The sequence below is a fragment of the Acinetobacter sp. NIPH 2100 genome, from assembly GCF_000369805.1.
GTDB lineage: Bacteria > Pseudomonadota > Gammaproteobacteria > Pseudomonadales > Moraxellaceae > Acinetobacter.
Genome location: NZ_KB850224.1, coordinates 1,475,322 through 1,590,664, shown reverse-complemented (window position 1 = coordinate 1,590,664; position 115,343 = coordinate 1,475,322). Strand labels below are relative to the sequence as shown.

General features: G+C 40.8%; 109 protein-coding genes, 1 tRNA gene and 1 other RNA gene (2 of these 111 cut by a window edge). 50 read left to right on the top strand and 61 right to left on the bottom strand.

Going from position 1 to position 115,343, the window contains the following annotated elements; translation table 11 throughout:
• Positions 1-419, bottom strand: partial view of a hypothetical protein gene (locus F887_RS10645; RefSeq protein WP_005293312.1) — the 5' portion only. It extends 7 nt beyond the left edge of the window; 419 of the gene's 426 nt are visible here — the first part of the coding sequence; its start codon is at positions 417-419; its stop codon lies beyond the left edge, outside the window.
• A gap of 625 nt (positions 420-1,044) precedes the next feature.
• Positions 1,045-1,121 (bottom strand) — tRNA-Ile (locus tag F887_RS10650).
• 268 nt (positions 1,122-1,389) lie between these two features.
• Here F887_RS10650 and F887_RS10655 point away from each other — a divergent pair.
• Positions 1,390-1,947 carry a 1-acyl-sn-glycerol-3-phosphate acyltransferase gene (locus tag F887_RS10655; protein ID WP_005293309.1) on the top strand — a complete coding sequence of 186 codons (558 nt, stop codon included), beginning with the start codon at positions 1,390-1,392 and terminating at the stop codon, positions 1,945-1,947.
• 142 nt (positions 1,948-2,089) lie between these two features.
• The gene (locus tag F887_RS10660; RefSeq protein ID WP_005293306.1) at positions 2,090-2,839 is read left to right on the top strand and encodes a YebC/PmpR family DNA-binding transcriptional regulator; all 750 of its coding nucleotides are present in this window, start codon (positions 2,090-2,092) and stop codon (positions 2,837-2,839) included.
• 44 nt (positions 2,840-2,883) lie between these two features.
• Here F887_RS10660 and F887_RS10665 read toward each other — a convergent pair whose 3' ends face one another.
• Together F887_RS10665 and F887_RS10670 are read right to left on the bottom strand one after the other, a co-directional pair.
• Positions 2,884-3,354 (bottom strand): Lrp/AsnC family transcriptional regulator, encoded by a 471-nt coding sequence (locus tag F887_RS10665; RefSeq protein WP_004771770.1) that lies wholly within the window; start codon positions 3,352-3,354, stop codon positions 2,884-2,886.
• Positions 3,355-3,811: 457 nt separating this feature from the next.
• On the bottom strand, positions 3,812-4,582 hold the full coding sequence (locus F887_RS10670; RefSeq protein WP_005293304.1) for a glutathione S-transferase family protein: 771 nt from the start codon (positions 4,580-4,582) through the stop codon (positions 3,812-3,814).
• 358 nt (positions 4,583-4,940) lie between these two features.
• Here F887_RS10670 and F887_RS10675 point away from each other — a divergent pair, with 358 nt between their 5' ends.
• The 7 genes from F887_RS10675 (at position 4,941) to ychF (ending at position 12,572) form a co-directional block, all read left to right on the top strand.
• A complete protein-coding gene (locus F887_RS10675) occupies positions 4,941-6,152 on the top strand; it encodes an SfnB family sulfur acquisition oxidoreductase (RefSeq protein WP_005293302.1) in 1,212 nt (403 codons plus the stop codon).
• A gap of 10 nt (positions 6,153-6,162) precedes the next feature.
• Positions 6,163-7,386: an SfnB family sulfur acquisition oxidoreductase gene (locus F887_RS10680; RefSeq protein ID WP_005293298.1), complete on the top strand. Its 1,224-nt coding sequence runs from the start codon at positions 6,163-6,165 to the stop codon at positions 7,384-7,386.
• The gene (locus F887_RS10685) at positions 7,386-8,798 is read left to right on the top strand and encodes an LLM class flavin-dependent oxidoreductase (protein WP_005293296.1); all 1,413 of its coding nucleotides are present in this window, start codon (positions 7,386-7,388) and stop codon (positions 8,796-8,798) included. The genes F887_RS10680 and F887_RS10685 overlap by 1 nt, the downstream gene beginning before the upstream one ends.
• Positions 8,799-8,833: 35 nt before the next feature.
• Positions 8,834-9,664, top strand: a complete 831-nt coding sequence (locus tag F887_RS10690; RefSeq protein WP_005293295.1) for a MetQ/NlpA family ABC transporter substrate-binding protein — start codon at positions 8,834-8,836, stop codon at positions 9,662-9,664.
• 11 nt (positions 9,665-9,675) lie between these two features.
• Positions 9,676-10,746, top strand: coding sequence for a methionine ABC transporter ATP-binding protein (locus F887_RS10695; protein WP_005293293.1), 1,071 nt, complete (start codon positions 9,676-9,678; stop codon positions 10,744-10,746).
• A complete protein-coding gene (locus tag F887_RS10700) occupies positions 10,727-11,386 on the top strand; it encodes a methionine ABC transporter permease (protein WP_005152295.1) in 660 nt (219 codons plus the stop codon). The genes F887_RS10695 and F887_RS10700 overlap by 20 nt, the downstream gene beginning before the upstream one ends.
• A 94-nt stretch (positions 11,387-11,480) precedes the next feature.
• Positions 11,481-12,572 (top strand): redox-regulated ATPase YchF, encoded by a 1,092-nt coding sequence (gene ychF, locus F887_RS10705; RefSeq protein WP_005293291.1) that lies wholly within the window; start codon positions 11,481-11,483, stop codon positions 12,570-12,572.
• A gap of 144 nt (positions 12,573-12,716) precedes the next feature.
• Here ychF and F887_RS10710 read toward each other — a convergent pair whose 3' ends face one another.
• Positions 12,717-13,250 carry an Mpo1 family 2-hydroxy fatty acid dioxygenase gene (locus F887_RS10710; protein WP_005293289.1) on the bottom strand — a complete coding sequence of 178 codons (534 nt, stop codon included), beginning with the start codon at positions 13,248-13,250 and terminating at the stop codon, positions 12,717-12,719.
• A gap of 106 nt (positions 13,251-13,356) precedes the next feature.
• On the opposite strand from F887_RS10710, the gene F887_RS10715 reads away from it, so the two are divergent.
• On the top strand, positions 13,357-14,061 hold the full coding sequence (locus F887_RS10715) for a Crp/Fnr family transcriptional regulator (protein ID WP_005293287.1): 705 nt from the start codon (positions 13,357-13,359) through the stop codon (positions 14,059-14,061).
• Between the two features lie 204 nt (positions 14,062-14,265).
• Complete coding sequence (locus F887_RS10720; RefSeq protein ID WP_032862829.1) at positions 14,266-14,583, top strand: hypothetical protein; 318 nt, start codon at positions 14,266-14,268, stop codon at positions 14,581-14,583.
• A 64-nt stretch (positions 14,584-14,647) separates the two neighbouring features.
• On the opposite strand, the gene F887_RS10725 is transcribed toward F887_RS10720, so the two are convergent.
• On the bottom strand, positions 14,648-15,112 hold the full coding sequence (locus F887_RS10725; protein WP_005293284.1) for a hypothetical protein: 465 nt from the start codon (positions 15,110-15,112) through the stop codon (positions 14,648-14,650).
• Between the two features lie 187 nt (positions 15,113-15,299).
• On the opposite strand from F887_RS10725, the gene F887_RS10730 reads away from it, so the two are divergent.
• The 4 genes from F887_RS10730 to dapC all read left to right on the top strand — a co-directional run bounded on the left by F887_RS10730 (position 15,300) and on the right by dapC (position 20,957).
• Positions 15,300-15,689 carry a tautomerase family protein gene (locus F887_RS10730; protein ID WP_005293282.1) on the top strand — a complete coding sequence of 130 codons (390 nt, stop codon included), beginning with the start codon at positions 15,300-15,302 and terminating at the stop codon, positions 15,687-15,689.
• A 120-nt stretch (positions 15,690-15,809) separates the two neighbouring features.
• Entirely contained in the window at positions 15,810-17,027 is a 1,218-nt protein-coding gene (gene purT / locus F887_RS10735; protein WP_171067454.1) for a formate-dependent phosphoribosylglycinamide formyltransferase, read from the top strand.
• Between the two features lie 71 nt (positions 17,028-17,098).
• On the top strand, positions 17,099-19,762 hold the full coding sequence (glnD, locus tag F887_RS10740; RefSeq protein WP_005293278.1) for a [protein-PII] uridylyltransferase: 2,664 nt from the start codon (positions 17,099-17,101) through the stop codon (positions 19,760-19,762).
• Positions 19,763-19,787: 25 nt separating this feature from the next.
• Positions 19,788-20,957, top strand: coding sequence for a succinyldiaminopimelate transaminase (dapC, locus tag F887_RS10745; protein WP_005293276.1), 1,170 nt, complete (start codon positions 19,788-19,790; stop codon positions 20,955-20,957).
• Positions 20,958-21,028: 71 nt separating this feature from the next.
• Here the strand turns inward: dapC and F887_RS10750 are convergent, their stop codons facing one another.
• Both F887_RS10750 and F887_RS10755 read right to left on the bottom strand, forming a co-directional pair.
• Positions 21,029-23,098 (bottom strand): TonB-dependent siderophore receptor, encoded by a 2,070-nt coding sequence (locus tag F887_RS10750; RefSeq protein WP_005293274.1) that lies wholly within the window; start codon positions 23,096-23,098, stop codon positions 21,029-21,031.
• A gap of 189 nt (positions 23,099-23,287) precedes the next feature.
• Positions 23,288-23,905 carry a LysE family translocator gene (locus F887_RS10755; RefSeq protein ID WP_005293272.1) on the bottom strand — a complete coding sequence of 206 codons (618 nt, stop codon included), beginning with the start codon at positions 23,903-23,905 and terminating at the stop codon, positions 23,288-23,290.
• A gap of 152 nt (positions 23,906-24,057) precedes the next feature.
• On the opposite strand from F887_RS10755, the gene F887_RS10760 reads away from it, so the two are divergent.
• The 3 genes from F887_RS10760 (at position 24,058) to F887_RS10770 (ending at position 29,037) form a co-directional block, all read left to right on the top strand.
• Positions 24,058-24,510, top strand: coding sequence for an Lrp/AsnC family transcriptional regulator (locus tag F887_RS10760; RefSeq protein ID WP_005152264.1), 453 nt, complete (start codon positions 24,058-24,060; stop codon positions 24,508-24,510).
• A 182-nt stretch (positions 24,511-24,692) separates the two neighbouring features.
• The gene (locus F887_RS10765) at positions 24,693-25,883 is read left to right on the top strand and encodes an efflux RND transporter periplasmic adaptor subunit (RefSeq protein ID WP_005293270.1); all 1,191 of its coding nucleotides are present in this window, start codon (positions 24,693-24,695) and stop codon (positions 25,881-25,883) included.
• A 1-nt stretch (position 25,884) separates the two neighbouring features.
• Positions 25,885-29,037 carry an efflux RND transporter permease subunit gene (locus F887_RS10770; RefSeq protein WP_005293268.1) on the top strand — a complete coding sequence of 1,051 codons (3,153 nt, stop codon included), beginning with the start codon at positions 25,885-25,887 and terminating at the stop codon, positions 29,035-29,037.
• A gap of 43 nt (positions 29,038-29,080) precedes the next feature.
• Here the strand turns inward: F887_RS10770 and F887_RS10775 are convergent, their stop codons facing one another.
• The 4 genes from F887_RS10775 to msrB form a co-directional block, all read right to left on the bottom strand.
• Entirely contained in the window at positions 29,081-29,704 is a 624-nt protein-coding gene (locus F887_RS10775) for a LysE family translocator (RefSeq protein ID WP_005293266.1), read from the bottom strand.
• Positions 29,705-29,776: 72 nt separating this feature from the next.
• Positions 29,777-30,580, bottom strand: coding sequence for an AraC family transcriptional regulator (locus F887_RS10780; protein ID WP_005293264.1), 804 nt, complete (start codon positions 30,578-30,580; stop codon positions 29,777-29,779).
• Between the two features lie 72 nt (positions 30,581-30,652).
• Positions 30,653-31,138, bottom strand: a complete 486-nt coding sequence (locus F887_RS10785; RefSeq protein WP_005152258.1) for a glutathione peroxidase — start codon at positions 31,136-31,138, stop codon at positions 30,653-30,655.
• Positions 31,135-31,554, bottom strand: a complete 420-nt coding sequence (msrB, locus tag F887_RS10790; protein WP_005152257.1) for a peptide-methionine (R)-S-oxide reductase MsrB — start codon at positions 31,552-31,554, stop codon at positions 31,135-31,137. The genes F887_RS10785 and msrB overlap by 4 nt, the downstream gene beginning before the upstream one ends.
• Positions 31,555-31,795: 241 nt before the next feature.
• On the opposite strand from msrB, the gene F887_RS10795 reads away from it, so the two are divergent.
• Both F887_RS10795 and F887_RS10800 read left to right on the top strand, forming a co-directional pair.
• Entirely contained in the window at positions 31,796-33,226 is a 1,431-nt protein-coding gene (locus F887_RS10795) for a pyridoxal phosphate-dependent aminotransferase (RefSeq protein ID WP_005293262.1), read from the top strand.
• Between the two features lie 162 nt (positions 33,227-33,388).
• On the top strand, positions 33,389-34,891 hold the full coding sequence (locus F887_RS10800; protein ID WP_005293260.1) for a hypothetical protein: 1,503 nt from the start codon (positions 33,389-33,391) through the stop codon (positions 34,889-34,891).
• 104 nt (positions 34,892-34,995) lie between these two features.
• On the opposite strand, the gene F887_RS10805 is transcribed toward F887_RS10800, so the two are convergent.
• On the bottom strand, positions 34,996-35,856 hold the full coding sequence (locus F887_RS10805) for a tetratricopeptide repeat protein (RefSeq protein ID WP_005293258.1): 861 nt from the start codon (positions 35,854-35,856) through the stop codon (positions 34,996-34,998).
• A gap of 215 nt (positions 35,857-36,071) precedes the next feature.
• Here F887_RS10805 and dnaE point away from each other — a divergent pair, with 215 nt between their 5' ends.
• From dnaE to F887_RS10830, 5 genes are all read left to right on the top strand, one after another.
• Positions 36,072-39,635, top strand: a complete 3,564-nt coding sequence (dnaE, locus tag F887_RS10810; RefSeq protein WP_005293256.1) for a DNA polymerase III subunit alpha — start codon at positions 36,072-36,074, stop codon at positions 39,633-39,635.
• 13 nt (positions 39,636-39,648) lie between these two features.
• Positions 39,649-40,488, top strand: coding sequence for an RNA methyltransferase (locus F887_RS10815; protein WP_005293254.1), 840 nt, complete (start codon positions 39,649-39,651; stop codon positions 40,486-40,488).
• Entirely contained in the window at positions 40,481-41,293 is an 813-nt protein-coding gene (gene cysE / locus F887_RS10820; protein WP_005293251.1) for a serine O-acetyltransferase, read from the top strand. The genes F887_RS10815 and cysE overlap by 8 nt, the downstream gene beginning before the upstream one ends.
• 113 nt (positions 41,294-41,406) lie before the next feature.
• On the top strand, positions 41,407-42,306 hold the full coding sequence (locus tag F887_RS10825) for an ABUW_2363 family tetratricopeptide repeat lipoprotein (RefSeq protein WP_005293250.1): 900 nt from the start codon (positions 41,407-41,409) through the stop codon (positions 42,304-42,306).
• A gap of 125 nt (positions 42,307-42,431) precedes the next feature.
• Positions 42,432-44,450 (top strand): alpha/beta fold hydrolase, encoded by a 2,019-nt coding sequence (locus F887_RS10830; RefSeq protein ID WP_005293246.1) that lies wholly within the window; start codon positions 42,432-42,434, stop codon positions 44,448-44,450.
• A gap of 48 nt (positions 44,451-44,498) precedes the next feature.
• Here F887_RS10830 and ahpF read toward each other — a convergent pair whose 3' ends face one another.
• The 18 genes from ahpF to F887_RS10920 all read right to left on the bottom strand — a co-directional run bounded on the left by ahpF (position 44,499) and on the right by F887_RS10920 (position 62,969).
• The gene (gene ahpF, locus F887_RS10835; RefSeq protein ID WP_005293244.1) at positions 44,499-46,064 is read right to left on the bottom strand and encodes an alkyl hydroperoxide reductase subunit F; all 1,566 of its coding nucleotides are present in this window, start codon (positions 46,062-46,064) and stop codon (positions 44,499-44,501) included.
• Positions 46,065-46,191: 127 nt separating this feature from the next.
• Positions 46,192-47,109: a hypothetical protein gene (locus tag F887_RS10840; protein WP_005293241.1), complete on the bottom strand. Its 918-nt coding sequence runs from the start codon at positions 47,107-47,109 to the stop codon at positions 46,192-46,194.
• A 27-nt stretch (positions 47,110-47,136) separates the two neighbouring features.
• A complete protein-coding gene (locus tag F887_RS10845) occupies positions 47,137-48,261 on the bottom strand; it encodes a toxic anion resistance protein (RefSeq protein WP_032863106.1) in 1,125 nt (374 codons plus the stop codon).
• A 12-nt stretch (positions 48,262-48,273) separates the two neighbouring features.
• Positions 48,274-49,050: a hypothetical protein gene (locus F887_RS10850; RefSeq protein WP_005293237.1), complete on the bottom strand. Its 777-nt coding sequence runs from the start codon at positions 49,048-49,050 to the stop codon at positions 48,274-48,276.
• A gap of 178 nt (positions 49,051-49,228) precedes the next feature.
• Complete coding sequence (locus F887_RS10855; RefSeq protein ID WP_005293234.1) at positions 49,229-50,221, bottom strand: putative solute-binding protein; 993 nt, start codon at positions 50,219-50,221, stop codon at positions 49,229-49,231.
• Positions 50,222-50,416: 195 nt separating this feature from the next.
• Complete coding sequence (locus F887_RS10860) at positions 50,417-50,842, bottom strand: PaaI family thioesterase (protein ID WP_005293232.1); 426 nt, start codon at positions 50,840-50,842, stop codon at positions 50,417-50,419.
• A gap of 63 nt (positions 50,843-50,905) precedes the next feature.
• On the bottom strand, positions 50,906-51,889 hold the full coding sequence (locus F887_RS10865; protein WP_005293229.1) for a fatty acid desaturase family protein: 984 nt from the start codon (positions 51,887-51,889) through the stop codon (positions 50,906-50,908).
• A 119-nt stretch (positions 51,890-52,008) separates the two neighbouring features.
• Complete coding sequence (locus tag F887_RS10870; RefSeq protein ID WP_005293227.1) at positions 52,009-52,806, bottom strand: hypothetical protein; 798 nt, start codon at positions 52,804-52,806, stop codon at positions 52,009-52,011.
• Between the two features lie 100 nt (positions 52,807-52,906).
• A complete protein-coding gene (locus F887_RS10875) occupies positions 52,907-53,707 on the bottom strand; it encodes an undecaprenyl-diphosphate phosphatase (protein WP_005293224.1) in 801 nt (266 codons plus the stop codon).
• A 127-nt stretch (positions 53,708-53,834) separates the two neighbouring features.
• The gene (locus F887_RS10880; protein ID WP_171067392.1) at positions 53,835-55,724 is read right to left on the bottom strand and encodes a M48 family metalloprotease; all 1,890 of its coding nucleotides are present in this window, start codon (positions 55,722-55,724) and stop codon (positions 53,835-53,837) included.
• 100 nt (positions 55,725-55,824) lie between these two features.
• On the bottom strand, positions 55,825-57,363 hold the full coding sequence (purF, locus tag F887_RS10885; protein WP_005293219.1) for an amidophosphoribosyltransferase: 1,539 nt from the start codon (positions 57,361-57,363) through the stop codon (positions 55,825-55,827).
• Between the two features lie 24 nt (positions 57,364-57,387).
• Positions 57,388-57,981 carry a CvpA family protein gene (locus F887_RS10890; protein WP_005293215.1) on the bottom strand — a complete coding sequence of 198 codons (594 nt, stop codon included), beginning with the start codon at positions 57,979-57,981 and terminating at the stop codon, positions 57,388-57,390.
• A gap of 1 nt (position 57,982) precedes the next feature.
• Positions 57,983-58,990 carry a quinone-dependent dihydroorotate dehydrogenase gene (locus F887_RS10895; RefSeq protein WP_005152211.1) on the bottom strand — a complete coding sequence of 336 codons (1,008 nt, stop codon included), beginning with the start codon at positions 58,988-58,990 and terminating at the stop codon, positions 57,983-57,985.
• Between the two features lie 88 nt (positions 58,991-59,078).
• Entirely contained in the window at positions 59,079-59,558 is a 480-nt protein-coding gene (gene gspM / locus F887_RS10900) for a type II secretion system protein GspM (protein ID WP_005293212.1), read from the bottom strand.
• On the bottom strand, positions 59,558-60,697 hold the full coding sequence (gene gspL / locus F887_RS10905) for a type II secretion system protein GspL (protein ID WP_005293209.1): 1,140 nt from the start codon (positions 60,695-60,697) through the stop codon (positions 59,558-59,560). The genes gspM and gspL overlap by 1 nt, the downstream gene beginning before the upstream one ends.
• A gap of 40 nt (positions 60,698-60,737) precedes the next feature.
• On the bottom strand, positions 60,738-61,193 hold the full coding sequence (gene sixA / locus F887_RS10910; RefSeq protein ID WP_005293207.1) for a phosphohistidine phosphatase SixA: 456 nt from the start codon (positions 61,191-61,193) through the stop codon (positions 60,738-60,740).
• Positions 61,194-61,269: 76 nt separating this feature from the next.
• The gene (locus F887_RS10915) at positions 61,270-62,343 is read right to left on the bottom strand and encodes an NAD(P)H-dependent glycerol-3-phosphate dehydrogenase (protein WP_005293205.1); all 1,074 of its coding nucleotides are present in this window, start codon (positions 62,341-62,343) and stop codon (positions 61,270-61,272) included.
• Positions 62,344-62,390: 47 nt separating this feature from the next.
• Entirely contained in the window at positions 62,391-62,969 is a 579-nt protein-coding gene (locus tag F887_RS10920) for a nitroreductase family protein (RefSeq protein ID WP_005293202.1), read from the bottom strand.
• Positions 62,970-63,223: 254 nt separating this feature from the next.
• On the opposite strand from F887_RS10920, the gene F887_RS10925 reads away from it, so the two are divergent.
• Positions 63,224-63,607, top strand: a complete 384-nt coding sequence (locus tag F887_RS10925) for a hypothetical protein (protein ID WP_005293199.1) — start codon at positions 63,224-63,226, stop codon at positions 63,605-63,607.
• 49 nt (positions 63,608-63,656) lie between these two features.
• On the opposite strand, the gene F887_RS10930 is transcribed toward F887_RS10925, so the two are convergent.
• Both F887_RS10930 and F887_RS10935 read right to left on the bottom strand, forming a co-directional pair.
• Positions 63,657-63,899, bottom strand: coding sequence for a hypothetical protein (locus F887_RS10930; protein WP_005293196.1), 243 nt, complete (start codon positions 63,897-63,899; stop codon positions 63,657-63,659).
• Between the two features lie 154 nt (positions 63,900-64,053).
• Positions 64,054-65,241, bottom strand: coding sequence for a phosphoglycerate kinase (locus F887_RS10935; RefSeq protein WP_005293193.1), 1,188 nt, complete (start codon positions 65,239-65,241; stop codon positions 64,054-64,056).
• A gap of 139 nt (positions 65,242-65,380) precedes the next feature.
• On the opposite strand from F887_RS10935, the gene F887_RS10940 reads away from it, so the two are divergent.
• Entirely contained in the window at positions 65,381-65,764 is a 384-nt protein-coding gene (locus F887_RS10940; protein WP_004653014.1) for a DUF2237 family protein, read from the top strand.
• The gene (locus F887_RS10945) at positions 65,764-66,357 is read left to right on the top strand and encodes a Maf family protein (RefSeq protein WP_005293191.1); all 594 of its coding nucleotides are present in this window, start codon (positions 65,764-65,766) and stop codon (positions 66,355-66,357) included. Before F887_RS10940 ends, F887_RS10945 begins: the two co-directional genes overlap by 1 nt.
• A gap of 42 nt (positions 66,358-66,399) precedes the next feature.
• On the opposite strand, the gene F887_RS10950 is transcribed toward F887_RS10945, so the two are convergent.
• Positions 66,400-67,890 (bottom strand): MFS transporter, encoded by a 1,491-nt coding sequence (locus F887_RS10950; RefSeq protein WP_005293189.1) that lies wholly within the window; start codon positions 67,888-67,890, stop codon positions 66,400-66,402.
• A 125-nt stretch (positions 67,891-68,015) separates the two neighbouring features.
• Here F887_RS10950 and F887_RS10955 point away from each other — a divergent pair, with 125 nt between their 5' ends.
• Entirely contained in the window at positions 68,016-68,600 is a 585-nt protein-coding gene (locus F887_RS10955) for a TetR family transcriptional regulator (RefSeq protein WP_005293186.1), read from the top strand.
• Between the two features lie 12 nt (positions 68,601-68,612).
• Complete coding sequence (locus F887_RS10960) at positions 68,613-69,131, top strand: GNAT family N-acetyltransferase (RefSeq protein WP_005293184.1); 519 nt, start codon at positions 68,613-68,615, stop codon at positions 69,129-69,131.
• Here F887_RS10960 and F887_RS10965 read toward each other — a convergent pair.
• The 3 genes from F887_RS10965 to F887_RS10975 form a co-directional block, all read right to left on the bottom strand.
• Entirely contained in the window at positions 69,128-70,381 is a 1,254-nt protein-coding gene (locus F887_RS10965) for a serine hydrolase domain-containing protein (RefSeq protein WP_005293182.1), read from the bottom strand. The two genes, F887_RS10960 and F887_RS10965, sit on opposite strands and share 4 nt — an antisense overlap.
• Positions 70,382-70,461: 80 nt before the next feature.
• On the bottom strand, positions 70,462-71,316 hold the full coding sequence (locus F887_RS10970; protein ID WP_005293180.1) for a MaoC family dehydratase: 855 nt from the start codon (positions 71,314-71,316) through the stop codon (positions 70,462-70,464).
• 65 nt (positions 71,317-71,381) lie between these two features.
• Complete coding sequence (locus F887_RS10975) at positions 71,382-72,773, bottom strand: 3-oxoacyl-ACP reductase (RefSeq protein WP_005293176.1); 1,392 nt, start codon at positions 72,771-72,773, stop codon at positions 71,382-71,384.
• Between the two features lie 223 nt (positions 72,774-72,996).
• Here F887_RS10975 and F887_RS10980 point away from each other — a divergent pair, with 223 nt between their 5' ends.
• Entirely contained in the window at positions 72,997-74,532 is a 1,536-nt protein-coding gene (locus tag F887_RS10980; protein ID WP_005293174.1) for an acetyl-CoA C-acetyltransferase, read from the top strand.
• A 295-nt stretch (positions 74,533-74,827) separates the two neighbouring features.
• On the opposite strand, the gene F887_RS10985 is transcribed toward F887_RS10980, so the two are convergent.
• The 4 genes from F887_RS10985 to F887_RS11000 form a co-directional block, all read right to left on the bottom strand.
• Positions 74,828-75,181 carry a hypothetical protein gene (locus F887_RS10985; protein WP_005293172.1) on the bottom strand — a complete coding sequence of 118 codons (354 nt, stop codon included), beginning with the start codon at positions 75,179-75,181 and terminating at the stop codon, positions 74,828-74,830.
• Between the two features lie 120 nt (positions 75,182-75,301).
• Positions 75,302-76,090: a glutathione S-transferase N-terminal domain-containing protein gene (locus tag F887_RS10990; RefSeq protein ID WP_005293169.1), complete on the bottom strand. Its 789-nt coding sequence runs from the start codon at positions 76,088-76,090 to the stop codon at positions 75,302-75,304.
• 12 nt (positions 76,091-76,102) lie between these two features.
• Positions 76,103-76,615 carry a ribonuclease E activity regulator RraA gene (gene rraA / locus F887_RS10995; protein WP_005293167.1) on the bottom strand — a complete coding sequence of 171 codons (513 nt, stop codon included), beginning with the start codon at positions 76,613-76,615 and terminating at the stop codon, positions 76,103-76,105.
• Between the two features lie 12 nt (positions 76,616-76,627).
• The gene (locus F887_RS11000) at positions 76,628-77,293 is read right to left on the bottom strand and encodes an NAD(P)H-binding protein (RefSeq protein ID WP_005293165.1); all 666 of its coding nucleotides are present in this window, start codon (positions 77,291-77,293) and stop codon (positions 76,628-76,630) included.
• 213 nt (positions 77,294-77,506) lie between these two features.
• Between F887_RS11000 and rpsT the strand changes: the two genes are divergently transcribed.
• Positions 77,507-77,773 (top strand): 30S ribosomal protein S20, encoded by a 267-nt coding sequence (gene rpsT / locus F887_RS11005; protein ID WP_004652997.1) that lies wholly within the window; start codon positions 77,507-77,509, stop codon positions 77,771-77,773.
• A 47-nt stretch (positions 77,774-77,820) separates the two neighbouring features.
• Here rpsT and F887_RS11010 read toward each other — a convergent pair whose 3' ends face one another.
• The 4 genes from F887_RS11010 to F887_RS11025 form a co-directional block, all read right to left on the bottom strand.
• Entirely contained in the window at positions 77,821-79,083 is a 1,263-nt protein-coding gene (locus F887_RS11010) for a hypothetical protein (protein ID WP_005293162.1), read from the bottom strand.
• A gap of 178 nt (positions 79,084-79,261) precedes the next feature.
• A complete protein-coding gene (locus F887_RS11015; protein WP_005293160.1) occupies positions 79,262-82,066 on the bottom strand; it encodes a M66 family metalloprotease in 2,805 nt (934 codons plus the stop codon).
• A 192-nt stretch (positions 82,067-82,258) separates the two neighbouring features.
• A complete protein-coding gene (locus F887_RS11020; RefSeq protein WP_005293157.1) occupies positions 82,259-82,990 on the bottom strand; it encodes a histidine phosphatase family protein in 732 nt (243 codons plus the stop codon).
• Between the two features lie 51 nt (positions 82,991-83,041).
• Positions 83,042-83,899 (bottom strand): 3'(2'),5'-bisphosphate nucleotidase CysQ family protein, encoded by an 858-nt coding sequence (locus F887_RS11025; protein WP_005293153.1) that lies wholly within the window; start codon positions 83,897-83,899, stop codon positions 83,042-83,044.
• Between the two features lie 11 nt (positions 83,900-83,910).
• Between F887_RS11025 and F887_RS11030 the strand changes: the two genes are divergently transcribed.
• The 4 genes from F887_RS11030 to F887_RS11045 all read left to right on the top strand — a co-directional run bounded on the left by F887_RS11030 (position 83,911) and on the right by F887_RS11045 (position 86,765).
• Positions 83,911-84,615 carry an HAD-IA family hydrolase gene (locus F887_RS11030; RefSeq protein WP_005293150.1) on the top strand — a complete coding sequence of 235 codons (705 nt, stop codon included), beginning with the start codon at positions 83,911-83,913 and terminating at the stop codon, positions 84,613-84,615.
• Complete coding sequence (locus tag F887_RS11035) at positions 84,599-85,027, top strand: RNA-binding S4 domain-containing protein (RefSeq protein ID WP_005293147.1); 429 nt, start codon at positions 84,599-84,601, stop codon at positions 85,025-85,027. The genes F887_RS11030 and F887_RS11035 overlap by 17 nt, the downstream gene beginning before the upstream one ends.
• A gap of 169 nt (positions 85,028-85,196) precedes the next feature.
• Positions 85,197-86,243, top strand: a complete 1,047-nt coding sequence (gene recA, locus F887_RS11040; RefSeq protein WP_004807961.1) for a recombinase RecA — start codon at positions 85,197-85,199, stop codon at positions 86,241-86,243.
• Between the two features lie 39 nt (positions 86,244-86,282).
• Positions 86,283-86,765, top strand: a complete 483-nt coding sequence (locus F887_RS11045; protein ID WP_005293144.1) for a regulatory protein RecX — start codon at positions 86,283-86,285, stop codon at positions 86,763-86,765.
• Positions 86,766-86,775: 10 nt separating this feature from the next.
• Here the strand turns inward: F887_RS11045 and ffs are convergent.
• Positions 86,776-86,872: signal recognition particle sRNA small type (gene ffs, locus F887_RS18280), an RNA gene on the bottom strand.
• Positions 86,873-87,196: 324 nt separating this feature from the next.
• On the opposite strand from ffs, the gene F887_RS11050 reads away from it, so the two are divergent.
• Complete coding sequence (locus tag F887_RS11050; RefSeq protein WP_005293142.1) at positions 87,197-88,051, top strand: YbgF trimerization domain-containing protein; 855 nt, start codon at positions 87,197-87,199, stop codon at positions 88,049-88,051.
• A 62-nt stretch (positions 88,052-88,113) separates the two neighbouring features.
• Here F887_RS11050 and F887_RS11055 read toward each other — a convergent pair whose 3' ends face one another.
• The 3 genes from F887_RS11055 to F887_RS11065 form a co-directional block, all read right to left on the bottom strand.
• Positions 88,114-89,985, bottom strand: coding sequence for a SurA N-terminal domain-containing protein (locus tag F887_RS11055; protein WP_005293139.1), 1,872 nt, complete (start codon positions 89,983-89,985; stop codon positions 88,114-88,116).
• 139 nt (positions 89,986-90,124) lie between these two features.
• A complete protein-coding gene (locus F887_RS11060; protein WP_004639426.1) occupies positions 90,125-90,397 on the bottom strand; it encodes an HU family DNA-binding protein in 273 nt (90 codons plus the stop codon).
• 168 nt (positions 90,398-90,565) lie between these two features.
• Positions 90,566-91,021, bottom strand: a complete 456-nt coding sequence (locus tag F887_RS11065) for a phasin family protein (RefSeq protein ID WP_005152136.1) — start codon at positions 91,019-91,021, stop codon at positions 90,566-90,568.
• 209 nt (positions 91,022-91,230) lie between these two features.
• Here F887_RS11065 and F887_RS11070 point away from each other — a divergent pair, with 209 nt between their 5' ends.
• From F887_RS11070 to fdx, 8 genes are all read left to right on the top strand, one after another.
• A complete protein-coding gene (locus F887_RS11070; protein ID WP_005293137.1) occupies positions 91,231-91,878 on the top strand; it encodes a hypothetical protein in 648 nt (215 codons plus the stop codon).
• Positions 91,879-91,985: 107 nt separating this feature from the next.
• Positions 91,986-92,459 carry an Rrf2 family transcriptional regulator gene (locus F887_RS11075; RefSeq protein ID WP_004807972.1) on the top strand — a complete coding sequence of 158 codons (474 nt, stop codon included), beginning with the start codon at positions 91,986-91,988 and terminating at the stop codon, positions 92,457-92,459.
• Position 92,460: 1 nt separating this feature from the next.
• Positions 92,461-93,678 carry an IscS subfamily cysteine desulfurase gene (locus tag F887_RS11080; protein ID WP_005293135.1) on the top strand — a complete coding sequence of 406 codons (1,218 nt, stop codon included), beginning with the start codon at positions 92,461-92,463 and terminating at the stop codon, positions 93,676-93,678.
• Positions 93,679-93,768: 90 nt separating this feature from the next.
• Positions 93,769-94,155: a Fe-S cluster assembly scaffold IscU gene (gene iscU, locus F887_RS11085; protein WP_004652980.1), complete on the top strand. Its 387-nt coding sequence runs from the start codon at positions 93,769-93,771 to the stop codon at positions 94,153-94,155.
• A 29-nt stretch (positions 94,156-94,184) separates the two neighbouring features.
• Positions 94,185-94,505 (top strand): iron-sulfur cluster assembly protein IscA, encoded by a 321-nt coding sequence (gene iscA, locus F887_RS11090; protein WP_004807977.1) that lies wholly within the window; start codon positions 94,185-94,187, stop codon positions 94,503-94,505.
• 84 nt (positions 94,506-94,589) lie between these two features.
• The gene (gene hscB / locus F887_RS11095) at positions 94,590-95,108 is read left to right on the top strand and encodes a Fe-S protein assembly co-chaperone HscB (protein ID WP_005152131.1); all 519 of its coding nucleotides are present in this window, start codon (positions 94,590-94,592) and stop codon (positions 95,106-95,108) included.
• Between the two features lie 38 nt (positions 95,109-95,146).
• Entirely contained in the window at positions 95,147-97,006 is a 1,860-nt protein-coding gene (gene hscA / locus F887_RS11100; protein WP_005293132.1) for a Fe-S protein assembly chaperone HscA, read from the top strand.
• Positions 97,007-97,023: 17 nt separating this feature from the next.
• The gene (gene fdx, locus F887_RS11105; protein WP_005152126.1) at positions 97,024-97,362 is read left to right on the top strand and encodes an ISC system 2Fe-2S type ferredoxin; all 339 of its coding nucleotides are present in this window, start codon (positions 97,024-97,026) and stop codon (positions 97,360-97,362) included.
• A 57-nt stretch (positions 97,363-97,419) separates the two neighbouring features.
• On the opposite strand, the gene F887_RS11110 is transcribed toward fdx, so the two are convergent.
• Positions 97,420-98,301 carry an NAD(P)/FAD-dependent oxidoreductase gene (locus F887_RS11110; RefSeq protein WP_032862824.1) on the bottom strand — a complete coding sequence of 294 codons (882 nt, stop codon included), beginning with the start codon at positions 98,299-98,301 and terminating at the stop codon, positions 97,420-97,422.
• Positions 98,302-98,409: 108 nt separating this feature from the next.
• On the opposite strand from F887_RS11110, the gene F887_RS11115 reads away from it, so the two are divergent.
• Entirely contained in the window at positions 98,410-98,856 is a 447-nt protein-coding gene (locus F887_RS11115) for an Rrf2 family transcriptional regulator (protein ID WP_005293129.1), read from the top strand.
• Positions 98,857-98,879: 23 nt separating this feature from the next.
• Here the strand turns inward: F887_RS11115 and F887_RS11120 are convergent, their stop codons facing one another.
• The 5 genes from F887_RS11120 to aceI form a co-directional block, all read right to left on the bottom strand.
• Entirely contained in the window at positions 98,880-100,316 is a 1,437-nt protein-coding gene (locus F887_RS11120; protein WP_005152124.1) for an adenylate/guanylate cyclase domain-containing protein, read from the bottom strand.
• A 51-nt stretch (positions 100,317-100,367) separates the two neighbouring features.
• Positions 100,368-100,802 carry an HIT domain-containing protein gene (locus tag F887_RS11125; RefSeq protein WP_032857985.1) on the bottom strand — a complete coding sequence of 145 codons (435 nt, stop codon included), beginning with the start codon at positions 100,800-100,802 and terminating at the stop codon, positions 100,368-100,370.
• A 194-nt stretch (positions 100,803-100,996) separates the two neighbouring features.
• Positions 100,997-104,458, bottom strand: a complete 3,462-nt coding sequence (gene mfd / locus F887_RS11130; protein WP_032862823.1) for a transcription-repair coupling factor — start codon at positions 104,456-104,458, stop codon at positions 100,997-100,999.
• Positions 104,459-104,626: 168 nt separating this feature from the next.
• Positions 104,627-105,022, bottom strand: a complete 396-nt coding sequence (locus tag F887_RS11135; RefSeq protein WP_005152119.1) for a tautomerase family protein — start codon at positions 105,020-105,022, stop codon at positions 104,627-104,629.
• Between the two features lie 191 nt (positions 105,023-105,213).
• Complete coding sequence (aceI, locus tag F887_RS11140; RefSeq protein ID WP_005152117.1) at positions 105,214-105,642, bottom strand: chlorhexidine efflux PACE transporter AceI; 429 nt, start codon at positions 105,640-105,642, stop codon at positions 105,214-105,216.
• 88 nt (positions 105,643-105,730) lie between these two features.
• Here aceI and F887_RS11145 point away from each other — a divergent pair, with 88 nt between their 5' ends.
• The 4 genes from F887_RS11145 (at position 105,731) to F887_RS11160 (ending at position 109,735) form a co-directional block, all read left to right on the top strand.
• Positions 105,731-106,621 carry an HTH-type transcriptional regulator AceR gene (locus tag F887_RS11145; protein WP_005293123.1) on the top strand — a complete coding sequence of 297 codons (891 nt, stop codon included), beginning with the start codon at positions 105,731-105,733 and terminating at the stop codon, positions 106,619-106,621.
• 114 nt (positions 106,622-106,735) lie between these two features.
• Complete coding sequence (gene tal / locus F887_RS11150; protein ID WP_005293121.1) at positions 106,736-107,725, top strand: transaldolase; 990 nt, start codon at positions 106,736-106,738, stop codon at positions 107,723-107,725.
• Between the two features lie 72 nt (positions 107,726-107,797).
• Positions 107,798-108,448: a leucine efflux protein LeuE gene (leuE, locus tag F887_RS11155; protein ID WP_005293118.1), complete on the top strand. Its 651-nt coding sequence runs from the start codon at positions 107,798-107,800 to the stop codon at positions 108,446-108,448.
• A gap of 108 nt (positions 108,449-108,556) precedes the next feature.
• The gene (locus F887_RS11160) at positions 108,557-109,735 is read left to right on the top strand and encodes a benzoate/H(+) symporter BenE family transporter (protein ID WP_005293115.1); all 1,179 of its coding nucleotides are present in this window, start codon (positions 108,557-108,559) and stop codon (positions 109,733-109,735) included.
• Positions 109,736-109,782: 47 nt separating this feature from the next.
• Here the strand turns inward: F887_RS11160 and F887_RS11165 are convergent, their stop codons facing one another.
• From F887_RS11165 to pepN, 6 genes are all read right to left on the bottom strand, one after another.
• Positions 109,783-111,615, bottom strand: coding sequence for a monovalent cation:proton antiporter-2 (CPA2) family protein (locus F887_RS11165; RefSeq protein ID WP_005293112.1), 1,833 nt, complete (start codon positions 111,613-111,615; stop codon positions 109,783-109,785).
• A gap of 114 nt (positions 111,616-111,729) precedes the next feature.
• Positions 111,730-112,449 (bottom strand): MgtC/SapB family protein, encoded by a 720-nt coding sequence (locus F887_RS11170; protein WP_005152097.1) that lies wholly within the window; start codon positions 112,447-112,449, stop codon positions 111,730-111,732.
• A 56-nt stretch (positions 112,450-112,505) separates the two neighbouring features.
• The gene (locus F887_RS11175) at positions 112,506-113,201 is read right to left on the bottom strand and encodes a hypothetical protein (protein WP_005293109.1); all 696 of its coding nucleotides are present in this window, start codon (positions 113,199-113,201) and stop codon (positions 112,506-112,508) included.
• Positions 113,202-113,523: 322 nt separating this feature from the next.
• A complete protein-coding gene (locus tag F887_RS11180; RefSeq protein WP_005293107.1) occupies positions 113,524-113,961 on the bottom strand; it encodes an RDD family protein in 438 nt (145 codons plus the stop codon).
• Between the two features lie 64 nt (positions 113,962-114,025).
• The gene (locus F887_RS11185) at positions 114,026-114,712 is read right to left on the bottom strand and encodes a dienelactone hydrolase family protein (protein ID WP_005293105.1); all 687 of its coding nucleotides are present in this window, start codon (positions 114,710-114,712) and stop codon (positions 114,026-114,028) included.
• Between the two features lie 111 nt (positions 114,713-114,823).
• Positions 114,824-115,343 carry the end of an aminopeptidase N gene (gene pepN / locus F887_RS11190; RefSeq protein ID WP_005293101.1) on the bottom strand. 2,087 nt of this gene lie beyond the right edge of the window, so only the last 520 of its 2,607 coding nucleotides appear in the window; the start codon falls outside the window, past its right edge — the gene reads right to left on this strand; the stop codon is at positions 114,824-114,826.

Below are 115,343 nucleotides of genomic sequence, written 5' to 3'. Positions count from 1 at the left end.
GAAATAGTAACCTCATTCTGACCATCTCTTGGGAATTTACATTCACCTGTAAATTCTTGAGCATTTCCGTGCTCATTTTCCGCACAAAACTCTAAGTAAAGATATACGTCTCCAGTTTTTTTATTTATATAATAATTGCCGTTGAGACTATTATTAAAACTGACTGTCTTTTTCTTCCTTACATAGGAAATCACTAAGGATTTGCACTCTTCAATTAAGTTCTCTTTATTTAAGTTAATTTCTGATATCCGTATAAAAGAAGAGCTTTTACTCAAATTATTTTCATCATCTTGATTAACATTCTCAATTAAATTTTGCTCTAAACCACTTAGAATATTAGAGTCTTTACTCTTATAATCTTCAAAACTTTCACATCCCAATAAACATAGAAGCGTGGTGAAAGCTAAGATATTCTTCACTTAAATAATCTATGAAATTAAAAAGTGTAAGATAGCAAAAATAATAAGAGATGACAAAATAAAAATAACTAAAGATGCTCCCCTTAATAAAATCTCGTTATTTTAGGATTCGTGCGATGATAGGAAAATTAAATTCTATTCAAAATATTAAAGATTATTTTTATTTCATTTAGCTGATATTTGAAAAATATTAGCTTTCATTTCCTTTTTTCATCTAAATCAGATGTACTATTTAATGCATTTAATTATGTAAATTTCCATAAAAAATTATCATCTTATTATTAGTTATTTATTCCTCATTGATAATAATTAAATCTTCAATCGATGGCTAAATATTTATTTGTACATATTTACTTTATTTTTTAATAACATAATCATTATTGATGGATGAATCATCCTATCTGATTTTATGACTGTTATCACCAACGTTTTATATTTCTTTGAATGTCATACTGTCTAAACCATAATGACTGTAGTGGCTAGATTAGCCGCTACGCCAAAGTTGCTGACGAAAAATGCCTATTCCCCTACTTGAGCTATTAGTTTTAATGCCTACACAACGCTTACATAAATTTAATCAATAAAAAAGCACTTACAATTAGTACATGTAAGTGCTTGATATATATGGTGGGCCCACCGTGACTTGAACACGGGACCAACGGATTATGAGTCCGCTGCTCTAACCAACTGAGCTATAGGCCCTAAACTTAAATCATATTTTATGTATGATTAATGCTGCCTGATCTTAGTTAAATTTAACTTAAATTACAAGCAGATGATTTTATCAAATTACTAAAAATAATGTTAAAAATCATAAACTGCGCTGATTCTATCTGATCTTTACAGCTTGAGTAAAGATCATATTGCACTATTTTGATCATTAAAAAGACATCCAAATTTCTTTTTATCTGGTGTTTTCGGATATGTATTTTCCTGAAAACTCGTATTACACTGCTGCCATTCATTGCCTATGATGACGAACATGAGAAAAATTTTAGGAAAATCTATTTTTAAAGCAACAGGTTGGGAATACAAGGTTGATCCAACCATTTTAGAAAAGAAACAAGTCATTATTGGATTTGAGCATACCTCAAACTTAGATACGATCCTCTCCCTCGCTTTATTTGAAATATTAGAACTTAAAATTCATACCCTGATCAAAAAGGAATTATTCAAAGGTCCTTTAAAACCAATCTTAGAACGTTTAGGTGGTATTCCAGTCGACCGCAAAGCCAATAAAGATATTGTGACGCAAATGGTTGAACTGTTTAACCAAAATGACAGCTTTAATCTAGTGATTGCACCTGAGGCAACACGTGCGAAAGATGGGGAAGAGCGCAAACCCATCCGCACGGGTTTTTGGCATATTGCCAAAGCAGCCAATGTGCCCATCATTTTGATGTATGCCAATGCTCGTACCAAACAAGGTGGTATCTTGGGTAAAATCTACCCGACCGATCTGCAACAGGATCTGGAAAAAATCAAAGCGCTTTATGCTGAATATGATATTGATGTCAAAATTAACTAAAACATTCAGTCTATTTGATCAATTTTTGAAACTTGATCAAGATTTTAAATTTTGAATTTAGGGTACGAGAGTTTTCAACAAAACCATCGCTATGCTAATATTCCTGCACTTTTTTAAGTTTTAATTTTTTGGAGTTACTTCCATGGCGGGTCATTCTAAATGGGCCAATATTAAGCATCGTAAAGCGAAACAAGATGCGAGTCGCGGTAAAGTTTTTACTAAATACATCCGTGAAATCGTGACTGCTGCACGTTTGGGCGGTCCGGATGCGGCGAGTAACCCTCGTCTGCGTGCTGTTGTTGAAAAAGCACTTTCAGTGAATATGACACGTGACACGATTAACCGTGCAATCCAACGTGGTGCTGGCGGCGAAGATAATGATGATTTAAAAGAAATCACCTATGAAGGTTATGGTGTTGGTGGCGTTGCAGTTATCATTGAAACAATGACAGATAACTTAAACCGTACCGTTCCAGATGTACGTCACTGTTTCAGCAAAACCAACGGTAATTTGGGGACCAATGGTTCTGTTGCCTACTTGTTTACCAAGCGTGGCGAAATTTCTTTTGAAGATGTTTCTTTAGAAGACAAGATCATGGACATCGCATTAGAAGCGGGTGCTGATGATATCGAGATCGATGAAGACAGTATCTTGGTGATTACTAGCCCAGAGAGCTTTGGTGATGTTCAGGATGCACTTACAGCAGCAGGTTTAAAATCTGACAATGCTGAAGTTGTGATGAGCCCATCGACTAAAGCTGAAATCACAGATATCGATCAAGCAAAACAAATCTTGAAAATGATTGATATGCTTGAAGATCTTGATGATGTTCAAAACGTTTATACCAACGTTGAATTCTCTGAAGAAGTATTAGCTCAACTTGATGCCTAATACGTTCTGATGATCAAAAAATGCATCTTTTTAGATGCATTTTTTTATAATTTATTTAAAAGTTTATAGCAGTTAAAAACATTGTATTCTTTGATCACAAAGCTTGAATGCAGTGCAACTACGCTATCAATCTTACCAATACGACGTAATAAGATTTCACTATAGTCATCCATATTACGCGCCACCAATTCCAAGATAAAATCAGCACTCTGCCCTGTCACTAAAAAGGCATTGGTCACTTCTGGAATATCTTCAAGTTCTTGCAAGAACTTATCAAAAGTTTCACTGTCGTGTTTGCTTAATGAAACCTGCAACAGAATATGTAAGCTAAAACCAAGTTTATTAAAATTAATTTCGCGTTTGAGCTGTCCCATCACTTGGGATTCAATCAAATTTTTAATACGACGATGCACAGAACTTACAGAAAGATTAATACGCTCTGATAGCTCATTCAGATTGACATCTTCATGGGTTAAAATTTCAAGAATCTGTTTATCAAAACGATCCAATTCCATTCTACAGTTCTCACTCTAAATTTATGTTTTTATCGGAACTGCGCACTCAGTAATTTTTAAGGGTCAAGGGAAAACATTCGTTTAACTTTTGACGATGCTGCATGGATAACGCAAACATGATTCCGATAAACTTGTGGTTTATCTCTGTCTCAAAGCCGAAACAAGACCTTTTGAGCAACTGTTCAACTGATCTCCCAATAGTTGAACAACTCGTTTCGATCCCCATCACACCCTGAAACATAAGATAACAAAGCCTTTTTATAATTATTTCCCTCTTTTCAGTTTTTTTAAAGTAAATTTGGCAATAATTTCTAATATTTTCTGCTTAAAACGAATTTTCTTTTAAAAATTAATTTTATTCCCTAATTATTTTTTGCTTTATCGATCATTTTTCTATTTTCTTTCTCATAAAAAAGCCCCGATTATTTTCAATCAGGGCTTTTACTTGCAGAATATTTTACAAACCACGCCAATCAACTCGCGCATTCCGCTCAGTGGCGTAAATCCGCTGTACGTATTGTCCAATCGGCAGGTCGAGTAAATAGTCATAATATTGTTTCAATTCGCTATTAAATTGTTCAATATCATCACTCTCCAATTCCCACGGCGTACCTTTAATCACCAGTAAAGGCGCGAGAATAGAACACACTGCAATATCAGCTAAACCAAGACGATCACCTACCAAATAACGTCCTTGATTATCGATCAAACGCTGATTGAGATCAGTAATCAACTCAGTCATACGTAACTTCGATTGAGCGACTTTTTCAGGGTTCAACTTGTAATTGGTTGAGACCAGACTTTTTAAAATTGGTTTGGAAATTTTTTCAAACTGACGTAAATAGCCTTGTTCACCCATCATGATTTCAAGTGGATGATCACCCACTGACAGCGCATGGGCCAAAGACCAACGGCGTACATGAACACCGAGTTCATCTGCCAGCTTGTCAATTTCTAAAGCTTGCTCACGTAATTGCTCATCACGTCTCAATAAGGCATGTTCAGGATATGTCGTATCAAGATATAAAGCGATTTGTGTTGAATCAGCAACCCAGCGCTTATCATCTTTCAGCATAGGCAATAAATATTGCCCAGACTTTAGATAGGTAAATGCGCGATGGAAACCTGGAATTAAATTATGTGCCACATAGTCCAATTCCTTATGATCTAACAACCAGCGAGCTTTTTCGCAATAGTGAGATAAAGGAAATTGGTATAAAACCCGCATAGACTCTCCAAATTTATTTTTCTACTCGATCAAACATAAGGTTTTCCCTACTTTAGAAGTAAAAGCTAATGAATACAATGTCCTTTTCGCTCGATCTTTTTTAATTTTGGCGAAGTATCTTTATAAATTTTCGTGGTGAGAATATTCCTTTCTTTCATAGAAAAGGACTTTTTATACTGTTTAATAAATTAACAACCATCTCAAGTTATTGTTTTTAATCGCTATTTAATATTAATTTTTCTGTTATTTTTCTCATAAAAAATGCTTAGGAATTATTGTGATATACAAGCCATAACTGATGGTTTAGTTGAAAAGTAAAACTTTTGTAAAGTGTCTCTTATCTATTAGAGGTGCTCACATGTCCAGTAATCAATCAGTGATCCAAGCTCAAACACAACTGATTTCAAATGATCAGCAGGCCATCAATGCTGCCTATCAAGTTGCTGACTTTGCATTAGAAGATCGAAATGATCGAGATCAAAATCGTATTTTACCCACCGAACAAATCATTCATTTTAGTCAAAAAGGTTTAGGTGGAATCCGTGTACCACAACAATACGGAGGGGCTTTTGTCTCCAATAAGACCTTGGCACATGTGTTTCGTATTTTAAGTAAAGCCGATGCCAATGTCGGACAAATTCCACAAAACCAGTTTGGTCTTTTAAATTTTATCAATATCACAGGTTCAGATTCACAAAAACAGTTCATCTATACTGAAATTCTTGCAGGCAAACGCATTGCCAATGGTGGGCCTGAGAAAAACTCGAGAGACACCAAAGCCATTCAAACGACGCTAAATTTTGAACATGATAAATATTTTTTAAATGGTGAAAAGTTTTACTCGACTGGAACTAGCTTTGCAGACTGGTTAGCCATCCGTGCACTCCATCCTGAAGGTTATACCGTATTGGCAATCGTTGATCGTCATGCCGAAGGCGTGGAAGTGATCAATGACTGGAATGGCTTTGGGCAACGCACCACAGCCAGTGGTACAGTCAAATTAAACAATGTTGAAGTTGATCCTGCATTGTTTTTTGATGAACGCATCATCGCCGATACTCCTAATGTTCGCGGTGCGTATTCTCAGCTCTTACAAGTCGCGATTGATGTAGGAATTGCCGAGGCAGCATTTGATGACACGTTGTCCAGCATTCGAAAAGCCAGACCGATCATCGATTCAGGTGTAGAGAAAGCCAGTGAAGAACATTACACCCTGCAAGAAGTCGGAAAGCTTAACATCCTACTCGATGCAGCCATTTTATTACTCGATGATGCTGCCGAATATCTGGATGAACTAGATCAACTCACTGAAATCTCTGCCGAGCAAGCTGCTCGTGCCTCAATTTTAGTGGCTGAAGCAAAAATCTATGCCAATGATGCTGCCCTGCATATCTCCGAGAAACTACTGGAACTTGGTGGCAGCCGCGCCAGTCTGAGCCAGCATAATCTTGATCAACACTGGCGCAATGCCCGCGTGCACACCTTACACGATCCTGTGCGTTGGAAATTCCATGCCATCGGTGACTATTACCTCAACGGTACGCACCCTGCCCGCCATGCCTGGATTTAAGGAGTAAATCATGACCTCATACCAAGAATTACAAGGTTTTGCCAAAACCAATCTTAAAACAGCACATATCATTCGAAGCGATGCGGAAGCACTGGACATTGCCACACAACTGAGTCAACAGTTTAAACAAGCTGCTGTAGAACGCGATGCCAATCGAAACTTACCGTTCACTGAAATCGAAACCTATAGCCAGTCTGGTTTATGGGCGATTACCGTACCTAAACAGTATGGCGGTGCAGAGGTTTCCAGCCTCACCGTAGCCAAAGTCATTGCCCTGTTTAGCGGTGCGGATGGTTCGATTGGACAAATTCCACAAAATCACTTCTATGCATTGGAAGTACTGCGAAATACAGGCACAGAAGCACAAAAGAAACGTCTCTATCAAGAAGTTTTACAAGGCGCTCGTTTCGGTAATGCACTGGCTGAATTTAAAACTCGCACTTCAGCCCATAAGCAAACCACATTGATTCCAAGTGAAAACGGCTATCTGATTCAAGGAGAAAAGTTTTATTGCACAGGCAGTCTATTCGCCCATCGTATTCCAACCTTAGTGGTGGATGAAGCCGGTAATGAGTTTCTAGCTTTTGTACAACGCGACAGCCAAGGCCTTGAGCTGATTGATGACTGGTCTGGTTTTGGTCAACGCACCACAGGCAGTGGCACAGTCAAGTTTAATCAGGTCTTCGTTGCCAAAGAAGATGTCATTCCTTTTGATACCGCTTTCAAACAGTTGTCTTTGGTCGGACCATTTGCACAAATCATGCATGCTGCGATTGAAGTTGGGATTGCCCGTGCCGCATTTGAGGAAACACTACAACGCGTGCGTGTGGCTCGCCCCTGGATTGATGCCAATATTGAATCAGCAACTCAAGATCCATTAACTCTGTCTGAATTGGGTCGCGTAGCAACTGATGTTAAAGCCAGTGAACTATTACTCAAACAAGCAGCTCAATCAGTTGATATCGCTAAACAGGAACTCAATGCAGAGAACTTAGCCAAAGCCTCAATTGATGTCGCCAAAGTTCGTGCGCATAGTACGGAAACCGCCTTAAAAGCATCTTCTAAATTGATTGAATTGGCAGGCAGCCGTGGCAGTCAACGTGCAGATGGTCTCGATCGTCATTGGCGAAATGCACGGGTACATACCTTGCACGATGCCGCACGCTGGAAATATTACTTTATTGGCAATTATGTCCTGAACGGTATCTTACCACCACGCCGAGGGACACTGTGATGAGTCAAAATCTCCCGAAGAAAATTTTACTGAATGCTTTTGATATGAACTGTGTTGGTCATATCAATCACGGTTTATGGACCCATCCGCGTGATCAATCACATCGCTTTAATGAACTGAATTATTGGACTGAATTGGCACAAACCTTAGAACAAGGTTTGTTTGATGGTTTATTTTTAGCTGATATTACGGGCGTTTATGATGTCTATCAAAATGGTATCGATCTGACCTTAAAAGAGTCGATCCAGTTGCCTAGTCATGATCCCTCGACCCTGATTTCAGCAATGGCCTTGGTGACACAGAATTTAAGCTTTGGCGTGACCGTCAATCTAAGCTATGAACAGCCCTACCAATTTGCACGCCGTTTTGCCAGTCTTGATCATTTAACCCGAGGTCGTCTCGGTTGGAATATTGTCACAGGTTATCTGGATAGTGCCGAACGCCTGATTGGACAAAAAGGCTTAAAAGATCATGATGCGCGTTATGATCAGGCCGAGGAGTTTCTACAGCTTTGCTATCAATATTGGGAAGGTTCTTGGGAAAATGATGCCTTAAAGAAAGATAAGCAACAGCGTATTTTTACTGATCCAAACAAAGTCCACTCGATCAATCATCAAGGGCAATATTACCAAAGCCAAGGTGTATTTCAGGTGGCGCCGTCGGTACAACGTACCCCAACATTATTTCAGGCAGGTGCTTCACCGAAAGGACTACAGTTCGCCACGCGTCATGCAGAATGTATTTTTATTGGCGGTGATCAACCTGAAAAAATACGTCAGCAAGTCAATAAGATACGACAGCAGGCTACGCAACAAGGTCGTGATGCGCATGGCCTTAAGATCTTTGTCGGGATTACCGTTGTTGTGGCTGAAACACACGAACTCGCACAACAAAAACTGGCTGAATATCGCCAATATGCCAGCCCTGAAGCAGGTTTAGCCCATTATGCCAGCTCAGTCGGTATTGACCTTGCCAAGTTTGCTGATAATGAAGCGATTCCCTATCAAAAAAGCAACAGCATTGCTTCCGTCAATGAAAAATTTAAAGAACAGCGTATCAGTAAAAATGACCTGAAAGCCCAACATGTTCTCGGTGGACGTTATCCTCTCATCGTCGGCAGTGGTACTGAAGTTGCTGAATATCTGATTGAGCTGCTTGATCAGACAGGCATCGATGGTTTTAACCTGACCCGTACCGTTGCGCCTGAATCACATCATGATTTTATTCGACTGGTGATCCCAGAGTTACAACAACGTGGGCGTTATAAAACTGAATATGCAACAGGTTCACTGCGTAACAAACTGTTTGCTCAAGGCGATCATTTAGCCGCAAGCCATCCTGCCGATCAGTTCCGGTGTAGAACGCATAACAACACCGATGATCTAAAAAGAATTGAAGAAATTAGTGCTTAGCACTTACACGTTTAAGAATAGAATTGGAGAAATAAATGGCTCAAACTACCTCAAAAAAATGGTTAGGTATTGGCCTTGTCGTTGTTATCGCAATTATCGCGTTATTCATTTGGAATAAACAAAGACACAATAACAGCAGTGAACTAGTGATTGGTATTAGCCCTTCGTTTGCACATCCCCTACAAGTCGCTGCGGATGAAGCCAAACAACAGGGTTTAAATGTGAAATTGGTGGAATTTTCCGATTGGAATACGCCGAACATTACCTTAAATCATGGTGACATTGATGCGAACTTTTTCCAGCATCAACCATTCTTGGATAATGCGATTAAGGAAACGGGGTTTAAATTAAAATCCTTTGCTGCAGGTGCGGCTTCACATGTAGGACTGTATTCCAAAAAATATAAAAGTTTTGATGAACTCCCAAATGGCGCAACGGTTGCCATTCCCAATGATCCCGTGAATCAAGGTCGTGCATTACTGCTTTTACAACAAGCTAAGCTGATTGAACTTAAAGACAGCAATAATCACCTTTCTGCACTAAAAGACATTACTGCAAATCCGAAAAACCTGAAATTTACCGAAGTTGAAGGTCCTCAAACTGCACGTGCCATTGATGATGTTGATTTAGCTTTTGGCTATCCACATTACTTACGCTTGGCAAAAACGGCTGATCCTGAAAGTGCCTTACTGTTTGATGATAATACCAACAAGCGTTATGCGATTTTATTTGTGGTGCGTGATAACTATCAAGATAAAGACAACAAACTACAGAAATTTGTCGAGATTTATCAAAACTCGCCGAAAGTCAAAGCCGCATTAGACAGCGATTTTGGCCCAACACTTTGGTTCCCTGGCTGGAAGTAAGGAGAACAATGATGGTGAGTTTTGGATCACAGGTTGATTTTTCAGTTCCACATCTGAAAATACGCGGCTTAAATAAATTTTATGAAATACAGGGCCAACGCCTACATGCCTTAAAAGACATTAATCTCGATATTCCTAAAGCGCAGATTGTCGGCATTATCGGTAAAAGCGGTGCGGGTAAATCATCACTTATTCGTACCTTAAATGGTCTGGAAGCAATTGATACAGGCAGTATTTTGATTCACCAACAAAATATTGCTGAACTGAGTCATGCTGAGTTGATCAAAACACGACAAAAAATTGGCATGATTTTTCAGCATTTTAATTTAATGTCTGCCAAAACCGTATGGGAAAATGTGGCTTTACCGCTGCGTATCGCAGCTTATGACAAGGCTGAAATTGAACAACGGGTTAATGATGTACTGACACTAGTTGGATTAAGTGCCAAACATCATGATTACCCTGCCCAACTCTCAGGTGGGCAGAAACAACGTGTCGGTATCGCCCGTGCTTTGGTTTCTCAGCCTGAAATCCTGCTCTGTGATGAAGCAACGTCGGCACTCGACCCCGAGAGTACTGCCAATATCCTTGCTTTGTTAAAACAGATCAATCAAGACTTGGGTTTGACCATTGTTTTGATCACGCATGAAATGCAGGTTATTCAAGAGATTTGCGATCAAGTGGTAGTGATTGATCAAGGGGAAATTGTTGAAGCTGGGCAAGTCTGGTCAGTATTTTCAGATCCCCAACAACAAATCACGCAAGAATTACTCAATCTTGAAAAAGTGAACTTACCCTTTGAACTGAGCCAAACCCTTGACCAGCACACCACCCATCAGATTTTAAAATTGAAATACGCAAGTGAATCGAAATCGGTTCCTGATTTATACGAATTGCTTGGTGGTTTTAATAGCCCAGTTCAGATCTATCACAGTCAAGTGGACACCATTCAACAACAAACCATTGGCTCACTGGTGATTGGTATTGGCAACCTTGAATTTGACTTAAATGACGCACAATTTGAAAAACATCCTGTAATTACACAACTTGAGGTGATCGGATATGCACAATCAGCTCATTGATTTACTACTGACAGGAACAATCGATACTTTAGTGATGGTCGGTGTTTCAGCCATTTTTGCATTTTTGATTGGTTTACCGATTGCCTTGATTCTCGTCAGCACTGCAGATTTTGGTATTTATCCATCCAAGAAAATTAACCAGTCATTAGGTTGGGTGATTAACATTACCCGTTCAGTCCCCTTCCTGATTTTAATGGTGGCATTAATTCCGTTTACCCGTTGGATTGTCGGCACCAGTTATGGTGTGTTAGCCGCAATTGTACCTTTAACCATTGCCGCAATTCCTTTCTTCGCCCGTATTGCAGAAGTCAGTTTACGTGAAGTCGATCAAGGCCTGATTGAAGCAGCACAAGCGATGGGCTGTAATCGTAAACAAATTCTTTGGCATGTGTTACTTCCAGAAGCCTTACCAGGGATTATTGCAGGCTTTACCGTGACCATTGTCACCATGATCAGCTCTTCTGCCATTGCCGGTGCGATTGGTGCAGGTGGACTCGGTGATATTGCCTATCGTTATGGCTATCAACGTTTTGATATGCAAGTGATGTTGGCCGTCATCTTGGTATTGATTGTCTTGGTCATGCTCGTCCAAAGTACAGGCGATAATATTGCCAAACAGCTCGATAAACGCAAAGTTTAATGTCGAATTGATAATCCGCTCGAGCCATGACTTTGTCATGGCTTTCATGTAAAATCAGCAGCAATTTTTAAATAACACATTTGTGAGTGGTTTCATGGGTTTTAATTGCGGTATTGTTGGTCTGCCAAACGTAGGTAAATCTACATTATTTAATGCATTAACAAAGGCAGCGATTGCTGCTGAAAACTTTCCATTTTGTACCATTGAACCGAATACAGGGATTGTACCTGTTCCAGATCCACGCTTAGATAAACTTACAACAATTGTTAAACCACAACGTGTTATTCCGACTACGATGGAATTCGTTGATATTGCAGGCCTCGTTGCAGGTGCATCAAAAGGTGAAGGTTTGGGTAACCAATTCCTTGCCAATATCCGTGAAACAGATGCCATTGCACACGTGGTACGTTGCTTTGAAGATGAAAACGTCATTCATGTGAATGGTAAAATTGACCCATTAGATGATATCGCAACGATCAATACCGAACTTGCACTTGCGGATCTTGATACTGTTGCAAAAGCTTTGCTACGTTTGACTAAAGCAGCAAAAGGTGGTGACAAAGAAGCGCTTGCAACCAAAGCGGTTTTAGAAAAAATTCAGCCTTTGCTTGATGAAGGCAAACCAGCACGTGCGGCTGATCTTTCTGATGACGAACGTAAAGCTGTTCGCGGTTTCGGTTTAATGACGCTTAAACCAACCATGTATATTGCCAACGTAGCAGAAGATGGTTTTGAAAATAATCCACACCTTGACGCAGTAAAAAAACTTGCTGCTGAAGAAAATGCCATTGTTGTTCCCCTTTGCAACCAGATCGAAGCTGAGATTTCATTATTAGAAGATGAAGATCGCTCTGAATTCCTTGAAGCAATGGGTATGGAAGAACCTGGTCTAAACGTGGTGATTCGTGCAGGTTATAGTTTACTTGGCTTACAGACCTACTTCACTGCAGGTGTACAAGAAGTTCGTGCTTGGACCGTTAAAGTCGGTGCAACTGCGCCACAAGCAGCTGGTGTCATTCACACTGACTTTGAGAAAGGTTTTATCCGTGCAGAATGTGTTGCATATGATGACTTCATTCAATACAACGGTGAAAACGGTGCCAAAGAAGCAGGTAAATGGCGTTTAGAAGGTAAAACTTATGTCGTTCAAGACGGCGACGTATTGCATTTCCGTTTTAACGTTTAAATCAGTATTGTGATAGCTAAACCGCCAATAATGCGCTTATTGGCGGTTTTTTATTGAGTAGCCTGAACGTTTAAAAGCATTTATTGCTTAAATAAAAAAGCCAACACCGAATAGTATTGGCTTCCTCTTACTGAAATAGTTAATTTAAGACACTGTTTGCGGCTTCATATCCATTTCAGCACGTTTCATTTGCGCTTCTTTTAAAATACGCTCATGTAAAGGCTTACGGAATCCGAGCAAGAAAACAAATTCTGCCAGCACAAATAATGGTCCGATCGCCAAACCAATCAAATCGTCAACAAAGGCAGGTTTTTTCTTCTCAAAATAATGACCGATAAATTGAAATACCCACCCCACCACAAAAATACCAATACTGGCACCTAACCAACTCCACATTGGTAAAGCTGCAATTTTGACAGCGAATGGATAAACCAATACGAATAAAATCAGCATGAGAATGCCGAATAGTTTATCTAGTGAAATATAATAGAGTGTACTGAGAACGATCAGCACCAGTGCTAAGGTAATTGAAACACCTGAAATGTCCACACCTGCACGGGCAGTTAAGCATAAAGTGGAAAAAACAATTAACGGAATCCCCACAAAATGGGTCACTATATTACTTCGATCTAAGTGATAAGCCGCATACTGGCTGAGCAGACGTTCCAAATTTGTCATTTCTCATTCCTCATATAATTCGTTTATGCTGTTAATCTATAAGAAATATCAATGTGAAGTTGTCATGTAGCTGACATATGGATCTATTTTTAACAAAGGAAATGTTGTGCTAGACCCAATTTATATCGAACATTTGCAGCAAAACGCTTGGTTTAGTCATCTGGCTGAACCCTTTCAAAAATTTATTATTGAGCGTGGCAAGAAATATATCGTTGAAAAAAATGCTGCGGTGTTTAGTGCTCAAGATATTTTTGACGGTGTTTATGGTGTTTTGGAAGGTTCCATCAGCCTAGGTTATATCGATGTGAATGGTAATGAAGCGATTGCCGCCATTGCAGAGCCGATCATGTGGTTTGGTGAAATATCACTCATCGATCAACAACCCCGTTCGCATGATGCAATTGCATTGAAAAAGAGTGTCGTGCTACAAATTCCTGCCCTGCCTTTACATGATTTTTTGCTACAAAATCCTTATTATTGGTACTACTTCGCTTTACTGACCAGTCAGAAATTACGTTACGTCTTTTTAGAGCAAATTGCGATTCAAACGCAGAGCATTAGCCAACGTCTGGCACAGCGTCTATTATTTATCTTAGAAGGTTATGGCAACCGTTCCTTTATCCAAGATTTTCATATTCAAATCTCACAAGACCAATTGGCCAATATGCTGACCGTATCAAGACAAACAGTGAATCAGGAATTGAACCTGTTCGAGAAACAGGGAGTCATTCATTTAGGATTTAAAAAAATTGAAGTGATTGATCTTGATGGACTCAGAAAGCTGGCAACAGTGGGTCATCTCAAAGAATAAGCATAGAATCTTTTTATTTTAAATCGCTAAGTAATGCTATTTTTGCAATATGCTTCTAAACTTAAACATAAATTAAAAGACAAACTCTTACTATAAAATGCTACGCATGCTCTAAAATATTTCACAAAATCAATCTGCTTTATTGACTTCAATCCATCTACATTAAAGCTAAGCACTATCGCTTATCCGATGCAGATGACAATCATGAGAAAAATTGCAACGATTCTAACCTCAGGTTTATTTACCGTATTAAGCGCTAGCGCATTTGCCTGCCCAAAAGGAACCCAACTCCAAGGTGGTACAGGACCAAATCATAAAGGTGGAAAATGTGTGGCCGCTGGTGTAGTCAAAACCAAGAAAGAAACAGTCAAAGCGACAAATACTGCTAAAAAAGAAGCGATCAAAACCAAAGATACAAGTAAACACGAAGCCATGAAAGCTGCGTCTGATACCAAGAAAGTGACCAGTACTACTGCAAGCAAAGCAAAACAGGAAGCAGCCAAGACAGTAAAAACATCATAAGTGAGTGATAACTTTAACCATAAAAAAGCGAGATTTATGATCTCGCTTTTTTATTGCTATCAAATTATTTCGGTGAGGTATTTCCTAAAGCAGGATTATCAATTGCATCCTTACACTGTGCTTTATCACGCTCATAATCAGCCTGCTTTTGAGTAGACGCATTGGCATTGTCTTTTACATCACGTGCCCATGTATCCAAGCTGGTGAGTGCTTTACGGCAAAGTGCATACTTCCCTTCCGTCACTGAGTCAGTCATTTTGACATTGATACGCCAATCTGTACTGAGTTGACGTAAAGGCTTCCTGACTTGTTCTTCAATCTCAGCAACTTGCTGATCATAAACAATCGAATCAATGTCATTAATCAACTTCCATGCTGCATTGGCATAGGTTGTTGCATCATTGTTGAGTTTTGGCGCAGGTTTGATTTCTACCTTTTCTTTTGGCTCATTATTTGAGTTTCCGCAAGCAGCCAATAAAAACGCACTGCATAACAGGATTGCAGCTACAGGAGAGTTTGAATTAAACATAGCAAATCGCCGAGGAAACATTTGGACATTATGCTAGTCAATTTGGGAATAATTCTCAATGTTTGTTACTTATTTACTCAGCAGAATGCCTTTTACTCTAAGCATTTGATTTTATAGTCTTGTTCAGCATAAAGTCAGACTTGTCCATATATATAAAATTAAAACTCAGAGAAGGAAGAAATCCACAATGTCACAAATCAAGATTTATGCCTTAAAACCCACGATTGAGCAGTTTAGGAATCAACTTTCTCATGCCATACATCAAGCGCTAGTGGAAAGTTTGAATTATCCCATCGAAAAGAAATTTCAGCGTTTTATTGCACTAGAAAAAGAAGACTTTATCTATCCGAATGATCGTAGTCCGCACTATCTGATTATTGAAATTTCTATGTTTGAAGGCAGAAGCACTGAAGCAAAAAAACGCTTGATTCAAAGCATTTTTACTTATGTCCAGCAGCAATGTGGGATTTCAACCCAAGACATTGAAATCACAATTTTTGAAACGCCTAAATGTAATTGGGGGATTCGCGGACAAAATGCAGATGAATTACTACTCAATTATCAGGTCAATGTTTAAACAGACAAATCAACATTCAAGTGCTATTTTCTGTCTAACAAAAACCATGTTTTTTGTGTCATATAAGCTTAATTCAGCAAAAAGTTCTGCTATGCTTAAACGCAAATTACTCAGGATAGGATTATTCGCATGAGCGTCACTCTAGGAACTCCACTTCAATCTTCTGCATTTAAGGTTTTACTGTTAGGTTCTGGAGAGCTAGGTAAAGAAGTTGTGATTTCTTTACAACGCTTGGGTGTCGAAGTTCATGCTGCGGATCGCTATGATCATGCACCAGCGATGCAAGTAGCTCATCATGCTTATACCCTGAATATGGCGGATCCAACTGAGTTAAAGCAACTGATTGAAAAGATCAAACCAAATTTAATTGTTCCTGAAATTGAAGCAATTGCGACTGAAGTTTTAGTTGAAATTGAACAAAGCCAAACTGCAACAGTGATTCCATCGGCTAAAGCTGTTAACCTCACCATGAACCGTGAAGGAATTCGTCGTTTAGCAGCAGAAGAACTTGGCTTACCGACCTCTGCCTACCGCTTTGCCAATACCTTGGAAAGCTTCCGCGCTGCCTGTGATGACATCGGTTATCCAAACTTTGTAAAACCAGTAATGTCTTCTTCAGGCAAAGGCCAATCACGTGTAAAAAGTTTTGATGAAGTGGATGCTGCATGGGAATATGCAATGCAAGGCGGTCGTGTCAATCAAGGCACAGTGATTATTGAATCGCAGATTGATTTTGATTTTGAAATTACCCTACTCACCGTTCGTGCCAAAAATCCAGAAACTGGCGAGATCGAAACACATTTTTGTGATCCGATTGGACACCGCCAAGATGCAGGCGACTATGTCGAAAGCTGGCAACCACAGTTAATGACACCTGCTGCCCTACAAGAATCAAAACGCATTGCCAATAAAGTCACTGTTGCTTTAGGTGGTTGTGGTATCTTCGGTGTAGAACTATTTATCAAAGGCGATAAAGTCTGGTTTAGCGAAGTTTCTCCTCGTCCACATGACACAGGTCTGGTGACTTTGGCTTCACAGTTCCAAAGTGAATTTGAATTGCATGCACGTGCAATTTTAGGTTTGCCCGTGAATACAGCTCGTCATAGTGTTGCTGCAAGCGCGGTGATTTATGCGGGTGTTGATGCAAAAAATTTAAGTTTCACTGGCTTGAATCTTGCTTTAGCCAATCCAAACACAGACTTACGTTTATTTGGTAAACCTGAAGGTTTTAAACGCCGCCGTATGGGCGTTGCAACTGCCCGCGCAGAAACAACTGATCTTGCGCGTGAACTGGCTCAGCAGGCTGCAGACCAAGTGAGTGTACAAACCAACGCTTAAGATCACCTTTCGTTGCCATCATTATAACTTCCCCTCTTGATTTAGAGGGGCTTTGATAGAAGACTAGCTTTATGATCAAGACCTCTCCATTGCTGAACTACGTCACCAGTCTTCATGATATTCAAGCCATTAACCAATGGCGTAAGGATGTAGAACAGCAATTACAGGAGAGTTATGAAAATGGACAACCCATTCGTGAAGTGATTGGCGCACGTTCAGACTCCATTGACGAAGCGCTGATTTTTCTTTGGAATCATGCAGGCCTTGACCAAACAGAGTTGGGCTTATTTGCAGTCGGTGGTTATGGTCGCCATGAAATGCTGCCATATTCAGATACCGATATCATGATTTTATCTGAAGATGATATCAACGAAGAACAAGAAAAACTGATCTCAACTTTTATTTCTTCCTTATGGGATGTGGGTAATTTCAAACCAGGGATCAGTGTTCGGACCATTCAGAATTGTGTCGAACAAGCCATTAACGATTTAACCGTTGCGACCACGCTGATTGAAGCTCGTCTGATTATGGGCAACGAGCAGTTGGCAAAATGGCCACGCCGTATTGTGGCGCAAACATGGACGGATAAAACCTTCTATGATGCCAAAATGGTCGAGCAAGCCAAACGCTATGCACAGCATAATAATACGGAAAGCAACCTAGAGCCCGACATTAAAAATGCTCCGGGGGGTATTCGTGATATTAACCAAATTGGTTGGATTGCCAAACGCCATTTCCGTGTCAATCGTATTTATGATCTGGTTCATTTGGGTTTTATCACTGAATTTGAGTTGGGTGTACTGGAAGAGGCTGAAAGCTTTTTGTGGGAAATCCGTACCCATTTACACCGTTTAGCAAAGCGTGATGAAAACCGCCTGTTGTTTGAATATCAACGTGATATTGCAGCAAAATTTGGCTATGTTCGTGAAGAAGGCCAACCGGTTAATTTTGCGGTTGAACAGTTCATGAAGCGTTACTATCGAACTGCACAACAAGTCTCAACACTGAATGAAATGCTACTGGCCTATTTCAATGAGTCGGTGATTACACCGCGTCTGCCTGATTATGAACGTGACATTATCGAGATTAATGAGCGTTTTAAAATTGTCGATGGCAAACTTGCCGTTCAACATCATAAAGTATTTTCTGAAGAGCCAAGTGCGATTTTAGAATTGTTCTTTCTGTTGGCAAATCGTCCAGAAATTACGGGTATTCGTGCCCGTACTTTGCGTCTACTGGTGCTTGCAGCAAAACGAATTGACCAACGTTTCCGCGATAATCCAGAACATCAAGCCTTGTTTATGTCGATTATTCGCTCGCCGCACCTCTATGACACTATGGTGGCGATGAAGCGTTACGGTGTTCTTGGTAATTACATCCCTGCCTTTGGACAAATTACAGGATTGATGCAATACGACTTATTCCATATTTATACCGTCGATGCGCATACCCTTCTGCTCCTTCGTAATTTAAGTCGTTTTAAAGAACCTGAATTTGCGAAAGAATTCCCCGTGGTGAGTTCGGTATTCCAACGTATTGCCCGCCATGACATCGTCTATATGGCTGCAATTTTCCATGACATTGCCAAAGGTCGTGGTGGTGATCATAGTGAACTTGGGGCACTTGATGCGATTGAATTCTGTCGTACCCATGGTTTTACTGAGCGTGAATGCAAACTGGTTGCGTGGCTGATTAACAATCACTTATTGATGTCGCTCACTGCACAGAAAAAAGATATTTCCGACCCAGATGAGGTTAGAGAATTTGCTGAAAAAGTCGGCGATATGGAGCATTTAGATTATCTCTATACCCTGACCGTTGCAGATATTAATGCAACTAATCCAAAACTGTGGAATACATGGCGAGCTTCGTTAATGCGTCAGCTGTATACCTATGCACGTGACGTGATCCGTTCAGGTTTGGGCCGCCCAGTCGACTATCAAATGCTGATCGAGGACACCAAATTTGCTGCCAGTGAACTGTTGGTGAATGACTTTTCGCTTGCTGAAGTGGAGAAAGTTTGGCAAGAATTGGGCGATGAATACTTTGTCAAAGAATCGGCCAATGAAATTGCATGGCATACCCAAGCCATTCTACAACACGGCGATAATCCAGAACCATTGGTGTTATTGCGTGCACACCGTAATGCTGCGGACGATGCAGTTCAGATCTTTATCTACACCCGCGATCAGCCAAACTTATTTGCCACAACGGTGGCCGTGTTAGACCGTATGAATCTTGATGTTCAAGATGCACGTATTATTACGGCTTCGACCTCATTCAGTCTCGATACTTACTTAGTGCTTGACCGTTTTGGTACCTTGTTGACGGATCCTGATCGCGAACGCAAAGTAAAAGACGCTTTGATTGATGCATTGAGCCATTCAGATCAGTATCCAGGTATCATGCAACGCCGTATCCCACGTCATTTACGCCATTTTGATGTGCAGAATACCGTGGATATCGTCCTCAACCCGACCTTACAGCAACACATGGTCGAAATCTCGACGCTCGATCACCCAGGTCTATTGGCACGTATTGGTGGCCTATTTATGCTGCAAGGTTTGGATATCCATTCTGCACGAATTGCCACGCTGGGCGAACGTGCGGAAGATATTTTCTTTGTCACCAAGAAAAATGGTGTCTTGCTCACCGATGAAGAAGTGAAAACTTTTGCGGAAAGCTTAAAAGCCGCTTTAGATGAAGCATCGAATCAAATTTGTAATCCATCTTAAATTTTATTGTTTGGTAACTGTTTAAATGAACTCTAGCTTGTCGTTATTGCATCCCTATCCTTTTGAAAAGTTAAATCAACTTTTTAAAGATGTGCAACCTGCCAATTTACCATTGATTCCCTTATCAATTGGTGAACCAAAACATCCAGCGCCAGAGTTTGTTAAGCAAGCCATTATTGATAACTTTGCTCATCTATCGACCTACCCAAATAGTAAAGGCCTACCCGAACTACGCCAAAGTATTGCACAGTGGCTGACAAATCGCTTCCAGTTGAATCAGATTAGTGCAGAAGATCATATTCTGCCTGTTTCTGGTACTCGTGAAGGCATCTTTTCATTTGTTCAAGCACTGATTAAGCGTGAAGAGGCACCCTATGTGGTGATGCCAAATCCGTTCTATCAAATTTATGAAGGTGCAGCCCTGCTTGCTGGTGCAAAACCTTATTTCATTAACTGTACCGAAGAAAATGGTTACTTAGGTGACTTTGATGCGGTTCCAGCGGAAGTATGGGAAAAGACAGCTTTACTATTTGTATGTACCCCTGGCAATCCAACAGGAACAGTACTTTCAAAAGAGCAATTTAAAAAATTGCTTGCACTTTCGGATCAATATGATTTTGTAATCGCATCGGATGAATGTTATTCGGAACTTTGGTTTGATCAAGCACCGATTGGACTTTTAGAAGTCTGCGCTGAAATGGGCCGTGATGATTATAAAAATTGTATCGTGTTCCATTCACTTTCTAAACGTTCCAACTTACCAGGCATGCGTTCTGGTTTTGTTGCGGGTGATGCAGCCCTATTGAAACCATATTTGCAATACCGCACTTATCACGGTGCTGCGATGCCCGTACAAAATCAACTGGCTTCTATTGCAGCATGGAATGATGAAGCGCACGTTGAAGAAAACCGTCAGCAATATCGTGCCAAATTTGATTTATTCCAGTCTGAACTCGGTCACTTATTGCCGTTACAAAAACCAGATGCAGGCTTCTATTATTGGTTAAAAGTGGATAATGATGAGACTTTTGCCAAAATGTTGATGGAAAAGGCGCATATTAAAGTTTTACCGGGTCGTTATCTGTCTCGTGATACAGAACAAGGGAATCCAGGTGAAGGTCATGTGCGCATGGCTCTTGTTGCAGATTTGGCCCAGTGTGAAGAAGTGGTCAAACGACTAAAAGCTGTTTTATAGAATTTTATTGTTTTAATTAAAAAGGCTAAATCCAATTGGATTTAGCCTTTTTATTATATTAGAGATAAAGTTTACCACTTATAGTTTACGCGTAAATCGACTGAACGACCTGCGCCATAGTAGCAATAAAAAGAACAAGCGCTCACATACTTTTTATCAGTTAAGTTTGTCGCATTAACTTGAACATCTAACTGCTCATTTAACGGATAACTTGCCATTGCATCTACCAAAGTATAAGACTTCACCTCATAGTCTGGATAATATTGCTCATCATTGGTACTTCCCACATAACGAACACCTGCACCTAAACGCAGTCCATTCAGGAAAGTTGCATCCGTAAATAAATAGCTAAATTTAGCAGCAATCTGATCATTTGGAATTAATGGTGTACGAATAGTTTTTCCACCGTTGAGGTCCTGTTTTGAATCATTATGGGTATAAGCAAGTTGGGTAGATAGGTTATCCGTCAACTTTAGATCAGCCTGAAGTTCAACACCTTTATTGGTACGCTTTCCTGCCTGTGATTGCACATTAGAAGCATCACTCACCAACGCATTTTTCTCAGTTAAATCAAAATATGCCAGTGTGATTTGCCCATTTATCCAATCTGGAGCATATTTAATACCTGCTTCATACTGTTCACTCTCATAAGGCTTATAAAAACGCCCTTGTCCATCTTTACCTGTAGATGGCCTAAATGATGTTGAATAGTTTAAATAAGGTGAAATATCCAACGGTGCGTGATACATCAGCCCTGCATTATAACTAGTATGATTCACATCATAAGCTTTGCTATTATCAACAGTTGATTCAGCTTGATCGTGACGAATCCCAACATTCACATCCACAAGATCATTAATATTGGCTTGGTTAGCAAGATAGAAACCTAATTGTTCAGTTTTAAGATTATATGGAGATCCTGTCACGGCAAAATCTGGCGTATGTACAGGATTAAACATATCGATTTGTGGAACTGAACCAAAACCGTTGTTTACACCATCAATCTTATTATGTTGGTAATCCATACCAAGCATGACCTTATTTGAAACTGACCCAAAATTAAAATCTTTAACGAGGCGGTTATCAACGGAATAAGTATCAGAAGTCCCATTGGTATAAGAATATCCGCGACGGGCTAAACGATCACTAATAATTGCAGGATCTTCATCCCATAATTTCACACGAGAATCATTATATGCAAATGTCGTTAATTGATTTAAATCGAGACGTCCCCAACGGAAATTTTGACTCGCAATCAAACCATTTTCAAACTCATGAGAAAACTCATAACCAATCGAGGTTTGTTCAAGTTTTGAATAATCTCTTTCAGGTTCACCTAAATTAGTTTTAGGATTAATTTTACCGTAAGGCGTATCTAAAACCGTTCCGTACAAAGGCAAAAAGCCAGAAGTCGGCACGCCATCTTTTTTCAGAAAACTGGTCAACAACGTAAAATGTGTACGATCCGTAATATCCCATGCAAAGCTTGGTGCAACATAATAATGATCCATCTCTGAACCTTTTTGCTGACCATCTGCCTGACGGAACAAGCCAACCAAACGATAACGGACATCATCAGTTATTACGCCACTATAATCAGCGCCAATCTCACGTTTATCTAGGCTACCAACCGAATAGGTCACCTCACCTTGTGGGACCAATTTAGGACGCTTAGACACTAAATTTACATTACCGCCTGGCTCTGATGCGCCATAATTAAATGAGCTCGCGCCTTTAACAATTTCTAAACGCTCTAAGCCATAAATTTCAGGCTCCCAAACAAAGAATCCGTTCGGCGCTAAGGCAGTCCCATCAAGAGTCTGACTGGCATCAAAACCACGGATCTTAAACCATTGAGATTTATTATCTTTGCCATAAGGCTGAGCTAATATTCCAGCCTCATAAAATAAAGCATTATCTAATTTATCTGCACCACTCTCTTTAAGCTGTTGCGCATCAATAATACTTGTTGAGAGTGGCTGTTTAAGCAATTCCCCACCATCTTTAGCAGCAGAACCAACAATGACTATGGTAGGTAAAGTTTGTGTTTCTGTTTGTGAATCTTCAGCGTAAACTGAAGTTACCCCGTGACATGAAATACATGCCATCATCAGCACTAATGGTTTAAGTTTTCCATCCATAATCTTTATCTGCCGATCTAAAAAAAGCATAATAAATGAGAATTGATACGTTTTACACTATTTTTTATCTATATGTGCTATTCGATAATTTCATGATTTTCCAGACTCAAACGGCATTAAAATTAACAGACTGAATTCAATAAATATAAATTCTAATGTCGGATATTCAGTTCAAAGCAACATGTTGATTCAAATTTGTCCAACAAATAAGATTACCGCAATACCCATCATCAGCCCACCAGAAATACGACTGACCACTTGCACTGCAAAAGGTCGGGTTCTGAGTAATTTTTTTGCTGCCATACCGACCAATACATACACCACAGCACAACTCAACAAATGAATCAGTCCTAATGAAATAATCTGTGCTGTCGGAGAAAATGCCATTCGCGGATGAATAAAAGGAGGTAATAAAGCAAAAAACAGCAGCAATACTTTTGGGTTTAAACCACTGATGCCTACCCCTTTAATCAACCATGAACGTGCTGAATCTAAAGATTGTGTTTCCTTGTGATCATTCGAAATTGTTGCTGGATGTATAAAGAGATTGATTCCCATCCATAACAAATAACAGGCCCCTAAAATCGTCATGGCAGTCAACAAGATCGGATAATGCTGCACCAACGCCCCCACACCTGCTGCCACACATAAAATTGCCATTAAATGCCCAAGCACCAAGCCAGTAACTGCATTCAAAATGAACTTGCCTTTGATGCCTGCAAGGATAGCGTAGGCCCAGTCTGCACCCGGTGTAAGTACAAATAAAATTGAAACACACCAAAAAGCAAAAATCACACTAAGTTCCATAAGCGAAGCCCTTCTCACATCACCAACGCTATTTTTTAATAGCTTTTTTTTCACCATTTGGTGAAGATTGTTGAGAAAGGATATGCTTTAATGGTGAAAATGTTATTCCAAATACTTCTATATCTTCAAAGCCCACAGGGAGATTCTTCTAAATGGATCGCATTGATAAGAAAATTATTGCTGAACTACAGGCAAATGGGCGATTATCTATTACAGAACTGGCAGAACGAATTGGTTTAAGCCTGTCACCATGCCATCGCCGTGTTAAAGCTTTGGAAGAAACTGGCGTCATTAAGGGTTACCATGCGGATCTGGAAGCCTCAAAAATCGGCCTCAATTTCTCAGCGATTATCTTTGTGACCTTAAAAGATGGTGATAAAAAAGCCCTGTCCAGCTTTGAAGAAAAAGTCACTGAAATTGCCAACGTCATCCAGGCTCAGCGTTTATTTGGAAATCCAGATTATTTACTTCATGTGGTTGCTAAAGACTTGGCGAGTTTCCAGAAACTTTATGACGACAGTCTGTCGGCCTTGCCCAATGTACAGCGTCTAACCTCAACCATCGTCATGAAAAATGTGGTCTCGAATCGTTTACTGCCGCTTTAAGCAATAATTATCATTTTAGGTAACACTAAAATGTATCAATATGAATAAATTCACATCTTTTCTTTACACAAAGGTAATAAAGATGGGCAACTCTATTAATTTTTTTATCTATCTGTTTGTATTGACCAACTGTTGAAATCTTCGTCTATACTTAGCCATCAAAACTTGATGACTATGGAAAGATGACTTCTCAAACTCCCAAGAAAATTAAGAAAAAGGGTTGGCTCATTTTAGCAATTGTTGTTGCACTTTTAATTATTGCTATCGTGATTTGGCAGACTGGAACTGCTAAAAAATCAAAAGAGGCAGACAAAGCTAAAAATGCAGAGACCACGACACAAAAAGCAGCACTGACCGTTACTGTTGTTTCTCCTCAACAACAGAATTGGAAACAGACTTTCACCGCGAATGGCAATATTGCTGCATGGCAAGAAGTGGTGATTGGCAGCGAACTATCAGGCCAACGCCTCACCCGAGTGAATGTCAATGTCGGTGATGAAGTTCGACGTGGTCAGATTTTGGCTGAAATTAACAGCGAAACCATTCGTGCCGATCTTGCGGCAGCGAAAGCAAGTTATGCCGAGGCACAAGCCGTGCTTGCGGATGCAATCACTAACAACAAACGTATCCAGCAGCTTAAAAATACAGGTGCAATTTCAGCTCAGGAATCCACCCAATATCAAACCTCTCAAGCCACGGCCCAAGCACGTCTTGATGCAGCCAAAGCACAGATCGAAAGTAATCAATTACGTTTAGCACAGACGCAAGTGGTTTCACCAGATAATGGGGTCATTTCAGCTCGTACTGCAACCGTAGGCTCTTTAGCGCAAACAGGACAAGAACTTTTCCGCTTGATCCGCGATCATCGTTTAGAGTGGCGTGCGGAAGTCACAACTTCTGATTTATATAAGCTTAAACAAGGCATGACCGCGCATATCATTTCACCTGATCCTGCCCAACCCGCAGTGACAGGTAAAGTCAGAATGATTGCACCTGTGATTGACCCACAAACTCGATATGGCTTGGTCTATGTGGATATTCCAACAACCCAAGCAGTCCGTATGGGAATGTTCGTTAAAGGTGAATTTGATTTAGGTCAAAAGCTTGCATTGACAGTTCCTCAAACTGCCCTGCTATTACGCGATGGTTTTTCTTATGTGTTTATTGTCAATGACAAGAATCGTGTCACTCAACAGAAAATCAATGTGGGTCGCCGTTTAGGAGATCGTGTCGAGCTCTTGAATTTACCTGCGAATGTGAAAGTGGTTTCTTCAGGTACAGGTTTCCTAACCGATGGCGATCTGGTCAGTATCGCTAAAGACATTCCAGAAACTCCGCTTAGCAAACAACTTGTGACCACACAGGAGAAATAATATGAATTTCTCTGCTTGGTCGATCCGAAACCCAATTCCCGGCATTCTGTTGTTTATTATGCTGGGTTTGGCAGGATTGTTATGCTTTAAATGGATGAAAATTCAGCAGTTCCCAGACATCGAACTGCCGATGGTGACGGTCACAGCGGCATTACCCGGGGCTGCACCACCTCAGCTTGAAACCGAAGTCGCACGTAAGATTGAAAACTCGATTGCCACCTTGCAAGGTTTGAGAAATCAGTACACCAACATTCAAGATGGTGTTGTCACGGTTACAGCGGAGTTTCAACTCGAAAAACCTCTGCAAGAAGCGGTTGATGATGTACGCAATGCCGTGTCACAAGTCCGTTCGGATTTACCTGCTGATCTACGAGATCCGATTGTCAGCAAGATTAACCTTTCAGGCTCTCCAATTCTGACCTATACCATCCAATCACCAAAGATGGATGAAGAAGCCCTGTCATGGTTTGTTGACTATGATATTGCCCGCGCCATGTTACAGGTCAAAGGTGTTGGTGCTGTGGCTCGTGTCGGTGGCGTAACTCGTCAGGTTGAGGTTGAACTCGATCCCGAAAAACTCTTGGCTCTGAATGCAACTGCAACCGACATTACCCGACAATTACGTTTAATTCAGCAAGACGCTTCAGGTGGTCAAACCAAAATCGGTGGAAGTGAACAATCCATTCGTACCATTGCGACCGTAAAAACAGCGGATGAAATTGGCGCAATGGATATTGCGCTCAGTGATGGCCGACATATTCGTCTGGATCAGGTTGCTACTGTTCGCGATGGTATTGCGGAGAGACGCTCTGCTGCCTTATTAAATGGCCAACCTGTGATTGGCTTCGAAATAACGCGAAGTAAGGGTGCCAGTGAGGTTGATGTTGAAAAAGGTGTGGTCGTCGCATTAGATAAACTCAAAGCCGCTCATCCTGATCTCAAAATCAATGAAGCGTTTAACTTTGTAAAACCTGTTCAGGATAACTACGAAGGCTCAATGTCACTGCTGTATGAAGGTGCGATATTAGCCATCTTGGTGGTTTGGCTGTTCTTACGTGATTGGCGTGCCACCATCATTGCTGCAACCGCCCTACCATTATCAATTTTGCCAGCTTTGATTGGGATGTATTTCTTTGGCTTTACTCTCAATACCGTCACGCTTTTAGCGATGTCACTGGTGGTCGGGATTTTGGTTGATGATGCGATTGTTGAGATTGAAAATATCATACGGCATTTACGCATGGGTAAAACGCCGTATGAAGCGGCCATGGAAGCAGCCGATGAAATTGGTCTGGCCGTGATTGCCACAACCTTCACACTGATTGCCGTATTCCTGCCAACCGCCTTTATGAGCGGTATTGCTGGTAAATTCTTCGTGCAATTTGGTTGGACGGCAGCTCTCGCAATCTTTGCCTCTCTGCTTGTTGCGCGTTTGCTTACCCCAATGATGTCTGCCTATATTCTGAAACCATGGGTCGGTAAAGTTGAACAACAGGATGAATCAACAACAGTACAAACTGCCACTGATCAAGGCACAAGCAGTCTAGCCAAAGACCGTGCTAAAGATGGCAAAGTCATGCGTGGCTATATGCGTTTGGTCACATGGTGTCTGAACCATCGCTGGATCACTCTAGCGGGTGCAATTGCCTTCTTTGTCGGTTCAGTCATGCTGATTCCATTGTTACCCACAGGCTTTGTACCCCCACCAGATACAGGACAGACACAAGTCCGATTAGAGCTAACACCAGGTTCCCAGTTTGCAGATACGCTTAAAACAGCCGAATATGCCCGCTCACTGATTAAAGATCATCCTGAAATTAAAAGTATCTATACCACGATTGGTGGCGGTGCTGCGGGAACAGATCCTTTTGCAGGTGGCGCTTCGAGCGAACCACGTAAAGCAACACTGACGATTCAAACCACTGAACGTTCTGATCGTAGTGCCAGCTTACAAGACATTGAAGATCAATTGCGCCAGCGTCTTGCTCCACTTCCAGGTGCTCGTATTCAAGTCGGCTTGGCTGGGAATAACAGTCAATATCAATTGGCTTTATCTGGTGATGATCCTGAAGCATTGATGGCAACTGCGCGTAACCTTGAACGTGAATTACGCACGATTCCAAATATTGGCAGTATTACCTCGAGTGCAGCCTTGATTCGTCCAGAGTTAGTGATTCGTCCTGACTTTGCCAAAGCCGCAGATTTAGGCGTGACCACCTATGACATTGCTGAGACTTTACGAATCGCAACCGCGGGTGATTTCGATCAAAATCTTGCGAAATTAAACTTATCTCAACGTCAAGTCCCTGTGGTGATTAAACTGCCCCTAGCTGCACGTCAAGATCAGGAATTGATGAAACGTTTGATGGTGAAAGGCAGCCGTGGCCCTGTGATGCTAGGCACCATTGCGGATGTCAATATCGAAAGTGGGCCATCACAAATTGACCGCTTCAACCGTCTCCGCAACATTAATTTCAATATCGAATTGAACAACCAACCTTTGGGGGATGTAGCTGCCAAAGTTGACCAACTACCAACCATGAAGAATTTACCACCTACGGTGAAGCGTACCAATATTGGTGATGCCGAAGTCATGCAGGAACTCTTCTCAAGCTTTGGTTTGGCAATGTTAACGGGAGTATTGTGTATCTATGTGGTGTTAGTACTGTTATTCAAAGACTTCCTACAGCCAATCACCATTCTTGTGGCCTTGCCTTTATCTCTGGGCGGTGCATTTGTGATGCTGCTTTTAGCTAAAAGTAGCTTCTCGATGCCAAGCTTAATTGGTCTGATTATGCTCATGGGGATTGCCAGCAAGAACTCGATTCTACTGGTCGATTATGCGATTATCGCAAGGAACGAAAAGCATTATTCGCGATTCAATGCCCTGCTCGATGCCTGCCACAAACGAGCACGTCCAATCATCATGACCACACTCGCGATGGGCGCTGGGATGTTGCCGATTGCACTCGGGATTGGTACAGATCCGAGTTTCCGTGCGCCAATGGCAATCTCGGTGATTGGTGGTTTGATTACCAGTACCTTCTTGTCATTGCTGGTGATTCCAGTGGTGTATACCTTTATTGATGATATTAATCGCAAGATACACAGCTTTAGGAAAACCCCAGTTCAACCTACTGAACCCACTCAATAGTGTTGAATAAAAAAAGACGGTCAAATGACCGTCTTTTTTCTCATTAAGACAGCACTAAAACCAACATAAAAAAGATAAAACTTGCACCCGCCAAATAATATAAATAATGCAGCTTTCGGTTTATCCAGACTAAATCAATCGTAGAGCCAAGTAGTTTTACAAGAGCTAGATTCCAAATCAGTACCACCCCCACCATCCAAAAGCAGACCAGAGCATTTTCAATAAAGCCATATTGCGGATAGATCAAGATCACCAATACCATATAGAACATCAAATTCTTAGGATTAAGTAAGCTAGAAAGTAAGCCAAGCAATAACTGCTTGAGATTAGTATTATTTACTTGTATTTCAAGTTCTTCAGGAATGATATCAATCGAACGACGGGCTAACCGTGCAGCAACAAAGCATTGAAAAGCCAGATATGCGAAATAAGCCACGCCCAACCATTTCATATAGATCAACAACTTGGTATTGATCTGACCCATCAAAAACAAGCTGACATATATTCCAATCAAAATAATTGCATTACCCAGTGCGATACCAAAACACGTATATTGCGCTGCTCGTTGCTTACTTTGTATCAGCGTTTTTAGAATCAAAAAGAAATCTGCACCTGGTGTAAGCAACGCAATAAAATGAGTGATGGCGATGGTTAGAAAAAGCTCCATAGATTCTCTCCCGATAGATGGGAGCGAGCTTAGAAAAGCAGGACAAATTATTCTTGTATAAAATTGCGTAGGCTAAGACTTTTTATAATATTGCTTCGGCGTGATGCCAGTATGTTGTTTAAATACACGATGAAAATGACTCTGATCCGCAAATTCCAACTCGCAGGCAAGCTGAGCTAAATCGCAGCCTGCCCTTAACCGTTGCCGAGCTTGATTCACTTTATAATTCAATTGATAAGCATGGGGTGTTAATCCAAAGTAATGTTTAAATAATCGTATCAAAGCATAACGACTGATGTTCAATTTTTCAGAAAGCTCTTGCAAAGACAGATTCTCAATATTGTCTTCAAGGCATTCCAATAAATCAGATAAATACTGCTGAAAATAATGAGATGACTGTATTTTTTCCCAGTTAAAATTTGGCAACAAAATATCGGTTAGGACCTGAATTAAACAGTGCTCTTTCTGTATCAACGACATGTGAGAATCAAACAAAATAGAATTTAAAGCGCTGAATGCATGATAAAGATTTGAATTATTGATGATATTTGGTTTTAGATTCGGAAAATATAGCGTATCTATCTCTACTTTTAGCTGAATATTTTGCTGTAGCTCCTCGATCAATCCAGCTAACCATGTTGCATCAAGATGCATCATTTGGTAGCTCCAAGCCTGATCAGGTAAAGGATTACAAGCGTGCTCTACATGCGCAGGAATAACCACTAAACTCCCTGCTTGAATGACTTGCTCGTGTGCAAAAGCACTTGAAAAGCGGCTCTGCCCTATATCAACGGCGCCGATTGAAAAAGTAGGATGGCTGTGGGATTTATAACAAATGCGACTTTGACATGCCCTACGTGTTTCGACATAAGGCATGTCTGGATGACTCCAAAATTCAACTGTTGAGTCCAAAATAATTTAAACTCCAACCACTAGGCTGATCACTTTTTATTTTGCCAAAGCTTTTTCGATATCAGCTTCTAACGCTTCTGGCTTGGTTGTTGGTGCATAACGCTCTAGCACTTCACCATTACGCCCAACTAGAAATTTAGTAAAATTCCATTTGATATTACGACTGCCTAAAAGCCCTTTTGCTTCGCGGGTTAAATAACGGAAAATCACATGTGCCTCTGGGCCTTTCACATCAACCTTGGCAAACATAGGAAAACTGACCCCATAATTACGTTGGCAAAAAGTACCTATCTCTTTATTTGTGCCTGGATCTTGTCCTCCAAACTGATTGCACGGAAAACCTAAAACTTCTAATCCTTGAGCATTATATTTTTCATAAAGTTTCTCAAGTCCTGCAAACTGTGGTGTAAAGCCACACTTACTTGCAGTATTTACAATCAGCATGACCTTGCCTTTATAATCAGCGAGCGCTTTTGTTTCTCCCTCTAACAAGTCAGCTTCAAACTGATAAATGTTACTCATGGATAAGTTTCCTCGTCATTCTTTTCTTCTGTTTTAAGTTGTAATGATGCCGAATTCACGCAATAACGCAGTCCTGTCGGCTGTGGGCCATCCTCAAACACATGGCCCAAATGTGCATCGCAATCATGGCAGACAATTTCTGTTCTGACCATACCATGTGACAAATCTTCATGTTCTTCTATGGCAACACCATCAATCGGTCTAAAAAAGCTTGGCCAACCACAACCACTATCGTATTTCGTTTCAGAAGAGAATAATTCCGCACCACAACAACGACATACATAAGTACCATGTTGTTTATTATTCCAATATTGTCCTGTAAATGCGGGTTCTGTGCCTTTCTGACGAGTTATGCGATATTCTTCAGGTGATAATTCTCTTTGCCATTCTCGGTCCGTTTTATTCACTTTTCCCATAACCTGCACCTTTATATTCTGTTATTAAAAATATCATGATGATCAGATTTTATATTTACGCCATTCGAAAAAAAAACTCTAGTCTCAGATCGTACAATTTAGTGAAATTTAAGCACTTAACTTAAAAATAGCAAAAAGAAAGCAAATTAAATTCACTTGGTAAGCAATTTTTAACAATATTGTCTTTTGCGTAAGCAAATATGGTGTTATTCTAATTCCGCACGGTTGTATAGGACAAAAAATGTCTCAGAAAAAAAGTGTGGTTTTCCAAAACTTATTACCAACCATCAGACAATATCAACAATCGGGTTTTACTCATGAAAAAATTGTTGAATTGCTGAGAGATCAACACGATCTAAATTTGGTAAGCGTTGAAACCTTTAAAAGTTATTTATACCGATATGCAAAAGTGAATCCAGCTATGTCAAAAAATACTGTTGTTCCCGAGTCTACCCAATCAAGCCGAGAAATTAAAAAATCATCTAAGCTTGAGCATGTTTGCTACGACATCCGTGGACCAGTATTACGCGCCGCCAATGAAATGGAGGAGCAAGGACACAAGATCATCAAGCTAAATATCGGCAACCCTGCACCCTTTGGTTTCGAAGCACCACAAGAAATTATTAATGATGTTGCTTTAAACCTGCCCAATGCAATTGGCTACACTGATTCAAAAGGGATTTTTCCTGCACGTAAGGCTATTTGCCAGTATTACCAGCAGAAAGGCATTTTTGATATGCACGTTAATGACGTGTATGTCGGCAATGGTGTTTCAGAACTAATCGTGATGGCGATGCAAGGCTTGCTTGATGATGGCAATGAAATGCTGGTGCCTATGCCGGACTACCCATTATGGACAGCAGCAGTAAATCTGTCGGGTGGTACTGCCGTTCACTATAAATGTGATTCTGAAAACTACTGGTATCCAGACATTGTAGATATGGAAAGCAAAATCACACCCAATACACGCGGCATTGTGATTATTAATCCAAACAACCCAACCGGTTCAGTCTACCCACGCCATGTGTTAGAGCAGATTGTGGCTCTGGCGAAAAAGCATGACCTGATTTTATTTGCTGATGAAATCTACGACAAAATTGTTTATGACGGCATTGAACATGTTGCTGTTGCAGCATTGGCTGGCGATCAGCTTTGTATTTCATTCAATGGTTTATCAAAAGCATACCGTATTGCTGGTTATCGTGCGGGTTGGATGGCAATTACAGGCGACAAAGCGCGTGCAGCTGACTATATTGAAGGCTTGGATATGCTGGCTTCAATGCGTTTATGTGCCAACCATCAAGCGCAATATGCCATTCAAACCGCGTTAGGTGGTTATCAATCGATTAATGATTTGATTCGTCCAGGTGGTCGCTTATATGAACAACGCAATATTGCTTGGGAAATGCTGAATGAAATCCCAGGCGTAAGTTGTGTCAAACCAGATGGTGCAATGTACTGCTTCCCTAAACTTGATCCAGCGATCTATCCAATTGAGGATGATGAAAAATTGATGCTAGATTTATTAAGAGCTGAAAAAGTTCTGTTGGTACAAGGTACTGGCTTTAACTGGCCAACGCCAGACCATTTCCGTGTGGTGTTCTTGCCTGCTGAAAATGAACTGCGTGAGGCGATCAATCGCTTAAGTCGCTTCTTGGCGAAGATGCGTTAAAACCGAGCAGCGAAGAGGAGGCAAATAGCCTCCTCTTTATTTTCCAAATCAAATAAAACCATTTATCCGAAATACAGGATATATCAAAAATATTCTATTAATATCAAAAATATAATTAAAAAATTATATGCACTAAAAATAAAAATGTAAAAAGGAGCTATCATGAAAAAAACAAAGTTAGCAACTCAAGCCATTTTACTTATCAGTACTGCGATTGGTCTGATAAGTTGCACTACCAGACCAACTATACTCCACCAAGGGGAATCCCTATTACAAACAGGAAGCAAACGATCATCGATCTTATTTCACTCTAGCCTCTATTATCCAAATGAAATTGCTTTAAATACAGATGGATTTATTATTGGTGTTGAAAAAAGTCCATTAAAAGCCGTCGTACAGGATAAAAAAGATATCCATATTGCCAACATTAACTTTGGCAGAAAGTTTTATGGCACTCAGAAAACCGTAACAGACGAAATTATTGACCATAAAATTCTATATATCTCTCACATACTCGAAAATTTTGGTCAAACACACGGGCAAAAAAACTGCGCTCTTTACGATGTTTATCGAAATATCAATAAGAATAACGCAGATCATCTCCAAACCAACGCCTGCAAGCCATCTCAGCAAAACATCAAAGATCCTAAACAATCGTATTTAGCCAGTTGGGAGGCTTTAGACATTTTATCTACTGCACTTAAAGATAAAATTGCCCAGAACGACTACACGCATATTGTTGTGATCACAATGGGCTGGAATACCACTCAAGAAGAAGCTATGAGGAATTTCAACGCTATCCTCAACAATATTTTTAAGGCATCAGGTGTTCCCAATGTAGATGGAAGCGTCAGTAACGCTAAATTCAAACCTTTGGTTATCGGTGTGACTTGGCCTAGCCAATTTGAAAGTCAAATTTTAAATTCGACGGTCGGTAAAGCGACATCTTTTGTGACTAAGCGAGGTGATGCCGATGAATTAGGTCTAACCTGGCTTGGCGTTTTATTAAATAAAACCATTCCAGCGGCTAACAGTCGTAACATACCTGTTGTTGCGATTGGACATAGTTTTGGGGCGCGTGCCGCTGCCACAGCAACCTGCTTCGGACCAGCTATATACCAAAAATCTGAGAGTGAACTGCAGAACAGTGAAATATTACGCTTAGGAGGTAAGAATGCGAAAACCATGAAAAAACCTGTCCAATATTTAGTGGCATTACAAGGCGCCTTTTCAGAAAAAAGAATCCTAGACAATGATGGGGCAATTAATGGTGTTAACTTTAATGGTTGTGCTGGTGCAGAAAAAATTCTAATGACTGCAACTATACACGATACGGCAGTGAGCAGTGCAATTTGGGGAAGTTATGCTGGAGCAAAGAATAAAGCTTTAATCACCTATAGCCCTCGAGGTATTCTCAAATATTGTAATGAACAAAGTAAAAAACGAATTAACACGCCTAATTTACAATGTGTCAAATCCTCAGCAGAAGGAGACTTACAACCAGTTCTTAATAGAGAGACCAAAATCACCTACGTTGATGCAGATGATCTGATTAATAAAAATTCTTACTTATCTGGAGGCGGTGCTCATAGCGACATATATCGCTATGCGCATGGAAAACTAATATGGAACTTTATTAATGACCCAAAAAACCTTAACAACTAATTGAATATTATAAAAGACATTTCACTTTTAACAGTGAAATGTCTTAACAAGGCTTAGATTTTTTATATTTAAGAATCCGAATCCTGTAGCTCATCCCACTGTGCTTAGTATTCTTTGGCTTTCTTCAAATTTTTAGTCAAACCAAAACCACCTTTTTCATAGATTCGTGCTAAATCCAACAGGGCCTCGTCCTCACCTTGTGTCACCGCCAACTCATAAAATTCCGCTGCCTTTTTATAGTTTTTAGCGACCCCCTTAGCTTCTTCGTATACATAGGCAATATTTGAAGAACCTAAACCATTGCCTGCGCCAGAAGCCAAACTAAATAAGCGCAAAGCCTCTTTATAATCTTGCTTTAATCCAGCCTTGCCTTCTAAATAGAAAATACCCAAATTGTTAATCGCAGAAGATTCATTTTGTTTTGCAGCTAATTGGTAATAACGCAGTGCTTTTTTTAGATCTTGCGGTACACCTTCACCCCCATCATTATATAAATGTCCAAGTTCTGCTTGAGCCATATCTAAGCCAGCATCGGCTGACTTGCTCATCCATTCCAATCCTTTTTGCGTATTTACCTTCACACCATCATCGCCGTAAAGGTATAAATACCCTAAATAATATTGTGCGTAGAGCTGACCTTTTTGTGCAGCTTGGGTATACCATTTCAAAGCGGTTGGATTGTCTTCTTCAATTCCTTCACCATAGTCATACATGTAACCGACTGAAAAGATTGCATCAGCATTGCCCTGTGCCGCTGACTTTTTAAACCATTCCAATGCTTTACCAAAGTCTTGATCGACCTCGTTACCATAATAATAAGCATCGCCTAAATTATTCTGTGCAACGGCATCACCCGCTTTTGCTTGCTGTACAAGCCCTTGACTAAAAGAAACATCATCTGCATGACTCAAGGTAAATAAACTGCTAGTCAATAGTATTGAAAGTACGATATTTTTTAATTTCATTATGTCGCTCGCATTGCTACATTTTTATTCGATTACATTCTAGCTGTAAAACACTTCTTGTAAACTGATATTTATATCCATTGAAAAATCAAAGACTAATTTTTAATATTTTATAAAAATAACAAAGCAAAGACACGGTTTGCCAAAATATTAAGCATTTCATTTTCGGTTTGCATGCTAAACTATGCGTTGCTTTGAAAAAGGATAGTCCTTCTATGCGGTTTGTTCATCTCGGTATCCATACAGAATTCTCGATTACGGAATCGATTGTTCGCATACCTGATTTGGTCAAAGCTGCCGTAAAAGAAGAGATGCCCGCACTGGCGCTCACAGACTTATCGAATCTGCATGCTGCAATAAAATTTTATGAGGCATGTTTAAAAAAAGGGATTAAACCTGTTCTAGGTAGCGTCATTCGACTTAATAATGCAGAACACCGTACAACATTGTTAGCCATGAGCAATAAAGGTTGGCGAAACCTGACTGAAATCGTTTCTCGTGGCTTTATTGAAGGCCAGCAACTCAGTCTCCCTTGCGTACAAAAAGAATGGATACTTGAACAAGCTGAAGATCTAATTATCTTGCTCGGTCAACACAGCGATGTTGGTAAAATGCTCTGCTCTTCCAATCCACAAAAAGCTGAATCGTTATTAGAAGCATGGATTGAAAAGTTTGGAAATCGTGTCTATTTAGCCTTAACACGGACTGAACGTGCTGGTGAAGAAGATTTCATTCAGCAAGCGGTCAAACTCGCTGCAAAATACCAAATTGGTGTTGTTGCACATAACGATGTTCATTTCGTTGAGCAAGATGATTTTTATGCACACGAAGCTCGTGTGTGTATCGCCGATGGCTACGTGCTCGGGGATGACAAGCGTCCTAAAAATTATACACCAGAACAATATTTCAAAACCGGCGAGCAAATGTCTGAGCTATTCTCAGACATTCCGAGTGCCCTGGAAAATAGTTATCACATTGCGAAACGTTGTAATGTCGAATTACAGCTCGGCACTTATTTCTTACCTGACTTCCCTATTCCAGATGGCTATACCATCGACACCTATTTTGAGCATTTGTCTCGTACAGGTTTAGAGGAACGTTTGAATCATCTTTATCCAATTGCTGAACGTGATGAAGATTGGGCAGAAATTCGTAAACCTTATGATGAACGAATCAAATACGAAGTTGATATTATTCTCAAGATGGGATTCCCTGGCTATTTCCTGATCGTTATGGACTTTATTCAGTGGGCCAAAAATAATGGCGTCCCTGTAGGCCCTGGTCGTGGTTCAGGTGCAGGCTCACTGGTTGCTTACAGCTTAAAAATTACCGATCTTGACCCATTACGTTATGATCTACTCTTTGAACGTTTCTTAAACCCAGAACGTGTTTCGATGCCCGACTTCGACGTCGATTTCTGTATCGCAGGTCGTGACCGTGTGATTGAATATGTCGCACAAAATTATGGTCGCCAAGCGGTGTCACAGATTGCGACTTTCGGTACCATGGCTGCGAAAGGTGCAATCCGAGATGTAGCGCGTGTCTTGGGTAAATCTTATGGTCTTGCTGACCGTATTTCAAAAATGGTTCCAACCAAACCGCTTGGTGTCGATCTAGCCACTGCGATTGATATGGAACCTCAGCTTAAAGATATCGTTACCAATCCATCAAATCCAGACAATGACGATGCTGCTGAAATCTGGGAAATGGCACTCAAACTTGAAGGTATTACCCGTAATACAGGTAAGCATGCCGGTGGTGTTGTTATTGCACCAGGGAAAATTACCGATTATTCCGCAGTACTCTGTGATGCAGACGGAACAAACCGCGTCGCGCAATACGATAAAGATGACGTAGAAGCAGCAGGTCTGGTTAAGTTTGACTTCTTGGGTTTACGTAACCTGACCGTCATTGAAGATGCGGTTCAAAATATTAATAAAAGAATCAAGGCTGAAATACCGCTTAATATTGCCGATGTCCCACTGGATGACAAAGATGCTTATCTGGTCTTTGCCAACGCAAATACCACTGCGGTATTCCAGTTTGAATCCGTTGGCATGAAAAAAATGCTCAAGGAAGCAAGACCAAGCAAATTCGAAGAGATTATTGCTTTCGTATCCTTATATCGACCAGGTCCTATGGATCTTATTCCTGACTTTATCCACCGTATGCATGGTGGTGAGTTTGAATACCTACATCCTTTGCTGGAAGGTGTGTTAGAACCAACCTACGGGATTATGGTTTACCAAGAACAGGTGATGCAGGCTGCACAGTTCTGCGCAGGTTATACACTCGGTGGCGCAGACTTGCTTCGTCGAGCCATGGGTAAAAAGAAACCTGAAGAAATGGTGAAACAGCGCCAAATCTTTATTGAAGGTGCGTCGAAGAAAGATATTGATGAAGCCACAGCCAACCATATCTTCGACTATATGGAAAAATTCGCAGGCTATGGTTTTAACAAATCACATGCCGCAGCCTATGCCCTTGTTGCCTACCATACTGCATGGTTAAAAGCACATTACCCTGCTGAGTTTATGGCAGCCGTTTTATCATCGGAAATGCAGAATACCGACAGCATCGTCTTCTTGATTGATGACTGCCGCAATAACAAGTTGGAAGTGCTTCCACCTTCTGTGAATATGTCTTTATATCACTTCCATGCCAGTGATGAACAAACCATTGTTTATGGCTTAGGTGCAATTAAAGGTGTCGGCGAGCAGGCGATGCAGTCGGTCATCGACTCACGGATTAATGAAGGTCCATATAAAGATTTATTTGATTTCTGCCATCGTATTGATCTGAAAAAAATCAATAAACGTACATTGGAAGCCTTGATTCGTGCGGGTGCGCTAGATTGCCTCGGGATTGAGCGCTCAAGTTTAATGGCACAACTACCTGAAGCCGTGCAAGCTGCTGATCAGGCTCGAAGTAACCGTGAAACAGGCATTATGGACTTGTTTGGTGAAGTTGAAGAAGTTCAACGTAAACCTGCCAAGCCTGTAAAACCATGGGCTGATGAAGTTCGTCTCAAAGGTGAAAAAGATACGCTTGGCTTGTATCTCACAGGTCACCCAATTGATGTTTACCGTCCTGAATTAAAATCATTCATTTCAGCAAAACTGAATGAACTCACCCCGACTCGTCGTGGCGTAACGACAGTTTTTGCAGGTCTGGTGGTGGATATTGCCAACTTCCCGAACCGTATCATGATCACCCTCGATGATGGTACCGCACGGGTTGAAATTAGCTGCAACCATGAGCGTTTCCAACGCTATAAGGATATTGTTCGCTTAGAACAGGTTGTGGTGATTGAAGGCGAGATTTACGAGCGCGAAGGTTTTGATCGTCCGATGGCGCGATTAAGCAAAGCTTTTAATTTGAATGAAATTCGCCAGAAACGTGCACAAAGTATTCAAGTTCGTCTCCCTCACGATTTGATGACCAAATCTTTAGCCAAAGATTTACAGGCGATCCTCTTACCTTATTGCAATATCGATATGTGTCAGCATATTGGCCTGCAAATTCTGCTTGAACAAAGCTTTGCAACTGCTGAACTACATTTAGGTGCACAATGGAAAGTTGTGCCACTAGATGAATTACTTGGAAAACTGCGCGATTATTTTGGTAAAGAAACCATTTCCATCGAATATCAAGTGAAATCCAAGGCTGCAAAAGTAGCTGAAGCACCTAAAGTTGCAACGATAGCTCCTCCGCCAGACAATATGTCTATGGATGAAGCCCTTGATCTTTATCAAGCTGAAGTCTCTCAATACTCTTAATTTTGGATGATATATGAACCTGTTTGACTCAAACAACGTGTCCAAACATTTGGATCATGTGCGTATTGTTATGGTCAATACCACCCTACCAGCCAATATTGGTAGTGCCTTACGCGCAATGAAAACCATGGGTTTATCAAAACTTGTACTGGTCGCACCTAAAACCTATCCGCATCCAGATATTGATGCACTGGCTGCCGGTGCTCAAGATTTAATTGAAAAAATTGAAATTGTTGAAACTTTAGAACAAGCCATTCAAGACTGCCATATGGTATTCGGAACCAGTGCGCGTAGCCGTACCATTCCATGGCCACTGCTTGATGTTCGCCCTGCAGCAAAAGAAGCTTTGCAAGCCGCAACTAAACAACAAAATATTGCAATTGTATTTGGTCGTGAAGATCGTGGACTTACCAATGAAGAGTTGGCCTTGGCCAATTATCACTTAACCATTCCAGTCAATCCTGAATATGGCGTACTCAATGTGGCGCAAGCTATTCAAGTGGTGTGCTATGAGTTAAGAATGGCTGCACTTGAGCAAAATGCCCAGGCTCAAGATACGCCAGATGATCACATGCAACTGAAACAGCAACAGAGCATGGAATGGGATGAACCGTTGGTGACACAACAACAAATGGAACAGTTTTATCCTCATTTAGAAAAAATGTTGACCGAAATTGAGTTTTTAGATCCAAATAATCCCCGTTTACTCCCATTACGCTTGCGTCGTCTCTTCGGAAGGATACAATTAGATCGTATGGAGTATCATTTATTACGTGGAATCTTTAGCCGCGTACAGGCATTAGCCCAAGGTTCATGGAAAAAAACCAATACGGAGGATCATTCCAATGATTAAACAGCTTAAAGAAGATATTGAGGCTGTATTTGCACGTGATCCTGCAGCTCGAAATACACTAGAAGTTCTCACCACCTATCCAGGTATTCATGCACTGATTATGCATCGTATGGCACATGAACTCTGGAAGAAAGAATACAAGGGCACTGCCCGTCTGCTTTCGTCATTTAGCCGATTCGCGACAGGGATTGAAATCCATCCAGGTGCAAAAATCGGTAAACGTTTCTTTATTGATCATGGTATGGGCGTAGTGATTGGTGAAACTGCGGAAATCGGAAATGATGTCACGCTATATCATGGTGTGACCTTGGGTGGAACGACTTGGAATAAAGGCAAGCGTCATCCAACCCTAGAAGATGGTGTGGTTGTCGGTGCTGGCGCAAAAATTTTGGGTCCATTTACTGTACATAAAGGTGCAAAAGTAGGTTCAAATGCAGTCGTCACCAAAGAAGTCCCTGAAGGCGTAACGGCTGTCGGCAACCCTGCTCGTTATATTTTCAAAGACAAAACCCAGATCGAGCAAGACGAAGTCAGTCGTCGTGATTATGCAGAAAGTATTGGTTTCCAACCCTATGCAACAACACAAGATCAGTCAGATCCGATTCTGGAAGGCATTCGTGTTTTACTCGATCGCATGCAAAAGAACGAAAAGCGCATGAATGTACTTTGCCAACGCCTGTCTGAAGTTGATCCAAGCTTCAAGCCTCAAAGTTCGAAAACTCAACCATTGAGTAAAGAAGAACTCAAAATTATTGAAGAAGTTAGACGTGAGTGCGAAGCACAAAACAAAACTTCGGCAACATAATGGAATATATAAGAAATGTAACAAGCTTATCATTGCAAGTTGGTTTTGCTTTTCCTAGACTGTTGAAACCAACGATCTACTTCTCATTTAACTAAAATTAATGGATGTAAAGCATGAATTTTAAGCCTTTGGCATTACTTGTACTTTCAACTTCTTTTTTGACGGCCTGTGGTATTGCACCCGTTAAAAAAGATAAGGTTGCTGAACCATTTGTGTTCAAGGAACCAGATCCAACCCCAGCTTTCTATGCTTTAAATCCAATCAAGTACGATGCACCACCAAGTTTTGAAGTTGCGATCAAAGATGCAACCGCTCAACCTGTGACCAAGATGGTAGTGTCATTACAAAGCGATCCGTCAAAAACAACAACGCTTGATGTCAATAAACTGATTATTCCAACAATCGACAGTAAACAACGTAGCATGAAATATGCGGTTCTTGCTGGTGATAATGAAGTTGATGTAACTGAAATCGACGATTTCTTACAATTGGTTGAAGGTAAAGCACGTCACTATCCACCTCGTTTCCCTGAGCGCCAAGAACGTAAAGGTTATGAAGTGAAGCTGAAAGAAACGACACAAAAGTTAGATGCTTTAGCTGAAAAACCAAATGCGTCTCTTGACGTATTAACACGTGCTTTCAAAGCAAGCGTTATGGCGCGTAACTTAGACTTAGGTACCTCTTATACCTCTAAGTCTTTAACTTATGCTCAACGTATTCTTGCGATGAATCCAAGTGATGCTGAAACCAACTTTTGGTTTGGTTTTGGTTTGTCTGAAGGTGGTGGTCAGCGTGAAGCGATTCCATATTTAGACAAAGCGATGAAAGGCGGTGTACAAGAAGCGTATCTTTCTGCTGCAAATAACTACCTTTGGTTAGAGCAAAAGAAAAATGCGATTCAAACCTTAAAGAATTATAAAGTGAGCTACCCAGATGAAGCGGAAGTAACAGATCGCTTAATCAAAGAGGTTGAAACTGGAAAACGCTGGAATATGTGGCAAGTCCTCAACTAATTGCTTGCAGATTCTGCGCTAAAAAATAGACTGTCGTGTACAGTCTATTTTTTTTATCAGTCATTGAAAAAACATTCTATTTTCGTATTATAGCTACAATCTTCCAGCGAACTTGCTGACATATCATGCTAGCATTTACCCCAAATAAACGTCTATTTCTTCTCTCCCTGCTCAGCACCATGGTCATGAGTGGCTGTCAAGTCGTCAGTCTCAAACAACAAGACCTCAATGTTACCATTGCCAATGAGCGTAATAGTATTCTGACGCAAAAGAGATTGAGCGAAGCAAGCCTGAATGTCTTATCCATGTCAGGTAAAGAAGCTAAAATTTGCATGCAGACACCAAATGAGTGTATTGCTGATCTGCATAAAATTCCGCAAATTCAGGATGAACAACTTTTATCAACTTCCAGTGAACTGTATCTTTCAAAAGCGATGACACTGTCTGACTCTTCTGAATGCAAAATCAGTAAGCTGACCAAACATAAGGCCGAAGAAGAACAAAAAACAATTCAAAAAAGCTATGAGCAATGTTTAGACCAAGAGCTTGAAGCTTTAGATAAAAGTATTCGTTATAGTTATGCTTATTTATTCAAGACATCACGCCAACCACAAGAACGCATTTTTGATAACAGACAGGTTCAAATTCGCGACTTCTATAATCAAGCGTTAACCAAACTGGTCAATGTACATAGCCTCAGAAATCCATCTAAAACGATAACGCCAACCATCCAGATTGGCAAAAGCACCTATACTATTGATATCCAGTCTTATCAGCGTCTACAAAATATGAAGCTTGAAAAGTTTATTTCTAGTTACAACATGAACTTTTCTGGCTTAAGAGCAATTAACCGCCGTGATGGTTTCGGCTCGGATTTCGTTGCGGTTTTCCCTTCTACAGATTCAGCTCCTGGTGAAAATAAATACATACTTGATCCATTGAGCTATAAGTACCCAAATGGCATCAACCCTAATATTCATAAAGCCCGCTATTTAGCCGCGACCATTATTGCCCAACCCAAAAATCCAGCAGCAACGGTCAATGATGTTTTAAATAGCCCAAACTTTGAAATCAAAGTTTATGATCCGTATAGCGTAGAAAGCGTCAATATCGCAGGCAAACAATACTCTCTTGCAGCCAACTTCTCCGCACCTTATGGCCTGTGGTTAGCAGAAAATAATCTTGGTGCAGCAGCGTATTTGACTTTAATTGATCGTGATCAGCATTTGACCATGCCGCATTTATATATGCTGGAACCCTATAACCCCAATAAGAAAATCATTGTATTGGTACATGGCCTTGCGAGCAGTCCTGAGGCTTGGATTGCTGTCACCAATGATATTATGGGTGATGCAGTTCTGCGTGAACACTATCAAGTCTGGCAGGTGTTCTACTCGACCAATATGCCGATTCTAGAAAGCCGCTTCCAAATTTATGCCTTATTAAAGCAAGCATTTGGCTCAGTGAATGCCAACGATGCGGCTGCTCAAGATGCTGTTCTGATCGGCCACAGTATGGGTGGCATTATCAGTCGTCTTTTGGTGAGTAATGCTGATATTTCCAAAGAAGCTCTCACCATGATGAATAGCCGTCAGCAAGCACGCTTACGGAAACATCCTGTGATTGGTGAACGACTTAAAATGGAACCCATTCAAAACTTTGATCGTGCTATTTTCTTGGCTGCACCACATCACGGAACAGATTTTGCTGATCGTTGGTTTACATTAGCGGCTCGCAAGATTATCAAACTCCCCGCCACTTTCTTGACTACTCTCGCAGATACGCTCACCAGTGATGATCTGGATCTTAAAGATTTCGTCAAAACTTTGACCAATGATGTGATTCAAAATGGTCCAAGTGATCTCAGTAAAAAATCCAAATTTATGGAGTTAACTGCCAGCATTCCGCCAGAAAAAGATCTGGTGTTCCATTCTATTATGGGCAACATCACCAAAAGTGATGATCCAAATGTCATTACAGATGGTATTGTTCCTTATAAAAGTGCGCATTTAGATGGTGCAGTTTCGGAAAAGATTTTCAAAGGTGGCCACTCTATCCAAGAAACGCCTGAAGCTGTGTTAGAACTTCGTCGCATCTTACGCCAGCATTTAGTTGATCACGGTTTATATAAACCGAAGAACTAAAGACAATAAAAAGCCCCAAATCATTGGGGCTTTTTTAGATTAAATCATTTATACGCCAGAACGGATCATATAATCAAAGGCAGATAGTGATGCTTTGGCACCTTCACCTGTGGCAATGATGATTTGCTTGTATGGCACAGTGGTACAGTCACCCGCAGCAAATACACCTTTGACATTGGTCTCGTTACGATCATTGATCACGATCTCACCACGGTTACTGAGTTCAACTGCACTGTTCTTCAAGAAATCTGTGTTTGGCAATAAACCAATTTGCACAAAGATCCCTGCAAGTTCAACACTGTGTTCAACATCAGTAGCACGATCTTTATATTTCAATGCCGTCACTTGAGCACCATCACCGACCACTTCAGTACTGAGTGCATTTAAGATCACCGTGGTATTCGGCAAGCTGTTTAATTTATCTTGCAACACTTGGTCAGCACGTAGTTTGGTATCAAACTCAACCAAAGTCACATGCTCTACAATCCCTGCAAGGTCAATCGCTGCTTCTACTCCTGAGTTACCGCCACCAATGACAGCAACACGTTTACCTTTAAACAATGGACCATCACAGTGTGGGCAGTACGCAACACCTCGGGTACGGTATTCTGCTTCACCCGGTACATTCATTTCTCTCCAACGTGCACCTGTTGAAAGAATGATGGTTTTCGATTCAAGCTTGGCACCATTTTCCAGTACCACTTCAACCAGGCCATTGGCGGTTTGATCTGCACCTGTGATCTTGCTGACACGTTGCAAGTTCATGATGTCCACACCGTATTCACGTACATGTGCTTCCATGTCTTGGGCGAACTGAGGGCCTACCGTTTTTTGAACCGTGGTAAAGTTTTCAATATCCATGGTATCCATCACCTGACCGCCAAAGCGTTCAGCCACGATACCGGTTTTGATACCTTTACGTGCGGCGTAGATCGCTGCGGTACCGCCAGCAGGACCACCACCAATCACTAACACATCAAATGCATCTTTGGCATTGATTGCCGCTGCATCTTTCTCAGCCGAGTTGCTATCTAACTTGGCAACGATTTCTTCCAAAGTCATACGGCCTTGACCAATATGTTGATTGTCTTGGAATACCATCGGTACCGCCAAGATTTTACGTTCTTCAACTTCATCTTGGAAGAAAGCACCATCAATCATGGTTGCAGTGGTATTTGGGTTGTTAATCGCAATTAAGTTAAGCGCTTGCACCACATCTGGACAGTTATGGCAGCTGAGTGAGACGAACACATCAAAGTTTGCGCTTAAGTTTAAGCCTTTGATCTGAGTCAAGACTTCATCAGAGACTTTCGGTGCATAACCCGATACTTGTAATAATGCCAAGATCAAAGAGGTAAACTCATGTCCCATTGGTAAGCCAGCAAAGAACACACGCGGTTGTTCACCTGCTTTGGCCACACCAAAACTAGGACGGCGAGCGTTTGAACCGTCAAAACGCGCCGTAACTTGGTCAGAAAGTTCAGCAATTTCCGTTACGAGTTCTTTAATTTTTGCAGCTTTGTCCGAGTCATCTAAAGCAGCAACCAACTCGATTGGACTTTCTAAACGTTCTAAGTAAGCTTTTAATTGAGTTTTAATATTTTGATCTAACATGTATGACTCCAAATTCTAAGACGTGCAAATCGGCTAAATTCATTCAATGAAGCTATAGTACGCAAAAGTACTAAATAGGTAAAATAGTATGTTTTTATTAGTTTGATCGGATAAACCGAATTAAGATTTAAAAAACGTCAAGTTTCTGCGTGATTCGAACACGACGATTTTTCAAATGTTTGGCAAGCAGATACAAGATGGTGCTGAACGCGACACTGAATACAATCAGTCCCCACAAGATCACATTCACAATGCTTGAAACCCGTTCTGCTTGCTGTGCCCGTAAATCTAGAGGCTGTGTGAGTGATGTAATACTTTTACCGTAAAGTTGCTGTTGCATGACCCACAGCTGCTCAGGCTTAAAATCATATTCTTTAAACTGAATCGGGTTGTTTTTCTCAGCAGCAATCAATTGATTAACATACTCATTTGCAGTTTTACGATCGACAGGCTGATGCAATAAAGCCACTTGCGCCAAGACATAGGCTTTTTCAGTCGATGAAATATTGGCCTGCTGTAAATCCTGTGCAATCTGACTTTCAACAATATTGTTTTGATAGCTCATCCATTGCTGATAGGCCTGTTTGGTTTCATCTTTCCAGTCATATTGGATATAGGTCAAACCAGACCAAAGTAAGATAAACGAAATCACCCATGCCAGAATACGCTGTGTCCATGCTTGGAAACGCTGCTGAAAAAATTTGAATTTCTTTGCCCAACTAATCAGTAAAAAAGCACCAACAAACGAGACAAAGAGTTTAAGAAACAGCCAGCCAAACCATGATAATAAATTAAAAAAATAATCGACAGGTTGCTTAAAAGGAACAAGATCCTGTACATGATAAGGCAAATCTAAAGCCTGTACATGTATGGAAAGATCAAAGAAACGATAGATAAATTCTTTTTGCAAAAACAGCGCAGCAATTGTAACCACCAACAATGTACTGGTCAGAAAAAACCAGATCATCAAATTGCGTTGACGTTTTTTTAATACATCTAAACGCTGGTCAATGGGCTGTACACTAAAATCGTCTATGGGTGACAATGATCTTTCCTTCAAAAATAAGCAATATCAAGATTTAGGCGGTTGGCTATTCTCAAGCACCAAATGATTCAAATTCTCTTGCAAAGCGCGTAAGCGCGTTGTTGCTTCTGCACGCTTTTGCATACCTTCTTTCTGAATCTGAATCACATCGTTTACTGTTTTAATGAGGGTGTTTTGTACATGTTCAAGTGTTTCAACATCAATCACGGAACGCTGATTGGCTTTGGCCGTATCAACAGAATTCTGATGCAATAGCTCAGCATTACGACGTAATAATTCATTGGTGGTATCATCAATCGCCTTGGCGAGTTGTACGCTGTTCTTTTGTTCTTGCAGCGAAATTGCCAAGCTAATTTGATTCTTCCAAGCAGGTAATGTGATGTTTTTAATCGCATAAAACTTATCCACCAACATTAAATTGTTCGATTGGATAATCCGAATCATCGGCAAAGTTTGCATTGCAGACTGCTGTAAAACATGAAGATCACTCACCCGTTTTTCAAGATTATTTGCCACATGATTCAGGTCATAAATCTGTTGAGTGGTCTGTTGATCTTGTTCCTGACTGGTCAGAGTCGTGATTTGCTGTTGAATATCCTGCTGCTTCAACTGGCCCGCTGCAATATACACTCCCAGTTGTTTATATTCGTCCTGAACAGCATCAAACATTTTATCTAATGTGCCAACACGCGCTTTCAAACCTGATTGTGAACTTTCAATTTCTTTGACCAGTACATCAATCTGCTCTTTGGTGGTATTAAAATGCTGGTCAAAATTTTGTTTGGCACCCTTAAGTTTGCTCAACAATCCACCAAAAAAACCAGAGTTTTTTGATTTATTCAGAATACTTGAAGTATTTAGCTGCTGAGCGACTTGCACCACTTCATTGAGTTTCTGCCCTGTAGCATCCAAGTCTTTATTCTGTACCAAATTTAATAATTCATCGGTATAGGTTGAAGTCTTATTAGCAATATTTTTACCGTATTCAGCCACAGCTGTAGTACTGATTTCAGCCAGTTCTTTATGTGCATCCATCACTTCAGCATAGTCGTGAGGTTGCAAGCCTAGCTCTTTTAAATTCAATTGCTCAAAGCGCTGTTCTGGCTTCAGTTCAATTTCATTTGATGATTGGATCAATTCTGAATCGGACATCATATTCCCCTCTTATTTCTGTAATGATTTCTTCAAATTTTGAATTAACTCTTCTCGGCTCTTATCTAGCTGCTCAATCGTTGCACTAGAGTTTGACTCACGACTTTGCTTTAAATGATATTGCCAAGCTGGAATCAACACCTGTTGTGCCTCTTTAAAACGATCTAAAAGACTAAAGGATAAATGCTGTGACAACTGCATCTGTTTCATCGCAATATCATTACTGCTCTGTAAGGTTTGTAATGTATTGATTTTTTTAGATAGTCGTTCAACAAAATGATCAAGCACCTGCTGTTTACTGAATTGAGGGTATTCCCTTAAAAACTCATCTGCTGCAACAATATAGGCTGCCATTTGTTCTCGTAAACCCAAGGCTTGCTGCAAACGCGACTGGGATTTCTGGATTTCAATCTGCAAGCGTTGGCTTAAATAATTTGCTTCATTGATCAAAAGATCCAAGTCTTTAACATATTTCACTTGTCCAGCATCATATTCAACATCAATTCCCAACCATTTTTGCAATGCATTAAATCGTCGGCTACCTAAATGTTTCTTGGAAAGCGATAATTGCTGAATGATCTGCGTAATGACTTCACTCAGCTGTTGATTCAACTTTGGATCAACACCATTGAGTAACACGCTCTGTGCCTGCACCAAATGATCCGCATAATGATTCAAACGATGCGGATCATTGATTAAAGGCAATAAGTCATTCCGTTTAATCGCCAAAATATGTTCTTGATTTGACTCAATTTGCGATAAAGGTGTTAAGTCGAGCGGTATCGTCATAAAAGTAACAAACAGTCAGAACAAATGAATTTGAACAGATTTAGTTTTAGCATGTTCTCACTATTTCGCATACTTAAATGTTGTTATGTTTTTTAAAGAAATCATCTACCACATTCAATAAAAAACCCTCTAAATTACAATTAATAAAGAGGGTCTGTTTGTTCTTTTAAATCATGTTTTATTCATCATTCAGCGCACACTCAAAACTATTTGGATTTTGTTTACAGCGCACCTTTTTCAAAAAGTTCATCATTTTAGGATCATAGATGCCTGCCTTGGTGAGTGAAATACGTGCCTCACGCATCATTTTCATATAATTCACTTGCTCTTCAGGTGAAATGATCATCCAGTATTTTGCAGGAATTTCTTTTTCGTACTTTGAAATGATATTGAAGGTACGACCGAGTTGACCCGCTACCCATTCACGCGACTTTTGTCCAAATCCTTCTGGAAACTTGTCCTTTCGAATAATAAAATTTGCAGAAATTTGTGTCAGTGGAAATTTTACGATGCCACCTTTATCCCCCAAACCCTTATAGAGTTCAAACGGCTTATAAGCAACAATCGGTGCAGGCACGATATCAATTTGATGGTTATTAAACTTTGCCCCTGCATTGGTGACATCGACAGAAACTGCTTGCGCTCCAACTTGTGCAACCAGTTTAGGTTGAGCTTCATCATAAGCAAAAACACCGATCTTCTTGCCAGCAGCCTTGGCCAAAGTATTAATACTACGATCAGAGACAAATAAATACGCAGGGCCAATCGTACCCAAACCTGCAATCTCATAAGGGCCGTTGAGCATAGTTTTTGCAGCTTGCGGTTTAGAAAGCAATTGATAAGCAAGGATCGCTGTTTTTAAATCGGTTAATGCACCAATAGCGTCCAATGAGCCAACATATTTATTGAACTGTCGACCACGTAATCCACTGATAATCGCGCCATCACATTGCCCTACTTTTAAATCTTCTGCTGCAACACGCTCATCCACATAAGCACGCAAATCGATTTCTGCACCCCACTTTTTTGCTTCCAGTGCATAATCTTTTGCTAAGGCAAAGGCATCACCTGATTTACCCACAGGATCAAATACACATACCGTCTGTTTCGCTTGCGTTGTTGTAACACAGCCCAATAATGCCAAAGCAATTAAACCATTTTTAATTATCATCTCTTTCTTCCCGATAAGATTTATTCCTTTATCACAACCGATTCGTGGTGATTATCCTATGACGAGATTTGTTTTTTTCATGTATTTGCAGTCAATCAACTTTTAAAGGCATTTACTTAGAGGATGTTCAATAGAAGATAATTTTCACCTATAGGCGATATGAATCCTATCTAGGTGAAAATTAAACCAGTGGTCCTATTCATCTTTCTGCTGCGGTGGAAGCGCATAGGTTCCGATTACATGTGCAACAGGTTCTTCATCATCAAGCGAATATAACCACACTTCTCCTGTGACCAAGGTTTTACCGACTTTGATTAATTTACACACTGCTCGAATATCGCGACTTCCATTCGGTTTGCGAAAAAAATTGATGGTCATATTGGTGGTAACCGCCATCGCAACCAGACCTAAATGTCCCATGATGGCGATATAAAGCACATAATCAGCAATCAGCATCAAGGTTGGGCCAGAGACTGTTTGACCTGGTCGTAAATCCCTTGCATCAACTTGGTACAACAGTTGTGCACCTTTTGGCGTAATGTCTTCAATCACACTTTTCTTAAGTGCCTGTGGAAACTCTTGTGCCAAGAATCCCATGATTTCATCTTTGGTTGCAGCCATGCTCTCTCCAGTTATTAATGTTACAGTGCCTCTGCTTTAAAACAGGAACCCAAAATCCATTTCTTAATCCGATTTATCTGATAACTCATTCAAAACTTGCCAATACGTCGGTGGCGCAGACACATGACCACGTTCTCTTAACATACGATGCATTCTTGGCAATTTAAAATACGGCACAGCGGCCATCAAATGATGCTCTTTATGATAGTTGACATTGATCGGTGCAACCAAAGCTCGCGCTAAATAACCTGCTTTGGTGGTCCGAGTATTGGTCAACGCGCTATTGCTGGTTTCCATTCCTGCATGCTCCGCCATTGAACGGACTCTGAGGAATAAAGGAAATGGCGTTAAATATGCCACGACCCATAATGCATAAAGTTTAGGATGACCTGCCGCCCATAATGCTGAGAATAGCACAGCGTTGGTTGCAATTGCCCCACCACTATTTTTAAGCAAGGCTTTGGTATAATCACTCCAGTGTCTGCCTTCCTGAGAAATCCAGCGACGATCATTTGATACCGTCCACTCCATTTTCTCAATATCCATCAGCACTCGACCAACCGCAAATTTGAATCCAGTCACCCCTGATATATCACGCATAAATTTACGCATTAATGATTTTTTCGAGGTTGGAAAACCTGCGACTAATGATAAATCTGGATCATCCACCGTTGAGGTTTTACTATGATGACGCATATGATGAGCACGATACTTATGTAGATCATTCCAAATCGGACGCGCGCACAACCAATCCGTCAACGTATCATTCAACCATTTGGTTTTAAATAAACTTTGATGTGAAGCATCATGCATGATGATGGCGAGTGCCAGCTGGCGACCTGCTAAAATAACTAAGGCAGCAATACACATAAGTAATTTACCCCAAGCAGGTAAATATGCCCAAGAACTGGACACAGCTGCAAAAGTTCCACCAATGACTGCCCACGTCGAAAATACAGCCCAACTGCCATGAGCATCAGATTTTGCAGTTAACTCGGTAATTTCTTCTCGTGAGAATAAATCACTAATCGCGACACGTGTATTCATATCCCTATCCTGTATTTGTTTTATTTTAAAACTACACAATTTATATTTTTATTTTAAATTAAGTAATATTTCTGTCAATAAATTAAAATTTAAATTATTGTAATATTTGTAATGAACATTTACTCGATACTGCTTTCATAAAATTTCTGCCAAGAGTCCAAACCTATTTGATCCAGCTGTTGCACACTTTGCGCAAATTGTTCACGAAGCTGCACATCGACAAAACCTTCTGGCAACAATGGATCATTCATGAGTAAGGAAATGGTTTGTCGTCCCAATAATAAAGATTCCCGCGCTGCATCTTCTAAACTGAGCTGATCGACAGTCGACAACCATTTTTGAATCATTTGACTATATTTTTCATAGTTTTGATTTAAGGTTTGAGTGGACCAAAGTAATGGAATTGCCGCCAAAGTATCTGCATCAAAATGGCTAATTTGACAGATCTTGGCATTATTTTCCAAGCCCGAAGCTTTTAACTCTGAAATAAGCTGATCAAATGTAATCACCAAATTATCAGGACGAATATAAATTCCTTGTTCTAATTCTTTAAAACCAAAATGCTTTAAGGCCCTTTCACGACGATTTAATGCAGTACGATCAACACGTCCCAACTCACCGGTAAAAACAGCCAGATATTGATGTACCCATGCTTTGGTTTGCTTAATGCCATGCTTACGATTCAGCATGACATTCGCCCATTCATGCGACTGCTCAGTAAATTGATATACACCACGCTCAATGGCTTCAATCACCCCATCACTGGATAATCGTGTTACAGCAACACGGATACTGTTTTCACTGATTTCAAAAAGTCGTGCCGCAATAATGATTTGTTTAATTGAAATCGCTCGACCTTGAAGCCCTAACAGCAAATCAATAATTAAGTCTCGAGCATTCATTTTCGCTATTGTCATTGTGCTATCGAACCAGATCTGAAGGATTTAAATGAAAGAGCAGGAATTTTAACTGAGAATCTCCCTTTTCGCATGTGCCAAAAGGGAGATGTGTTTATTCTTATAAAAAGACGAATAACAGAATGATACCGAGTACGATGCGGTACCAAGCAAATACTCGTAAGGTATGGCGTTCCACAAACTTGACTAAGGCGCTAACCACCAATAATGCAGAAATAAAGGCTGCGACAAAACCAACAGCAATATTCATCATATTGTCTTGCGTCAATACATCCGCATTACGTGCCAAATCAAACACTGCCGCACCCAACATCGTCGGCATTGCCAAGAAGAATGAAAACTCCGTTGCAGCTTTACGAGACAAACCAGAGAACATCCCCCCTACAATGGTTGCGCCTGAACGTGAAGTCCCAGGAATCATCGCGACACATTGCGCACAACCGACCAAGAATGCTTGTTTATAAGTAATCTTGGTCGCATCTGTGGTTTTATGATCAAAATTCTTCGACTCGACCCAGAAGATAATCAAACCACCCACAATTAAAGCAACGGCTACCACAAGTGGGCTGAATAAAACACTCTTGATAAAATCAACCGCGAAAATACCAATCACGACTGCTGGAATAAAAGCGAGTAAGACACTAAAAGCAAAATGCCGAGCTTCTGCATCTCCACTAAAGAAGCCTTTAACCAAGTCAAAAATCTTTTGACGGTACAACCAGCACACAGCCAAAATTGCACCAAGCTGAATAACAACTTCAAAAACACGACCATCATCTGAATGAAAGTCGATCATATGACCAAATAAAATCAAATGACCCGTGCTTGAAATGGGTAAGAATTCGGTAAGACCCTCAATAAAACCTAAAAATAAGGCTTTTAAAATTTCAATATGTTCCATAAATTACTCAAAAGTACGTAATACAAGAATAAAAATAAATGGCAAGCTTACCCTGAAATCTAAGCATTTTATGTGATTGTCAGGTAACGTTTTCACAAAAAGATTCAGAGCACTACAGCAATGGCTCTTAAATAATCATCAGACTGTTTTTCTTCTGCATTTGCTCGACCACTTCATGGGTGTCAAAACCTAAGCGCCAATACAAAAGCTCCAGAACATCCAATTCATCTTGGGTAATAATCCGATCATTCCAGAGACATCTCTCCGCAATAGACAAGATGTTGAGACGGTCACGTAACAACAACCCAGAGACATCATTTAAAATTTCTGCCAAGTCCAATGGCTCATCTGAAATGTCTGCATAAGTTTGCATTTCATCTTCAGTTAAAAGCATCTGTAAAATGCGTTCACGCACTTCCAACTGGTTCGGACTATTAATCTGCTGTACATGCAGTAATGCATCAATCAAATGAACAATCTGAGATTTCACATCTTCAAATGCTGCGGGTAAATGTGCAGGCATTAAGTTCAGTTCCTGCTTTACACGTTCCAATAATAATGCATCCAGTAAACCAACTTCCCCGTCTTCTTGAATAATGCAAGCCAGCTTGGTTAAGAACTGACGTGCAATACTGGTTGGCATATGCCCAATATTTTTACAGGCATCATGGAAAATCTGCACATGAATACGACCATCCAGATTTAATAATGCATCGACAATCGCATGACTCACAGGTGCTTCTTGTGGAATAAATTCACGATATTGACGAATCATTAAAATCGCAACCATTACCTCACGCGAACCTGTCGCCGTCTGCATCGCTCGCTGAATCAATTCAGGTCGCTTTTTATTCTTACGGATTTCTGGATTAAGCGGTTTGATTGCATCATTTAACGCAAAACTGATCGGTGATAAACGCAATAAAGGTAATGGCTGAGGTGAACTCCACGGCATGGTGATATCCGCACTTTCTTCTTCCAAAGAACGGAATAAACTGAACAATGGTCGGTTGCGCAGCTTGCGTAGATTTTCTAATTGTAGATCTTGCAATAAGGTGGGATTTAATTCGTAAATTCGTTCTTTGATACTCGGATGAATATTCATCCAGCTTTGCGGGCTCAGTGAATTGGCAAAACACATATGCGAAATCGATTCAGAATAAGCACTGTGAATTTGAGAACCCGAATGGTGTACATAAATCCGCAATAAGGTTTGGACATTGGCATTATTATTCATCAAACGCATAGTCTTGAGATCATTACGCAAAGTTCGACCACTCAAGGTGAGATATTTAATACAACGTGTAATTAAAATACCCAAACTACCAATCAGCCAAATCACTCCACCAATTGCAACAAAGATGGTCTCAAACTTATTTCGGTAAGACGTTGCATAAGGATTATAGCCTGCTTGAGCAAGTTTACTTCCCCACTGACTAAAGGTGGTCAAGCCGCTATATAAAATTTTAAGCTTGGTATTTTCAACCGCTTCGCCAGATAAAATTTGATTAAACTCATAACTGAGTAAGCCATAAAGCTCAAGTTCATCCAGATTTTGCAGTGCGCCCCAAGTCAGAATAATCGCAATATCTTGTGATCTAAAGCCAGCCGTTAACGCATTTACCCCGACCTCATCAGGCAACACATAGACTGCTGGGGTATCAATATTAAAACTTTTAGCAACTTGATCTACAACTTTTAATGCGGTGCTTTCTTCAGGTGTACTTTCGTCAAAAACCAAACGTCTTGCTTTCAACTGCTTTGCCAATGAGTGCCCGCCCTCGCGTAACACATACAACTCCGCGCCTACGGACCAAAACAGAACCAAAACAAGCACGACAATGAAGTAAGGACTAAGAACGTGCCACCAAATTGGTTGGGTATAATCAAAGAAATGAACGACTAAACCCAAAATTAAATTGAGAATAAAGACCGTTAATAACATTGCGATAAGACAGAAACTGACTGACCATGCAATATTCTTATTTTCAATTAAATAATGGCTCATTTCTTTCAATGTAAGTTTTCCCGATTACATTGTTTCAGTTAAGTTTCTCGTACCCACTATCATAAAATAAAAAAGCGGGAAATTCCCGCTTTTTTATAGATTAAGATGATTACTCTTCTTTAATCCCAGTTAAATCTACCGATGCTGCATCAATATTCACATCAATATAGCCATCTGCCTGTTTCTTAGCAGAGTCACTACGTTTTTGCTCAAGTGCGTCAAGATATGCCTTATCAATACCGCCCGCCACATAGATACCATCAAAGACTGAACAATCAAACTCAGTTAAATCTGGCACTTTGCTGGTACGAACCGCATTTTTCAAATCTTCCAAGTCTTGGAAAACCAAACGGTCTGCACCAATATTTTCACGGATTTCTTCGACTGTACGACCTGACGCAATCAACTCAGCTTTCGCAGGCATATCAATACCATACACATTTGGATATTTCACCATTGGCGCGGCTGAAGCAAAGAATACTTTCTTCGCACCTGAATCACGTGCCATCTGGATAATTTCGTTACATGTGGTACCACGAACAATTGAGTCATCGACCAATAGAACATTCTTGCCTTTAAACTCAAGTTCTACAGGGTTCAATTTTTGGCGAACTGATTTTTTACGTTGCTGCTGACCTGGCATAATGAAGGTACGTCCGATGTAACGGTTTTTCATAAAACCTTCACGGAACTTCACACCTAAGATATTTGCCAACTCTAATGCAGAGGTACGACTGGTATCTGGAATTGGAATTACAACATCAATATCATGCTGCTCACCCCATTCTTTCAAGATTTTATACGCCAGTTTTTCACCCATTTTTAAACGGGCTTTATATACTGAAATCCCATCAATAATGGCATCTGGACGAGCAAAATACACATATTCAAAAATACATGGACGATATTCAGGATTCGCAGCGCATTGTTTGGTAAACAACTGCCCTTCTGAATCGATAAAAATCGCTTCGCCTGGTGCGATATCACGTTCAACTTTAAAACCAAGCGCTGTAATCGCAACAGATTCAGATGCGATAATGTATTCAATACCCTGTTCAGTTTCACGAGAACCATAAACCAAAGGACGAATCCCGTTTGGATCACGGAAACCGACTAAGCCATGACCTGTAATCATCGCTACAACACCATAAGCCCCTTTACAACGCTCATGTACGCGAGATACGGTGTGGAAAATATCATCTGGGCTTGGGTTTAAAGTTCTGATCTTCTGTAACTCATGTGCAAAAACATTGAGTAAAACTTCAGAATCTGAATCGGTATTCATATGACGTAAATCTGTTTTGAACAGGTCATCATGAATTTCGGCAGCGTTGGTCAAGTTACCATTATGAGCAAGGGTAATACCATAGGGTGAGTTCACATAAAATGGTTGCGCTTCAGCACTGCTTGATGAACCAGCAGTTGGGTAACGAACATGTCCGATCCCATAGTTACCAAGCAATGCACGCATATGACGCGTATGGAATACATCACGTACCATACCGTTATCTTTGCGGAGGAATAAACGCCCTTGATGGCAGGTTACGATCCCTGCAGCATCTTGTCCTCGATGTTGCAGCATCGTTAAGGCATCAAATAACATTTGGTTCACTGGTGATTTACCGGCTATCCCAACAACTCCACACATAGCAACCTCGCGACAAGCTAGCGATTAATAAAAAGGATTTTTCGTCGAATGATCAGAACGCTCATCCACTGAAGCACGTTCTGATTGGTCCATTTCTGTCGAAGGGCGACGTAACAACGCACCTTCTGATGTCATTTGATTTAAAGCTTGATTTGCTGCATCTTTGGACAATTCAGTTGCCAAAGGTGCATAAGGTAATAGAATTTGTACAAATTTAGACTGTTTCCAGTGCGGTGAACTCTCAACCCAAGGCCCTAAACCCTGCATTGCGACCAGCACAATCAGCAGCCCCTTCAGAGAACCAAATGCACCACCTGCTAAACGATTTAATGGGCCCAATTTCAGACTTTTCAAGAGCCCATTGAGTAATGCAGACACAATCCATGTACACACCACGATGATCAATACAATAAAGGCAAATGCTGCAATTTTTTGCACAACGGGGTCTTGGCTTAGACTGCTCATCGCAGGTGCCAACATCACAGCGTATTTTGCCCCAACGATCAATGCGAATATCCATCCGATCAAGTTCGCAAAGGCTTTGATAAATCCTTGACGCAAACCGTTCAGCCCTCCAATGAGCAAGATGACCAGAATGATGATATCAAGCGTGTTCATTTCACACAGTCATCGCATCAACACAGTCTTTGACCAGTGTTGGACCCGTATAAATCAGACCACTATAAACTTGTACCAAACTCGCACCTGCTTGTTGTTTTGCAATCGCCTGTTCACCCGCTAAAATGCCGCCCACGCCAATCAATGGAATTTGACCCGCCAGTACTTTAGCAAACTGACCTAAACATTCGGTACTCTTTTCAAACACTGGCGCACCAGACAGCCCGCCAGCCTCATTTCCATTTGGTAGGTTTTCAACCCCATCACGCCCCAATGTCGTATTGGTCACGATCAGGCCATCAATCTTGAATTGCAATAATTGTGCGGCAATGAATTGAATATCTTCTGCTGTTAAATCAGGTGCAACTTTAAGAACCAGTGGAACATAATGATTATATTGATTTGCCAGTTCGAGTTGACGCTCTTTTAAAGTTTGTAGCAACTCGGTCAGTGCATCGCCACTTTGTAAACTACGTAAGTTTTTAGTATTTGGTGATGAAATATTAACAGTAATATAAGACGCGTAATTATAAACTTTTTCTAGACAAATGAGATAATCTGAAACTGCATCTTCAACAGGCGTATCCGCATTTTTGCCGATATTGATTCCCAAAACACCCTTAAACTTTGCAGCTTTTACATTTTCAATCAGCTTATCCACGCCATCATTATTAAACCCCATACGGTTAATAATCGCTTTTGCTTGAGGAATACGGAATAAACGTGGTTGAGGGTTGCCCGCTTGTGGACGCGGTGTAATGGTTCCAATCTCGATAAAACCAAAACCTAATGCTGCTAGTGCATCAATATGTGCGCCATTTTTATCCAAGCCAGCAGCAAGACCGACAGGATTTGGGAATTCAATTCCCATACAGCTCACAGGTTTTGCAGCAACTTTCTGATGCATAAAGCCGAGTTTATGGGCCTTATCTAGCATAGAGAGTGTCAGTTCATGTGCACGCTCTGGCGCTAAAGTAAACAACAAAGGGCGAGCCAATGAATATAACATACCAATCACAGTCTACTGATTTTCAAGTAGGCATATTATAGGCATAGGCGTATCAAAACACCATGCCTGACATTGGGTTTTTAATGGCTTACTGTACTGTTGCAGTTAATTTAATCTGATTATTGTTAGAGACCATATCCATTTTCTGGATACTGATCCCCATTTGAGACAATTGCATCAAAAAGTTAGCTAACACAGCATAATTCTGATGTTCTGCGACAAGCTGAATCTGCTCACCATTTTGTTGTGAAGAAACCGCCAAACCTTGTTGTTGTGCCGTTCGCTGTATTTTATCTGCTGCGGTCAATCCCACATCGTTTGCAGGCTTCATCGTGGCTGCATTACTCTGCATCCACACCGTTAAATCTTTTAATTCATTTAACCGTTTTTGTTGTTGATCTGCCAAAGCATGCGTTTTCCACAAAGCAAAACCAATAACCGTAACAATGACAAAAATGGTGGTAAAAATAACCATCACCCGTTCACGCACAGATAAGCCTTGTAGATATTCATTTAACGCTTCAATTTTCTGATCAAAGCTATTTTGTAATCGTGTGAATGCTTTCATTATTTTACTTTTACCACCCCAATAGCGCCAACAGTATCTGCCTGAACATTGCCTAATTCAGCTTGAAAACCTTGTTGGTTTAATTGTTGAGTTAATCCTTGTAAATCATCCGCAGATTTTGCTTTAAGCGACATCGCCAATACAGAGGCATCATAACTGACTTGCTGTGCAACAATCTGTTTTTGCATCAAAATTGGTCCAACACGGCTTAACAGCGAGAGTGCTTGCGTATCCCCAAGTTGACTCATACGCAACTGACTTTCAAACTGACTTTTAATATTTTGTTCGGTAACACGACTATTTTCACCAAACCAATATTTATATTGCTCAATCGCCTGACTTGCCGTTTGATCAGCAACGCTTTTAAGTTTTGACCAACGTAACGCGTCATAACCCAATTGCACGATGATCACCGCCAATAGTACGGCAGCTGCAGCCTTCCAATAGCCAGACCATTGTACTTCTGCATTTTTTGATTTCGGCAGAACATTAAATGGATGCTGCTTCGGTCTTAATAATTGTTCAAATTGATAACTGAATTCAGTTCGCTCATCTTTACTCGATGCAGTTGCGAGACTATCCAATTGACTGGCATTCAGGTTGGCAAATTTATACTGTGTTTCTGCAGCCTGAAACTCCAAGAACAATCCTAAATCATCAACTGAGTTACCTGTCCATGCATTTTCTCTCACCAATAAATGATCATAAAGATTGACCAGCACCACTTGATTCAGTTCTGGTTCAGGTAAGATCAAGAAGTCTGGTAAAAATGCCACCATTTGGATGGGTAACAAACTCAAGGCATGCTGCCATGTTTCGATCGTAGATTGTGCAACACCCAAAATATTCAGTTGATCATTTTGGAAATGATGTACAACCTTCATGTGATCAATCGGCAAGGTGACAAACTCTTCCAAGAGGTATTTAACACCCTCCTGTCCCAATTGCTTGTAATGCGCTTTGGTCATTGTTTGTTGTAATAATTGTGCATTTCGGCTTGGGAAATAAACCACAGCCTCTTTTCCATGATGCTCGTGCAAGTCTTGAATCAACTGTTCAAGACTATCTGCCTGCAACCAATTTTCCCCAGCCGACCAATACCATGTTCCATTGGTTTCGGGCATCCATAAATACAGCATCGGTGTTCAGTACCCTTATCCTTGCGCGGATATATAAAAATTATAATGTTGGTGTAAAACGATTGTATTGTGTCGATAAACCATTTGCGATCACAGCTTGATCATAAATACGTGCTTCTGCCAATGCAAATGGATTAAAGTTTTCATGGGTCAGTTGTTCGGCAATATGTGCCACAACATTCATATGACAGACCACTGCAATTGACTCATAAGGCAATTTTGACAACCACTCGATCGCATCTTTGGCATCATCATCAGGTTTAATCTTATCGCAAATTAACACAGGAATACCGTGAAAATGTGCTTTGATATGCGTTAATGTTTCCTGCGCACGTAATAGCGGACTCACCACAAAGATTTCTGGTTGAATCACATCCTTTAAGAAATGTCCTGTTTGCTCAGCTTGTTGATGTCCACGCACTGTCAATGGACGCTGCATATCATTTCCATTGATTGCTGGAGAAGCTTCACCGTGACGAACTAAAGTTAACTGCATAAAACGACCTTATTTTTTATAGCTGTATCATAACGCGAATAGATGACAGTTTTTTGATTACACTTCAAGATTCTGATTAGACTTCATGATGAGGTAAAACAAACTCAACATCACTACGATGGCCATTCTTCATCAAAGACAATGCGATTGTCATGGGTGGTGCACCTTCAAAAATCACATCATACAGTGCATTGGTAATTGGCATATACACATCCAGTTCTTCCGCTTTGGTTCGAACCTGTACAATCGTATTAATCCCTTCTGCGGTCTGACCAAGCTCTTTGGTCGCCTGATCCAGTGTTTTCCCTGAACCCAATGCAAAACCAATCTGATAGTTACGACTTAATGGACTGTTACAGGTTGCGAATAAATCGCCCACACCCGATAGACCCAAGAAAGTTAATGGGTTTGCACCCTGCTTCACCGCAAAACGACTCATTTCAGCCAAAGCACGGGTTAGAATCATACTTTTGGTATTTTCACCAATCTTATAAGCACCGCCCATACCCATTGCAACTGCATAGATATTTTTCAAGGCACCGCCCAATTCCACACCATGTACATCATCGCTACCAAACACACGGAACAAAGCACTGTGTAGCGCATGTTGCACTGCATAACGGACCAGTTCTGAATCACTGGCGATGACCGTTCCTGAAGGCATACCTGCCATAATTTCTTTGGCAAGATTTGGACCAGATAAAACACCGTACGGCACTTCTGGCAGTTCTGTGCGAATAATATCGCTCATAAAACTAAAGGTTTTTGCTTCAATCCCTTTGGTCAATGAAACCACAGCCTGAGAAGTAATAAACGGCGCAATCTGTTTAAGCACATCACGGAAAGAATGGCTTGGAATCGCCACCAGAATGATGTCACGATCACGTACAGCCAACTCTAAGTCAGCCACTGCACGCAATGCAGGTTCCAATGGATAATCAGGTAAATAGCGCTTATTGATATGCGTTTGATTAATTTCGTCGGCAACAGCGGCATCACGAATCCAGATCATGGTATCGCAACCATTTCTCGTCGCTAAATTTGCCATGGCCGTGCCAAAACTACCACCGCCCAATACCGTAATTCTGAGTGCTGTTTTCTGATCTACGGCAACTGGCTCAACTAAATCGCTAAAATTTAACTCTGTCATTTTTTATCCTGAAACGAATTTCTTTCTTTAATCACGCAAAACAAAGCTTAGGTTGCTTGCCATACTTTTACAAAATCTTGGCTGTCTATTTCTGCTCGCGGAGCAATTAGCTTGGCTGCAGTTCCGATATAAATAATACCTGAAATTAAATCTTGCTGTTTTAAACCTAACTGTTGTTTTAACCAGTTTGACTCCACCACAGCCCCAGAACGCCACATCGTTGCAAAACCTTGGGCTTGCAAAGATAGTAAGAAGTTTTGAATTGCTGCACCTGTACTTAAAATCTGTTCAAAATGTGGAACTTTAGGATGATCTTGAAGAGTCGTTAAAGCTAAAACCAGCAAAGGTGCACGAAAAGGATGCTGTTTGACCCGATCAAGTTGCGCTGGATCTGTTTCACCCAAATCTGCTAAAGCTCTCGCCAAATGCTCACCAAAAGCAGCGCGTTGCTCAGGCGTGACGATGACGAAGCGAGTAGGTTTTAAACGATGATGATCAGGTGCGGTCAATGCAGCTTGCACTGCTTTTTCGAGTTGTTCTGTATTCGGCGCTGGCTCAATGAGTTGCCCAATAGATTGACGTTGATGAATATTTTGATGAATTGTCTCTATTTTTGAGTCCGTCATTGAAATGAATCTAACTAACACAAGGATGGCGCTAGATTAGCATAATCTGAATGATTTCCACTATGCTTAATTCATGCTTGTCTAAGATGTCTCTATTGGATTTCGTTAATAACCAGAAAATACAATAGTTGCTAAGCTCATCATTCATTTGAAAAAATTAACAGAGTCTCTGCACAAACTGTACAGAACCTGCAAAACCGATGCGAAATTCTATGTTCCAATAATACAATTAAGCAGCAACTTGAGAACAAGCAATGAAAAAAACTTTAATCATGAGTTTATTGGGTGGTTTAGCCCTTGGCCTAACAGCGTGTGCATCAACACCAACCAATACCTTGGCCATTCAAAAAGAAAACAATCAATACGAAGTGACGGGTGTGGGTAAAACCAACCTAATTGCAAAAAACAATGCAGTTACTGCTGCACAAAAAACCTGTACCCGCAACACCTCTCCTGTCGTAGTTGATGAAAAAACCGCGTATCAAGGCGTACTCAAAGGTGTGGTGGATGAGCAAACTGGAAAAATGGTTGAAGCTGCCGCAGGTGTAATTGGTACCTTCACTGGCAAAAATGCCTCACTCGCCCGTGATGATGATTATCAAACCACACTGACGTTCTACTGCAAAGCCAACGCTTAAACACAATAAAAGCCGATGTTCAAACATCGGCTTTTATTTTCTAGATCGCTTAGTGAGCTTCGCTCGCAGCAACCTCTGAAGCAGCATGTTCTGCAACATCAGTATTATTTTCATCTAAATTTGGCTTATCAATCGCATCAATTGCGGCTTGTTGCTCTGGGGTCGTCTGTGTTGATACAGCAGAAGCTGCTTGATCTTGCTGTTCAGCATTTTTCGCTTCTTCTTTCTTTGCACATGCAGTTAGCATGATTGGAGCAATAATTAGAGCGGCAAGGGTTAATTTAAATTTCATCACGGCTTTCCACAGTTACTTGGTTAACTTGTGACAATCATATTTCAGATATATGACATTTTCATGACTGCAACGTTGTACAAAAGTAAAAAGAGCCGATTTAAATCGACTCTTTTTGGGTATTTATTTGATTCATCAGCAGATTAAATCTTGGTTAAGCACGCTCAAGCAATACCGCAACCGCTGGTAAAGTTTTGCCTTCTACAAACTCCAAGAATGCACCACCACCCGTTGAGATATAACCAATTTGATCAGCAACTTGGTATTTATCAATCGCAGCCAATGTGTCACCACCACCTGCAATCGAGAAACCAGCAGATTCAGCAATCGCTAAAGAAAGTGTTTTAGTTCCTTCACCGAATTGATCTACTTCAAACACACCCACTGGGCCATTCCAAAGAATTGTTTTTGAAGATTTTAAAATGTCCGCAAATGCTTTAGCCGTTTCAGGACCAACATCCAAAATCATATCGGTGTCAGTCACATCAGCAACATTTTTTACAACGGCTTGGGCACTTGCCAATGAGCCAAGGAAATCTTCAAAGTTGATTTGGCTTGCATCTGCAACCACAACATCTGTTGGCAATGGAACACTGACTTTTGCAGCAATTTGTTTTGCTGTTTCAATCAAATCAGCTTCGTAAAGTGATTTACCAACATTGAAACCAGCAGCAGCCAAGAAGGTATTGGCAATACCACCACCCACGATCAATTGGTCGCAGATTGTAGACAATGAAGTTAATACATCAAGTTTAGTCGAAACTTTAGAGCCTGCAACAATCGCCACCATTGGTTTTTCTGGGGTTTGCATCGCACGGCCAAGCGCATCTAACTCAGCGGCCAATAATGGACCCGCAGCAGCGATTGGGGCAAAACGTGCTGCACCTTCAGTAGATGCTTCTGCACGGTGTGCTGTACCAAATGCATCCATAACGAATACATCACAAAGTGCAGCATATTTTTTCGCAAGTTCTGGGTTATTTTTCTTTTCACCATGATTAAAACGAACGTTTTCAAGTAATACAACTTGACCCGCAGCCACTTCAACGCCATCTAAATAATCTGTGAATAATTTAACATCTTGACCCAACGCCTTGCTCAAATAAGCAGCAACCGGTGCAAGTGATTGTTCTGGTTTTGGCTCACCTTCTACAGGACGACCAAGATGAGAAAATACCATCACTGCCGCGCCTTTTTCTAAAGCAGCTTTAATTGTTGGCAATGCAGCACGTAAACGTGCATCACTGGTAATTTCCCCATTTTTTACAGGAACGTTTAAGTCTTCACGAATAAGGACACGTTTACCTGCTAAATCAAGATCAGTCATGCGCTGAAAATTCATGGATGGCTCTCTAGTTGATTTTAAAAACGGCGTAATTTTAAATGATTCTCTGAAATAAAGGTGAGTTTTTTTGCAGAAAAGCTGCCGAAAGCTTCAGTTTTGATTATGATAATCACCGTCACTAAATCTTTCTATTATTATGTCAATTCATCCAGATCCAAAAATTAATCGTTTAAACGTCCTTGGCGAACCTTTAGCCAGCTGTTGTTATGACCCAATCACTGGGTATTTTCGTAATGGCTTTTGCCATACGGCGGTCACCGATTTAGGTCAGCATACCATGTGTGCACAAATGACTTCAGAGTTCTTAAATTTCTCTCAAAAAGTCGGCAACGACTTGATTACCCCTTTACCCGAAGTGGGTTTCCCTGGCCTCAAACCAGGTGACTTCTGGTGCATCTGTGTAACCCGTTGGGTTGAAGCTTATCAAGCAGGACAAGCTCCTCCTATTAAGTTGAATGCCTGCCACAATGCCGTGCTGCATTACGTGCCTCTCAATATCCTTGTAGAATATGCGGTGTAATGCGTCAACTTGAATTGATTTTGGCATCCAGCAGCCAAACCCGTAAAGATCTCATGAATCGTTTGAGCTTGGATTATCGCTGTATTTCCCCTGACATTGATGAATCAGCAACAGGTGAATTACATGCCGATGATCTGGCTAAACGACTGGCCCAGGAAAAAGCCCGTGTTATCGCGGAACAACATCCAGATGCCATTGTGATTGGTTCCGATCAGGTGGCTTGGCGTGAACATGCTCCGTATGACTTTATTGGTAAACCTTTAAGCGTTGAAAATGCCATTCAGCAATTACAGGCAAATTCTGGTCAAACCGTGTTTTTCAGTACAGCTCTCAGTGTTCAACATTTGCAATCTGGCTTTGAAACCACATTGGTTGAACATTACCAAGTCAAATTTCGTCAGCTGAAATTGGCAGAAATTGAGCGTTATATTGAAATTGACCAACCCTTACATTGTGCGGGCAGCTTTAAATGCGAAAGCTTGGGGATTAGCTTATTTGAAAAAACGCTTGGTGATGATCAAACCACGTTGATGGGCTTGCCGATGATTCAACTGTGTAAGATCCTACGTCAGTTTGAAATCAGTGTTCCTTAAAAAATACCCTGACCTAAACTCAATTTAGATCAGGGTAAGCCATTATTCCTCAACCACCGTGACTCTCTTTGGTAAAGCAAACCAAATAAAAATCGACAAGATCAAGAATAACAAGGCTGCCACATTCAACACTGAACGATGCGATTGGCTAAAAGCCTGTTTTGCAGCTTCAATCACATGCTCAGCAATCACTGGCTGTAATTGCTTGGCAGCTTGAACCGCCTCACCAATCGAACTGCTTACCTGCTCAATGATACGATGCGGCACATCGGTTGGCACCACAATCGAGTTGGCATAAAACCATGACAACATCAGACCGAAAAAGGCAATTCCTAAACCTGCCCCCAACTCATACGCCATTCCCTCAATTGCACCTGCTGCCGTGGCTTTACTTGGCGGTACTGAAGACATAATTGCAGAGGTTGAAGCCAGTAAAGCAATTTCCACACTAAGGCCCAACACAACCATCCAGCCCCATGCTTGCATCTGCGCCTGCATAAAGTCGGTATTTGCCAAGCCCCACAGACTTACAGCACTCATCAACATACCAAATGAAGCAACCGAACGTAGTCCGAATCGGTTGACCAGCATACTGGCGATTGGACCGCCTAAACTAATCGCAACCATGAACGGTAAAATGAATGCCCCGGCTGCCAATGGTGAAAGCTGATAAACAAATTGCAATTCCTGTGAAATCAGCAACTCGAATCCGACCAATGCCATCATGGATACAATCGCCATCACCACACCTGTCGCAATCACAGGATGTTTGAATAACTGAATATCAATCATTGGAGAAGTTGAAGTGAGCTGTGTACGAATAAAGCCAAGCAACAAACTAAAACCCACTACAAAGATCAAAACCGACCAGATGCTAAAGCCATGCATCACGGTTTTAATCGCATAGATCATACTCAGAATAGCAACCACCAATACAATGGCCTGTAGCAAGTTAAGATTCTGCTTCGGCTGCCCTGCCTGCTTTGGAATCACGAATACAGTTAAAGTCAATACAGCCAACATAATGGGCACATTGATCAGGAATACAGCGCCCCAATGAAAATGTTCCAATAAGAAACCACCAAGCAGTGGTCCAAATGCTGCACCACCACCACCGACAGTTGCCCAAACACCTAGGGCAAAGTTGCGCTGCTTTTCATCAAGAAAGGTATTTCGAACCGCAGATAAAGTGGCAGGCAGAATCATGGCTGCACCCACTGCCAATAAAGCACGAGAACCAATCAAGGCATATGCGGTAGAAGAAAATGCAGCTGCCAACGACGCTAGGCCAAATAAAATACCGCCAATGATCATTAACTTTTTAAAGCCGATACGATCTCCCAATGCACCCATCGGTAAAATCAGACCCGCCATAACCAAGGAGTAGATATCAATAATCCACAATAACTCATTTGCAGATAATGAAAGTGACTCACTTAACGTTGGGGTCGCCACATGTAAAACGGTTGCATCAATTGATACAGGAAGGTAAATCAGTACAACGATTGCAAGAATTAACCACTTGCGTGACATAAATGCCTCTAAATTGGACAATTGTTCAAGTTGGCGTTATTATAACCAAAATTGAACACTTGTCCAACTTTCAACGTTGAGTTAACTTGTTTCTGATTTGTATGTCCTGATAGGTGCTAAAAAGAATGGCTTATTTAAACCGTGAACAACGTCGTGAAATGATTTTACAAGCTGCAATGCAGGTCGCACTAAATGAAGGTTTTTCTGCGATGACGGTTCGCCGTATTGCCACCGAAGCCCAAACCTCGACAGGACAAGTCCATCATCATTTTGCCTCTAGCTCACATTTAAAAGCCGAAGCTTTTATTAAACTGATGCAACAACTGGACGAAATTGAAAATCAGGTCACGACAGCCAACTATTTACAGCGCCTTTCCCTATTACTCGGTTGCGAAAACATTGAGCAAATCCAACCCTATTTAAGACTCTGGAATGAAGCCGAAGTTCTCATTGATCAAGATGAAGAAATAAAGCTGGCCTACAATATCGCCATGCAAGACTGGCACCGCTCTATTGTGCGTATGATTGATGAAGGCCAAACACAGGGTGAATTTCATTTTGAGACGAACAGCCACGATATCGCATGGCGACTCATTGCATTTGTCTGCGGCTTGGAAGGCATTTACAAACTAGGACTCATTGGCTTAAATGAAAATGTTTTTAAACGCCATACCGAAGCCATTATTCAAGCAGAATTGTTTAAAAAGTAAAAAGAGCAAATAATGAAACAACCATTATTACAGAGCCCAAGACTGGATTTATTTGTATTTCAAATAGATGATCTTGTTGACATCTATCCTTGCGTCACCACAACCTTAACACGTTATATGGCATGGGAGCCTGCTCAAAGCTTTGCAGAAATCCAGCAGATTGGGCAAACATGGCTGATTGCAGAAAGCAACCATACCGATTGCCATTTTGTGTTACGTGAAAAGCGCGATCAGGTCTTTATTGGCTTAATTGGCATCCATCATTTAGATACTCCAACCCCCGAATTAGGATTATGGATTCGAGAAGACTTTCATCAACAAAGCTTTGCTAAAGAAGCCTTGTTTGAAGTATTCAAATGGGCTTCTTTACATCTCTCTGCCCAATATTTCTTATATCCTGTTGCCATCGAAAATCAGCCGAGTCGTAAACTGGCTGAATTTTTAGGAGGGACTGTTGCAGGATACAAAACTGAACGGAAATATGAGGCCGTGATTTATCACATTCCACCCTATCAAGATGATACGAATTAAAACCAGCCTTTGCGGCCTGTTAATATTTCATCTGCACAGCGAAGCGTTTCCTGACTTAAGCCCCACAGACGATAATCCCCTGTTGCCGAGGTTACGTTAAAATTATGGGTATAAGCAAAACTCAATTCACGATCAAAATCACACCACGCACCTGAACCATTAAAGCCAACATGACCAAAGCCATGTGGCGCACGTTTGCCCATGGTGAGAATGCGGTGATATCCCAATCGCCAATGCATTGGAATTGGCATTACTCGATCACGCGCTTTGCTTTGTACCACACTGAGTTGCTTAAATACTTCTGGACGAATGAGCTGTTGCCCCTGCCATTGCCCTTGATTGGCCAGCATCGCATATACTTTAGCCAAACTATCTGCAGTAAATACACCATTGGCTGCTGGAATAACGGCTTGTAATCCTTCATCGCTGTAGAAGCTAAAATTGCGCATCCCTTTTGGGATCATAGCATCTTGAAAATCCTGTGGGTTTTGACCTGAAAGCTCTAATAACCGTTCTGATAAAGATGCTTTACGTGGTTGATTATTTTTCTTGGTTTGAGGTTTAGTTGAGGTAGGTGCTTTGGGTTTTAACAATAAACGTGCAACGCGATCTAATTCTGAAACAGGCGTTCCAAAGTATGCCCCATCCAGTTCAAGAGGCTGCACAAGATAACGTTGCATTAACCAACTTAAAGGCTGCTTCGCTGCTTTCTCAATCACACCACCCAAAATCCAACCATAAGTCAAAGGCTGATAGGCAAAACTTTGTCCAGCTGCAAAACGCGGTGTTGCTGCTGCAACGACATCAAGCATATGTGACCAATCCAACATTTCTGTTGCAGCATCAATCATATTACGAATATCAAATAAACCGCTTTGATGCGATAAAACATGTCGTAACGTAATATTGGCTTTGCCGTTTTGAGCGAACTCAGGCCAGTAATGTGCAATGGGCTGATCATATTCAAGTAAACCCTCACTCACCAGAATATGCGCAAGTGTTGCAAGAATACCTTTACCCGTTGAATAACACATCGCCAAGGTATTGGCTTGCCAATCTTGTTCTTGAGATTTTTTACCCGTAAAAATATCAACAACTTTTTGACCTTGGAAATACACCACCAACGCAGCACCACCTTGTTGGCTCCGCGCATCTTGTAGACGGCTGAATTGGCTAGCCAAGTCTATAAAGCGTTCATCAACACTGCCATGATAATGATGTGTATCGGCAAATAGAATTTCTTTAATCAAAGCTCAATTCCTTATGATATTTATGTTCTTATACTATCCCTGTTGCGAACAACAGGGATGATTTAACAAATACTAACGTATTAAAGTGCTTTCACTGTACCAGCGACATGCGGCTTTTTAGATTTCACATTACGGATTAAGAAATCTGTTTGCTTTGATTCAGCCGCAGTTAAAAACTCAACCGTTGAAGGTAAATACATTGGCAGTTTGAACCAGACATCTGCTTCATAAGCTGCTGGAAGCTCAATGCTCGCCAAAGCTTTTGCCTTGCTCCACATCCCATGTGCAATCGCCTGTTTAAAGCCAAATGCTTTTGCAGTCACAGCATGAATATGAATCAAGTTGAAGTCACCCGAAATCACCGCATAACGACGACCCGTATTTTCAGAAATCGCCCATTCTGCTTGTGGTTGATAAGCAGGTTCTTGAGTATCTTTCGCTTTCTCTGTCGCTTTTTTCTCAGTTTTTTGACGCGATAAATACGTCGTTAAACTTTCCATGACGACTTCACCTGCAACTTTCGCAGTGGTAATGAAATCAAACTGTAAACCCTTGTCGTGTGGTTTCAACTCACCAAACTTACAAGACAGCGTAATTTGTTCATTCACAGCAATTTTGCGTGTTTGCTTAATCTGGTTACGAATATGCACCAAGCCCAAGATCGCAAATGGGAAAGCTTCGCTGGTCATCATATGCATTTGCAGACTTTGAGACAGAACCGCTAAATAAATTGCAGGCACGAAACCATCATTTTTAAAACCACAAATCTCGTTATAGCTTTCTAAATGTTTGCTATCAATCTTAAGTGTATCCACCACATATTCAACTTGTGGCAGGACCTTCTCACCTTTTGGCTTTTTGAAAATGAGACCTTGAATGACTTTTGGATAAGCTAAATAAGGTTTTGGCAATTGACTAAAATGACGTGTATTCATAATAAACCTTTCAATATTTTTATAAAAAAGGGATGCACAAGCACCCCTCTTCAAAACCCTAATGCTTACGCACCTAACAAGCTTTGACCGCAGACACGAACAACGTTACCAGTTACACCAGTTGAACCCGTTGACGCATACCAAGCAATTGCTTCTGCCACATCTACAGGTAAACCACCTTGGTTCATTGAGTTCATACGACGACCTGCTTCACGAATCGCGAATGGAATCGCAGCAGTCATTTGTGTTTCGATGAAACCAGGCGCAACAGCATTAATGGTAATACCATTCTTTAATGTCGGCGCAGTAAATTTAACCAAACCAATCACACCTGCTTTTGACACCGCATAGTTAGTTTGACCGAGGTTACCCGCGATACCACTGATTGATGATACACAAACGATACGGCCATTTGCATTTAAACCATCATTAGAAAGTAAGTAATCGTTAACACGCTCAATTGCAGACAAGTTAATGTTGATTACAAGATCCCAAAGCTCTGGTTTCATATTCGCCAAAGTTTTGTCACGGGTAATTCCAGCGTTATGAACAATAACGTCTACACCACCTTGTTTTGCTGCGGCAGTTTTGATTTTTTCACCCGCATCAGCAGCAGTAATATCAATTGCCAATACTGAACCACCAATTGAACCAGCAACACGCTCAAGATCGGCTTGTTGTTGAGGAACGTCTAAGCAAATGACATGTGCACCATCACGCGCCAATACATGAGCAATCGCTTCACCAATACCACGGCTCGCACCAGTCACTAATGCTGTTTTACCCGCAAGTGGCTTCGCCCAGTCCAAATCAAGCACATCTGCTTTAGAAACACGGATCACCTGACCTGATACATAAGCAGAACGTGGAGAAATCAAGAAACGTAAAGTTGATTCAAGGTTTGCTTCCGCACCTTGATCAACATAGACCACTTGTGCAGTAATACCTTTTTTGAATTCTTTACCAACAGACTTGATAAAACCTTCAAGTGCACGTTGTGCAATCGCTTGTTTTACTGTTTTGGCAGTTTCAGGTGTGGTACCAATCACGATCACACGACCTGAACTAGAGATTTGGCGTGCGATTGGATTAAAGAAGTTATACAACTCTTTTAACTGTTCAGAATCTTGGATACCAGAAGCATCAAATACAACCGCTTTAAATTTAGATTCTTTGTCATCTGCATTAAGAGGACGAAGATTTAAACCTACTTTTGCAGCAGTTTGTTGCAATTCAACATTATTGCCAACATAGCTATCGGCATGAATATTACTCAAAACTTGAGCAATCGCAGCAGAAACCGTACTTGAAGGTGCTGCGCCAAGCAATACGGCACCATTCACAACAGGTTGAGCACTTTCAAAACGATCTAGCGAAACTGGCGACGGTAAACCTAAATTTTTTACAACAAATTTACCTAAAGGTGATTGTGTAAATGCTTGGTATTGATCAGTCATGGTTATTATCTCTCATACAAATGAATTTGTTACAAACACATGAATCATGTTGGGATATGGCATGAAATCAATGTCTGATTGACTCATAACAAATCATACTTGAGTTCATGTCTAGATGTCTTGACCCGAATGTGGTCTCAAGCGTCATTCTAGTCAATACAGCAGTATTGGAAATATGGTATGTTTGTACCAAGAATATCGCAATTATGCTTGGAAAAGCCTTATGAGCAAAACAACTCAAGAAAATCCAGCAGTCGAGACTTCTGCTACTGAGACTGTGTCAAATACATCAAAAGCAGCTTCTACTTCACGTAAAACTGCAAGCACAGCTTCTAAAGCAGCAAGTACGACACCAAAAACAACTCGTACACGTACGCCAAGTCGCAGTACGAGTGGTACAAAAAGTACTGCTTCTTCTACAACGACGAAAGCAGCTACAGCTAAAACAACCAAACCTTCTGTTCAACAGGATAAAACCATGAGCCAAAACACTGTGCGCCGTGTTGCCATTATCGGCGGTAACCGTATTCCTTTCGCTCGCTCTAACGGCGCTTATTTCACAGCTTCTAACATCGACATGTTTACGGCTGCGTTAAACGGTTTGGTTGAGCGCTTCAACCTGCAAGGTCAACGCCTAGGTGAAGTGGTTGCGGGTGCGGTATTAAAGCACAGCCGTGACTTCAACATGACACGTGAGTGTGTTTTAAATACTCAACTTGCACCAGAAACACCTGCATATGACATTCAGCAAGCATGTGGTACTGGCTTACAAGCAGCATTCTTGGTTGCAAACAAAATCGCTTTAGGTCAAATCGAAGTGGGTGTTGCTGGTGGTGTTGATACCACTTCTGATGCACCAATCGCTTTCGGTGATGGCTTACGTAAAGCACTCCTTGAGCTTAACATTGCAAAAACAGGTAAAGACCGTTTAAAAGCTTTAGCGAAAATCAATGTAAAAGATCTTATGGATGCGCCTAAAAATGGTGAACCACGTACTGGTTTATCAATGGGTGACCATCAAGCAATCACTGCGCTTGAATGGGGTATTGCACGTGAAGATCAAGACGCTTTAGCTGCATCTTCTCACCAAAAAATGGCAAAAGCATACGAAGAAGGTTTCTTCGATGACTTAATCACGCCATTCTTAGGTTTAAGCCGTGATAACAACTTACGTGCGGACTCTACTGCTGAGAAATTAGCAAAATTAAAGCCTGCATTTGGTAAAGGCGAAGCTGCAACCATGACAGCGGGTAACTCTACCCCGTTAACAGATGGTGCTTCATGTGTTCTTTTAGCTTCAGAAGAATGGGCTAAAGCAAATGGTCACGAAGTGCTTGCATACCTCACTTTCTCTGAAACTGCTGCGGTTGATTTTGTTGGCAAGAAAGAAGGCTTATTGATGGCACCTGCTTATGCAGTTCCACGTATGCTTGAGCGTGCTGGCCTTAAACTTCAAGATTTCGACTACTATGAAATCCACGAAGCGTTTGCATCACAAGTTCTTTCTACGTTGAAAGCTTGGGAAGATGAAAAATTCTGTAAAGAGCGTTTAGGCTTAGATGCACCTTTAGGTTCAATCGATCGTAGCAAGCTAAACATTAAAGGTTCTTCATTAGCTGCGGGTCACCCATTCGCTGCAACTGGTGGTCGTATCATCGCAACTGCTGCGAAGATCTTAAATCAAAAAGGTTCAGGTCGTATCCTTGTTTCGATCTGTGCTGCTGGTGGTCAAGGTGTAACGGCGATTATTGAAAAATAATCTCCAACCTGATCAAAAAAAGGGATTAAATCTTTGGATTTAGTCCTTTTTTTACATTTAAAACTACAAAAAATTCACCCATCTAAATTTAAACTTTCATTGACTATTGTGATTGGTTGCATGGATGTCACCCATTGAACTGAGCTAACAAGGACATAGCATCAGTTTATGAACAGTGACTACAGCTGAGCAAGGATTTTCCGTAATTTTTATCTCTAAAAAGCCAGAGCAAAGTCAATCTATCTATTTATAGTGAATTTGAAGATATATTGATCAATTCAAGCTTAAAGCTTAACTATCTCGCCCGCTTAAACTTCACATAATAATCATTTAAAATTTTAATCGCTTGCTTGAGCTCTATAAGATTTTCCTCAGTGTTGCCCAATCGCTCAACAAAACGTTGTGAATGAATTTCCAAATCAATCTTTTCATTAATTTGCAGTGCAATCCGAAACAGCTTTTCTAAATCATCAAATCGGTCTAATTTTCGGTTTGAGAAATATTCCAGACGAAATCCCAACTCATTCAGCACCACCCCATTCAGAATCGGCCCTTGTTCAGCATCAAAGCTCAAAGCATGTTCTTTTAAAAATAACTGCTCTGGTGTTTCTTTCGAACTTTTGAATAGGTTGGTCAGTTGACTTAGCATTAATCGATCACATCACTCTATTTTTCGCTGATATTAAACCGCTAAAGATGCCAATCAAGCAACCTACACGTGATAACCCGCTATAAAAAAGCATCTTTTTAAAAGATGCTTTCTCAACATTTACTTTCCATACTGCGTTTTTAAATATTCAACAATCTTGGCAGATTCAAACATTTTCACGCCTGTATTTGGATCAACTAAATATGGAACCTGAATATCTCGTCCCATCACCTCAACCACCTTTTCACGTTTGCCATTTGGCAGTGGAATATACTTCCCTGGTTTTAAACGCAATACTGCTGGCCCCATATCCTGCCAACGCTCTTTGGACACATTATGCAAAATATAGGGTAGTTCTAATTCCGTTAAAACTTCACGCACTAGACGTGTATAAGGACTCGCCTCAAAGCTCCATAACTCTAAGAGCTGTGCTGGCGCTGAGCGGTCAATAATCTGCTGATTAATCCATACGCCACGCGCTGCATTGGCCACAGTCGCTAAAGTAGATACGTAAGGAAGTTTCGGATAGTGACTAAACTTCTTCGGCGTTTGTCCTGTTTTTCCATAATGTTTAAACAAATGATGAATAATCTGCTGTGATTCATATAACTGATCACCCGTATTTTCATCAATTAAAAAAGGAAATTGTCGTTTCCCACCTTTTTCTTTTACGATCTGGCGGTATTTTTGACCACCTTTAGGACATGGATAAATTTCTACATCCAAATTCAACAAGGTGATCACTTCACGGACACGGCGGCAAAACGGAGAACCTTCGAATTCATACAGCTTGAGTGCTTTTGCAGGTTGGTTTGGAAATGGCGTACCTGAGACGCCTCGTCCACCTTCAATCACACTTGCAAGCACAGATTGTAAAACCTTGAATTGATGATTCACCATTTTCAGCATAGCACTATCCTTTTAGCAGTCGACTAATTTTTCTTTTGCAATCACAATGCCGTTATTATCCGCATACAGATAATCGCCAGAATTGATGGTTACGCTGCCAAAATACAGTGTGATGTCGACTTCACCTATGCCTTTACGATTACTTTTTTGCGGGATTGCAGCCAATGCATGTACACCTAAATCCAATTCTGCAAGTGCATCGACATCACGTACACAGCCGTAGATCACTACGCCATTCCAGTGATGCTTCACCGCAGACTCAGCAATCAAATCCCCCATCAAAGCACAACGCATTGACGCCCCACCATCAACCACCAATACTTTACCCGTACCATCGGTTGCCAAGAGTTCTTTCACACGAGAGTTATCTTCAAAACACTTTACAGTGACCACTTGCCCGCCAAAGGTCTTACGTGCACCATAACTTTTAAAGAATTTACCATCTAATGACGGTATGACCACTTGCAGGTTTTTCTCAGGATTATCATCTAACAAATCACACGTTACGAAAGGGATCGTTGTCACTGAAATTCTCCATTATTTGCTTTGTTGTATGCTTAAATTGTCATAGAGTTTGAATGCAGCCGTCTGCGTTTGTGCTGCAAACAACATAGTATGCGCCAATTGCTCAGCTGTTACAGGTTTAAGTTTAAACGGTCTGGTCCATGTCTTTTCAACCAGCTTAAAAATGGTTTGAGCCATGTCTTCCAAGACCCGTACGTCACTACGTTTACCAATTAACAATGACGGCTGAAAGATCGATAGCTTATAAATTGACAGGCTTTTTAGGTAGTTTTCTAACTCACCTTTCACTTTATTATAAAAAACTGGTGAATTAGCATTCGCTCCCAACGCGCTCACCACTAATAAATGAATATTTTTATCCTGAATTAAATCAGCAAAATGAGCATTAATTTCATAATCAATCGCGTAAAATGCGTCTTTCGATCCTGCCTGTTTTATGGTGCTTCCCAAGCAGCTGAATGCATGTGTATAACCATTCACATCTTCATCATTTAACAATAGGAAATCTGCTAAAACCAACTGATTAACTTTACTGTAAGTTTTTAATGTATCTGAACTTTTTCTGACAACCACAGTAACCACATCGAAGTCATCTGAGTGCTGTAACTCATCAATCAATGCTTGACCCACCAGTCCTGTCGCACCGATGACGATTGCCTTTTTATCACCTGTTTTCATTTTTATTTATTCCAATCAATGTCTAAGGCTAATGTAACGGTTTCTTGAAACATTATCACCTGTTAAATGTACTTAAAAGTATCACAAGACTTGACTTCGGGGCTTAGTTTCATCAAAATATGGCACTTGTTTACGGGCTGGTGAATGTTGCTAATGTTTTATTGGTTTTAACTTCAGCCCGCCCAGACCAACTTATTTTCAAGGAGTGCACGAGTGGCAAACTCTGCTCAAGCTAAAAAACGTGCTCGTCAAAACGTTAAAGCACGTAAACACAACGCAAGCTTGCGTTCTATGGTTCGTACATACATCAAACGTACTGTAAATGCAATTGCTGCTGGTGATTATGCTACTGCTACAGAAGCTTATAAAACTGCTGTTCCAGTTATCGACCGTATGGCTGATAAAGGCATCATCCACAAAAATAAAGCTGCTCGTCATAAGAGCCGCTTAAACGCTCAAGTTAAAGCATTAGCTAACTAATTTGATGCATATAAAAAAGCCCGAATTTTCGGGCTTTTTTATTGTCTTTAATTTTTTACATAAGGCTGCAAACCCGTTCCAGCCTCTGTCACGATCTTGAACAACTTCTGGCACAACGTATAACTCTCCTCCAACAACCCCAAATCACTTGCTCGAGCATTACTCTGCATCAATACCCCCTTATGATATTGATAACGTTGTTGCAAATACAACTGATCTTGGCTTAATGCCAGCATCATCAACTCAAAACGGAAATCTAAATCAATCTGGATACCCGATGGCATATCACCATAGGCCCATGCCTGTAATGCCTCCAATCGACCTTGCCCCAGATTTGAAAAAATAAATTCGATATAAGCATCCAGATTGGTGAAAAAATCTTGAATATCTGTTGGCGTATCCCAACGCCCCGTCAAGGCAAAATGAGGCTCAGCATTGTTTTTCAATCCTATCCTTTTATGCACATCCATCGAACGCAGACGAAAAATCAAACGTTCAGGTAACTGCTGTTGCAGTTGATCAGGAATAAAACGATCGGTAAAATCCATTGCAAAAGACAGCATCGGACTAACAGTTAATTTTCTGAGTACCATTTTGAGTTGGTAAAAAATACCAACTTGTTTTTGGGTCAATAAAAAGCATCGATAACCCGTATCTAATGCCAATTCAGGTCGACCAATATTGCCCCAATTTGAAATAAAATCATGCGCAACGTTAAATACATCTAGCTTTAAATGCTGAGTATAACTTTGCTGCTCAAACCATTGGCTGATCAACTGCTCCGCTTCTGGCATACTTTGTGGGGTTTGAAAATGATTAAGCTGTTTTTGGGGTTCAGCAATTGATTCAAGCACTTTGATCTTTAAAGGCTCTAATAAATACGGCTGCAACATATTTGAAACTGCATTTTCAGGCGATTGCAGCTCACCAATTGCCCACACATTATAATTTGGTTCATAAAAACCAATCCCCGTTTCATGAACGGTCTCATAAAACACCCGATAAACCGCATCGTTTTGTGCTTCATGCTCTAAAACATCAAGTTGCACACTGGCGCATAAACCCTGAGCAAATCGATCCTTAATTCCCTGCACCCACTGCTGTGTCTGTTCAGAAAAGTAGAGTTGATATTGCGGATCACAAATTTTGTCTGAAAAAAGATCCAACCAAGCCTGAAGGGTTTTACCATGGGTAGAAATATTGCGATATTGCTGATGAAGTTCAAAAGCAACTTGTTGTGAATCATCTTCTGCGGGGACTTTGCCTGTAAAAATTTCAGGCTCCCATAAATAAATTGTGTTTAATAACATCTTTTTATCCAATTATGCGTCAAGTTTCGCTTTTTATTTCCCTATCATGACGAAAATTCATTCATTTTAAAAGTACACTTTTATTATTTTTTTAACGTTAGCAAAAATTTATTCCAGATAAAAATATGAAGCCCCGAAGAGCTTCATATCATCAATTTATGACATTCAGATAAAATTATTAAGGGTTCAACACCTTAGTTGCCACTGCTAAATTCTTCGCCGATAAACCCGCCAGTACCAGACTATTATTCATCACAGGAATGCTCCATTTTTGGTTGGCCCCATTGGTACAACGATAGCGGATCAAACGTGCACGATTCTTACTTAAATAACCGCCTTCCAAATCAAAACACTGATTCGACTGCTTAATTGCCTGTGCAACTGCATCAGTTTCCCATATCTGGCTGCTTGCGCTGCCACATGGCTGCAAATTAATCACATTTCCTGCCGTGGTGGTTAAGCATTGATCGATATATTGTTTGTTATGAATTTTACCCAAAGCGTCATATACCCACTTCTCCGAGTCATCACCCACACAACCTGTCGCTCCACTAATAAATGCATTCAATTGCCCATTACCCAATTTCTCGGCTTTTAAACAATTGGTTCGATTCATCAAACTTGTACTTGATGCAATATTCAGATCACCTTTCAGTTCCAGCTTTTCTATAAAGGCATGAAATGCATTTAATGCATCGGTATTTAAATTGGTGAGGTCTGAACGATATACATTGATCCAGCGATTTAAACGATACAGCTTAATTTGCTGTTGGGTATAACGCACCATTTCATTTTGAGCATCTACCGTTAGTTGATCTTTAAAAGTTCGGTATGAATCAAACAGCAGCTTAGATTCAGGAGAGAGATTTACCACTGCCTTATCTTTATTATCGAGTAAAGCCTGTTCTAACTGTGGTAATTCAATCGTTCTCAGGGCTGAGTATTCTGCCTCTTTACCAATCTCAACCGCTGGTGCTAAAGCCACCGTATTGACGGGAATCGACATGCTAGAAAGCAATATCGCTGCTTGATTGGCTTTTTTACAATACAGATTCACTTGCTGCGGTGCTTCACTTTGCGCAAGGTTGACATGGAACTTATTGGCATTGCTATTGGCATTCATACGTTGTGGTGCTAAAGCGATATTTTGACTCGCACTAGCAAACTTCACATTCAACCAACAATTTGCTGTGGTCGCATTTGGATTGCCTTGTGGCAGGTCAAATACATTGCCCCAGTTCCCTTTCGCCGCAGGATAAATCAGGCCAACCTGCGCTTCAGGATCATATCCACCCAAAATCGTATACACAGGCACGCCAAACATTCTTGGTTTCAAATAATTGCCATCAGCTCGGTTATACCAAACATTGCTTGAATTTGGCGTCTTAGGCTGCGCAACTTCCATCACCCGTGTTGTTGCATTCCATTTTTTATAGCCTGTTGGTGAACTGGCATCCCACACGTAACGATCAAATGCTGGCTGAATTTTTAAATAAGTACTGTACCCTGTGTAATGGGTATATTTAGAGATACTACTTGCTGTTGCGCCGCCCGACATCGCATCCCAGCCATAGGCATACTTGTTCAGGAAGTTTGGTACACCATTTGTACCATCACCTAGGTTGGTATTGGTCCAATTGAGGTTACCGCGCATTTTATTTCTAAAGGCAATATAGCCCCAACCACTATCCGCATGATGCGCGGCCCAAAACATATTATCCCCAACTGAACCAGGATAATGTCCAAGCCCATAGTGATGGCCGATCTCATGGCTAAATTCATTGCCCACTGAATCAATCAGGGTCAGCATGCCATTGCCACCGCTTAAGCCATGAGTTGCCTCACCATTGCTATATTTGCCGCGTGCATAATGTGCTACAACACTTTGAGTGATTTGTGGTTGTTCCTGACTCGCCATTGAGGCACTGGTGATTCCCCAATTGGCCAAGTTAATACCTACACCAAATGTCGATTTAGCGGTATTTTCGCGCATATCACCACTATAAACATCGCCTGTAGTAGCACTCACCGCATCATAAATGACTCCACTGGCCACCATGACTTTATTCAGCTTTAAATCATCGTATTTGGTGACAATCATCCGAGCAGCAGGAATAGTCTGGAAATAATCTGTGCCTGCCTTTGCAGGTTCAAGCAGCATATAGTGCCCTGTTGATTTTGGTGGATCGGTTAATAAACCCAAACGAATATTCTGTACCACCAATTCACCCGGTGCGGCTAAATCAATATTGTCCGCAGTTAAATCGCCACTACGATTATTCAGTGGATCAATCACTCGAAGATGTAAACCTGCTCGGATCTCACTCCACTTTAATGCAACCGTCCACGCTCTTTTCGAGTAGCTAACAGGTGGACGTCCATCGGTATTTGACTGATCAGAAGCTGCAATTCTCGACGGCTCTTTCAACTTAACAGTTCTGAGTAATTGATTACCTTGATAAATTTCAACTTGTAGTTTTTGTAAATCACCCATCTCAGCAAGAGGCGTTACCAACAATAAGGCATCTTTTTCTGTGGTTAATCGTGGCATTGAATCTTTTTCATTATTTTTAGGATTAACCACATGACTTTGTGCAAATTGCAACATGGCGGCAAAACTGCCATTCAAATCATTACGTAATAATCGTGGTAGCCCAAGTTTATCGTAATCATAAAAGCCTAATACCGTCTCATCGATCACATCTTTAAGTGGTTCAGGATATTTTTCCACCACAGGAGGAAGCGTTGGGATTTCCGTAGTGCTACCTTCACCTTGGTTGGGTGTCTCAGATGTTCCATCCCCTGGCAGTTCACTGGTTCCATTCCCAGGCGTTGAGTTATTGTTTCCGCCTGCAGTTGTATTATCATTTTTAGGCGGTTCAGTGTTATTGGTTGTATTTGAATGGTCCGCTCCACCGCCGCCACAAGCGGCCAGCATGATTGATAACAAACAAACTGTTAAATGTTTAAGTTGTAATTGCATCACATTTCCCCAAGAAAAACTTGATAAATTATCGTTAATGAAAAATTAAGTTAATTGGTTAAAATTAATATAAATCATGTATTTATATATACTATCAGCTAAAACAGCAGAGGGGGATTAATTTTTAAAAAACAAGAAAACACAGCAGCTTAGATAAAAAGCAACCTTTACATGCCTAAATTCTGATTTATTTTATAATTTTTTAAAATCTTGAATAATTAACTCTTCACGCTTGCCGCGCCAAATCCATTTTAACTTACTACTCCCAAAATCCTCCCCCTCAAACCACACAAATAAACCCTCCATCATGTCTGGCCAATCTGTTTGTTCAATTTGATTTTTACCAGAAATCACCGCAACAATGGCAGCAAGAATCGTGTCATGGCTTACCGCCAAACTGAGACCATTCTGTTGTGTCGGATGGGTATGATAAAGCAATTCCAATACATCGAAGACGCCAGTAATGGGATGTTTCATGCCCGGTAAAGCATTATTCACAAAACTATTAATAAAACCTAGCGCACCCTGTTTACGGAAATAAGGCGCTGCCTGCTGTATATCCAAAACGAAACTACCCGGCTCAACCAATAAACGTTGCTCAACAATTTCAATTTGATGTGTATTGACTGCTTTACGCGTCTCATCTGCACCTTCAATCATTAAGGCAGCTGTATCGACACAGCGCTGAATCGGACTGGAAATACAATGTTGAATGGCACGATCCGTATTGCGGATGAGATATTCACCCCAAGCATAAGCCAGATCACGACCTTGTTCCGTCAGCTGCAAATCATAGCCAGCCAAACCCTGCCCATTCACCAATTCACGTAAAGAGTGGCGCGTAAATAAGGTCACAGGCGTTGAAGCATCAGGAAGTAAATCAATTGCTTCAAACATACTTTTAGGCAATAAGTGCAGGGTCATATTCACATACAAACTTTAATTTAACCCACTATAGCATGAGCCATATAACTCTCAATCTAAAATGCCAGAACGGCTTAGCGCATCATATGCAATATTTTTGCAATGCTGATCACGATAAGCAATAAAGCCACCATTCAACACTGTCTCACGTTGATTATAGAGAAAAGGTTTTTCATCTAAAGTCATCAAGCCCCCCCCAATACTTTCTAACAAGGCTTGTCCTGAGCTGGTATCCCATTCTGAGGTTGGATGGAAACGAGGATAAATATCGATTTCCCCTTCCAGCATCATACAAAACTTATAAGCACTGCCTGCTTCACGACGTTCTACCTGACGGTTCTGTAAGATCGGCTCGATAAAGTTTTTATACTTTGGATTTTTACTATTATGGCTTAAACCAATTTGCAACGGAGCCGCCAGATCATGATCTTCAAGCTGATATTGGAACCATTCTTGTCGGCTAAAACTATATTTATAAGGTAATTGCGAGGTATGTCCGATATACATGACCTGCTCGCATGGCACTGCAATAATGGCAAATATAGTCCGGTGACCGTCAATCAAACTCAGATTAATTGTGAATTCATCCCGCTCATGAATAAATTCTTTGGTGCCATCTAATGGATCAAGCATCCAGCAGCGTTGCCATGCCGCGCGCGCTGAATAATCACTTTCTTCAGACAACACGGGTAATTGTGGCGTAACTGTTGCTAAGTGCTTTAATAAAAAATGATTTACTTTTAAATCTGCTTGGGTGACAGGTGAATCATCACTTTTTTCCTGAATATTAAACTCGCAACCTGCACAATAACTTTGGTATTCTTCCAACAATATTTGACTGGCCTGCGCCATGATCGGAACAAGTTGTGAAATTAACTGATCTTGTGGGACAAGCGTTTTAATAAACATAGACCAACCTTATGTCATATTCAGATTTACAGCAGCAGCCTATTGCCATGTTTGACATGGACGGCACATTACTCGATTTAGCCTTTGATGATTTCATTTGGAATCATTGTTTGCCAGAGCGTCATGCCCAAGTCCATCAATGCACACTTGAGCAAAGCCAACAGACACTCTTTCAATTCTACCAACAACATAAGCATACACTATCTTGGTATTCTTCGGCGTATTGGACGGCTAAAGTTGGAGTCGATGTCTTACAACTTCAATATGAACACCGTGAAAAAATTCGTGCCCGTGTAGGTTGTCATCTACTGTTACAGCAACTGAATGCCCAAGGTTATCGTTGCTGGTTACTGACCAATGCAGATCAAGCTGGACTACAGCTTAAACTTGAAAATGTCGAACTGAGCCCATACTTTGAACTTATGATCAGCAGTGAACAACTCGGGCATGCCAAAGAGGACGTTGCATTTTGGCAAAAATTGCAGCAACGACATCCATTTGATCCAGCACAAGCGGTCTTTATTGATGACACCGTTGCCGTGCTAAAAGGTGCAGAAGATTTTGGTATCACCCAACTGTTCAGTATTCTTCAACCTTCTAGCAGTAAACCAGCAAGACTTTCGACCGAACTGCCTTACCCTGCACTCGATCAGCTCACTGAACTCTTTGATTATCTTGAAACCAACACACAGGTAACAGATGCCAAAACAGCATGAAGCAACAAGCATGGATAGCATGCGCATTGATAAATGGCTTTGGGTCGCACGTTTTTTTAAAACCCGTTCGATTTCCAAAGCTGCAATTGAAGGTGGCAAAGTCCATCACAATAATGATCGCGTTAAAGTCTCCAGAGATGTCCGCATTGGAATGGAACTGACCATTCAACAAGGTTTTGAGAAAAAAACTGTGGTTGTGAAAGCACTTTCTGCCGTCCGTGGTGGTGCACCTGCCGCCCAATTGCTTTATGAAGAAACCTCAGAAAGTATTGAGCGTAGGGAGTTGCATGCCTCACAACGAAAATTGCATAATCTAGCCCGACCAGATCACCGACCAAGTAAAAAAGATCGTCGTGATATCAATCGTTTTAAGCAAGAAAATGTCCAATCTTGGTCTTATCATGATGAATAGATTAGATCGATATTTTCTATTTTTGGATGCGTCATCTCGTGTCGCATAGACACAGATCAGATGTAGAATAAACAACGAGAATCTGCCACTATACTCAAGTCCCAACAAGTTGAGATTCAATACATCCACTTGGGTTAGTCGTTAAGAAATAAAGTTTTGAGGTTTTGAGATGGATGATAATAAAAGTAAAGCGCTACAAGCTGCCTTAGGTCAGATTGAAAAGCAATTTGGCAAAAATACGGTAATGCGCTTAGGTGATAACACCGTATTAGCAGTTGAAGCTGTTTCTACAGGTTCTTTAACATTAGATATCGCATTAGGGATTGGCGGATTACCTAAGGGTCGTATTGTTGAAATTTACGGTCCTGAATCATCAGGTAAAACCACCATGACATTGCAAGCGATTGCACAATGTCAAAAGAATGGCGGTACATGTGCATTTATCGATGCTGAACATGCCTTAGACCCTGAATATGCACGCAAGCTTGGCGTAGATATTGATAACCTATTGGTTTCACAACCAGACCACGGTGAACAAGCATTAGAAATTGCTGATATGTTGGTTCGTTCAGGTGCAATTGATCTGATCGTTGTCGACTCCGTGGCTGCATTGACACCTAAAGCTGAGATTGAAGGCGAAATGGGTGATTCACACATGGGCTTACAAGCGCGTTTGATGAGTCAGGCATTGCGTAAAATCACAGGTAATGCAAAGCGTTCTAACTGTATGGTGATCTTCATTAACCAAATCCGTATGAAGATTGGTGTAATGTTTGGTAGCCCAGAAACAACGACTGGTGGTAATGCACTTAAATTCTATGCATCTGTACGTTTAGACATTCGTCGTATCGGTGCAGTGAAAGAAGGCGATGAAATTACAGGTAACGAAACACGCGTTAAAGTTGTTAAAAATAAAATGGCGCCTCCGTTCAAAGAAGCGGTATTCCAAATTATGTATGGTCGAGGTACCAACCAGCTGGGTGAACTCGTTGATTTAGCCGTTCAACAAGATATCGTTCAAAAAGCAGGTGCTTGGTATTCATACCAAGGTAACAAAATTGGGCAAGGTAAAAATAATGTGATTCGTCATTTCGAAGAGAATCCATTAATGGCTCAAGAAATTGAAAAAATCATTCGTGAACAGCTTCTCACCAAGAACAAAAATGAAGCAGCGCAAAATGAGATTGAAGAAGAACCAGATTTACTAGAAATCTAAACTGAAACGCCCTTCGGGGCGTTTTTTAATGAGGAACGTATGTTTAATTCAGATCAAACCGAGAAACCCAAAACACTGACTGGGCAACGATTACGTTCTTATGCTTTTGCCCTGCTTACGCGTCGTGATTATTCAAAAGCCGAATTAATTACCAAACTGAATCTTTATGCAATCAATCCAGATGAAGTGGCAAACCTTGTTGAAGAGTTAGCACAACAGAACTATCAGAGCGACCAACGCGTTGCCGAACTCACCCTCGCCAGCCAAATTAGAAAAGGCAAAGGCTTACAACGAATCAAACAGGCTTTAAAAGCAAAACAACTGGATGCGGAGCTGATTGTAGAAGAACTTCAAGAAGTGAACTGGCTCGATCAAGCTTATCAGCTCAAAGTTAAAAAATTTGGAGAAGAAGTCGCAACCGACCCAAAAATCAAAGCAAAACAAGTTCGATTTTTACAATATCGTGGTTTTGATATGGGCGTAATTATGAAAGCGATTGCTCGAACGAGCGAAGAGGAATAAATGGTGGCAGCCCTACCAGCATGACTTCGGCACATCATAGTTCTACTACCGTTGCTACCTTCCGGTCCTGGCGGGGTTCGTAGAGTACAATTGCGAAGCTACCAGCAGGGCTACCATTGCCTGACAAAGTATAGAGATTTTTGCCTGAGTTGCAAGACTTGTCTCTGTTTTTAAGCGAGTTTTCAGTTCAACTGCCTAATTCCTCATCAATCGCTATATATTTGTTATCTATTTACTTTCAAGGCGTGCAAACATTAAACAATAACCCGTCATTTTCCTTCAAAAGTGCTTGAAGATTGTAAATGCTTATTGCATTTAAATGAGTTGCTGTTTTAATGGCTTAATCAAAAATCTATATCTGGTGTGTTGCAAGTAAAACGTGAAGACTTGTTCGACCACAGCTTTATATTTCAACTTATGGATGAATTTTTATGCTAAAAAAGCATTCCGTACTTTTTATTGCCCTGCTCAGCAGTGCGCATTTATATGCCAATGTTCCAATTGAATCGCGCTCTTTGAGCCAACAACAAGCCAATAATGTTGTTGCTGGTACTCCTAGTTTAAACTGGGAAATCATGCAAAAGAACCAGAAGCTTGAAGAAGAAATACGTAAATTACGCGGTCAACTTGAAGAGCATGACAATGCGATCGAGCAATTGAAAAAAGAATTGACCAATCGCTATACCGATCTTGATCAGCGTTTAGAGTTACTGTCACAAAAAATTGATCCGCCAGAAGAAAATACCGAAGCTCAAGATCAGACAGCTGCAACAGGAGCTGTCAATGCTGAGACAGCAGCACCTGTAATCGCTCCGACAGCGCCTGCGCAGCAACAAACAGCACCTGCTAAAGCACAGCCCGCTGCGGATCAACCACCTGCAAATACTGCCACCACGAGCAATACCACCAATCAAATCGAGTTAGAAAAAGCAGCCTATACTGTTGCGCTTGATGCATACAAACAAGGTGGTGCAAAAAAAGCCATCCAGCCGATGCAAAACTTCATCAAAAATCACCCGAATGGTATCTATGTGGGGAATGCATATTTCTGGCTTGCTGAATTTTACTTAGCCGTTGAACCAGTAGACTATAAAGCTGCAAAGCAGAACTACAATATTGTGGCGACTCGCTATCCAAACTCAGCAAAAGCATCTCGTGCGGTTTATCAGTTGTATAGCATTGCCAAAGAGGTCGATAAGAATACGGCCCTCGCAAATCAATACAAAAGCAAATTAATCAGCCAATATCCGCAATCTGAAGAAGCTAAATTTATTCAGAAGAAATAATTTATAGCGTCCACAAAAAAGCCAGTTTAAATAAACTGGCTTTTTTTATGCTTAGAACAAACTTATTTGATCTTTGCCTGTGATTTTAAGTATTCAGTATAGTCTTCCAACACCTGCTGACCACGGAACTGTTGATAAAGCTTATTCAACTCTTGCAACTGTTCTGCTGGTAATGTACTAGCTACACTGCTATTTACATTTGAAACAGCAACGATCACCAATTCATTTGGCAATTTCGCCGTCGTCGCAGACCATAAACCTTCTTTGCTTGGCGCTGGAATGCTGAATGCTGCACGCTCAATCGGACGTTTTAAACCTTGTGAACGAGCAAATGTACCTGCATTTTCAAAAGTGACTTGTGATTTTGCAACAACCTGAGCAGCTGGTAGCGTTTTAAAATCAGCAAGGATTGTTGCAATTTTCGCTTGAGCTGCTTTATATGCTTTCGCTTCGATTACTTTTGCTTTCACTTCAGCTGTCGCTTGCTCTAAAGGTTTTACACCTGCTGCATGATAATTACGGACTTTAATCCAGACCGTATCACCATTAGCCAACTGAATGTTTGACGAAGCATTACGATCGCCATTCTTCACGTCGTCATTGAACAGTTTCGCTTTAACGCTCAAATCACTTAAATATGGATTATCTGTAGCTAAAGTTACATCATTTGCAGATTCAATACGCGCACCCTTCACTTCCTGCGCAACCACGTCTAATGAATCAGCCCCAACAACCATTTCATTCAGGTTATTGACTGTATCACTGAATAAATTCGCTGCTTTAGATTTTTCAACCTCGGCAGTTAAACGCGCTTTTTCTGATTCAAATGATGGTAGTTTTACCATTGGCGATTCAGCTTCAATGATGTGATAACCATATTGTGTTTTAACAGGTTTTGAAATTTCACCATTTTTTAATGCATTCACTGCATTATCAAAATCAGCCGAGAATGCACCAGGTGCATAAGCTTCAACCAAACCACCTTGGGTCTTCGAAGTTGGATCATCCGAGAACTGAGCAGCAGCATCTGCGAATGTCATACCTGCCTGAATTTTTGCATAGACATCATTGGCAAGTTTTTGTGCAGCCGCATCATCACGCGCATCAGTGGTGATTAAAATATGCTTAACCTGACGCTTAATTGCTTTTTTCTGTTCATCTACAAAAGCAGTATACGCCTGCTGTAAATCTGCCTCAGTCACGGCAAGATTTGCTTTAGGCAATAACGCTGGTGTTAAAACCACATAATCAACATCGACACTGGCAACTTGCTTAAATTCATTTTTATGCTTGTTGTAGTAGTCTGCAATTTCTTGATTTGAAGCAGTCACACCTTTTTTGTAGTCATCTAACTTAATACTTGCCAAGTGCAATGTACGTTGTTCAGTTTGTAAATTCGCTAACTGTTGCACATCAGACTTACTTACCAATGCATAATCCATCAATGATGTAGAAATCATTTTAAGTGCATGGTCTTGGCGTAAGCTGGCAATCAATGCTTGGTTGGTCATGCCAACAGAGCGCAGATAGTTTTCATATAATTTTTGAGAGAATTGACCATTTTCTTGAAAGCTTGGCTGTTGAGCTAACATTTGCTCAAGTTGCACATCACTTAAAGTTAAACCCAATTTCTCAGCTTGCTGTTGCAACAAACTACGCGCAACAAGTGCATCTAATGCTTTTTCCTGAATAACAGGCAAGTTTAAAAGAGATTCATCACCTTTCACCAATGACAAATATTGATCTTTATAGTTCTTGGTTGCACTTTCTAATTCTTTATTAGAAATATCTTGACCGTTTACTGATTTCGCAACGTCTGCTTTATTGCTACCACTAAAATACCCTTCTATACCGACAAGTGCTAAAGGAGTCAAAAACAAAACTAACAGGACTTTGCCAAGCCAACCCTTAATGAGAGTACGAAACGATTCCATAAGAATTCCAATATTTTATTTCGGGGCAATTTTAACTGAAAAACAAAGACGAATGAATGGAGAATAAAGATCAAATTAACTTTTTCATTCAATAAATAAAAAACGCACCCTAAATGGTGCGTTTATTGATTTAAAAAGATTACGCAACCGAATCTTTTAAACCCTTACCAGCTTTGAAGCTAGGTACTTTGCTTGCTTTGATTTGCAGTTCTTCACCAGTTTTAGGGTTACGACCTGTACGAGCAGCTCGTTCTTTAACGCTGAAAGTACCGAAACCAACTAAAGTAACCGTGTCACCTTTCTTAAGTGCTTCAGTGATTGACGCGATTGTCGCATCGAGTGCCTTACCAGCATCCGATTTAGACACTCCCCCTTTTTCAGCAATCGCATCAATTAATTCTGATTTATTCATGATAAAAAATATCCTCTTAATATCGTTTGTTAAGATCCAAGGCTATAGTTTAAAAGGCCATGACGCCTTTATAGCAATGCTTTGGGGGAGAACGCAATACTAGAAAGACCTTTTAATTAAAATAAATACTGAAATACGACATAAACAGACGAGTTACCTGCCATTTTTTTACTTTTTATTCAATTTGGCCTTCAATTGATTATTTTCTTCGATTAAAGCGTCCACCTTAATATGCAACTGTACAAGAAGCTGTTCGATGTGCTGAAGATCCTTTGGTGTGACCAAACCGATACGGTTGAGTGAATGATTCACACCTGTATCCAGAATCTTCTCAACTTTGTCTTTGGTATCTGTCACAGATTCTTTGGCTTTCTCTGTCACCTTACCGACAGTATTGTCTGCGAAATCGACCGTTTTAGATTCCAGTTCTTCTCCCACCTTGACCAGCGAGTCAAACAATTTATTTCCTTCTTCTTCTGCACGTGAAAAAGCGCCTAAACCCGCAAGCCAAATTTGTTGTGTATATTTTTTGAAATCTAGTGCAGATTTCTTAGAACTCTTTGATTTTTGCTTAGTTTTTACTTCAGCTTCTTCATTAGGATTTTCTATATTTGAGTTATCCATTGACCATTGCTCCTAAGCACTTTACAAACAGTATGTCGTATTTAACCATAAAAATGTTTTTATAATATCAAAGTTAAGACTTGATCGTTTTAAAAAACTGTTCTACAAAGCAATAAAGTCATGTAAATTATTTTTAACAATTGAGTAAGGATACTCAAGTTTACGGACGATATTGTTTCACAACGCTATTGGTAAGGAAAAAGAGATCTATGAGTGATACGCAACAAAGACATAAACATCCCCATTTGTTGCTAAACATTGTCATCATTGTTTTAGAAACTTTTTTCTCCTTCATCCTTACACACGATGCGGCATTACGCCTGCAAGCCCAAAAATTGATCAATCGCAACATGACGATTCGAATCAATAGCTACATCCCTTTTTTCGACTTTTATATTCAATTTACCGAAAAGGGTCTTTTATTTGATATGAAAGCACTCGATCGGACCATTGATTTAGAAATTAATAGCACACTCATCGATCTGATTAAGATTTTTGTGTTTAACAATCAGCGTAGCATCACCAATATGCGTATCTTGGGTGACTCTGCACTGGCAGAAGAATTTCTAGACTTGCTCCCCCATCTCACACTCACAAGTATTTTTGCAAATTGGAAACAATGGTTTAGCCTATTTAACGATGAAGCTGAAGCAGCTGCATCTCAGCAACGTATTGCCCCACTTTTAGATAAAATCGATCAGCAACGCACCGAAATCAACACTTTACTGGTGGAAGTAAAGCAATATCAGAACCGTATTCATCGCCTGCAAAAGCGTCAACGCTTGATTAATATTAGCTTCGCGGTATTCAGCTTTATTTTCATTGCCTTTTTTGTTTATAATACGTGGATACAATAATTCCAATATATTTCACTTTTCACGCTGATATTGGCAATTTAAAACTTGACTATTTTAGTCGGAATTCATAAAATTTAGACATCTAGTCTAACCATGTGTACCGAATCATGCGTCTTACAACTCGCGGTCGTTACGCAGTGACTGCTCTACTTGATTTAGCTTTGCAGCCAACTGAACAAACGATCACGCTTGCGGAAATAGCAGCACGCCAATCCATTTCAGTCGCTTATTTAGAACAGTTATTCGCAAAACTTAAACGTCATGGGTTAGTTTCAAGCGTTCGTGGTGCAAATGGTGGCTATCACCTTGCGCGCACTGCAAGTGAAATCACCGTGCTAGAAATTATCGAAGCTGTAAATGAAACTGTTGATGCAACCCGTTGTGACCACAAAGGCAACTGCCAGAATGGTGCAATGTGTTTAACGCACGACTTATGGCAAGAACTCTCCCACCATATTGCCGATTATCTCGCAAAAATCACACTTGCTGACTTAATTGCGCGTGACAACGTTCAAACTGTTGCTCTACGCCAGAATTCACCAAGTTTAGATTCAGCCCTTCTATCGGTTACAGGTATTTGACATGAAACGTCCAATTTATCTTGATTACGCAGCAACCACTCCTGTACTGCCTGAAGTTGCAGAACGTATGGTGGAGTGTTTAACGTTCGAAGGAACTTTTGGTAACCCTGCGTCACGTTCACATGCTTATGGTTGGCAAGCCGAAGAAAAAGCTGAATATGCGCGTGAGCAAGTTGCAAACTTAATTAAAGCAGATCCACGTGAAATCGTTTGGACTTCTGGCGCAACTGAATCTGACAACCTTGCATTGAAAGGAATTGCTCAGTTCTACGGTTCAAAAGGCAAACACATCATTACAAGTAAAATCGAACACAAAGCTGTGTTAGATCCTTGCCGTGAGCTAGAAGAACAAGGTTTCGAAATTACATATTTAGAGCCAGAACCACGTACAGGTTTAATTACACCTGAAATGGTGAAAGCAGCTTTACGTCCAGATACGATTCTTGTATCCCTCATGATGGTGAACAACGAAATCGGTACCGTAACAGACGTTGCTGCAATTGGTGAGTTAACACGTGCCAATAAGACATTCTTCCACGTCGATGCCGCTCAAGCAGCAGGTAAAGTTGAAATTGATCTTTCAACTATGAAAGTCGACTTGATGAGTTTCTCTGGCCACAAAATTTATGGTCCTAAAGGTATTGGCGCACTTTTCGTTCGCCGTAGCCCACGTGTTCGCTTAAAAGCACAGATGCACGGTGGTGGTCATGAGCGTGGTATGCGTTCTGGTACTTTAGCGACACACCAAATTGTTGGTATGGGTGAAGCTTTTGAAATTGCAGGCAAAACAATGCAAGCAGAGCAAGAGCGCATTCGTAAATTACGCGACAAGCTTTGGAATGGCTTACAAGAACTTGAACAAGTGTTCTTGAACGGCCACCCTACTCAAAACGTTGCAAACTATCTAAATGTGAGCTTCAACTTCGTTGAAGGTGAGTCATTGATGATGGCGCTGAAAGACGTTGCTGTTTCAAGCGGTTCAGCATGTACATCTGCAACTTTAGAGCCTTCATACGTTTTACGTGCGTTAGGCTTATCTGATGAGTTAGCACACAGTTCAATTCGTTTTAGTTTTGGTAAATACACAACTGAAGCTGATATTGACCATGTATTAACAATTACCAAAGCTGCTGTAGAGAAATTACGTGAACTTTCTCCGCTTTGGGATATGTACAAAGAAGGTATCGACCTTTCAACAGTTGAATGGGCTGAACACTAATTCATGCATTGCTCAATTGAGCACTCATTGAAAAGCGTATTTTAACCCTCATATTAATATTAGGCTGACCCCGAGGTTTGGAGAAGCAACATGGCTTATAGCGAAAAAGTAATTGATCATTACGAAAACCCTCGTAATGTTGGTGTCTTAGACAAAAATGCAGAAAACGTAGGTACAGGTATGGTCGGTGCACCAGCATGTGGCGACGTAATGCGTTTACAGATTCAAGTCGATGACAATGGCGTAATTGAAGAAGCTCGCTTCAAAACTTATGGCTGTGGTTCTGCAATTGCATCAAGCTCTCTTGTAACCGAATGGTTAAAAGGTAAAACGCTTGATGAAGCTCAATCAATCAAAAATATTGATATTGCGACTGAGCTTGCGCTTCCACCAGTAAAAGTACACTGCTCTGTATTGGCTGAAGATGCAATTAAAGCTGCGATTGAAGACTATCGTGGCAAAAAAGCGAAAGCTTAATTGATGACCGAAATAACATTGGAGTTTTCATGATCCATTTAACTGAAAATGCTGCGAGTCACATCAGCAATTACCTGCAAAATCGCGGTAAGGGTGAAGGTATTCGTATTGGTGTGAAAACTTCGGGTTGTTCTGGGTTGGCTTATGTACTTGAGTTTGTCGATGATGTCGATACGCATGACCAGGTATTTGAACAACTCGGCGTTAAAGTATTTGTTGACCCTAAAAGCTTAGTTTATCTCAATGGTTTAGAGATGGACTATGTGAAAAATGGTCTCAATGAAGGCTTTGAATTTAACAACCCAAATCAAAAAGGTGAATGTGGTTGCGGTGAATCATTTACTGTTTAACTTGCAGCACCCCTCTTTCTTTTCGTCAAAACAGTGTGTTCCGCACTGTTTTAACGTATTTATCAATAGCGGAATTCATCTCCCATGAATCATTTTGAGTTGTTCCAATTACCCGAAGCACTCGATATAGATTTAGCAGCTTTAAAAAAACAGTTTTTAAGTTTGCAACAGCAATATCACCCCGATAAGGCCAGCGACAAAGATCAGGCATTGATCAAGTCGAGTGAAATCAATCAAGCGTATAAAGTACTTTCACAAGTTGATAGTCGTGCTGCGTATTTGCTTGCCTTAAAAAAACAAGATCACCATCTTGACCAATCCATTAGTGATTTTGAGTTTTTGCAATCAGCACTCGAAATGCGTGAACAATTGGATGAAGCAACGTCGACAGAGCAACTCAATACGTTAAAAATTGAAATTCAACAGTGGATTGATAGTTTAGTTCGCGAATTTAAAATCGATTTTGCTGACGAAGACTGGGCCGAAGCACGTGATACTGTTCGTAAATTACGTTTTTTCCAACGTGTTATGAATGATATTGATAAAGCTGAAGATCGCATGTTGGACGAAGAAGAAAGCTTCGACCTCGATGATGATTTTTAATCCGCTGTTACCGATTATTTTCAAGGGATACCGCACGCATGGCGCTTTTGCAAATTGCTGAACCTGGTCAAGCTACTGCCCCGCATCAACATCGTATCGCGATCGGCATTGACTTAGGGACAACCCACTCTTTAGTGGCGACAGTGCTATCGGGAAAACCGAAAGTCCTACAAGATGACAAAGACCGAGTATTACTGCCGTCTATTGTTCACTATGCAAAGGACGCAACGACGTTTGGCTATGAAGCTAAACCTTTTATGCTGACTGACCCGAAAAACACAGTCGTTTCAGTAAAACGTTTTATGGGTCGCTCACAAGCAGATATCAAATTTCAGCATCCATACACCCTTGTTGGTGCAGAAAATGAAATGCCTGCATTTGAAACAGCTGCTGGACGTAAGACACCAGTCGAAATTTCTGCTGAAATTTTAAAACAGTTAAAAGATCGCGCTGAAGCAAGTTTAAGCAATCCTGTGAATGGTGCGGTGATTACTGTGCCTGCCTATTTTGATGAAGCACAACGCCAAGCTACGCGTGATGCTGCACAGCTTGCGGGCTTAAATGTTCTACGTTTACTCAACGAACCTACTGCTGCTGCCGTAGCTTATGGATTGGATCAAGACACCAATCTCAGCACGGATCGCAACTATGTCATTTACGACCTCGGTGGTGGTACCTTCGACGTATCGATTTTACGTTTCTCACAAGGCGTCTTTGAAGTTCTGGCAACAGGTGGACATACTGCGCTTGGTGGTGATGACCTTGACCGCTTAATCGTAAAATGGGCGAAAAAACAGCTCAATATCGAGACCTTAAGCGACGAAGAATATGCTGTCTTCATAATGGCTGCACGACAAGCCAAAGAATATTTAACAGATCATGATTCTGCTGAGTTAAAACTATTAGATGACCGTCTGACTTTAGACCGCCCAACATTTGAAACCATTATTCAAGTGGCACTCGATAAAACCATGAGTGTATGCAAACGCGTATTACGTGATGCTAAACTTGAACTCGATGAAATTGAACATGTGGTCTTAGTGGGTGGTTCAACTCGCTCTTATGCAGTACAGAAAGCAGTTCGTGAATTATTTAAACGTGAGCCACTCTGCACAATCAACCCCGATGAAGTGGTTGCAATTGGCGCATCAATTACTGCAAACCAGCTGATTGGCAATAGCCAAGATGGTTCTTTGCTACTTGATGTCACCCCACTCTCTCTTGGCCTAGAAACCATGGGCGGGTTGGTTGAACGTCTGATTTCACGCAATACAGCGATTCCTGTTGCACGCCGTCAAGAATTCACCACGTATCAAGATGGCCAAACTGCCATGTTGATTCATGTGGTTCAGGGTGAGCGTGATTTGGTTGAACATTGCCGTTCATTAGGTCGCTTTGTGTTACATGGCATTCCCCCAATGACTGCAGGTCAAGCACGCATTGAAGTGACTTTCCAAGTTGATGCAGATGGTTTACTGACGGTATCGGCTAAAGAAACAACGTCTGGTGTTCAAGCGCAAATCGATATCAAACCGTCATATGGTCTATCGTCAGCGGATACTGAGCGCTTACTGGTAGAAGGTTTCCAATATGCTGAGGAAGATAAGCATCTTCGTCACTTACAAGAGACCAAAGTTGAAGCGCAACGTGAGCTGGAAGCATTAGAGCAAGCTTTGAAAGCAGATACCGATTTACTTTCACAGCAACAGGCTCGTGATTTAATTCTTGCTGCTGAAGCGTTAAAAGCCCGTCTTAAAACAAATGAGCTTGCAGCGATTGAGCATGCTGTTCAACAGCTTAAAATTCATAGCGATGCCTTTGCTGCGCTTCGTATGAACCGACATATTGACCATGCCTTAAAAGGTACGAAACTTGAAGATTGGTCAAACTCAAACTAAAGGTATAGGTGATCAATATGCCACGTATTAAAGTTCTTCCTCATGCACAAATTTGCCCTGAAGGTGCAGAATTTGAAGTCGAACAAAACGCCAATCTATGCCAAAGTTTATTAAAACAAGGCATTAAAATCGAACATGCTTGCGACATGTCAGCGGCATGTACGACCTGCCATGTGGTTGTGCGTAAAGGTTTTGACAGCCTTGAAGAGATGAATGATGTAGAAGCAGACTTGCTTGACCGTGCATGGGGCTTAGAGCCTGACTCGCGCCTGTCTTGTCAGGTTGAGATTGTTGATGAAGATTTAGAAATTGAGATTCCTAAATACACCATCAACCATGCTTCGGAAAATCATTAAGTCGACTGGTTTCCACAGACATAAAAAAGCTAGAGTTGATCTCTAGCTTTTTTATGATCAGCCAAAAATTAAAGATCGATGTGCGGCAGCACCTGCCATCGTGCCATCACCCACTGCAAGCGGTACTGAACCGCCTAAACGAGCCACATCACCGCAAGCAAAAATACCTGTCACTGATGTTTCCTTCATGGCATTGGTCTTTATTGCCTCTCCCATTGTATTCTGCTCAATCTCACAACCTAGCTTGAAAATCCATTCCTGAGCAATAGTACATTTGGTGGTTGCAAAAATACCATCCAGTTGAATAACAGAACCATCTGCAAGTAAGACATCACTATGTCCAATGATTTGCTGAATGAATCGTTTCTCGACCGTAACACCCCGAGTTTCTAATTGGTCGAGTAATTCATCGGCTACAGGATAATCATTTAAGAACAGCGTGGTATCGCCCCAATCTGGCAACATCATCGCCATATGTGCAGCATGCTCAGAACTGGCAATAATGCCAATCTTACCTTGATTCAGTTCATAACCATGACAGTAAGGACAATGAAAAATGCTTTTACCCCAGCGTTCAGCCAAGCCCGAAATTTCAGGAAGCTGATCCGTAATTCCTGCTGCAATAATCAAGCGTTTGGCAGTGATTGAACGAGTGGCATCAATACATACCGCAAAACCACCTTCAACTTTTTCTACACGTTTTACCCGTCCATCGTCCCAATCCACAGTCTGATAAGCTAAAACCTGCTGTTTTGCAATGTGAACAATCTCACTGGCCTTGCTACCGTCCTGGGTTAAGAAGCCATGTGAATGCTCTGCAAAACGGTTTCTGCGCTGACCAGCATCAATAATGACTACTTTTCTGCGTGCCCTCGCCAATGGCATCGCTGCTGACAAACCCGCATAACTTCCACCAATAATTGCAACATCGTACTGCATCTTTCTCACCATAATGTAACTTCAAAAGTTACATTAATACTTTTTATTTCAATTTGCAACTTTTGATGTTACATTTAAATCTATTCTTTATTTCTTTCCATTCATCTGATGCGTACCGACAGTAAACTTTCCCGAATGCTTCATGTGCTACTTCACATGGCAAGACAAAATAAGACCTTCACGTCAGATGAAATCGCTCATATGTTATCGACCAATCCTGTGGTGGTTAGACGAACCATGTCGGGTCTAAAAAAAGCTGGTTTTGTACACTCAGAAAAAGGCGCTGGCGGTGGCTGGCAATTAACAGGTAATTTAGAGAAAATTACGCTTTGGGATATTTATCAAGCTGTGGGTGAACCCACTATTTTTGCGATTGGAAATGAAAGGGAAAATCCACAATGCTTAGTTGAACGTGTCGTGAATGCAGCTTTAGATCACGCCATACTAGATGCCAAAACTATCTTAACCCGACAACTTCAGGCAACCACACTCGCCTCTTTAGCGCTTGAATTTGACCATTTATATGAAGTTCATGCACATAAAACGACTGATTAACGAATTAGATATGATGCTTATTATTATCTGACTTCGTCATCTAAAGTCAGTTTAGGAATGCCTTGCGCATTGGTAATCTTTTGCTGGGTCTTGATACGCTGCACCATGTTTTCCAGAATTTCGACCAATTCAGGATATTCATAGTTTTGTACTTCTTCCAGATTTAAGACCAAATGAAAGCCTTTATAATCGAAATCAAACCATTTTTGTGTATCTGATTTCTTGCCTGTGAATTTCTCCATCACCTGCCAGGTTTTCACTGGGCCTTGAATGCCTTTTAAATAGATCGGCACTTTCGGTACACATAAAAACTCGTTTTTAATCAGTTGATGAGTATCATCTGCAATCAGAATTTCATCAACTTCCGCAGCAGACTGCAAACGTGCTGCCAAATTTACATCACGACCAACAATGGTATAGGCCATACGATGAGAAGCGCCGTAATTACCCACGTGACAATAACCCGTACTGATACCCATACGAATATGTAAGGCTGGATAACCCATTTTCTTCCAGCGTTCACGTAACAATTTCATTTGTTGACGCATCGCAATCGCCATTTCTACACAAGATTTTGCATCTTGTTCAACGCCTTGCGAGTTGGGGTCACCAAAGAAAATAAGAATCGCATCGCCCATAAACTTGTCGACTGTCGCTTCATACTGTTTTGCAATTTCAGTCATATGACTCAAATAATCATTCAGCAGGAAGGCTAAATCGTCTGGAATTAAGGTTTCAGAAAGCTCGGTGAAGCCTTGAATATCAGAAAAGAAAATCGTTAATTTCTTACGTTTATATTCAATTTTTGCCTCAGCCTCACCACGCATGATGGACTGCCACAATTGTAATGGCGCATAGCGGCTCAGTTGATTCGCAAAAGCAATATAACGCGTCATTTGATTATGATAATGCTGGCGTTGTTGGCCTAGAATATTCAAGCGACGGTGCTGGTAATAGTTACCAATCACGATAAACATCATCAAACCAAGCAGGCTCACGACTGTTAATTCAGGATTGGTCGGTTCAAAGTATTCTTCAGCGCCAAAAATCACAAAGGTACTGAAATAGAAAACAATGACCCCAATCAATCCGATTAAACATGAGACGGGCAAGGAAATCTTATTGTTCAGCCCCACATAAAGCAATCCAAATAGAATGGTAAAGGTGGGAACTAAACTGAGATGCAATGCAGCGAGAACCAACGCAATAATGACTGCTTCATTGCCGAAAAGAACATTTTTTTCTATTTTTTTATCAAATTTATATTGCAGCCATTTTTCTAAACGAGGACAAAGCAGAAAATAAATAAGTAATAAAGGAAGAAGGTAGAGTTGATAGCTAGCACTAGTTGAGGTAAATGTATAAATTACCAGAATTAGTGACAGAATCGAATATCCCATCAAACGATGAAAATAAGCAAACTGTCTAGGTTCTTTATCAATCAACCTATCTAGTGGCACTCTATCCTCCTTTTTTTATTATAGAATACTGTATTTATTCTATTTTCTGGATCAGTCCATACGCCAATCAAATGGCATATCGCCCTGTCCACGCAATGCAAGCATTAACGTTTGACGCATGTGTGCTAGTACTTCATTGCTATAAGGCACAGCTGGTGTTCCCCACACTGGCTTAGGCCATGCAACATCGTTTTGATAACGGACCACATGATGAAAATGAAGCTGAGGAACAACGTTTCCTAAAGCTGCGACATTCATCTTGTCTGCACGGAATACACGTGACAGTTGGCTTGATAACCAGCTTGATTCACGTAAAAACTGTTCTTGGTCTGCTTGGCTTAATTCATATAATTCTGTTACGCCTGGTACACGTGGCACCAAGATTAGCCATGGAAATTGCATATCATTCATTAAACGACATGTTGAAAGCGGGAAATCGCCTACAAAAAATGTATCTTGAGCAAGTTGTGGATGCAAACTAAACATATCTTTATAATGATGCAAAATAATGATGATCAATACTATCACATCAGTTTTGATGTGAATATTATTAGTAACCCGTTTGATTACAAATAACAATGATTTTCCTCATTTATTGCATGAACATCTGATCAAAAACATCAAGATGTCATGCAAAAAACAGAACCTGCTCAATTAACCATCACTTTATGGTGTTCAGCCTATCGATCGAGCTCACTCAAAAGCTTATTCAAAAGATCAACAATGAACTGTATTCGCTTGTCATATTCAGCCAACTGCACCATGACTTTGAGACGTTGCCCACCTTCCATTCGATAATAGGTTGGATTCTTCTGCATCAGTTGGATAATACTCAACGCTTGTACGGGTGTATCTGGCGCAAACTCGATATAGCCACCATTACTGTTGATATCAATTTTGGTGATTCCAAGTTGCTCTGCTCGTAAGCGAAGCTGATGGACACTAAACAATTGCTTCACAGGTTGTGGAGGAATACCAAAACGGTCGATCAACTCCATACGGATATTATCCAGTTTTTCTTGGGTATCGGTACCACTGATGCGTTTATAGAACAACAAGCGTTGATGCACATCACCAAGATAATCATCCGGAATCAAGGCTGGCATGTGCAAATTAATTTCGGCAGTCAATGATAAAGGCGCATCAAAGTTCGGTGTCTTGCCTTTCTGAATAGCTTTAGTTGCTTTCTCAAGCATTTCCATATACAGGCTATAACCAATCGCTTGCATTGAACCACTTTGTTGTTCACCCAACAACTCACCTGCACCACGAATCTCCAAATCTTCGGTCGCCAGCATAAAACCAGCACCTAGCGTTGAGGCTCGTTGAATGGCATCTAGGCGTTTTTCAGCATCACCTTTGAGATGTTTTAGCGATGGAACCAGCAAATAGGCATACGCTTGATGATGCGAACGTCCAACACGACCACGTAATTGATGCAGCTGTGCAAGTCCCAACTTGTCAGCACGTTCAATGATGATGGTATTGGCATTGGGTACATCAATCCCTGTTTCGATGATGGTTGAACAGACCAATACATTATATTCTTTGTGATAGAACTGCTGCATCACCTGTTCCAGTTCACGTTCACGCATTTGCCCATGCGCAACCGCAACACGTGCTTCTGGCACTAAGTTGCGGATTGTTTCAGCAGCACGTTCGATGGTATCGACTTCATTGTGTAAGAGGTAGACCTGACCACCACGTAATAACTCACGTAGAATGGCTTCTTTGACTGAATCATCGGTATGTTCTTGTACAAAGGTTTTTACGGCTAAACGACGTGCTGGCGGCGTTGCGATGATTGATAAATCACGCATACCAGAGAATGCCATATTTAAGGTCCGTGGAATTGGTGTCGCAGTTAAAGTCAACATATCGACATCGGCACGCAAAGCCTTGATCCGTTCTTTATCACGAACACCAAAGCGATGTTCTTCATCAACGATCATCAAACCAAGATTTTTAAATTGTATGTTCTCTTGCAAGATTTTATGTGTGCCCACCACAATATCGACTTTACCTTCAGCCAGATCTTCAATAATTTTCAGATGGGTTTTATTGCTGCCAAAACGCGATAACACTTCGATACGTACCGCGGTATCAGCAAAACGGTCTTTAAACGACTCATAGTGCTGCTGTGCCAAAAGCGTGGTTGGAACCAATACTGCAACTTGCTTATTATTCTGCACTGCCACATATGCGGCACGCATTGCCACTTCAGTTTTACCAAAGCCGACATCACCACACACCAGCCGATCCATCGGCTTGGCAAGCTGCATATCATGCAAGGTCGCATCAATCGCATTGGCCTGATCGAGAGTTTCCTCATAAGCAAAGCCACTGGCAAATTGCATATATCCAGTATGATCCAGTTCAAAGGCAAAACCAGGTTTAGATTGGCGACGTGCTTGAATATGCAGTAATTCCGCTGCCACATCATGGATTTGCTCTAAAGCCTTACGTTTCGCCTTGCTCCACGTATCTGTACCCAATTTATGCAGCGGTGCTAAGTCTGGATCACCGCCACTATAACGGCTGATCAGATGCAAATTGGTTACTGGTACATAAACTTTTGCAGCATCCGCATAATCCAGCTGTAAAAACTCATGATCTTGATGATCAATTTCTAAAGTAATTAAACCTGCGTAACGCCCAACACCATGATCGATATGGACCACAGGTGCGCCAATGCTCAGCTCAGTTAAGCTACGAATCAAGAACTCTTCGGAAACTTCTTGCTGACGTTTACGGCGGCGTTGCACCACGCGATGTTCATAAAGCTGATTTTCTGAAATCACCGACAATTGATTGGTGAGTAATAAACCGCGATCTAAAGGTGCACTGGTAATCGCAATGTGTAGTTGTGCTTTTTGGAATTGAGCAAAACTTTCTACATTTTGGATATCACCCAAGATGGAACGCAAAGCATCTTTCAGAGTTTCACGACGCCCCGCGCTTTCAGCCACCAATAAAACAGGATGTTTAACTTGGTCGATATAATGTTTCACCGCTGCAAAAGGTTGCTCTTTTTTAGGATCAACCGCCAGTTTCGGTGGCTGTTCCGCGACAATATTAAGTACACCTGCTTTATCGTCATAAGCTTCTGCAGAAGCTAAAATTCGAGGAAATTGATTCAATGCCTGCAACACATGATTCGGCATTAAAAATAATTCTTCTGGTGGCAAAATCGGTTGGTCAATGTTATGACGACGGTCTTCATAACGTCGTACAACTTCTTTCCAGAAGTTGATTAAATCATTTTCAATTTCATTATTTGTAATGACAACGCAATTATTAGGTAAGTATGTAGTAAGCATACTTTGTGCTTCCATCACCTTCTTTTCAAAGAATAAAGGTAAATAGAATTCCAAACCAGGCGTCGCAATCCCGTCTAACACATCTTGATAAATTGGATTTTTCTTAGGGTTTGCAGTTGGGAAGCTTTCTGCATAACGATCTCTAAAAGTCGAACGCCCTTCTTTTAGTGGAAACTCTTTTGCAGGTAACACGGTAAAGTTTTTTAATGATTCTGTGGTTCTTTGCGTCTCTGGATCAAAGAACTTTAAACTTTCAATTTCATCATCAAACAAATCAATGCGAATCGGTTGATCTTGCCCCGATGCATAAATATCCATGATGCTACCGCGTACAGCAAATTCACCATGATCATAAACTGTGTCTACTAAGCGATAACCAGCTTGTACCAATTGCTTTTTCTGTACTTCTAAATCAAGTTTTTGACCAACTTTAATATCAAAGTGTTCACCTACTACCCATGAATAGGGTGCAACACGTTGCGCCAAGGTACTGGCAGAAACCAGCAAAATACCCTTTTGTGGCATATTTGATAAGATTGCCAAACGTTCTGAGACGATATCTTGATGCGGAGATAAACGGTCATAAGGCAAGATTTCCCAATCAGGGAAAATGACGGGTTTGATTCCGTAAAATTCAAGTTCGCTTTCAAGCTGTGCTAGATGTTGATTATTTCTTGCAATAATGACGTATAGATTGGTGCTTTGGGTCGCAATTTCTTTGAATAATAGTGCCGCAGATGATCCAAGTAAGGAACCGATCCAGCGTTTTTCACCCGCTTTAAATTGTTGTAGGTTTAATTGAGAGATTTCTTGTTGAAACATAGAGAAAATCATGCAATCTAAAAAGATAAGTCCCCTATTTTAGCATGATGTTTTTTAGTTAAAGAAGAAATTCGCTGTTGAATTAAATGCATTTTAATTTACTTAGGCTATTTCTTTATTTCAAAATAAAGAAAGCTCGGTTAGAGCTTTCTTTTCAGCGACCTTATTTTATACGTCAATTTTAAAGCCGACATTGACATCACAGGCTGCCTGCCCACCACGAATACCAAAATTCTCTGAGGGTAATTCTCTTAACATTATTTTGACGTGGTCTTTAGGAATACCAATCGGTTCAAGGTTGCTAACGATCTGTTTATAAAGCTGCCGTTTTGCATCTAAAGATCGCCCAAGAAAAGCATCAATGCTAATTAATGTATAGCATTCAGGTTGAGTCTTTTCTGGTGGACACTGAAAACGATGCGGCTCATGCACGACTAAACGCACATTTCGATCACTGGGCATGATTTTAAACGCACTTCTAAGTGCCGAATGGACTGCCTCCATAATTCCAAGTTCTACGTCTATTGTATATTGTTGCCTGACTTCGATAAGCACACTCGGCATTTTTTATTCTCCTACGATCTAGCGTGATGAAATCTTTATCTTTTTACTATTTTTCTAAAACCTTCTCTTATGATATTAAATAAACTTTATGCTTCTGACTTTATCAATACTGTAATCAAATCACCCTAATTTGATGAAAATAAAAAAGCATCCTCCGAAAATTCCGAAGAATGCTTTTGATGATCTGACGATTAAGATGCGAGTTTTGCATTTGGAAAGAAACGCCCTTCCACAATGTCATAACACCATTGGAAGATAAATGTATAAATCAAAATACACATCGTCAAACCAAAATCTAGAATCAAAGCTTCAATAAAGCTCATGTTCATTAAATACGCAATAATAGGGATTGTCGCGAGCATCAGGCCGCCTTCAAATCCAATCGCATGTAGGATACGTACTGGGATCGTTCTTTCCCACTGGTATTTATGCTCAATTTTCTCAAAGTAATGGTTAAAGATCATATTCCAGAATACGGAAATAACAGCCATGATCGTACCGAGGATACCTGTTACTTCAAGTGGCATACTAAAAATAAAACTTAACGCAATCGCGATGATGACCAATAAAATCACTTCATAGCTAATTGCATGAACGAGTCTTCTTTTGGAAATCAACATTTCTATAACACTCTGTTGTTTGGATAGTCGCTATTTTATTTTTATAATATTGATCAATCCAATCAGGTTCTTTCAGTTTTTTTGACAGATGAATATTAATCAAGAACAATTACTCATGTTTCAAACCGTGATTGAAACAGGCTCTTTTTCAGCTGCAGCACGCAAATTAGGCAAAGTACCTTCTGCGGTCAGCATGTCAATTGCCAATTTAGAAATTGACCTCAATCTCAACTTATTTGAACGTGTTGGACGTGAACCCGTTCCGACAGCAGAGGCTATGGTGCTGTATGAGAAAACCCAGCAACTGTTGATTGAAATGAATCAATGGAAGCAACATGCCCATGCCTTAAGCACTGGACTGGAATCCACTCTGAATATTGTGGTGGTTTCTGAACTATTGCATACCAACTGGACTGATTACATCACCCTACTTGGGCAACACTTTCCAAGTCTGGCGATCAACATCTTCTCTGCACCGCAAGAAGACGCCTTACAGATGCTGCTTGATCAATCGGCGCAACTCGCACTGATGTTTGAGCGAGAACAATTGGATAGCCGTGAACAATTTGTGGAGTTAAAGCGAGAAGCGTTGGTTCCCGTGATTGCTAAAAACCATCCTTTAGCAGAACTGGATCAAGTGTCATTTGAGCAAATGGTGCAAACTCGTCAAATTGTTGTCGCCAGCCGTGATAACACCATCAAACCAGAGTTGCTCTATTCCAAAGACTATTGGCGAACAGATAATCATCATTCTGCCAGTATGATGATTGTACGTAACTTAGGTTGGGGGGTGCTTCCTTTAGAGATGTTTAATGAAAATCCTGAGCTAAAGAAAAAATTGAAAATTTTAGAGCTTTACGATTTCACCCCCAAATTTGAATACTACGTAGATCTGGTGTGGAGCCGTGAAAGTGAATTAGGCGCCGCAGCGAGATTCTTGATTGATCATATTCGTAAACAGCGCCAACACGCCAAGTAATATATAGATAACTTTAAGGAATAACGCTGCCAACAAAAGCGATGCTTTGCTTTCGGCTAGATTGTGTTATAAAAGAAATTACCAATAATATGTTTAAGTAAGAACGCTATATCAATGACTCAGACCGCATTAGACCAATTAAAAAATTTGACCACCGTTGTTGCCGATAGTAGTGATCTAGAGGCGATCGAAAAATTTCGCCCCTTAGATGCAACAACCAATCCATCACTGATTACTGCTGCCGCTGAACAACCAGAAAGCAAAGAACTGATTGAAGATGCATATACGCAAGCAAAGCAGGAAGGCTATCAAAGTGATGAATTAATCGAACGCACCATTGATATTTTAACTGTAAAATTCGGCGTCGAAATTTTAAAACTGATTGAAGGTCGTGTTTCAACAGAGGTTGATGCTTCACTTTCTTATGATACTGACGCGACGATTGCCAAAGCCCGTGAATTATCAAAACTTTACCAAGGTTATGGTATTGAACAATCACGTATTCTGATCAAAATCGCGTCGACTTGGGAAGGGATCCAAGCAGCCAAGGTCTTAGAGGCTGAAGGAATTCCTTGTAACCTCACATTATTGTTTGGTTTACATCAAGCGCAAGCCTGTGCAGATGCGAAAGTGACCCTGATCTCTCCTTTTGTTGGGCGTATTTTGGATTGGTATAAAAAAGCTGAAGGTGTAGAACAATACCCGATTGCTCAAGATCCGGGTGTGCTTTCTGTGAAGAAGATTTATAACTATTACAAACAGCATGGTATTCCAACTCAAGTGATGGGAGCGAGTTTCCGTAGTACTGCACAAGTCCTTGGTCTCGCAGGTTGTGACTTACTCACCATTGCACCAAATCTATTGGCTCAGTTGCAACAAGACCAACAGGTTGTTGAGCCTCAACTCAGTGCTGAATTTGCTCAACAAGCAGAAAAAATTGAACGCCCAGCACAAAACAAAGACAGCTTTAAAGCCGAACTTGAACAAGACTTGATGGCATTTCAATTGCTGCAAGGCGGCATTGATGGGTTTATCAAGGCCCGAGATCAGCTCAGTTTATTGCTGCGTCAATCTTTTGGTATTGATGCTGAAATCAAACCATAATTAGTCGATTTTTCACCTATAAAAACCGATTTTTGTTATATTAGCGAAAATCGGTTTTTTAATGAGTTCATCGTGTTCGGCATAACAGATTTAACCACTTATATTATTGGTACAATCTTAATTGTGTTACTCCCCGGCCCGAACTCTTTATATGTGATGTCAGTGGCTTCTCGCTATGGGATCCGTACAGGTTATGCTGCCGCTTGTGGGGTATTTACAGGCGACTTTATTTTAATTCTCTGTACCGTATTGGGTGCAGCGTCTTTACTCAAAGCATTTCCCATTCTGTTTATTATTCTAAAAATAACGGGTGCATGTTATCTCGCTTACTTGGGTTTTAAGCTATTACAGGGTTCTTATCAGACTTGGAAAAATCCACCGCATAATGCTGAACTTGCTGATTTACCTAAACTCGACCAGATCCATCCCTATCGTACTGCACTCAGTATTAGCTTACTGAATCCTAAAGCAATCTTGTTTTTCCTCTCTTTCTTCGTTCAGTTTGTTGAACCAAGTTATGCCTATCCCGCATTAAGCTTTTTAATTCTGGCAATTATTCTGCAAATCATCAGTTTCAGCTATTTAACTGCCTTGATTTTTTCAGGGATCAAATTGGCAGGATTTTTTAAGCATAATTATAAGCTGGCAGCAACTGGCATTTGTTTGGTTGGCATCCTGTTTTTTGGTTTTGGTTTAAGATTGGCAACCTCAACCATTTCCTAATCAGAACTTTGATCAAATGATCAATTTATTCAATCATCTTAGAACTACGATTTAGTGCTTATTAACGATATACTTTTCAACAAATTTTAAACAAGTATAGATGCATAGATGCAACGTCTTATCCAAGATTTTTCAATCCCTGCTGTTTTCGCTGGTTTTATTACCTTTCTGATTGGTATTAGTGTTTCTGCAATCTTGGTGATCCAAGGTGCTCAGTCTTTAGGTGCCAACACCGCTCAAATCAGCTCTTGGTTTTGGGCCTTGGGTCTTGCAATTGGATTATCAGGCCTACTTCTCTCTTGGAAGTATAAATATCCCGTGGCCACCGCCTGGTCAACGCCAGGGATTGCTTTAATCATTGCCTCTACTGGACATTATGATCTCTATGAGGCGATAGGTGCCTTCCTCATCTGCGGTATTGCCATTGCGATTGTTGGCTTCTCAGGTATCTTCCAAAAACTTTTGGCCCATATTCCTCAGAGTTTAACTTGTGCCATGCTGGCAGGAATCCTGTTAAAGTTTGGCATCCAAATTTTCAGCAGCTTAGAAAGCCATCTTGGTTTTGTACTGAGCATGCTGGTGATTTATCTGGTTTCAAAACGCTTATTTCCACGTTATAGCATTGTGCTGACCGTGATTTTAGGTGCTGCAATTTGCCCATTGTTTATTGACTTTAAACTACAAGCAATCACATGGTCACTGACTCAACCGATCTGGATGCAACCCTCATTTTCATGGTCTGCTTTACTTGGTCTGGCATTGCCCCTGTTCGTCATCAACATGACGTCACAGAACCTTCCAGGTATTGCCATGATCAAAAGCTATGGCTACCACCCACATGTCAATCAATTGGTCGGTTGGACTGGTATTGCACACGCAGTATTTGCTCCTTTCGGCTGTTTTTCAAACAACTTGGCAGCAATTAGTGCCGCAGTCAGCTTGGATGATCAAGTGCATCCAGACCCAAGCAAACGTTATATTGCAGGCATCAGCTGTGGATTGTTTTATATTCTCATGGGGCTTTTTGCAGCAACCTTGGTTAGCCTGTTGATGTCATTTCCGCAAATCTTTATTGTCGCTCTGGCTGGAATTGCCTTATTCGCGACAATTAGCCATAACATTGCAGTTGCTTTTTCAAATGTTGAAGAACGTGAAGCCACACTGCTTACCTTTTTATGCAGTGCTTCTGGTATTCAGTTTTGGGGAATTGGTTCGGCATTTTGGGGCTTATTATTAGGTATCTTTGTGCTGATCTTATTTAGATTTAAAGCAAAAAATAAGCCTTAGTTGAACTAAGGCTTATTCAAGAAGATGAGAGGAGCATCGTTTAAATGCTACTTTTCCTCCAAATCCTTCTGCGCTTCTTCATCATTTAAAATACGTCCTGCTTTTTTAGGACGGATCAATGGTGCTGTTGGACGTGGATGTGAATGCGTATATTGTAAGCCTACACCTGCATAAACATCATCGGCAGCGATCTCTGTTTCAAAACGCTCATCATCGCGATCACGAATTTCGTCACTAATGCGTTGCACTTCATCTTCATCAACACCAAGCTCTTGTAAAATCACTCCGCCGAACTTAATCGCCGATTCAAAGGTTTCACGGATCATATAATCCACTTTCTGTTTGACTAAATAGAGTGAATGTTCACGGTCATAAGAACGAACCAGCAGTTTTGCCAACGGAAACTCATGTGTAACCAACTCGACAATTCGATTGGTGGTGTCTTTACTGTCCACACAGACCACGATGGCTTGAGCTGAAGATGCACCTGAAGCATGTAAAATATCTAAACGACAGCCATCGCCATAATAAATTTTAAAGCCAAATTTCTCGGCATTTTGAATCATGTCGATGTCATTATCGATAATCGTAACATCGACACCTCTTGCTAAAAGCAATTGACTGGTAACCTGTCCAAAACGACCAAAGCCAATCATCAGAACACTGCCACTTAAGCCTTCGGCGATATTTACATTATCCAAATTAATCTCATCTTTGGTTTCAGTGAAACGCTTAAAGATAATGCCTAAAATTGGGGTCAAGACCATCGACAAGACCACAATTGCAGTGAGATTAGACTTCACCGAATTATCAATCACTTGGGCACTAACAGCAGCCGCAAACAGAACAAAGGCAAACTCACCACCCTGTGCCATCAATAATGCTCGATCTAAAGCTTCAGTATGTGGACTCTTGGTGACACGTGCCACGATATAAATCATCAAGGCCTTGGCAAACATCATGGCTAAAACACCACTGACAATCAGCTGCCAATTCTGTGCAACGACAGATAAGTCCAGTGACATTCCGACACCGAGGAAGAAAAGCCCCAATAACAAACCACGGAAGGGTTCGATATCTGCTTCAATTTGATGTCTAAAGGTTGACTCGGATAACAATACTCCTGCGAGGAAAGCACCCATCGCCATTGAAAGTCCACTAACTTGCATCAGCAAGGCTGCGCCTAAAACGACAAGCAATGCTGCTGCCGTCATCACTTCTCGTGCTTTTGCGGCAGCCAGCAATCTAAACAGTGGATTTAACAACCAGTACCCTGCAGCAATTAAACCTGCAATCGCAATTAAGCCAATGCCGATACTTTCTAAACGGGTTGAGGTGGTCTCAACCACGTGATTGGGTGCCATAAAGGCAACGATGGCCAGTAAAGGGACAATCAATAAATCTTCAAATAATAAAATTGCGACAATCTTTTGGCCTTGTGGTTGGGCAATATCTCCTCGATCCCCTAAGAGCTGCATCACAATAGCAGTTGAGGTCAAGACAAAGCCTGCCGCGCCAATGAATGCAACCTGCCAAGTAAAACCAAATAAAATCCCAACACCCGTCAATGCCAAGGCACAGGCAATAATCTGCAAAGTACCCAAGCCAAAGATTTCACGCCTTAAACTCCATAAATGTGAAGGCTGCATTTCCAGACCAATCACAAATAAATACATCACGATCCCCAGTTCTGCGATATGCAGAATCGAGGCCGAATCGTGGAAAAAGGCAAAACCAAAGGGGCCAATAATCAATCCTGCGATGAGATAACCTAAGACTGAACCCAACCCGATACGTTTAAAAATAGGGACGGCAATAACAGCAGCGGCCAACAAGACCACTGGCGCAATTAAACTAATTGAATGTGCTTCTGAACTCATACTGTTCTCATTGTTTTCAAGCTGGTTTCATTTTATGTGAAACAATAAAAGTCTTATATATCATTTATGGGATAATGCATCCCAATTCAATGCTTTAGAATAGGCAGAATACGGCTAATTGATTGCATTCTTATCCCAAAATGCCTGTCTAATTTGTGGCATGGCATTGAGGTGATTAATAATATGCTGTGCTTCTTCGGCTTCAATCGAGGTAGCGATCAAAGTCACTTCAATTTCAACTTCTTTTTCACCAAATGGCGTGACATCAATATCTTTGGCCGGATAATTATGATGTTTCAATGTTAGATTCAACTCATCCATCACCACCTTACTCTGACTGCGATCGCAAATAATATAGATGACATGTAAGACTTCGGTGTCATCATCAATTGGGCGACGGTCAATCACATGGACAATCGGTCTTAATAACGTATTTGCCGCTAAAATAAAACCAGTAGCCAATACCGCTTCAATGATCAAGTCCGAACCTGCAGAAGCTCCAACCGCTGCCGAACACCACAGTGTCGCAGCCGTATTTAAACCATGGATATTGCCTTCTTGACGCATAATGACACCTGCACCCAAGAAGCCAATGCCTGATACCACATAGGCAATCACACGAACTGCCCCTTCTGCACCAGTTAAATTGGTTGCAATATCAACAAAGATGGCAGCACCAACAGCAACAAGAACATTGGTTCTCAATCCTGCTGTACGTTGTCGATACTGGCGTTCCAGTCCGATCAATGCACCTAAAATGAACGCGGCAGACAGGCTGATCAAGGTATCTGCGATATTCGATAAATCAATATTTTGTAAAAATTTTAATTGCATCTTACACCTATTTATTATCAATGATTTTAATGAGGGCTAAACTGAATTTAAGGCAATTATGATGATGGCGTATAACTTATACCCAGCCCAAACCAATGCTGTTTTAAGCGATGTAATCGGTCACCAAAGGATGCTTCTAATGTGAGGATATTCGAGATAAGACTATACTGCACCGCTGTTTGGAAGAATGGTGCTTGGCGGTCTTGATTATAGGTTTCAAGTGTTAAGCCAACGCGCTCTGACACATTATAGGTTGAGGCAACACCCCAGCGTAGCAAGCGTTCATTGGCATGCTGATAGCCTAGATTCGTGTCCAAAGCTAAACGTTGATTTAAAAGTTGAAAACTCACAGGGACATTAAAAAACCAGTCCAAATTGCCACCGTGATGTAAAACATCGTCACGTGACAGCAGCAAGCTACTGGCAACACCCCAATCATTGTCCATCGGCTTTAAAATGGACTTGGCTTGCGCTGAAAAACCATGAATCTGATCGATGTCTTTACTTGAATGATAACCCAATGAAACCTCTAAATTTTGAGTGAGGTTACAGGCAGGTACAACTTGATAGGACCAAGTTCGATCTTTGTTATAACGATAGGTACTTTCTAACTGACAATGCTGTGCTGTAGTAATAGACACATCATCAGAATTGATGAGTGGACCAGCCTTACTCTTTTGTGTGAACAACAATCCACACAATATAAATACGTTGAGAACAGCAAACCATTGAATGGAAGCGTGAAAAAACATAGGCTTCTCCCCATTTTAGGTGAGAAACTAAACAGGTTGCAGTCAATACAATAAATTTTGTGAATACAACAAAATTTTATAGAAGGGTGAAAATGATTTTTCTCAAAGCTATCTCATTGCAAGACAGCCGACCTAAAAGGCTAACTTGCTCAGTATTCGCTTTGGTTTAATCCATTATTAAACCCGAACCTCGAACAACTTCCCATTTAGGATCTCCGTGAATAAACTCAACGGCATTATAGGACATGCAAACTGATTCACAAGTCCTATTTTATGAAATTTTTATTGCAAAGCTCAGCAAAAGCATTAAAACAAATTTAAATTACAGTTCTCTTACTACAACTGTTTTCGCCATTTTGTCATGCCACCCTTGCTTTTTAGAATCAAAAGCCACCCAGATTAAACCAATAAAAAACACTAAAGTCGCTGGAATATAACCAATGTAGCGAATAATGGCTTGCCCGACAGTTACATTTTCACCCGTTTTTTCATCCAACACTTTTAAACGCAATAAACGTTTACCCGGTGTTCCTGCGAATTTAATCCAACAGAAAATATAAAATACGGCAGCGAGAATTTGCCATATCCAATCTGCCGTAGACATAAATTGGAATGATGAGAAACCATCAGAAGCAACTGTCGTATTACCACCACCAAAAATCATGGTTAATGGAATCATGGCAACGATTACAATAATTGAATCAATAATCGCGGCGCCAACTCGTATCCAGAAACCCGCGTATGCATATTGTTGAGACATATTTTCCCCTCACTTTTTTATTTCTATAAAATATTGATAAATAATAACCTGTTGTTGCAATGATTTATATTGTGTTTTGTTTTAATTCTCGATCAAAAAAATCAACTGTACGTTGCCATACGACTTGGGCCTCTGGCATGCCACGGCTCACGCTACGAAAACCATGCGGCATATTATAGGTATAAGCTTCGACACGCTCACCTAGCTGCTGAATCAATTTATTACGCTTGGTTGCTGGGCAAAATGGATCTACCGTCGACCAATGTCCCTGTAGTATTCGGACCTCATCCAAGGATTCTTTGTTTGGAACACCTGCCCCCTGAATCCCCAAAGAATGGTGATATACCACAGGTGCCAGCATGTCATCACGTTTGGCCATTTGTATGACGTAGCCACCTGTTAGGCATTGTCCGAGCATACCTAAACGGCCATTACATCTCGAATCTGCTTTGAGCGCATCCAGCAGAACATGAATTTCTTGATTGACCTCACTGTCAGCTGCATTGATTCGCCCTGCTTTACTCACCATTGCACGAATACAGTATTTCACTGCACCACCGCTAAATAAATTGGGTACGTAAACCAAATAGCCACGATCAGCCAAGTCTTGGGCGTCTTCACGATAGACATCCAAAATGCCAAATAACTCGTGCAGCAATAATATCGCAGGTGCCTTTTCCGTCGTTTGTGCAGGTGTATACACTTCAACTTCGATTTGACGTGTCGGTAATGTGATTGTTTTTATTTCCATTGCAGTCATCCGTTACGTTCGAATGATTTCCATACTATTTCTGACAATTGCAATTGTCAAATAAAAAAGGATGCCTGACAGCATCCTTTTTTAATACATTTAACTGGCCTATTAAATACTTAATAAGCTGTTCAATGTTTCCGCGACATTTTTAGATTTTACTTTCGGTTGTAATGCTTTGAGTGCCTGTTGTACTTGCGAACGCTGCGGTTCCGCCAAGGTATACCAACGAGACAGAACTTGCAGTAAGCGAGAACCTAAAATTGGATTTTTTTCATCTAAATATGCAGCAAGATCAATAAAATGAGCAACACCAAAGCTCCATGTATTGACTGGATTTGCCGCTAGGCCACCACTCACTGCACGAATACGGTTTGGCGTACCCAAATCATAATCCACATGTTTGGTTAGATATTCAATCGTTTCTGCGCTTGCACACGGATTTGAAGCTTGAATACTAAACCATTGATCTAAAGACAAGGCTTCATCTTTAAAGCGGTTATAGAAATCAGCTAACGCTGCTTGGGCTTGTGGTGCATCATTCCAGACCAAAACACGCAATGCGCCTAAACGCTCAGACATGTTTCCTGTTTGTTGATATTGCGCATAGGCTAAATCAAATACACTATCG

Excerpts from the sequence above, each read along its gene's own strand:
- F887_RS10655 (WP_005293309.1), top strand. The coding sequence starts at position 1,390 with ATGATGACGAACATGAGAAAAATTTTAGGAAAATCTATTTTTAAAGCA.
- F887_RS10660 (WP_005293306.1), top strand. The coding sequence starts at position 2,090 with ATGGCGGGTCATTCTAAATGGGCCAATATTAAGCATCGTAAAGCGAAA.
- F887_RS10665 (WP_004771770.1), bottom strand. The coding sequence starts at position 3,354 with ATGGAATTGGATCGTTTTGATAAACAGATTCTTGAAATTTTAACCCAT.
- F887_RS10670 (WP_005293304.1), bottom strand. The coding sequence starts at position 4,582 with ATGCGGGTTTTATACCAATTTCCTTTATCTCACTATTGCGAAAAAGCT.
- F887_RS10675 (WP_005293302.1), top strand. The coding sequence starts at position 4,941 with ATGTCCAGTAATCAATCAGTGATCCAAGCTCAAACACAACTGATTTCA.
- F887_RS10680 (WP_005293298.1), top strand. The coding sequence starts at position 6,163 with ATGACCTCATACCAAGAATTACAAGGTTTTGCCAAAACCAATCTTAAA.
- F887_RS10685 (WP_005293296.1), top strand. The coding sequence starts at position 7,386 with ATGAGTCAAAATCTCCCGAAGAAAATTTTACTGAATGCTTTTGATATG.
- F887_RS10690 (WP_005293295.1), top strand. The coding sequence starts at position 8,834 with ATGGCTCAAACTACCTCAAAAAAATGGTTAGGTATTGGCCTTGTCGTT.
- F887_RS10695 (WP_005293293.1), top strand. The coding sequence starts at position 9,676 with ATGGTGAGTTTTGGATCACAGGTTGATTTTTCAGTTCCACATCTGAAA.
- F887_RS10700 (WP_005152295.1), top strand. The coding sequence starts at position 10,727 with ATGCACAATCAGCTCATTGATTTACTACTGACAGGAACAATCGATACT.
- ychF (WP_005293291.1), top strand. The coding sequence starts at position 11,481 with ATGGGTTTTAATTGCGGTATTGTTGGTCTGCCAAACGTAGGTAAATCT.
- F887_RS10710 (WP_005293289.1), bottom strand. The coding sequence starts at position 13,250 with ATGACAAATTTGGAACGTCTGCTCAGCCAGTATGCGGCTTATCACTTA.
- F887_RS10720 (WP_032862829.1), top strand. The coding sequence starts at position 14,266 with ATGAGAAAAATTGCAACGATTCTAACCTCAGGTTTATTTACCGTATTA.
- F887_RS10725 (WP_005293284.1), bottom strand. The coding sequence starts at position 15,112 with ATGTTTAATTCAAACTCTCCTGTAGCTGCAATCCTGTTATGCAGTGCG.
- F887_RS10730 (WP_005293282.1), top strand. The coding sequence starts at position 15,300 with ATGTCACAAATCAAGATTTATGCCTTAAAACCCACGATTGAGCAGTTT.
- glnD (WP_005293278.1), top strand. The coding sequence starts at position 17,099 with ATGATCAAGACCTCTCCATTGCTGAACTACGTCACCAGTCTTCATGAT.
- dapC (WP_005293276.1), top strand. The coding sequence starts at position 19,788 with ATGAACTCTAGCTTGTCGTTATTGCATCCCTATCCTTTTGAAAAGTTA.
- F887_RS10750 (WP_005293274.1), bottom strand. The coding sequence starts at position 23,098 with ATGGATGGAAAACTTAAACCATTAGTGCTGATGATGGCATGTATTTCA.
- F887_RS10755 (WP_005293272.1), bottom strand. The coding sequence starts at position 23,905 with ATGGAACTTAGTGTGATTTTTGCTTTTTGGTGTGTTTCAATTTTATTT.
- F887_RS10760 (WP_005152264.1), top strand. The coding sequence starts at position 24,058 with ATGGATCGCATTGATAAGAAAATTATTGCTGAACTACAGGCAAATGGG.
- F887_RS10765 (WP_005293270.1), top strand. The coding sequence starts at position 24,693 with ATGACTTCTCAAACTCCCAAGAAAATTAAGAAAAAGGGTTGGCTCATT.
- F887_RS10770 (WP_005293268.1), top strand. The coding sequence starts at position 25,885 with ATGAATTTCTCTGCTTGGTCGATCCGAAACCCAATTCCCGGCATTCTG.
- F887_RS10775 (WP_005293266.1), bottom strand. The coding sequence starts at position 29,704 with ATGGAGCTTTTTCTAACCATCGCCATCACTCATTTTATTGCGTTGCTT.
- F887_RS10780 (WP_005293264.1), bottom strand. The coding sequence starts at position 30,580 with ATGCCTTATGTCGAAACACGTAGGGCATGTCAAAGTCGCATTTGTTAT.
- F887_RS10785 (WP_005152258.1), bottom strand. The coding sequence starts at position 31,138 with ATGAGTAACATTTATCAGTTTGAAGCTGACTTGTTAGAGGGAGAAACA.
- msrB (WP_005152257.1), bottom strand. The coding sequence starts at position 31,554 with ATGGGAAAAGTGAATAAAACGGACCGAGAATGGCAAAGAGAATTATCA.
- F887_RS10795 (WP_005293262.1), top strand. The coding sequence starts at position 31,796 with ATGTCTCAGAAAAAAAGTGTGGTTTTCCAAAACTTATTACCAACCATC.
- F887_RS10800 (WP_005293260.1), top strand. The coding sequence starts at position 33,389 with ATGAAAAAAACAAAGTTAGCAACTCAAGCCATTTTACTTATCAGTACT.
- F887_RS10805 (WP_005293258.1), bottom strand. The coding sequence starts at position 35,856 with ATGAAATTAAAAAATATCGTACTTTCAATACTATTGACTAGCAGTTTA.
- dnaE (WP_005293256.1), top strand. The coding sequence starts at position 36,072 with ATGCGGTTTGTTCATCTCGGTATCCATACAGAATTCTCGATTACGGAA.
- F887_RS10815 (WP_005293254.1), top strand. The coding sequence starts at position 39,649 with ATGAACCTGTTTGACTCAAACAACGTGTCCAAACATTTGGATCATGTG.
- cysE (WP_005293251.1), top strand. The coding sequence starts at position 40,481 with ATGATTAAACAGCTTAAAGAAGATATTGAGGCTGTATTTGCACGTGAT.
- F887_RS10825 (WP_005293250.1), top strand. The coding sequence starts at position 41,407 with ATGAATTTTAAGCCTTTGGCATTACTTGTACTTTCAACTTCTTTTTTG.
- F887_RS10830 (WP_005293246.1), top strand. The coding sequence starts at position 42,432 with ATGCTAGCATTTACCCCAAATAAACGTCTATTTCTTCTCTCCCTGCTC.
- ahpF (WP_005293244.1), bottom strand. The coding sequence starts at position 46,064 with ATGTTAGATCAAAATATTAAAACTCAATTAAAAGCTTACTTAGAACGT.
- F887_RS10845 (WP_032863106.1), bottom strand. The coding sequence starts at position 48,261 with ATGTCCGATTCAGAATTGATCCAATCATCAAATGAAATTGAACTGAAG.
- F887_RS10850 (WP_005293237.1), bottom strand. The coding sequence starts at position 49,050 with ATGACGATACCGCTCGACTTAACACCTTTATCGCAAATTGAGTCAAAT.
- F887_RS10855 (WP_005293234.1), bottom strand. The coding sequence starts at position 50,221 with ATGATAATTAAAAATGGTTTAATTGCTTTGGCATTATTGGGCTGTGTT.
- F887_RS10860 (WP_005293232.1), bottom strand. The coding sequence starts at position 50,842 with ATGGCTGCAACCAAAGATGAAATCATGGGATTCTTGGCACAAGAGTTT.
- F887_RS10865 (WP_005293229.1), bottom strand. The coding sequence starts at position 51,889 with ATGAATACACGTGTCGCGATTAGTGATTTATTCTCACGAGAAGAAATT.
- F887_RS10870 (WP_005293227.1), bottom strand. The coding sequence starts at position 52,806 with ATGACAATAGCGAAAATGAATGCTCGAGACTTAATTATTGATTTGCTG.
- F887_RS10875 (WP_005293224.1), bottom strand. The coding sequence starts at position 53,707 with ATGGAACATATTGAAATTTTAAAAGCCTTATTTTTAGGTTTTATTGAG.
- purF (WP_005293219.1), bottom strand. The coding sequence starts at position 57,363 with ATGTGTGGAGTTGTTGGGATAGCCGGTAAATCACCAGTGAACCAAATG.
- F887_RS10890 (WP_005293215.1), bottom strand. The coding sequence starts at position 57,981 with ATGAACACGCTTGATATCATCATTCTGGTCATCTTGCTCATTGGAGGG.
- F887_RS10895 (WP_005152211.1), bottom strand. The coding sequence starts at position 58,990 with ATGTTATATTCATTGGCTCGCCCTTTGTTGTTTACTTTAGCGCCAGAG.
- gspM (WP_005293212.1), bottom strand. The coding sequence starts at position 59,558 with ATGAAAGCATTCACACGATTACAAAATAGCTTTGATCAGAAAATTGAA.
- gspL (WP_005293209.1), bottom strand. The coding sequence starts at position 60,697 with ATGCTGTATTTATGGATGCCCGAAACCAATGGAACATGGTATTGGTCG.
- sixA (WP_005293207.1), bottom strand. The coding sequence starts at position 61,193 with ATGCAGTTAACTTTAGTTCGTCACGGTGAAGCTTCTCCAGCAATCAAT.
- F887_RS10915 (WP_005293205.1), bottom strand. The coding sequence starts at position 62,343 with ATGACAGAGTTAAATTTTAGCGATTTAGTTGAGCCAGTTGCCGTAGAT.
- F887_RS10920 (WP_005293202.1), bottom strand. The coding sequence starts at position 62,969 with ATGACGGACTCAAAAATAGAGACAATTCATCAAAATATTCATCAACGT.
- F887_RS10925 (WP_005293199.1), top strand. The coding sequence starts at position 63,224 with ATGAAAAAAACTTTAATCATGAGTTTATTGGGTGGTTTAGCCCTTGGC.
- F887_RS10930 (WP_005293196.1), bottom strand. The coding sequence starts at position 63,899 with ATGAAATTTAAATTAACCCTTGCCGCTCTAATTATTGCTCCAATCATG.
- F887_RS10935 (WP_005293193.1), bottom strand. The coding sequence starts at position 65,241 with ATGAATTTTCAGCGCATGACTGATCTTGATTTAGCAGGTAAACGTGTC.
- F887_RS10940 (WP_004653014.1), top strand. The coding sequence starts at position 65,381 with ATGTCAATTCATCCAGATCCAAAAATTAATCGTTTAAACGTCCTTGGC.
- F887_RS10945 (WP_005293191.1), top strand. The coding sequence starts at position 65,764 with ATGCGTCAACTTGAATTGATTTTGGCATCCAGCAGCCAAACCCGTAAA.
- F887_RS10950 (WP_005293189.1), bottom strand. The coding sequence starts at position 67,890 with ATGTCACGCAAGTGGTTAATTCTTGCAATCGTTGTACTGATTTACCTT.
- F887_RS10955 (WP_005293186.1), top strand. The coding sequence starts at position 68,016 with ATGGCTTATTTAAACCGTGAACAACGTCGTGAAATGATTTTACAAGCT.
- F887_RS10960 (WP_005293184.1), top strand. The coding sequence starts at position 68,613 with ATGAAACAACCATTATTACAGAGCCCAAGACTGGATTTATTTGTATTT.
- F887_RS10970 (WP_005293180.1), bottom strand. The coding sequence starts at position 71,316 with ATGAATACACGTCATTTTAGTCAATTGCCAAAACCTTATTTAGCTTAT.
- F887_RS10975 (WP_005293176.1), bottom strand. The coding sequence starts at position 72,773 with ATGACTGATCAATACCAAGCATTTACACAATCACCTTTAGGTAAATTT.
- F887_RS10980 (WP_005293174.1), top strand. The coding sequence starts at position 72,997 with ATGAGCAAAACAACTCAAGAAAATCCAGCAGTCGAGACTTCTGCTACT.
- F887_RS10985 (WP_005293172.1), bottom strand. The coding sequence starts at position 75,181 with ATGCTAAGTCAACTGACCAACCTATTCAAAAGTTCGAAAGAAACACCA.
- F887_RS10990 (WP_005293169.1), bottom strand. The coding sequence starts at position 76,090 with ATGCTGAAAATGGTGAATCATCAATTCAAGGTTTTACAATCTGTGCTT.
- F887_RS11000 (WP_005293165.1), bottom strand. The coding sequence starts at position 77,293 with ATGAAAACAGGTGATAAAAAGGCAATCGTCATCGGTGCGACAGGACTG.
- F887_RS11010 (WP_005293162.1), bottom strand. The coding sequence starts at position 79,083 with ATGTTATTAAACACAATTTATTTATGGGAGCCTGAAATTTTTACAGGC.
- F887_RS11015 (WP_005293160.1), bottom strand. The coding sequence starts at position 82,066 with ATGCAATTACAACTTAAACATTTAACAGTTTGTTTGTTATCAATCATG.
- F887_RS11020 (WP_005293157.1), bottom strand. The coding sequence starts at position 82,990 with ATGACCCTGCACTTATTGCCTAAAAGTATGTTTGAAGCAATTGATTTA.
- F887_RS11025 (WP_005293153.1), bottom strand. The coding sequence starts at position 83,899 with ATGTTTATTAAAACGCTTGTCCCACAAGATCAGTTAATTTCACAACTT.
- F887_RS11030 (WP_005293150.1), top strand. The coding sequence starts at position 83,911 with ATGTCATATTCAGATTTACAGCAGCAGCCTATTGCCATGTTTGACATG.
- F887_RS11035 (WP_005293147.1), top strand. The coding sequence starts at position 84,599 with ATGCCAAAACAGCATGAAGCAACAAGCATGGATAGCATGCGCATTGAT.
- recA (WP_004807961.1), top strand. The coding sequence starts at position 85,197 with ATGGATGATAATAAAAGTAAAGCGCTACAAGCTGCCTTAGGTCAGATT.
- F887_RS11045 (WP_005293144.1), top strand. The coding sequence starts at position 86,283 with ATGTTTAATTCAGATCAAACCGAGAAACCCAAAACACTGACTGGGCAA.
- F887_RS11050 (WP_005293142.1), top strand. The coding sequence starts at position 87,197 with ATGCTAAAAAAGCATTCCGTACTTTTTATTGCCCTGCTCAGCAGTGCG.
- F887_RS11055 (WP_005293139.1), bottom strand. The coding sequence starts at position 89,985 with ATGGAATCGTTTCGTACTCTCATTAAGGGTTGGCTTGGCAAAGTCCTG.
- F887_RS11060 (WP_004639426.1), bottom strand. The coding sequence starts at position 90,397 with ATGAATAAATCAGAATTAATTGATGCGATTGCTGAAAAAGGGGGAGTG.
- F887_RS11065 (WP_005152136.1), bottom strand. The coding sequence starts at position 91,021 with ATGGATAACTCAAATATAGAAAATCCTAATGAAGAAGCTGAAGTAAAA.
- F887_RS11070 (WP_005293137.1), top strand. The coding sequence starts at position 91,231 with ATGAGTGATACGCAACAAAGACATAAACATCCCCATTTGTTGCTAAAC.
- F887_RS11075 (WP_004807972.1), top strand. The coding sequence starts at position 91,986 with ATGCGTCTTACAACTCGCGGTCGTTACGCAGTGACTGCTCTACTTGAT.
- F887_RS11080 (WP_005293135.1), top strand. The coding sequence starts at position 92,461 with ATGAAACGTCCAATTTATCTTGATTACGCAGCAACCACTCCTGTACTG.
- iscU (WP_004652980.1), top strand. The coding sequence starts at position 93,769 with ATGGCTTATAGCGAAAAAGTAATTGATCATTACGAAAACCCTCGTAAT.
- iscA (WP_004807977.1), top strand. The coding sequence starts at position 94,185 with ATGATCCATTTAACTGAAAATGCTGCGAGTCACATCAGCAATTACCTG.
- hscB (WP_005152131.1), top strand. The coding sequence starts at position 94,590 with ATGAATCATTTTGAGTTGTTCCAATTACCCGAAGCACTCGATATAGAT.
- hscA (WP_005293132.1), top strand. The coding sequence starts at position 95,147 with ATGGCGCTTTTGCAAATTGCTGAACCTGGTCAAGCTACTGCCCCGCAT.
- fdx (WP_005152126.1), top strand. The coding sequence starts at position 97,024 with ATGCCACGTATTAAAGTTCTTCCTCATGCACAAATTTGCCCTGAAGGT.
- F887_RS11110 (WP_032862824.1), bottom strand. The coding sequence starts at position 98,301 with ATGCAGTACGATGTTGCAATTATTGGTGGAAGTTATGCGGGTTTGTCA.
- F887_RS11115 (WP_005293129.1), top strand. The coding sequence starts at position 98,410 with ATGCGTACCGACAGTAAACTTTCCCGAATGCTTCATGTGCTACTTCAC.
- F887_RS11125 (WP_032857985.1), bottom strand. The coding sequence starts at position 100,802 with ATGTTTAGTTTGCATCCACAACTTGCTCAAGATACATTTTTTGTAGGC.
- mfd (WP_032862823.1), bottom strand. The coding sequence starts at position 104,458 with ATGTTTCAACAAGAAATCTCTCAATTAAACCTACAACAATTTAAAGCG.
- F887_RS11135 (WP_005152119.1), bottom strand. The coding sequence starts at position 105,022 with ATGCCGAGTGTGCTTATCGAAGTCAGGCAACAATATACAATAGACGTA.
- aceI (WP_005152117.1), bottom strand. The coding sequence starts at position 105,642 with ATGTTGATTTCCAAAAGAAGACTCGTTCATGCAATTAGCTATGAAGTG.
- F887_RS11145 (WP_005293123.1), top strand. The coding sequence starts at position 105,731 with ATGAATATTAATCAAGAACAATTACTCATGTTTCAAACCGTGATTGAA.
- tal (WP_005293121.1), top strand. The coding sequence starts at position 106,736 with ATGACTCAGACCGCATTAGACCAATTAAAAAATTTGACCACCGTTGTT.
- F887_RS11160 (WP_005293115.1), top strand. The coding sequence starts at position 108,557 with ATGCAACGTCTTATCCAAGATTTTTCAATCCCTGCTGTTTTCGCTGGT.
- F887_RS11165 (WP_005293112.1), bottom strand. The coding sequence starts at position 111,615 with ATGAGTTCAGAAGCACATTCAATTAGTTTAATTGCGCCAGTGGTCTTG.
- F887_RS11170 (WP_005152097.1), bottom strand. The coding sequence starts at position 112,449 with ATGCAATTAAAATTTTTACAAAATATTGATTTATCGAATATCGCAGAT.
- F887_RS11175 (WP_005293109.1), bottom strand. The coding sequence starts at position 113,201 with ATGTTTTTTCACGCTTCCATTCAATGGTTTGCTGTTCTCAACGTATTT.
- F887_RS11180 (WP_005293107.1), bottom strand. The coding sequence starts at position 113,961 with ATGTCTCAACAATATGCATACGCGGGTTTCTGGATACGAGTTGGCGCC.
- F887_RS11185 (WP_005293105.1), bottom strand. The coding sequence starts at position 114,712 with ATGGAAATAAAAACAATCACATTACCGACACGTCAAATCGAAGTTGAA.